The sequence below is a fragment of the Flectobacillus major DSM 103 genome (assembly GCF_000427405.1).
In the GTDB taxonomy this organism is placed as follows: domain Bacteria; phylum Bacteroidota; class Bacteroidia; order Cytophagales; family Spirosomataceae; genus Flectobacillus; species Flectobacillus major.
The window spans coordinates 989,387-1,104,729 of record NZ_KE386491.1; the positions used below are offsets into that span (position 1 = coordinate 989,387).

Here is a 115,343-nt window from a genome sequence, read left to right on the forward strand (position 1 = left end):
GAAATTCAAGTATGTGCCTCTTTCATCGAACATTTATTTGTAATTTTGCCGAATTAAATCTCAAAGCAATACACAAAGTTACTAGATAATGATTTTTCAATATACACAACTTCAAGCATTTATTAAGCAAGTATTTTTGTCAATCGGTTGTCCTGAAGACGATGCCGAGCTAGCTTCAAATGTATTAATTTCGGCCGATTTACGTGGGGTCGATTCTCATGGAATTGCCCGATTGAGCGGTTATGTACGATTATACGACAATGGACGCTTAAATCCAAACCCTGTTGTAAAAATTATTCACCAAACACCTTCTACGGCGGTTGTCGATGGTGACAAAGGTTTGGGATTGGTGGTAGCACCCAAAGCGATGAAGATAGCCATGGAGAAAGCCAATGCTGTAGGGTCGGGCTGGATTTCGGTACAAAACTCTAATCACTTTGGTATTGCAGGCTATCATGCCATGCTGGCTTTATCGAGCGATATGATTGGGTGGGCTATGACCAACGCCGCTCCATTGGTAACGCCTACTTTTTCAAAAGAAAAATTATTAGGCACCAACCCTATTGCTGTAGCTGTACCCGCTGCCGAAAACCCTGCATTTGTGGCCGATTTTGCTACAACAGCCGTAGCTTATGGCAAAATGGAAATTCTTCAGCGTAAAGGGGCTCCAGCTCCTATTGGTTGGGTACAAGACAAAGAAGGTGCACCTACCGACGATGCCAATGCCGTAAAAAATGGCGGAGCATTACTGCCCTTGGGTGGCGATCGTGAGCATGGCTCGCACAAAGGTTATGGCTTAGGGGCTATTGTAGATATTTTCTCGGGGGTACTTTCGGGAGCAAATTTTGGGCCTTGGGTGCCACCATTTGCAACGGCGGGCTTTATGGCCGCTGGCGAGCAAGTGGGTAAAGGTACTGGGCATTTCTTGGGTGCAATGCGTATCGACGGTTTCCGTCCAGCCGATGAATTTAAGGCCGACATGGACAAATGGATAAACCGTTTTCGTTCGGCTTCGGCTGTAGAAGGCAAAAGTGTGTTGATTCCGGGCGACCCTGAGCGAGCCTTGGAAGCAGAACGCAAAGCCAATGGTATTGAGTTACTTGAACCTGTTGTCAATGATTTAAAAGCTTTGGCTACTCGTTTCAATATCGATTTTGTATAAGATTTATAGCGTACAGCCTGTTGCCTAATTCCTGAAGACGATTATTCAAATTCAATCTAAAATGCAAAAAAATAATAAGTTAATTAGATACGTCATCCTTGCTTTTGCGTTATTTGCAACGATGTTTTCCTATTATGTTTGGCAAATTGCCAAAACGCCTAATTACCAAGTAGATGAGAAAAAAGGCTTTGCTTTGTTGATTCCTAAAGGGGCTACTTTCGATACTGTTTGGGATTCGTTAAGAGTACACAAAGTGGTAAAAGATGAGCTTTCTTTTAAATTTTTGGCCAAACTTTTGAAATACAAAGAAAATGTACGTGAAGGTCGTTATGTGATTACTGCTGAAATGGGTAATTATGAGTTGATTAAAAAATTAAGAAGTGGCCGTCAAGACCCTATTAGGTTGACTTTCAATAATATCCGTCTGAAAAAAGATTTGGTACACAAAATTGGAAATCGCTTTCAGTTTGATTCTACAACATTGGCTACGATGCTCAACGATTCGGCGGTAGCTCGTAAATACGGCTTTACCACCGAAACAATCATGTGTATGTTTTTGCCTAATACCTATGATGTATACTGGAATGTAACTCCCAACGAGTTTTTTGATATTATGCACGGTTGGTATAAAAAGTTTTGGACAGAAGACCGCAAACGAAAAGCCGCCGCTATTGGCCTAGACCCTATTAAGGCACAAATTATGGCTTCCATAGTAGAGGGTGAAACCAAAAAAGCAGACGAAAAACCAAGGGTTGCGGGCGTATATATGAACAGACTCAACGCCAGAATGCCTCTGCAAGCCGATCCAACGGTAGTATTTGCTCATCAAGATTTTACCATTAAACGGGTTAATAGTACTTTAACTAAAATCAATTCACCGTATAATACCTACAAAGTAATAGGGTTGCCTCCTGGGCCTATCAATTTGCCCGACCTCAATTCTATCGATGCTGTATTGAACTACGAACGCCATAAGTATATGTATTTTTGTGCAAAAGAAGATTTTTCAGGGTATCACAATTTTGCAGAAAACTTTACCGATCACCTCAACAACGCCCGTATTTATCAAGAAGCTTTGAATAAACTCAATATTCATAAATAAGCAACAATATCTGGGTTAGTGAAATAACCATAGTTCGCTAACCCATAACGTGCTGGTTTTCATCCTTTCAAATTTCCTAATAATTAATTATCTTCATGTATTATCACGAGTTTACTTATCGAGTTCGTTATGCCGATACCGACCAAATGGGCTACGTTTATTACGGCAATTATGCTCGGTTGTACGAAATAGGTAGGGTAGAAGCCCTCCGAAGCTTGGGTTTTAGCTATAAAGAAATGGAAGATTCGGGTGTAATGATGCCCGTATACGAAAACAAATCAAAATATATTGCCCCTGCTTTGTACGACGACTTACTAACCATAAAAACTATTTTACAGACCGTGCCATCTACACGAGCTATATTTTTGTATGAAATATATAATTCAAAAGGTGCACTGGTACATACTGGCGAAACTACCTTGGTTTTTGTCAATAAACAAACCAACCGCCTAACCAAAGCTCCTCTGGAACTATTAGATAAATTGGCCAAATATTTTCAATAATTAAGGCAAAACATCGAAAAGTATAAACAAATATTGAATGCTGAAGAAAGTTAAAACTACAAAACTTTATAAAATTATATTGTATTTCTTGCAAACTACACATTTGCAAAATACTACCGCCACGGTATATCATGTACTTAAAATTTTGATCCATAAAATTATTCAGTTTGATATAGATGTACGTGCGGCAGCGGTAGCCTATAATTTTACCTTGGCGGTATTTCCAACGCTTATCTTTTTGTTTTCATTAATTCCTTATATTCCTGTCGACAACCTCGACGAACGGATTATCAATTTATTATCTGAGGTAATGCCTGCAGGTATTTTTCATGAAGCCAAGGGTACTATTGTCGAAATTGTCAGTAAGCCTCGTGGTGGGGTACTTTCACTAGGTTTTTTGTTTGCCTTGTATGCCTCTACCAGTGGCACAATGGCTTTGATGAGGGCTTTTAACCTAACTTATACTGCACAGGAAAAAAGAGGGTTTATTCAAGCCCGCCTCATAGCCGTAATGATGAATTTTCTGCTAACCTTGGTACTTATCGTATCGATTGTGGTATTGATTGTAGGACGGCTGTTGGTAGATGCCCTGTTTGAGGGAGGAATCATTAATCCTGATTTTACTTTTTATATCTTGCAGGTACTTACCTACTTGGTTATATTCTCCTTGTTTTTTGTGGTAATTTCTATTGTATATTACTGGGGGCCAGCGATTCACAAAAAATGGAGGTTTGTCAATGTTGGGTCTATTACAGCGTCTATACTGACCATTGTAATTACCAATGGCTTTTCGTATTACCTATCTAATTTTGCTTCTTACAACCGTCTTTATGGTACAATTGGTACATTTATAGCCCTTATGGTATGGCTGTACCTGATTGCTTTAGTACTTATTTTGGGCTTTGAAATCAACGCTAGTATCGACCACGCTGCTAGTATTCCTGAAGGCTCGGACGATAAGTTTCTGGATACTTGAAAGAAAACCAACACAACTTTAAATAGCTTTATTAAAGTAGCAAACGTTAGCGAAAAATTAAGACATACAAGCGATCAACGATTGACCAAACCCTTGCCTAGTAGTGAAAAAGCCGCACTTAAATTAAGCACGGCTTTCTGTACCCTAACCCATAAAAATCAATGAAGTATTCCTACTTTTAAGCATTGATAATTAATTTTCCACTAACATCGTGCCAAAGTTCAAGAAATTGTTTTTTTTCTTCCTCTTTACCCAAACTTTTATAAGAGCCATTTACTATTCTTTATCAATAATGACTTTTCTCTTATCAAATGATATTTTAGGGCATGGCCTTGCACAAATATTTCACAAAGTTTTACCGAGTGTTTAATGATATTGCCTTATGAAAACCTGTATGAATTCTATCTCTTTTGGGAATTTGTCTAGCAATCAGGATATTTCTAATGCCTAAGATATTATATTTGATTTTAACTTAGTTGTTCTACCTCATAGATAACACATAAAATGGCAAACTTAACTATTGAATCGCTATGGCAGAGTACATAAAATTATATGAAAAGGGTACTGATATAAAACGAATCAACCAAATTGTATCGTGCCTCAAAGAAGGGGGAGTTATTATTTATCCTACCGACACCGTTTATGGGATGGGTTGCGATATTCATAATACACGGGCGGTCGAACGCATTTGTCAGATTAAAGGAATTAAACCTAATAAAAATAATTTCTCGTTTATATGTTATGATTTGAGTCATATTGCCGACTATGCAAGGGTTTCTAATGCGGCCTTTAAGCTCATGAAAAAAGCTTTGCCAGGCCCTTTTACATTTGTATTGGACGGAAACAATAAAGTGCCCAAAGTGTTGGCTCAAGGTAAAAAAACGGTAGGTGTGAGGATTCCCAACAATGAAATCCCTCGACTGATTGTAAAAGAACTAGGAAACCCTATTATAACAACGTCTATCCGTGACGAAGACGATATTATCGAGTACTCTACCGACCCCGAATTGATTTTCGATAAATTTCAACACCTTGTCGATATTGTGGTTGATGGTGGTTTTGGTAACAATGTGCCTTCTACCATTGTAGACGCTACTACCGATGACTTTGAGATTATCAGACAAGGATTAGGGGAGTTGGAACTGTATTTATAAAATCATAAACATACAAATAGGTCGCTTATTTTATCCTTTGAGGGTTCAATAAGCGACCTATTTATTGTTGTGTAATGGTATTATGCTCCAACCAATAATTGAGCTAACAAATAATCGGCTACCAAAACCGCAATACAGCTATTGGTTACAGCTTTGGTACTTGATTGACCAACCTCTAGTGCACCTCCTCTGGTATAATAACCCTGAAATGCCGAAATTGAAGCAATCAGAAAAGCAAATACTACCGATTTAATCATAGCAAAAGGAACGTAACTCGTATTGAAATCGAAACGTAAGCCTTGGATATACTCGGCTGGAGAAATAGCTCCAGAAAGCCAACCTGCCAAATAACCGCCATAAATAGACAAAAAACCAGCCAAGGCTACTAGCATTGGAAAGGTAATCATAGCCCCAAGAATTTTGGGTAATACCAAATAAGAAGTTGAATTAATACCCATTACCTCCAAAGCATCTATCTGTTCAGTGATTTGCATTGTACCCAGTTGAGAGGCAATATTAGAACCAACTTTTCCCGCCAATACAATCGACGTAATCGTAGGAGCAAGCTCCAAAATCGTAGAGTCACGTACAATCAAGCTGATAATATAACGTGGTACAAATGGGTTCGATAGGTTGGCCGCCGTTTGAACACAAGTAACAGCACCAATAAACGACGAAACAATTGAAACAATGAGCAGGGAATTAATACCAATTTCGTAGGCTTCCTCAAAAACCAATTCCACATAAACCCTGAATTTTTCAGGATTTTTAAATAAATTCCCCAAGAAAATGAAATATCTACCTATTCTTGTCACTTCGTTTTCAGTTAAGAGTTATAAGTTAGTAACTTCGTTGCCGATTTATCAAAGAGCCTAATAAGCCCTAAATTGATGATTCGAGTTCAAAGATAACAAACCAAACAAGAATAAACGTAACCGTTGATATAAACAAATGAAGAAAACCATTGTAGTTACAGGTGGAACCAAAGGAATTGGAAGGGCGATTGTAGAGAAATTTGCTCGTGAGCAATATCAAGTATTCACTTGTGCTCGTTCGGAAGACCCTACGCTTGCAGCATTAGAAAATGTTATTTTTTTTCGAGCTGATTTATCAAAAAAACAGGAAGTTTTGGCTTTTGCCGACTTGGTAAAACAGCAAGCTCCTCGGATAGATATATTAGTTAATAATACAGGTTTTTTTATTCCGGGGCAAATCCACAATGAAAATGATGGCACACTTGAAGCCATGATTGAAACCAATGTGTATAGTGCCTATTATTTAACAAGGGCTTTTGTGGGCGATATGATTACTGCCAAAGCAGGGCATATCTTTAATATTTGTTCGACCGCCAGTATTACGGCTTATACCAATGGGGGCTCGTACTGTATTTCTAAATTCGCGTTGTTAGGTATGAGCAAGGTACTCCGAGAAGAACTAAAACCGCATTTGGTACGTGTAACTAGTATTTTGCCTGGTGCTACCTATACCAATTCTTGGGCTGGTGTCGATTTGCCTATCGAGCGTTTTATGCGTTCTGAGGATGTAGCCGAGGTGATATGGACGGCTTACCAAATGCCTGCATCAACTGTTTTGGAAGAAATTTTGTTACGTCCACAGCTAGGTGATATTTAATAGATAGAAAAATATCCATTGTCAGCAGATATGTGTCAAAGGAATTATTGATAGAAGTACCCCAATACATATCTTTTTACTGTAGAAAATTATTAAATTACCAAAATGAATACACAACAAATAGCGTATTATTCGCTCGATGAACTACCTGTTGTAGCCAAACAAATCATTGAATTTGGAAAGGAATATCCTATTTGGCTTTTTGAGGGTTCGATGGGGGCAGGCAAAACTACTTTGATTAAGGCTTTGTGTCGACACTGGCAGGTAAGCAACCACGTTCAAAGCCCCACATTTTCGATTGTGAATGAATATATTACACAAGAAGACAAGACTATTTATCATTTTGATTTTTATAGAATCAAGCATGAAGTAGAGGCTATGGATATGGGTGTCGAAGAATATTTTGATTCGGGCAACTACTGCTTGGTAGAATGGCCTTCCAAGATTTCTAATTTATTGCCTCTCAGCTACCTCGAAGTCAATATTGTGGTAGAAGCAGACGGGAAAAGAGTAATAACATTGCAAAAAACTCAGGAATAATACAATCCAATAAATTGTTGTGACAAAGACCGAGGCGTTTTCGTATTAAAGTAAACCATTTATTGTATTGAATAAAAGAAATGGCAAAACAATCAGGATTTAAAGAAATACTAGCACAGTCGGGGCTAACGCAGTCGTCATTGATGCCTCAAGAAGCATTGGTATGGACCAAGCAAAATGCAAAAAGCTTGTATATTGGTTTACCCAAAGAAATAACAATGCAAGAAAAACGCATCTCTTTAACCCCCGATGCTGTGTCGCTATTGGTAAGAAATGGGCATCAAGTTTTGCTTGAAACAGGGGCAGGAGAAGGGGCAAAATTTACCGATGCCCAATACTCTGAAGCTGGGGCTCAGATTGCCTATTCAAAAGAGGAACTTTTCAAGGCCGCCGATTTGATTGTAAAAATACAACCTCTTACCGACGAAGAACTCGAATACCTAAAACATGGTTCTACTTTGGTATCGGCTCTGAATATGCAAAAAGCTACCAAAGAGTATTTTGAAAAACTGAATCGTAAAAAAATTACGGGCTTAGGTTACGAATATATCGAAGACAATGTGGGTGGTTTGCCATTAATCAGGGCGATGTCCGAAATTGCAGGTAGTACCGTCATGCTGATTGCTGCCGAATGCCTGAGTAGTGCCAACAACGGTATGGGGGTAATATTGGGAGGTGTAACGGGTGTACCACCTACCAAAGTCGTGATTTTGGGAGCAGGTACGGTGTCTGAATATGCCGCACGTACAGCTATAGGCTTAGGGGCTGATGTAAAAGTATTTGATAAGGATATTTATAAGCTTCAACGCCTCAAATACCTCATTGGTCAAAATTTATATACCTGTATTATCGACTCTCATGTATTGCCCGAGGCTATTGCCCAAGCCGATGTTGTGATTGGGGCTTTGCGTGCTGCCGATGGCTTTACGCCTTGTATTGTTACTGAAGAAATGGTTTCGAGAATGAAAGCCGACTCGGTGCTAATAGATGTGTGTATTGACCAAGGGGGGTGTTTTGAAACTTCCGAAATGACCACTTTGGCACAGCCTATTTATCGCAAATACGATGTTATTCATTATTGTGTACCCAATATCCCGTCGAGGGTAGCTCATACGGCCACTCAGGCACTGAGCAATATTTTTACTTCATTTTTGTTGAAAACAGGCAAAACAGGAGGAATCGAAGAAGCTATTTTTGCGAACAAAGCTTTTATGAAAGGTGTTTATTGTTATAAAGGTAGCTTGACCAATGCCCAAATCGCTAAAAAGCTAGGTTTAGCCTATAAAGATTTAAGCTTATTGGCCGCAGCCAGAATGTAAAAAAGGTACATTTTGTTTCAAGCAAGTTATTTATTAATATTAAAATTATCATGATTGAAGACTATCAAGCCATATCCAATGCTCCTAATTCTCCTGAATTGAATGGAAAATACTTGGGCATTATTTCTTCCGACTTTGCGTTGGTAGCTGAGTTTATCAAAGAGGCATCGTATCAAATCAGAACGAGAGGTTTTTCTAAATATCCTATTTTTGCGGTATCCCAAAATCCTGTACCAGTAGGGCAAAAGCTTATTGGTATTCAAGAACTCAATGCCAATACATGGAATTACCACGCTACCGTTATGGAAGAGTTTGTACAAAGAGGTATTATTGCCGAAGAGAATGTTGAGGTTTTTAAAACAAGTTATAAAGACCCCGACGAGTTTTGTTGCTTATTTGTGTTTGACAACGACTTTGCTAGTTTTATTTATATTCCTTATCCAGAAGACTAGAAGATGACAAGTATTTGAAAATCAATGATTTGGTATTTAATTGATTTTCAACTTTGGGTCATTTGCTTGCAGGTTTGCTCAGCTCTTTTAGGTTGATAAATACTGTAGGGCTTATTATCAGATATTTAATAAAGTGACTCGCTAACTTAACCACTAATTTAATGTGAGCAATGGTCGTAAATTCCCAAAAAATAGAAACAGTGAAGGAGGCAATCTTCAAGCTAGCCAATTTTTCGTCAGAAGAATGGGAGTTTTATCGTGGCCATATCCAAGAAGTACATTTTAAGAAAAAAGAGTTTTTGACCGAAATTGGGCAGGTAGAAACCAGTACGTATTTTATTATTGAAGGTGCTGTAAAGTATATTTCATTCAAAGAAGATAAAGAAATTTGTGTCGATTTGGGTTTTAGAGGCAATTTTGTAAGCTCCTTTTCATCGTGTTTGTCACAAACTCCTTCTAGTATAGGTATTCAGGCTGTTACAAAGGTTACAGCAATGCGTTTGCATTATCAACCTGTTTTGGAGTTGCTGGAGCGTTCTAAAAATGCCGAGCGGTTTCATCGACGTATTGCTGAAGGATTGTATATCCGAGAAACCAAACGCACTTATAGCTTGATTTCGCAAAGTGCCGAAGAGCGTTATCTTAATTTGATAACCTACCAACCCGATGCCCTCAGGCTGATTCCTGTCAAAGATTTGGCTTCTTTTCTGGGGATTCACCCCGATAGCCTTAGCCGTATTCGGAATAATATTAAAGCTTAAAAAAAGCCTTGAGATAAAATATTTTGTGTCAAGGCTTTTTCCGAATGTTATTAAATGAAAATATGTTCATATATTTGTTGATATAAAAAATCAACTTAATCGTTATAACAAAATGGATTTACAAAACTGGACTATTATGCGTTTTATTCGTTTGGCAGTAGGCGTATGGGCTTTGGCAAATGGGGTAATACAAAAAGATTTTTTGTTATTAGGACTAAGTGCCGTAGTGTTGTTTCAGGCTATTACCAATACAGGTTGTGGGGGAGCTTGTGCTGTTCCGATAAAAAAAAAGCAGGAAAATAAACCGCAAGATACCGTAGCGTTTGAAGAAGTAAAGTAATGAAATATCTAGAAACCTTTTTGAATGGTTTTGTGGGCTACTTTTATTATTTGCTCGATGAAATCACGCATCCCTCATGGCATAATTATTTTTATGGCTTGTTGTCTATATCGCTATTCTTTTTTGGACTGGAAGTGCTTATTCCTTGGCGAAAAAAACAGGCTATTATTAGGAAAGGCTTTTGGCAAGATGCTTTTTATATGTTCTTTAATTTCTTCCTCTTTTCATTGATTGGTTACAATGCTATTGCTAATGTATTGGTAGAAGCTTTTAAGGATTTATTAGGTGCATGGGGTGTCAGCAACTTGGTAGCTATCCAAATAGCCTCGTGGTCGATTATGGCTCAGTTGCTAACGCTGTTTGTTGTGCGTGATTTTGTTCAGTGGAATGTACATCGGCTTTTGCATCGTGTGCCGTGGTTGTGGGAGGTTCATAAACTACATCATTCGGTTACTCAGATGGGTTTTGCAGCTCATTTACGGTATCATTTTATGGAAACAATCGTGTATCGTTTTTTTGAATATTTGCCTTTAGCTATGATAGGTTTTGGGATTCAAGATTTTTATATGGTACATATTTTTACATTGGCTATTGGACATTTTAATCATTCCAATATTCGGATACCTTTGGGGCCGTTAAAATACATTTTCAATAATCCTCAAATGCACCTCTGGCATCATGCCAAATATATTCCTAATCAAATGGGTATCAACTTTGGGATAACCTTGAGTATCTGGGATTATCTTTTCGGAACGGCCTATACTCCCAACGAGGAGGCTAATATTCCGCTTGGTTTTGAGCAGGTAGAAATGTTTCCAGAAGGCTTTGTTGACCAACAGTTATTTCCATTTAAAACAGCACAAAAAACAAATGAATAGCATCTTGTCTGTCCGAATGGCTCTAATCGTGAGCCTTACTTTGGGGTTAGCTCCTTTTCGTCCAGAGCCACATATTTGGGGAAAATTGCGTTGGATTGCAGGGGGGGCTGTTGGTATGCAAGCCGTAGATTGGTGTGATTTTGTACTGCACGGAACACCTTGGGCGGTATTGGTATTTTTGTTGTTGAAACAATGGCGTTTAAAAAGTAAAAAACCCAGTTTGTAGAACACATTTTTCTACAAACTGGGTTTTGGGGCAAATCAATTTACAGCGTTTTGCTGACAATTCCTCCTTTTTGGCTATCTACTTCTACCAATAATTTGTCGGCTTTTCCTTTAATAATCCAGCGAACTTTTACCGCTCCCATTCCCGAAATATTAGGTACTTCTATGGTTTGAGGGGTAAATTTTTGTTCTTTGGTTTGATTGCTATCTTCATTTTCAACAACCATTCCAGCTACAACAGTTGCATTTTTTAGGGTAATATAGTCTGGACGCTCGATTTTGTACTTGAGGTCATGAGCCGAATGCGTTGGGATTACCTTGGTATTAATAACAGTTGCCGTTATTTCGGTAAATCCACCTGCCAAAGCTTTTTGTTTGATTTCAGAAACCTCTAATTTCGGCATTTGTGAAGCGTGCAAAATCGTAAATGCCATATTGCGGTGGGCATCTTCTTCTAGCATAAATCCAGGGTGATTGCGGAGGTAGTTTTTCTTAGGGCCACCAATTTCAATATCGCCATACTGAGGGTGTTTGAATGGTTTCCAAGCTACATAACCATCATTGAATAGCAATTGGCGGCTAAATTCGTCGAAGTCGTTATTTTGAAAACGCCCTTCATCCGAAGTCTTATTGAATAATTTATAAGACGTAAAAAGTTCTGTCGAAAATGTAAAAACCCCTCTACCTAAAGCCAGCCAGTCGATTTCGCCTCCATAAACAGTATATAAGTCTTTGTAAATCACAAAGTATTTATAACCAGGGTTGATTTTTTCACCGATTTTTCCAAAATAATCATAAACAGCACCATCTTGAGCGGTATAAAACCCAGCATCTTCTTCTGCACCAGGCCCACGCAAAAACATACCACCGTTGTTGTGGTAGCTCTGAGCTCCAGCAATATTGGGGTGAGCCATCACAAAGTTTTTGATGTTGCGGGTTTCGGCCAAAGTACCGGGGTGGTACAATGCCCCACGCTGAATATAGTCGGGTTGCCAATTCCAACCCCAGTCGCGGTTGGGGTCATAATAGCCAATCAAATCTTCGTTTACTGCCCCATCGCCATCGTTGTCTATCCCTTCGTAGCCCAGCATTTCGTATTCGCCACGTTCGTCGGGTTTGGCAGGAATCATGCGTTGTGGGTTATCACAATCTACTTTCCAGCGGCCATTGGGCGACTTGCGACGCATCATTACAATATTACCGTCGCCATCGAGGTCATCAAATTTGTCTTCGTCGGCTAGCCCATCACCATCATCGTCAAAGGCGAGCATCCCCGAGCGTGGCGAGTTGGCAGTATTAGGATTTTTCAAGAAATCCTCACGGGCATCGGGGTTGATAGTAGGCGTAATATAAAACACTTTGTCTTGAAGAAGCTGCTTGATAAACGGCAAGCTATTATAGCTTTCGGCCAAATACCAAGCTGTATACAAGGCTACTTCAGTACCCTGAATTTCGTTGGAATGTATATTGCCATCAATATAAAAACCAGGTTTGCGGTTTACATTGCCTGTTTTGGTATCCGAAATAGTGAGTACCCACATATCACGCCCTTGGGTAGATTTGCCCATCGATTCCAATTTTACGAGGTCGGGATAAGCCTTGGCAAGGTCTTGACAAAATTTAGTAATCATGGCATAATCGTTGTAGTGATTCCAGCTAATTTTAACTTTTGGGTTGGCTGGTGTACCAATAGCACGTAGGCCTGTCAAATCGTCGTTGGGGGTTTTGTCTTGTCCAAAACTGCTTAACGAACAAGATAAAAGAAATAGGGATATATATTTTTTCATTTTCGTAAATACAAATAAAGTTGTTGAAGAAGTATTATTTCAAAGTAACTGTAACCGATTTTGAGCCTGCCGTAGGAGCACCCGCTTCGATACCCACCGTACCACTTCCACTAATAAGCCAGCTATATTCTTGTACTTCGCCAGCAGCTAGCGAGCCACGGAGATTAATTTTTTTGCCAGAAATAATGGTTTGATTACCCGAAAGTTTTAATTCTGTTTTTACTTTTTGTACCCATCTTACTCGGTCGCCAATTTCGGCATTGGTTGGTAGTAATCCTTTATTAACTACCTGAACACTTACACGGGTTAAGCCTGCCGAAACGACCTCGCTCTGTACATTAACCACCTGAATGTCGGGCATTTGCTTGACAAAAGCACTTAGGAATTTAAGATGTTTGTCGGTGATTTCGTTGAGATACGCAACAGGAGGGTTGAGTTTGGCATAAGGAGCAATTCCTCCAACTTCTACATTTTTATCAGGGAAGTCGGGGTGTTTTATACTTTGCCAGTTGACAAACGCATTGGTTATTTTCTGAGTATCTGCCCATTTTAGGTATTTAATATCATCGTTATCGCCACTTTTGTCGGGTACTTTGCTGGCTTCTTTTTTGCTAGAATCTTTGGCGGCAGTTACTTTGGGAGCCCACCAAGTAGGCGTACTGAAACTATAGCGACCATAGTGGAAATAGGCTGTTTGGGCAATATTTCCTTTGGTTTGTGGCATTGCTGGAGCATCTTTCAAGCCAGTTTGCGTATTATAGAGTTTTGAGATTTGTTCACCAACGGTGGCATCTTTTTCTAAAATACCTGTGATAATACGTTTGGCGGTTTTGCTTTTATCAAATTTTGGAGCTTCCGAAAGGTTATTGGCAGGGCCAAAAGTTAATACTGCAAAAATATTTTTAGATTGATAAAGGTAATCGAGAAGGGCTTTTGTCTCAGACTCAGAGGCAGCGTACTCGCCCGAGCCCTGTGTAAAAATAGGATAATCGTAAGTACCATTTTTATCGATATTGACACCACCAATACCATCTTCATTGAATAGGCCATCTTTATCGTTGTCGATGCCTTCTGTTAGTACAATATATTTACCGATTTCGCCTTTGGCGGGGTCAGCTTTTACCATTACCCGAGGGTCGTCTTTACTAATAATATAAGTACCAGTAGGGTCCTCGATACGCATGAAAGTGATTTGCCCGTCGTTGTTCAAGTCCTCGAAAGGGTCTTCGTTGAGGCGGCCGTCTCGGTCGTCGTCGGTATCTACATCGTTACCACTTCGTTCAAACTTGAGTTTTGCCGAAAACTGTTCTTGAGCATCGGGGTTTATGCTTGGGATAATATAAAAGGTTTTGGTATCGAGAAGTTGGCTTAGCGAATCGTTGGCCACTAATTTTTCGGCCAACTGAATAGCCACTTCTGTACCTGCCAAATGCTGCCCGTCGATACCTGCCAAAATAGCGATAGCAGGCTTGTTGGTGGTGTTTCCTTTGCCTAGTGTAAGTACAAAAATATCGTGTCCGCCTTTACTTTTACCAATAGATTGCACAGTGGCTTTTGTGCCAAACTTACTATTGATGGCTTTGAGGCGGGAAGCTATTTGGGAATGGTTTTGATAAGTGTTTTGGGCAAAAGAGTAGGTTGAAAAGGCCAACATACCAGCCAAAATGAAGAGTTTTTTCATCTGTTATTTAACACGTTAATTTTATCGAAAACAGATGAATCGCACAGGCAATTTGGTACAAATGAGCATTATCTCAAATTGCCCGAGCGGTTCATATAGTTGCGATGAAGGTTTTAGTAAATGATTTCATTGCAAAATACTTTTTTCACAAGACATTTACTAATCGCAACTATACGATTAGATATACAGCTTCAGCAGAGGTATAAGCCGAAACGAAAAGCAGATGAAAGGAGGCTTATTGTCCTGCTCGTTTTTTGAGTTCATCTCTTTTTAGGGTAATTAATCTACCAATAGGCTGTCCCTTGCGATATGTTATGACACGCAGCGTAATAGGGCCTTCGGGTATTTCGATAGTTTGGCTGTATTTGTTGCCATACTTGCTCGGAACGGTGTCGTCGATAGAATAGAAAATATCTAATTGTGGAATTTCGGCTTCTAGGTTTACCAACAATTTGCCATCCTTTATGCTTGGTGTAATAATGGCATCGTAAGCTCCACGAGCATAATTGATGCCAGCCAAATCGGCTCGTTGAAATTGGGTTTCCAGCCGAGGAATAAAGTTGTCCCAATTGCGTTTGTTTTTGGGCGACCAATATACATCTGCCAAAGCCCAACAACGCGGATAGGTCATATATTCGGCATAGCTTAACGTCGGGATAGCCTCTGTCCAGAGGTTGGCCTGACCACCCAAGATATATTTGCCATCTACTCCGTCGGGAATAGGCTCAAAATTGTAGCAAGTTTTGAGGCGTAAAGTAGCATAAATAGGTGGTTCGAGGGTACGGTCGCTTTGCATATAGTCGATATAAACAAAAGGTGCGGGAGTCATTACTACATCATGGCCAAGTTTGGCAGCTTCAATGCCACCATTCAAGCCTCTCCAGCTCATTACGGTAGCTTCAGGAGCAATACCACCTTCTAAGATTTCATCCCAACCTAAGAGTTTTTTGCCTTTTTTCTTCAAAATTTGTTCTACTCTTTTCATAAAATACCCTTGGAGTTCTTCGACATGAGTCATTTTTTCTTGTTGCATAAGGGCTTTGCAATTAGGGTCGTTTTCCCAAAAACCTTTGTAACATTCGTCGCCACCAACATGGATATAAGGGTTTGGAAATAGTGCTGCCACTTCGGTAAATACTTTATCTAAGAATACATAAACGTTTTCGTCGGATGGATTTAGGGTATTATCAATAAACATTTTAAACTTGCCATTGCCATACCATTCCGAAAAGTTGCTGCCTGGGTTTACTTTGGTGGTGGGGTCTTTGGTACAAGAAAGCTCTGGATATGCCGCAATAGCCGCCATACTATGACCAGGTACGTCGATTTCGGGAACAATAGTTACATTTCTTTCCTGAGCATATTGAATAACCTCTTTAATATCTTCTTGAGTATAGAACCCACCATCGGTAGCTGCTTCACCTTCTTTGGGAGCATCCAACGAGCCAAATTTTCCGATACGAGGTACACGCCAAGCACCCACTTGGGTAAGTTTAGGCAATGATTTTATCTCGATTCGCCAGCCGTTGTCATCGGTCAAATGCCAGTGAAAAGTGTTATATTTCATTCGAGACATAACATCGATATAACGCTTTACTTCGTCTTTTTGGAAGAAATGGCGGCTTACGTCTAACATAACACCACGCCATGCAAAACGAGGAAAATCGGTGATTTTGACAAAAGGAATAGGCCATGTACGTTGTACAGCCTTGGTACTTTCAATGTCGGTAGGTAATAATTGTAACACAGTTTGTACGCCATAATATAGGCCTCCTACATAATTGGCTGTGATTTTTACTCCTTGAGCCGTTACCTCTAGGGTATAACCTTCTTTGCCCAATACTGGATTTGGTGTTGAATTCAACAAAAGATGAATACTATTGGCTTTTGCTAAGCCTTTTTGTGGGGTAAATTTCCAGCCAGTAGCTTGGCTAAGTTGCCGACACAGAATTACTGCGGTAGGGCGTATTTCTTCTTGATTAATTGAAACACTGGTGGTATTTCGCAAGAAAAAATCACCTTTTTGTGTACTAATTTGCACAGGCTCAGGAATTAAATGAATGGGCTTTTGCTGTGCTTCGGCAGTACAAAAAACCAACGATAACAGGGCTAATAACAGTTTTTTCATAGAATATTGGGGGTTTTTAAGAGAAAATGACATAAATGTACATAAAAAAGCAAGATGTTATATACTGAGGTATTTAGCAGGATTTTAATAATACAAAGACCAATTCTTGGGTATTCCAGTCGCTAACTTGGTAGAATCGTTTGAGAAGACTAATCGTTTCTTCCAAGCCCAGCCCTGCGTCTAACAAACATGTCCATTCGTCGAGGGTATCAAGGGTCAAGATTCTGATGTCTAAAACCTCGGCTTTTTTGATGATGGTATCTTGAAGTTCAATATCAAAGACTACACCTATTTTGTATTTGGGCGTATTGAGCCTAATCGTAGTGAAATACGGGCAGTCAAGTTTGTTGTTGAAATTTTGGGCAAAGTTGAGAATAGGCATTGGGAAAAAGGGTTATATAATTGTTGTTAGAAGCGTGGTAAGTCCATGTATCTTGTACCAAAGAAAGAATTAAATTGTGACCGAAACAGTAAATTTAGTGAATAGACTGTTTTTAAGCTATAGTCTGCATTTTGCCATGGCTATTAGTAAAGTGTATAAAAATAACTAATTCATTATGAAAAAAATAACCTATTTTATGATTGCATTGTCGTTGGTGTGGGGAAGTGCTATGCTTCCAAGCTGGGGACAAGCCAAAACAGTACATCCTTCTCGTGAGGTTTTACTAAAGTTATTCAAGCAAAATTTTAAAGATGCCGAAAAACAATACCAGTTTTTAGCCAAGCATTTGCCCGCTACCAAATTTCCCAAAACGTATTTTCCCAATACCGATAAATATGAGTTTAGCAACTCTGATTGGTGGTGTAGTGGGTTTTATCCTGGTTCTTTGCTGTATATTTATGAGCAAACCAAAGACCCACAAACCTACACTGAAGCTTTACGAATATTGAAAGATTTGGAAAAAGAAAAATATAATACCACCACTCACGATTTGGGCTTTATGATGTTTTGTAGCTTTGGTAATGCCAATTTTATTGACCCCAAGCCCGAATACAAAGAAATTCTGTTGACCAGTGCCAAATCGTTAATCACCAGATTTAACCCCACTGTTGGCTGTATTAAATCGTGGGACTCAAAACCTTCTGATTTTTTGGTGATTATCGACAACATGATGAATTTAGAATTGTTGTTTTGGGCAACCCGTCAAACAGGCGATTCTACGTATGCCAAAGTGGCTATAACACATGCCAATACTACTCTCAAAAATCATTTTCGACCAGACTTTAGCTCATATCATGTTATCAATTATAATACCAGCACGGGCTTGGCACAGCAAAAAAGAACAGCACAAGGCTTTGCCAATGAATCGGCTTGGGCTAGGGGGCAGGCTTGGGGTTTGTATGGCTATACGCTGATGTATCGTGAAACAAAAAAACCTATTTACTTAGAGCAAGCCAAGCATATTGCTAGTTTTATCTTGAATCATCCCAATTTACCTGCCGACAAAATCCCTTTCTGGGATTTTAATGCTCCCAATATTCCCGAAGCTTTGCGCGACGCTTCGGCTGCTTCAGTAACCGCCTCTGCTTTGCTCGAACTGAGTACTTATGTTAAAGGAAATCAATCAAAAGGTTATATTTCGGCTGCCGAAACCATGTTATATGCTCTGTCAAAACCTCCTTATAAGGCAGCTTATGGCAAAAATGGTGGATTTTTAATCAAGCATTGTGTAGGGCATATTCCTCAAAATACCGAGGTCGATGTACCTCTTACCTATGCCGATTACTATTTCTTAGAGGCCATGAAAAGGTATCAGGCATTGAAGTAAGTTTGCTTAAAAGGTTAATAGATAGCTGTATAGGCTTTTCTAGCAGGTTGTTTTAGCTATTATCGGGTGTATATATTCATCAGATAATAGCTGAAATATATATTTTACGCAGATTGTTTTTAGATATAATACAATGAAATATAAAAAGCTAATTTTAGTTTTGTGCTTGTTTGCTCAATCGAGCATGGCACAATCTGGTACAAAAAACAATGATAGAGCATTTTGGCTAAGCCATTTAGATGCTCTGGCAAAACCTATTCTACAAAGCTTGGCCAACGACAGCCTCAAAATTGTGATGCCCAAAACCATGTCAAAACACATAGATAACCCTACTCAACGTCAGGAAGTAGCTTATTTAGAGGCATTTGGCCGTATAATGACGGGTATTGCTCCTTGGCTAAACCTAGAAGGTGGCTCGGCTAAAGAAATAGCCTTACGCAATGGTTATAGGGCTTGGGCTATCAAGGCGGTAGCCAATGCCGTCAATCCACAAGCCAAAGACTACATGGTTTTTGACAAAGGAGGCCAGCCTTTGGTAGATGCTTCTTTTTTGGCAGCCGCATTTATACGTTGTCCTTGGTTATGGAATCATCTGGACGCACAAGTGCAGGCCAATGTAGTAAATGCCTTTTTGAAAACTCGCCAGATAAAACCAGGTTTTAGTAACTGGATATTGTTTTCGGGAATGATAGAAGCTTTTTTCTGTGAATTTGGTTTAGAATGGGATATTGTACGGGTAGAATATTGCTTCAGACAGCTAGAGCAGTGGTATCTGGGCGATAGTATCTATTCGGACGGAGAAAAGTTTCACTTCGATTATTATAATAGTTATGTAATTCACCCTTATTTGGCTACGATGATAGAGGTTTTTAACAAAAAAACAACTACGTTTAATTGGCAAACAGCTAAATTAAAATCTCGTAATCAACGATATGCGGTTATTTTGGAGCGATTAATCAATCCAGATGGTTCTTTTCCTGCTACAGGACGCTCATTGGTATATCGTGGAGGAGCGTTTCATCATTTAGCCGAAATGGCTTTTCGTAAAAAACTCGCAGCCGAACTGAGCCCTGCACAAGTAAGAGGAGCATTGACTGCTGTTATCAGAAAAACCACTGAAAGTAAAGCTACTTTTACCAAAGATGGTTGGCTAGAAATAGGTTTATATGGCAATCAACCCGAAATAGCCGATGTATATATTACAACGGGAAGTTTATATTTGTGCTCAACTATTCTACTGCCTTTGGGTTTGCCAGAAACCGATGAGTTTTGGGCTGCACCTACCCAAGAGTGGACTTCACAAAAGGTATGGTCGGGCAAAGATATACCCGCCGACCATGCAGTAGATTAAAATAATGATATGTCACAATCAACCAATTTATTAGTCAGACGCATTGTCGCCCAGTTAATCGACTGTATCGTTCTTTATATAGGCTTTCAGGCTTATGTAATGTTATTTTTTGCCAATCGTGCAAGTGCCATGTTTGAAGGAGTGGTCGAACTAATGACCTATATACCCTTTGCATTGCTATTTGGAGCATTCTCAGAATGGTTTACCGAGGGGTATACTTTCGGAAAAACTCTTCTGCAAATACGAATAGTAAAAGAAGACGGAAGCTTGATTGGGCTAAAAGAAGTACTGTTAAGATGGCTTGCAAATTGGTTGGAAATTTATTTTACGGCAGGAATTTTGGCTACTTTGTTTGTTGTTTTTTCCAAAAAAGGGCAAAGATTGGGAGACAAGCTAGCCAAGACACATCTTATCAAAACATAAATGCTAATGGTATTTATAGCGATATTTAATTAATAAAAAGAAGAAAAGACCTATAGAATGGCCTAAAAACAAAAAAAGCAGACTCATTAAGACTGCTTTTTTGAATTACACTTCATCAACAAACTAAAAACCAAATAAAACTACTTTATACTTATCGTAGTCAATCTGATAATCTGAGAATAAAGGTAATCAGGAAATTTTATTTTGCCAAATCGTATATTCCCAAAATTTCAGATAATTTGCTGTAGGAGAAGGACTCGAACCTCCACGATGTAGTTAGGTATAGTACAAAATCTGGTGGTCAACCCCAGTCTATCTTGCGATAGGCATTATACTAACTTTATCCATTTATCATCACCCCCGAGACAGGAGGGCACGTCTGCCAAATTTCATCACCCTACATTGTTGTGTCATTGTTTCGTTTAACTTGACAATACAAAATTAATAGACTGTTCATTATTTTGCAAATATTTTATAAAAAAATATTAAAATTTACATTGTGTTCAAAAAAATAGTATTTTTGTTAACAAAATCGCAAAAATGACATTTCTAAAACAGGGTATTTTTGCAAATTTTTCAAAAAAATAATGTATAATACAAATAAAAGGATGGAAAAGAACCCTGAAATCGATGATATAGACCTAAAAATACTAGGTTTGTTGATGAGCGATGCCAATATGCCCTATACCGAAATCGGGAAAAAAATCAACGTTTCGGGCGGAACAGTGCATGTTCGCATGAAAAAAATGGAACAAATGGGTATTGTTAAAGGCTCGCAACTGATTGTTGACCATACCAAACTTGGATGGGACATTTCAGCGTTTTTAGGTATTTATCTCGATAAAAGCTCACTATACGCCGAGGTAGCCGAGCACCTTATGAATATTCCTGAGGTGGTTAGTATTAATTACACAACGGGTATTTATTCAATTTTTGCCAAAATTGTATGTCGTGATACGGTTCATCTAAGAGAAGTATTGCACGACAAAATACAGAAAGTAGCAGGAATCCAAAGAACCGAAACGTTTATTTCACTAGAAGAATCTGTGAATAGGGCTGTTCCATTTGCTAGTATATAACGTCATTTGTTATAAATTCAGTATCAAAATCAGTAGAATTACTGTGTCTTCTTAGAAAAATTCTAAACAACCGAACTTTTCTTCCGCTTTTTGGTTTAATTTTGTAGGGAAATACATTATTTTTTCCTTATTACATCGGAGAAATTACTATTAACAGTTTAATACTGTAACGTACAAATAAAATGGCAAAAGAAGAGATTGATATTTTAGAAGAAATCACCTCCTCGGAGTATAAATATGGTTTTGAAAGTCATTTCGAAACAGATGAAGTACCAGCAGGCTTGAGTGAAGATGTTGTTCGACAAATTTCGGCAAAGAAAAATGAGCCAGAATGGATGTTGGAATGGCGTCTAAGTGCTTATCGTACTTGGTTGGGAATGTCTGAACCTAAATGGGCAAATGTCCATTATAAGCCAGTAGACTACCAATCAATCAAATATTATTCTGCTCCAAAGCAAACAAAAGTATTGAACTCGCTGGATGAAATAGACCCTGAGTTACGCCGTACTTTTGAGAAATTAGGCATTTCTTTAGACGAACAAAAACGCCTTTCGGGGGTAGCTGTAGATGCCGTAATCGACTCGGTGTCGGTAGCCACTACTTTTAAATCAACATTGGCCGAAAAAGGAATTATTTTCTGCTCAATGTCTGAAGCTGTACAAGAGCATCCTGAATTGATTAAGAAATACTTGGGCTCGGTAGTGCCTGTAAAAGACAACTTCTTTTCTGCCTTGAATGCAGCGGTGTTTTCGGATGGTTCGTTTTGTTATATTCCTAAAGGCGTTCGTTGCCCTATGGAATTATCAACGTATTTCCGTATCAATGCAGCAGGAACAGGACAATTTGAGCGTACTTTGATTGTTGCCGATGCAGGTTCGTATGTAAGTTATTTGGAAGGCTGTACTGCTCCAATGCGCGACGAAAACCAATTGCACGCTGCAGTAGTAGAAATCGTGGCACATGAAGATGCTGAAGTGAAGTACTCAACTGTACAAAACTGGTATCCTGGTGATAAAGATGGTAAAGGTGGTATCTATAACTTCGTTACTAAACGTGGTATTTGTGAAGGGGCCAACTCAAAAATTTCGTGGACACAGGTAGAAACTGGCTCGGCTATTACTTGGAAGTACCCTTCTGTAATACTCAAAGGTGACAACTCTATTGGTGAGTTTTATTCGGTAGCCGTAACCAACAATATGCAACAGGCCGATACTGGTACTAAAATGGTGCATATTGGTAAAAATACCAAGTCTCGGATTGTATCGAAAGGTATTTCGGCAGGTAAATCACAAAACTCGTACAGGGGTTTGGTAGAAGTAATGAAACGTGCCGAAAATGCTCGCAACTTCTCGCAATGTGATTCTTTGTTGATGGGCGATCGTTGTGGAGCTCATACATTCCCATATATCGAGGTTAATAACAAAACTGCTACCGTTGAGCACGAGGCTACAACATCGAAAATTGGTGAAGACCAAATTTTCTACTGTAACCAACGGGGTATCTCAACAGAAGCCGCTATTGCCTTGATTGTCAATGGCTATGCTAAAGAAGTATTGAATCAACTTCCAATGGAATTTGCGGTTGAAGCTCAAAAACTGTTAGCTGTATCGCTAGAGGGTTCGGTAGGTTAAGATTCCTTTTTTCAATAAGTATAAAAAGAGCCTCTATTTAGCTAAATAGAGGCTCTTTTTTTGTGATGAGCTCAATTCTTGCTTAAATTTGCTTACTTAAACAACATACAACAAACCTATCAAATGATTAACTACAACCCTAAAGAGTGGTTTACCTTTATTTTTCACTTTCATAAAGCTGATACTTTTCGCAAGCTTTTTCCTATGCTTATTGCTATAGGGGCTTATTCGGGCTTGATAGCCTATTTAGAAATGGAGATTTTTAAGCTCAACGAAAGTAGCCATTTCAAAAATATTCCTGTGATGCACGGAATGTTAGGTTTTGTAATTTCGATGTTGCTGGTATTCAGAACTAACACCGCTTACGACCGCTGGTGGGAGGGACGACGCAACTGGGGAAGCCTGACTAATGCTTCGAGAAACTTTGCCTTAAAATTAAATGCTATTTTGCCTCAAGAAAATAGCCATCAAAGGGTGATTTTTGAAAAGTTGATTGTGGAATATGCTTTTGCTCTAAAACGTCATTTGCGAGGGCATCAAAACGACAGCGAATTATTTATTTCTGAACACAAAATTGGGGCAGAGTATCATAAGCCCAATTATATAGCTAAGCTTATTTACCAAGAAATACAAAAACTGTATCGAGATAATATTATTTCGGGCGAACAGCTGCTGTATATCAACGAAGAGGCTCGTACTTTTACCGATGTCTGTGGGGCTTGCGAGCGAATCAAAAACACACCTATTCCGTTTTCGTACACGGTATTTCTCAAAAAATTCATTTTCTTTTATGTAATGACTTTGCCTTTTGGCTATGTGTTTAGTTTGGGGTATATCGTTATTCCTGTGGTTGTATTTATATTTTATGTATTGGCTAGTTTGGAGCTAATCGCCGAAGAAATCGAAAATCCTTTTGGTACAGATGCCAACGATTTGCCTTTGTCGATGCTCTGCAAAAATATTCATAAGCATGTGGGTGAAATATTGGCTGTACATTAAAAGAAGTCGACAAATATAATAATTTACTATAAGGGCTTGGTCAAACTATATATTGACTAAGCCTTTATGTCTTTGGTACACTACTAGGGTATTGGTATGTTCAGATAGTCTATACCGTTATAGGATATAGAAAGTTTCTGATTAATTTTTTCTATTTTTCTAGGGAATCTGCTAATTTGCTTATTCTCTTGAGCAGTAAAGGTAGCTTATGCTAAATACCCAAACCTTGCTGGAAACAAATGCGAGATGATAAATTCGTTACAAACCTCAACTAAATTATATATTTTAGTATTTATTCTGTCCATTTTCAATATTGGGATAGGTACGTATGGTATTCTTGAAATGAAAACCATGAATAAAAATACGCAAACCCTATATGCCGATAGAATGCTGGCACTTCAGCAACTCACCCAAATTCGATATTCGTATATAACAGGTTTGCTCAATACTGTTGAAGCCTTAAAAAACCACAGAATTAGCCCTCTTACAGCAATAAATCAAATTATAGCAGCCGAAAAACAAATTAATGCTTATTGGAAAGCATACCTAAAAACTGCTCTCTCTCCCAAAGAATATCAACTTGTTCAACAAACCATATTCTTGAAACAACAAGCCGATAAGGCTATTGCCAGCCTAAAGAAAAAAATACAAAGCTCAAAGCTTACAGATACTACCATCGATAACGAAATGCTATTAGTGGTAAACCCTGTAATGGTGAAAGTAAATGAATTGACTCAGTTACAAATCAATATAAGCAACAAGCTTTACAAAAGTAATGAGTATTTGTATAATACTACCGAGCAAAAAATCTTAATGCTCATGATGCTATCGTTGTTGTTTTCGGCAGTGTTAATATTTTTTATTATTGCCAATACTCAGCAGTACGTCAAAAAATTACAGTTGGGTAGTCGTAAAATAAAAGAGGCAGAAGAAAAATATCGCACATTTATCAAATATGCAGGCGATTCTATTTTGATTATGAATCAGAATCGCCAAATCATAGATGCTAACGACAGTGCTAGTAACCTTTTGGGGTATCGATACGAAGAATTGCTGAATATGAATATTTCGGCGGTAATAGATGTCGAAAATTGTGGTGACGATACAAGTATATTGCACGAGAAAAAAGTTATCAGAAAAGATGGTAGTGTAATTGATACCGAAATGAACGTAAGAGTGCTGGAGGGAGCTGGCTATATTTCGATTATTCGGGATATTACCGAACGAAAAAAAGCTCAAGTATCAATTGAGGAATCAGAAGCAAAATATCGTTATCTTTTTCAAAATAACCCAGCTTATATAATGGTATGGGATTTAGAAACCCTGCAGATTTTGGAGGTAAACGATATGGTGATAAACAGATACGGATATGATGCAACCGAATGGAATAATATGTCGGTGCTTATGTACCGTCCAGAGGAAGACCATGACAAGATAAAAGATTTTGCTCAAAAAATGCTTAATAGTAATCAACCCGTAGTAAAAAAAACATGGAGGCATTTGAGGAAAAACGGGGAAGAAATCTTGATGGAAATCTATTCGCATAAAATTACTTATCGTGGCCGTAAAGCTATACTGTCGCTCGCCAACGACGTTACCGAACAGGTGCGTGTAGCCACAGCACTAAGAAAAAGTGAAGAAAAATTCTATGCTCTTATTGATTATGCTGCCGATGCTATTTTTTGGGTTGATGATAATGGTATCATTTTCGACGTAAACCAAAGTGCTACTAAGTTACTTTATTATACCAAAGAGGAATTGATAGGCAAAACCGTTATCGACCTTCATCCTCCCGATAGTAGGCATACTGTACCATTTATTTGGGATACCCTAAGGAAAGAAAAATCCTTGATTGATGAACGACTCCTCCAAAGAAAAGATGGTACATCTGTAGAAGTTGAAATCAGTAGAAATATATTGCCCGATGGCTCAGGGGCAATTGCCATTGTACGAGATATAACCGAACGTAATATTGTTATTAGACAATTGAAAGCCAGCGAAGAGCGAATTATGCGAATTATGCAACATTCGCCAATACCGCTTACCATAACGCTAGCTAACCGCACAATATCTTTTACCAATAATCAGTTTATTAAGGTTTTTGGATATACCCTCGACGATATACCTAATGCCGATATATGGTGGCAGTTGGCTTATCCTAACGAGGCATATCGAAACTATGTACACCAAGAATGGAAGGATAGAATAGAACGTCATATTGCTACTGGAATGCCTTTTGAACCGCTTGAGGCTATTATTAGGTGCAAAGATGGAACAAATCGATATATCGAGTTTCATTTTGTGGACATGGGAAATGAATTTTTGGTGAATTTTTATGATATAACCGAACGAAAACTGGCTGAAGAAAAATTAAAACAAAGCGAAGAACGACACAGGGTATTAGTCGAAAATATAAGTGATGGTATCCTGCTGGTCAACGAACATTGGAATGTGGTGTATCAAAGTCCTTCGGTAGAACGTATTGTTGGTTTTACCCTAGAAGATAGAAAAGGACAAACCGTGACAAGTTATATCCATCCCGACGATATACAATATTTCAGAAATCAATATGAAAAGGCCTATAAGTTGCCTAATATGCCTATTCAAGGAAAGTTCCGAGCTAGGCACAAAGATGGATTTTATATCTGGCTAGAGGTATTTATGATGAATCTTTTGCATAATGAAAATGTAAAAGGGTATGTTATTACTTATAGAGATATTACCGAACAGAAAAAGTTTGAAGAGCAACAGCTATTGATGAGCTTGATCGTCAACTCGTCCAACGACGCTATTATTAGTAAAACCCTCGATGGTATTATAACTTCATGGAATCATGGTGCTGAAAGAATATTGGGCTATTCGGCTCAGGAAAGTATTGGACAACATATCTTGATGATTGTACCAGCCGAACTAGAATATGAAGAAGACGAATTGCTTAATAAGATTCAGAGAGGGCAGTCGGTAGATTATTTTATTACAAAACGTGTCAGAAAAGACGGTACTGTCATTGATGTATCTACTACGGTTTCGCCTATAAAGGATTCGCTCGGAAACGTAATAGGCTGTTCTAAGATTTTGCGAGATATTTCCGAACAAAAACGAACTCAAGATTTGCTGAAAACTCAAAACGAAAAACTTCTCGAAATAGCCAAGTTTCAATCTCACATGGTACGTCGCCCTGTAGCCAATGTAATAGGATTAATAAGTTTACTCAATCTGGACGACCCAGCCGCTCCTACAAACCTAAAGATTATTCCAAAGCTAGAGGTAGCCGCCAAAGAACTCGACGATATTATCCATCAGATTGTCCAAAAAACCAGTGAAATAAAAACATTTAAGTCATGATACTAACGGTAATTGCCTTTGCCGATTAGTCTTAAAGCCCGAAATACTGTTTTTGTCAAAAATAAAAATACCATGAAAATAAGAGAGGAGATTATTCAAGGCTATATTGATGGCTACAATAGTTTTGATATTGATAAAATGGTCGAAAACTTCGATAGGCAGATTACCTTTGAAAATAGCTCTGATGGCAATATTAATGTATCCTTGTCGGGTATAGATGAATTTATAACCCAAGCCAAACAAGCTGTTAGTTATTTTACAGAACGAACACAAACTGTCGTTGCTATTAACCATTATCATAACGATACCGAGATAACCATTGATTATCGTGCAACTTTGGCCATAGATCTACCCAATGGAATGGCAAAAGGAGATACCCTAAAGCTACAAGGTAAATCTATTTTTACTTTTTCTGAAAATAAAATCATAAAGCTTGTCGATATAAGTTAGCGGTGGTATATTGGTAAGTGTATGATTGCTAGTTGTTTACAGGTAGGGTGTTTCACGATTCTATACCTTGTAATTCGTTTCTAAACGCATCACTTGCCCAATATTCGGCCTTGTAAGCCTCCAGTGTGAATAGCAACAATATGACTATTGGGCAAAAAATAACCTTTTTGGATGAGGTCAAAAATACCAAAAAGCATTTTGCCTGTGTATACCTGTTCAAGCCTTACACTGGGATTATATTTTTCAAAATCATGAATAAAATCCCATAGTTGAGCATTATGTTTGGCATAGCCACCAAAGTGATAGGTGGACATAAGCCCAAAGCTAGGAGGCATGATATAACCATTTTGTGTTAGTAAATCATGAATATCTTGCTGAATACCACCAGCCCCTTTAAGAGCCAGAAAACCTATTACTTGTGTATTGGTACGGCTTGCGGCGGCAATTCCTGCAATAGTACCACCTGTTCCCACTGCTGAAGTAATATAGTCGGGTTGAGTTTCTAAATAAATTTCTTCGACCATCTCGGCAACTCCCTTTATGGCCAAATGGTTGCTACCACCTTCGGGCAAATAATAACTGTTGGCCAAGAAAGGGTACTCCTCAACAAGACTGTTTAGCGTAGCCGCTTTATCTCGGTAGGCTGTTCTACTCACAAAAAACATCTTCATACCACAACTTGCGGCAAAAGATAAGGTTGTACTTGACTGCTCGTTTAGCTCGTCGCCTCGAACAATACCGTAGGTTTCAAATCCAAATACTTTTCCAGCCGCCGCCGTAGCATAAATATGGTTAGAAAAAGCACCACCAAAAGTAACCAAACTCGTAAAGTTCTGCTGTTGGGCTTCAATCAGGTTATACTTCATTTTTCGCCATTTATTACCCGAAATATCAGGGTGTAGCAAATCATCCCGTTTTAAACTTAGTCGGATATTATTTTCTGCTAAAATTGGGTGGCAAATCGTTTGTAAAGGCGAAGGAGCTAAATAAAACATCGCAAATATATTAGGGTGAAAGGCTATAACCAGCTTAAAGCACAAAGCCTCTTGTATGAAATATAGCTATAGTTACGGAAAAGTAATAATTTTGTAAATGTAAACACGAAATTATGCAAGAACAGGAAGAAGACGAAGAAGAATTATACGAGCATCACCGAATTGTGGTAGAAAAAGGACAAGATTTCCTTAGGCTCGACAAGTATTTGATGATGAGAATGCAAAATGCAACTCGTAATAAAATCCAAAATGGGATAGATTTAGGCGTTGTAAAAGTAAATGACAACCCCGTAAAGGCTAGTTACAAAGTAAAACCTTTCGATGTTATTACGGTTTCGTTGCCGCATCCGCCTAGAGAAAATGGTATTTTACCCGAAAATATCCCTTTAGATATTATTTATGAGGACGAAGATTTGCTGATTGTCAATAAACCAGCGGGTATGGTTGTACACCCAGCTTTTGGGCATTGGGAAGGTACTTTGGTTAATGCTTTGGTATATCATTTCCAAAATTTGCCAACACATCGCAATGGCGAAATAAGGCCAGGATTGGTACACCGAATAGACAAAGATACCTCGGGGTTGTTGGTAATTGCCAAAAATGACTACGCTATGGCTCATTTGGCCAAACAGTTTTTTGACCACTCTATTGAACGTACCTATTATGCGGTGGTTTGGGGCGAGCTAAAAAACGAGGCAGGAACAATAGAAGGACATATTGGGCGAAGTTTGAAAGACCGTAAAATCAGAGCAGTATTTCCCGACGGTACTATGGGCAAAGAGGCCGTTACCCATTATAAAGTACTGAAAAATATGCGATATGTTTCTTTGGTAAAATGTAACCTAGAAACAGGAAGAACACACCAAATTAGGGTACACTTCAAGCATATAGGCCATTCGTTGTTCAATGACAATACCTATGGTGGCGATAGAATTTTGCGAGGAACGTTGTTTTCTAAATACGAACAATTTGTAGAAAATTGCTTCAAAATTTGTCCAAGACAAGCCCTTCATGCCAAATCTTTAGGGATTATTCACCCTCGCACAGGCGAGTTTATGCAGTTTGAATGCGACCTACCGCAAGATATGCAAGATTTGATTCAAAAATGGGACAAGTATGTGAACAACGAATAAAATATTTTTTTTAATTTGTACTACAGAAAGTAAGTGAAGTATACAAACTGAAAATTTGAGGATTTTGTCCAGTTGACTTTATTTTGTACACTCACATAGCTAATTTTTATTATTTATATCATCAATAAGCAATTAAGTAGTCTTTCAGCATTGTCAGGCGAAAAATAGGTGATTGTCAAATAACTATTAAAACCACATAGCTGTAAAGAAAGCTACTTGATTCACTAACAATTTGTTCTTGTAAAGCCATGAATACGTTTGTTAATGAACTCGAAGATTTAGTAGATTATTTAGCTAGTATAGAAAGAGCTAAAAGACCCAAAAAGGCCAAGTCCTTAAAAAATTATATCGCTACATTTTATGGTGGTGATATAAGCAACCTTCATCATGTCATCAAAGAAATGGAGCAACAAGGCTGGATTTTTGTAGGCATGAACGGTGAAATTATTTATAACTTTTAAGGTTAGTCTATTCATAGTCAGTTATGTGAAAAGCGGTTTGCTTACTCCGTTCTGGCTTAGAATGACTGGCTATGAACTTAAAGAAATGTCTATTGTAATCAGAAAAGGTATTCGTGAAGACGTACCTACGATGTTTGAACTTGTTACTGAGTTGGCTATTTATGAAAAAGCTCCAGAGCAGGTAACCAATACTGTCGAGCAGATGTATATTGACGGGTTTGGCGAAAATCCTATTTTTGGTTCTATCGTTGCCGAAGTCGATGGCGTAGTGGTTGGAATGTCGCTGTACTATTATCGCTATTCTACTTGGAAAGGTAAACGTTTGTATCTGGAAGATTTAATTGTGAGCGAGAAAAAACGTGGGTTAGGACTAGGTGAAATGTTACTGAATGCTACCATTCAGCAAGCTCGCGATACTTCTTGTACAGGTTTGATGTGGCAAGTATTAGATTGGAACGAACCCGCCATTAATTTCTATAAAAAATTTGGAGCAAGGTTCGACGAAGGTTGGATAAATGTTCATATAGATTTTTAAATTTGGAAAAACAACAAGCCAAAAGTCGTATTGCGGGCATTATCGCAGTACGACTTTTGTATTAAATAACGCCTATAAAAGCATACGCTACATATTCCTAACATTTACCTCATGACATTTAGAAATAGGTTACAGTATTTACTGGTTAAAAAACTCCAAATTGCTAATAAAGAAGCTATTCGGTTGATTCTTTCGGGACAAATCTTGGTCAATGGCATTGTGGTTGATGAAAATGTAGTAGTGAGTATTACCGATGAAGTGGTGTATCAAAACCAAATCATAAAAGCTGGAAAAAAACTTCTCTATATTGCGTTTTACAAACCCAGAGGAATTGAAACTACCCTAAATACCAGTATTCCTGATAACCTAAAAAGTATTTTACCTTTTGAAGAAAAACTATTTCCTGTAGGTCGCCTCGACAAAGAATCGGAAGGACTACTTTTGTTGACCAACGATGGTACTCTTTTCGACAAAACCCTTAGGAAAGAATATCAAACCGAAAAAGAGTATATTGTGGAGGTAAACAAGCCTCTTACTGAAGCTTTTTTAGCGACTATGTCGTCGGGGGTATTTATTATGGGACAAACTACCCTTCCTTGTAAAATTACGCCTTTGGATGCGTACACTTTTCAGATTGTTTTGGTACAGGGGCTCAACCGCCAAATTCGTCGGATGTGTTATAAATTGGGTTATGAGGTAGTTTTATTAAAAAGAACAAGAATCAATACCGTTTTATTGGGCAATTTGCAACCCAATGAATTTGAGATATTGACAAAAACATAATGTACATCACAACTATGAATCAGTTTAAAATTGCGATTGACACTGGCGGTACATTCACCGATTGTATAGCTACCGACGGCCAAGGTAATATTTATCGAAAAAAAATCCTTTCTAACAGTACCTTACGAGGAAATATTAAAGCGATTGTTGCTCCTAACAAAATTCAGGTTAGTCAATCTTGGTATTTGTCCAGAGATATTCTTCAAGGATATACCTTCAGGTTGTTAGATGGGACATTCGAGGCTGAGGTAGTATTTTTCGATACAGAAAAATCTGTTTTCCAGTTGAATAAGTCTATAGACTTATCAAGTGTTAATGCCAATTTTGAAATCACAGCTTACGAAGAAGCTCCAGTACTGGGAGCAAGGCTTATTACCGAAACAGCCTTGACCGAAGCTTTTCCTCCAATTGAGCTAAGGGTGGGGTCTACTAAAGGTACAAATGCTTTATTGGAGCTAAAGGGGGCAAAAACGGCTTTTTTAGTAACCAAAGGGTTCAAGGATTTATTGGTAATCGGTAATCAGGCACGTCCAGATATTTTTGCCCTGCATATCGAGCGTCCAGAGCCTTTGTATGAGTATGTAGAAGAAATACAAGAGTATATCGATGCTGAAGGGCAAATCATAGAACCCTTGTTGCTCGAAAAACTTGAAGGATTGGCTAGTCGTTTACAAGAAAAAGGAATAGAAGCCATTGCGATTTGTCTGAAAAATGCCTATCAAAATAACCTTCATGAAAAAAAACTAAAAGCTTATCTCGACCAGTATTTCCCTTTTGTAAACATCTCTACCGACCTCAGTTCACAAATCAAATTTCAGAATCGAGCCGAAACCACTGTTGTTAATGCGTATTTGGCACCAGTTATTCACCAGTATTTACAAAAAATTGCCTCCAAAGTAGGAGAGAGCAATATGAAGGTAATGACCAGTGCTGGGAGTTTGGTGAGGTACAATGCTTTTCATCCTAAAGATAGCCTATTTTCGGGGCCAGCGGGCGGTGTTGTTGGGGCATCGGTCATAGCTCAAGGTGCTGGTATTCAAAAGTTTATTGCTTTTGATATGGGCGGTACAAGCACCGATGTTGCACGGTATGATCAAGCTTTAGAGTATCAATTTACCCAAAAAATAGGCAATGCTCAAATTTTCAGCCCATCGTTGGCTATCGAAACGGTAGCAGCAGGAGGTGGCTCGATTTGTGCCTTTGATGGCTTCAAACTTACTGTAGGCCCCGAAAGTGCAGGATCTTGGCCTGGGCCAGCGTGTTATGGTGTTGGTGGCCCATTGGCAATAACCGATGTCAATTTGCTATTAGGAAGGCTAGATAGCCGTCAGTTTGGAATTCCTGTTTTTGTGGAAGGAGCTCAAAATAGATTGACCGAAATACTCGACCAAATTGAAAACTGTACAGGTAAGCGGCCACTTGCCGAAGAAATACTAGAAGGCTTCAGAACTATTGCCAATGAGAAAATGGCTGAAACGGTTCGGAAAATTTCTATTGCCAAAGGCTATGCTACCGAAGATTACGCCTTAGTGGCTTTTGGTGGTGCAGGAGGCTTACACGTTTGTGGTATTGCCGATTTGTTGAATATCAAAACGGTTTTATTGCCACAAGATGCAGGTTTATTATCGGCTTATGGGATTTCTCAGGCACGTGTAGAGCGTTTTGCAGAAGCCTCTATTCTAACAATTTATACCAAGCAATTAGATGAAAATCTAGCCAGCACTTTTGACGAACTAACCCAAAATACTTTTGGTCAATTAGAACAAGATGGCATTGCTCCCGAAAATACTACCATAAAAAATCGATTCATTTATTTACGATTAAAAGGGCAAGATAGTAGCCTCGAAATACATTGGACTCATTATGAGGATGTTATTGCTAATTTTCAGCAAAAATACACACAAATTTATGGGCATTGGACCAGCGATAGAGCCATCGAAGTAGAAAACATTAGGGTAATAGCTACTGAAAAAATAACAGAATCAAGCACAAAAAATACTACGTCGGCGAGGCAATACGTGGCTCAATCACCACATCAAATCAAGGCTTGGGTTGAGAATCAATGGCGAGATATTCCTGTATTTACCCGAGAACAGCTTGTGGCAGGTGCTGTTATTGAAGGTTTTGCTTTGTTTTTAGACCGTTTTAGTACAACCGTCGTTGAACAGGGCTGGCAGTTGTATTTAGATGCCTCAGGTTTGGCTATTATCAAAAAACAATCTATTGACAATCAGGTGTCTATTCAAGGGGGAGCTACCGAAGAAGTAACACAACTAGAGCTATTTACCAATCGCTTTATGTCAATTGCCGATAATATGGGCGTACTCTTACAACGTACATCGTTATCGGTCAATGTCAAAGAAAGGCTTGATTTTTCATGTGCTTTATTAGATGCCAAAGCCGAATTAATCGCCAATGCACCACATATACCTGTGCATTTGGGGAGCTTGGGGGTATGTGTCCGCAAACTTTTGCAGCATGTTACCTTACAACAGGGCGATGTCGTGATTACCAATCATCCAAAATTTGGAGGCTCACATTTGCCCGATGTTACATTGATATCGCCAGTTTATACCCAAAATGGACAAGATTTAATTGGCTACGTGGTTAATCGCTGTCATCATTCCGAAATAGGAGGAATTCGCCCTGCTTCTATGCCTCCTAATGCCCAAAATTTAGCCGAAGAAGGCGTTGTGATTCCTCATGTGTTTTTGGCTAAAAAAGGTGAAATTAATTGGGAAGAAATCAAAAATGTACTAAGCTCGTCGGTATACCCTACAAGAGCATTGGACGAAAACCTAGCCGACTTAAATGCAGCTTTGGCCTCCAATAAAAATGGCGAAATAGCCCTACAAACACTTGTACAAGAACATGGCCTTGCCAAAGTGCATTATTATATGGATTTATTGAAGGAATATTCTGCCCTGAAAATGCAAGCACGCCTCGCCCAGTTTGAAGAGGGTATTTATCAGGCAACAGAATACCTTGATGACGACACAATACTAAAAGTACAGGTACTTATTAATGAAGGCAAGTGTACCATAGATTTTACGGGTACAAGTGGTGTGCATACGGGCAACCTAAATGCCAATGAGGCTATTGTCAATTCGGTAGTAATTTATGTGTTGAGACTATTACTAAAAACCAATATTCCTCTCAACGATGGTATCTTGCGAGTTGCCCAATTGATTATTCCCGAAAATACGTTACTCAATCCGTATTTTCCCGACAACCCCGCCAACTGCCCTGCTGTAGTAGGAGGCAATGTAGAACTAAGCCAACGCCTTACCGACACGCTGTTAAAAGCATTCGGAATTGTGGCTTGTTCGCAAGGTACTATGAACAATACGCTATTTGGTAATGATAAATTTGGCTATTATGAAACCATTTGCGGAGGTAGTGGTGCTGGCAATGGCTTTGATGGTATTTCGGGTGTACATACCCACATGACCAATACCCGCATTACCGACCCCGAAGTTTTGGAAAAACGCTATCCTGTAATTCTGAATCGTTTTGAAATCCGAGAAAATTCGGGAGGAAATGGGCAATATCGTGGTGGAAATGGCATTGTTCGGGAATATACATTTCTTGCTCCTGTCCAATTATCTATTCTGACACAACACCGAAAATACGCCCCTTATGGCATAGCTGGCGGTGAAAATGCTACTTGTGGCGAACAATATATTATCAGAAACGATGGCACTGTCGAAACCCTAAATGGAATAGATGGTGCCGACCTCAACATTGGTGATAAACTAATTATGAAAACTCCTGGTGGTGGAGGTTATGGAATAGCCGTATAAGTTTGTAAATTAGTACCTTCAAAATACAGGAAGCTATACAACTTCCTGTATTTTGATATTATCACAACCCACATACATAATTAAATGCTCTATAAATTAACCTTAATTACCCTTGCTTTTTGGTGGGGGGCTTTTACTTTTTTGGCTGCTGTAGTCATTCCAATTGGAGCTAATATTCTTGGTTCGCAGCTCGAAATGGGCTTTATTACACAACAAGTTACCAACGAATTAAACTTCTTGGGGATGCTTGTTTTTATGATTTATGCCTATTATACCAAGCACATAACCGACTCTAGCCAATATCTTTTTTATAACTTTACCGCTGCGTTATTGATAGGAGGGCAGTTGTTCCTTTTTTTAATGCACTATCACTTAACCGACTTGATGGATTTTGTTCATAGAAAAATACCTCATCCGCTTACTTTTCATTCTTTACACCGAGCCTATATGATCACCAATGTGATTATTTGGGCAGTAGTAAGTGTTTTACTGTTTAAATTGCTACAACGAGAAAGATAGATTATTAACGTTTTTTAGCTGATTTGCCTAGCCATAATAGTGTATCTATAATGAGGCGGTTTTGGGTGACATTGGCAAATTGAAAAGACAATTCTTGGTTATTCCCATGTTCGTAGTCAATATCGTTATGCCCCATATTGATATACAGCATTCTATACTTTTTGTTACTCCAAACTACAGGATAGTCGCCACTATGCCATATTTCGTGTTGTTTTGGGCCAGTACCCAGTGGAAAACTCGTAGTATCTATTGATAGTAGTACTTCTATATCAGGATTATTCCTCAAATTATTGCTCCAGCTATACCACTCATTAGGAGACGATGCAAAGGTTTTGGGTAAATGTTTGGTAGCAGGGTGTTGGGGTTTTTCATTTTTCAAAATAGCCGAAGTAGGTCGCCAAGTATTACCTTTGTATTGTCCCGAACCCAGAAAAGTGTTGTGATACCAATCCCAATTCTGAGGATATTGCGAAGGCGTTAGGGCAAAACCTGCAAAATGAAATCCTATCCAAGCCCCACCATTTTCCATATAAGCCTGAAAGGCGGCTCTTTGGGTATCGCTTTCGGGGCGTGTATCTAAAAACAATACGATTTGATATTGTGCCAAAAACTTGGTGTTTAGGTTATCCCAGTTGTTGGTAGAGTCGTACGAGAAATGATATTGCTGTGCCATTTCACCAAACCACTTGTTAGCTTCATGTACAAAGCTAATATGAGCAGGGTCGTGTTGAGCGGTATAAAAAGCAATAACCCGAAATGACTTTTTGTGTTGTTGTGCAAATTGACAGAACGAAATACATAAGAATAACAACAAGAGGATTTTTTTCATAGTAGTTTTCAAAAGGTAAAAAAGAGGGATTTCGGCTTTGACATAAGTAGTTGCTAATTTTCAATACAATATTTGCGAAAAAACTGGAGGCTACTATCTCGTTTTGTCGTATCAGATGTAAAAACATAAGTCATCCCGAATTTAGCGAATCATTATTTACTAAAGTCGGGATGACTTATGTTTAGGGGAAAGATTACTATTGGTTGCTTACAAAATAATCTGAGCAAGGCAGAGTTCATTCCTCTTAATTGCTAAATAAAGATATTCTTACAACGAATTTCTTTTGATAAAACTACAATAATTGATAAAACGACCTTTTTGCCTTTCGGTTATCATTTCGGCAGCACGTAGGCCCATTTGGTGAAAGTCGTTAGAAATAACTGAAATACCTTCTGCCAAAATTTCCTTGATAGGCGTATCGTCATAAGAAATTAAGCCAATGTCTCTACCGAGTTTCCAACTTTTCTTGTTCGACCAATTGATAAATCTAACAAGGTCATTTTCTCGAAAAACTAAATAAGCGTGGTCTTTTTGTAGATGTTCCTCTTCTTCCAAATCAGGAATAATTTCAAAGGCAATGCCATATTCAGTACAAAACTTTTTGAAACCATTGATAATACCTACAGGAGTGTACTGAAAGCTTTTGCTACTAAGTACCAGCGATAGTGTTTGGTATTTCATAATCAAATCTTTGGCCTCCGATAGCCCTTGATAAATATTCTGTTCAAAGTCTTGGTACAAAATGGCATATTCATCGCCAAAAGAAGGTACATCAATATCAAGAATAAGTAGTTTTTCTTTCGGGATTTGGCTGAGGATTTCAGAAACGTCTTGATTAAAATGAGGCATAATAACATAGAAATTGTAATGCCCTAAATTATTCAAAATCAGGTTGTCGAATACCTTAATATTATGGTGGTGAAAAAAAATATTCACCGTCACCGATTCGCCCAAAGCCGCTACAAGAGCATCATAAAGGATTTCTTTATAAGGCGTTAGCGAGTCGAAAAGCACAAATACATTGAGCTGACTTCGTGTGTCGGTGCTATTAACATAAAATCCTTTGCCATGATGCGAAGTTACCAAACCTCTTTCACGAAGTTCGTCGTAAGCCTTCGTAACAGTCATACGAGCCATCCCAAAGGTTTGAGCTACCTCGTTGATAGAAGGCAACTGCTGCCCTCGGGCTAGGTTGCCGTTTTCAATGGAATCTATAATAAACTCAATTAACTGCTGATATTTGGGTTTACTAGATTGGGAATCTATAAGTATAAAATCTTTCATTCAGTTCTACTATAAGTATTCGAGGTATTGTTGTTGATAATGGGTAATGTCCTGAAAAAGAAGCATATCGGCAATATAGTGCCATAAAATAAGTAAAAATTATAGCTATCATCAACAATTACCTACAAATCTACCAAATATGTGCAAATTATTATTGAAATTGTTTTGAATAGCAAAAAATGTATTTATATTTGCCAAGTAAATTTGGAATAGCACAGCATAGCATTGTTTAGTAAACGAAAGTAAGAAATTATCTAAGTGATACAAATTACTTTCTTCAAAATATATCATTTACATATCGGGCTGCTTAGGCACTCGGTATTTGGTTAGTTTTTGTTTATAAAAATGGTTAATGGTGTACAATGTCTGACGGAGTCACCTCGAAGTGTCTCCGCAGGCAATTGTCTTAATAACCCCACACGATTTTAGATGAGGCTCCTACTTCTGAATATTTAACTAGTAAGACTGTTTGTATAGCAAGCAGTCTTTTTTTTTCTACGGCTACAAGCTATTTTGAGGTTACAGCGTTATACTGCAAGTTCCATACCTAATAATGGCATTCAATTGGCCTATCAAAAGTACAAGAGAACGGTTTATTTACCCGATTTTAGATAAAAGCACTGATGAAAATTGTTTGTTTTTAATATTAAATTGAATTTTGCACGGAATAATGCAAATAGCGTAAAAAAATTATAACTATTTTAATTGAATGTTTAAACCAAATTACTAATTTGGTATCAAAGACTCCAAAATCCAAAAGTCTTCTTATTGTTGGGCAGTATGAAATACTATTTCAAGATACTTTTACTTTTCATGTTTGCTAGCTTCAAAGTGGCAGCCTCAATGGCATGGTACTCAGAAGCAAAAGTAAGCTTGGTAAAGGTATATACATTGTCTGCCACCAACGACGCTCATGAAATTCACTATGGCGATGAGAAGCTCAATGAAACCGAGGAAACCGAAGAAGATGCTAACGATACTTTTTACGGTCTTTTACCAATCAATACCTTACAAGAACTCTTTACACTTCCATATCTATTAAAACAAAATAGTGAGTTTAATAGACAAGCTTCATTATATTTCCAATCTGGTAAACAGCTTTTTATGCTGTATCAAAATTTTAGGATTTGATATTTCTTGCTGAAATGTAGTCATACATTTTGAGACACCCCATAGCCAAACGTATGATGTTAGGGTTATGATTTTGTATGTGATTAATTTTAATCGCTTTAATAATCAATGGATTACGCTTTTTACTCTCGCTGGTAGAAAGTTACAAAAACAGTCTCAGATTTAATTTATGAAAAAGGGCAATAGTAAATTATTACTAAACCTTTGTGCTACCACACTCGAATACGCTAGTACTATTATATTTTGAACACACTAAATTAGAAGAAGCTAGATGAATACTATTAATAAAAATTTTATTCCCCAAGATGGATTGGCAGGCTTGAAAGAAAATTTTGGAAAAGATTTACTTTCTGGATTCATGGTATCATTATTGGCCTTGCCTCTGAGCTTGGGTATTGCCAAGGCCAGCGATTTTCCTAACCCTATGTACGGTGTGCTAACCGCTATTATTGGAGGTGTTGTAGTTAGTTTTTTAGCGGGTTCACAACTTACAATTAAAGGCCCTGCGGCAGGCTTGATTGTAATAGTGTCGGGCTCTATTGCCGAGTTTGGAGGAGGAGAACACGGTTGGCAATTAACATTAGGTGTAATTGTTGTGGCGGCAGTAGTTCAGTTTTTATTTGGGTTATTTAAGTTAGGCAAATTATCAGACTTTTTTCCATTGTCGGCAGTACATGGCATGTTGGCAGCTATTGGTTTGATTATTATTGCCAAACAATTATATGTTTTGTTGGGCTTAAGTACTAGCGGACCCGATGGTCATCCTATTACATCGCCGTTCGGTTTGCTTGGTAATCTTCCTTTTGCTATATCGCATGCCAGTAACAATATGCCTATTGTTATTGTAGGAGCTACCGCTTTAGCTATTGTTTTGTTATTGCCAATGGTAAAGAATCCTATTATCAAGAAAATTCCTGCACCCATGGTGGTTTTGTTGGTGGTAATTCCATTGGGTGTTTATCTAAATTTGAAAGATATAAAAGGTGGAGTATTGAAATTCGATAAATCGTTTGTTGAGATTGTTGGTTTTAATGCAAGTTTTGAAGGAGTAAAAAATATTGGTGTATTTGTAAAATACGTTATCCTGTTTGCTATCATTGGTAGCCTAGAGTCATTATTGACCGTAAAAGCTATTGATATGCTTGACCCATTCCGTCGTAAGTCTGACTATAATAAAGACATTATTGCAGTAGGTCTGGGCAATGGAATAGCCGCTCTTTTGGGAGGTATTCCAATGATTTCGGAGGTTGCTCGTTCTTCTGCCAATGTCAATAATGGTGCTCGTACTCGTTGGGCCAATTTCTTTCATGGAGCATGCTTATTAATGTTTATGTTATTTTTGATGCCAGTAATCCAAATGATTCCTAATGCAGCTTTGGCCGCATTGCTAATAGGGGTAGGTATCAAATTAGCTCATCCAAAAGAGTTTATACATGCTTTGCATATTGGTAAAGAACAGTTTTTGATTTTTGTAGTTACCATATTTTTTACATTATTTGAAGATTTATTGGTAGGTATTGCAGCGGGTATTGTAACCGAATTGATTGTAAATATCATTAATGGTCGTACATTCGCAGCAATGTTCAAAGCTCCGACTACGGTTGAAGAAAGCGAGTTCAATGAATATTACGTGAATATCAACGATGCGGCAGTATTCTCGAATTTTCTAGGGATTAAAAATAAGTTGTACAACCTTCCTAAAGAAAAAAATGTAACTATCAATTTGTCAAATACAAAATTGATTGACCATTCAGCTATGGAGGGCTTACATTTATTTAAGCATGATTATGAAGAATCAGGTGGAAAAGTAGTAGTAGTGGGTTTAGATAACCATACACCATTTTCAAATCATGAATTTGCGGCTCGTAAACAATCTTAATTAATCGTTATTCGAGCTTAATCTATTTTCAGGATACGCGTTTTGCGGGTATTTCTGAATGATTTAACAACCTAGAAAATACACATGAAAAAAGTACTTTTTCTCATGGTAGCTCTTGCTATGTCTGTAGCGGGCTATTCCCAAGTGTTGAAAGACGGAAAGTTTTATATTAATGAGGATGGTTCTCGTTATTTAAAGTTTACATTGAATACGCAAGTGTGGTTGCGATACAACGAAAGTAACCCTGGCACTACCGTAAATGGATTTAGTAAATCGTCGACTACCGATATTGGTATCAGAAGATTTAGAATACAGATGTTTGGACAATTGACCGATAGGGTTTTTGTTTATACACAGTTTGGACAGAATAATTTCAATTATTTGTCAGATAGAAAGACCGGTTTTTTTATACATGATGCTTTGGGTGAATATGCTGTAGTAAAGAATAAGCTTTCGCTTGGTACAGGTTTAACAGCATGGAGTGGTTTGGCACGCTTTTCGTCGCCTGCAGTAGGTGGAATTATGGGTATAGATGCCCCTTTGTACCAACAAGCTACCAACGATGTAACCGACCAATTTTTGCGTAAGCTGAGTGTATATGCCAAGGGTAAATTAGGAAAAGTAGATTATCGATTTGCCTTAACCGACCCTATGTCGTTTCAGAAATCGACAGCTTATAACGCAAGCAATACAATCTCCAAAACAAATGCTAATTTTGCCTTGTCGCCAGCAAAATTTCAAACGCAAGGATATGTGCAGTATCAGTTTTTGGATCAAGAATCTAACTTATTGCCTTATAATGTAGGAACCTATTTGGGCAAAAAGAAGGTTTTTAATATAGGAGCAGGCTTTATTTATCAGCCAGATGCCATGTGGCGATTGGGCGATAATGGCAAAGACACAATCAAAACCGCCATGCGATTAATGTCTGTTGATGCCTTTTATGATGCACCTATCGATCGAGAAAAAGGTACAGCAATTAGTGCTTATTTAGCATATTCGGATTATGATTTTGGTAAAAATTATATTCGAGAAAGTGGTCCAATGAACCCTGCCAACGGTAACAATATGCCAAGTGTAGTAAATGGGGCAGGAAACAATTTTCCAATGTACGGTACAGGACAAATTGTTTATGGACAAATAGGGTACAAAATGGCGGATAATTTATTAGGTAAATCGGGGGGCACTTTTATGCCTTATGTGAGCATGCAATATGCTAACTACGAACGCCTAGCCGATCCAATGGCTTATTATGACATTGGTGTCAACTGGTTGTTGGCAGGGCATACGTCAAAGCTGACGCTTGCTTACCAAAATCGACCGATTTATACGGCTGATGCCAATAGCGAATGGCACAGCACCGCCCGCAAAGCTGGTATTTTAGTGCAATACCAAGTGTACTTTAATTAATGTAGAAAACTGATTATAGCAATAATTTAGTTTGTATGTGGTTTATTATATCTATTGGGTTGGCGATATTCGTCAACCCAATTTTGTTTTGTTACCTTATTCTTAGTCGGTATTTGGATACAATGTCTCGTTTTTTTTGTTTAGTTTTGAAGTAACATAATCCCAATTTTTGAAATATGAAGTTATTACTCATCGAAGACGAAGCAAAAACAGTACAATCTCTTAGCAAAGGCCTAGGCGAATCGGGCTTTGAAGTAGATTTTTGCTACGATGGCCTAATAGGAAAACACTTGGCCAAAAAAAACACCTATGATGTGATTGTGTCTGATATTATTATGCCAGGTATAAACGGAATTGAACTATGCAAAGAGCTGAGAAAAGAAGGTATTTCAACTCCAATTTTGATGCTTACGGCTTTGGGTGATTTGCAGGATAAAGTAATTGGCTTTGATGCTGGTGCCGACGATTATCTAGTAAAACCTTTTGAGTTTGTCGAATTAGTAGCACGTATTAGGGCTTTGTCTCGGAGAAGTACGGGAGTGAATTTGCACAAAAATACCTTAAATTTTGCCGATTTAGAAATGAACCTCGATGCCAAAACGGTAACTCGCTCGGGTACAAAAATCCCGTTGACGGCCAAAGAATTTGAATTGTTAGAAATGCTGCTTCGTAATCAGGGAAAGGTACTTTCTAAAGTAGAAATTGCCGAAAAGGTATGGGACGTAAGTTTTGACACAGGTACTAATGTAATAGAAGTATATATCAATTTGTTAAGAAAAAAAGTCGATAAAGATTTTACCCAAAAACTCATTCATAATGTATATGGCATGGGATATGTATTGAAATCTGAATAAATCTAATAGAAGAACCCTATGCGGATTCGCTTAAAACTAACCTTACAATTCACATTGCTTGTTTCCCTAATAGTGCTATTGTCATTTTTAGGGATTTATTATTTTACCCATTCTTATATCGAAACTCGGTTTTATTCTCGGCTCAAATCCAAGGCCATTACTACAGCCGAATTGCTGGTGAAAGTAGACCAAATCGACTCGAAGTTGTTGAAGGTTATCGAGAAAACCAATAAAGATGTATTGTACAAAGAGAAAATTTCTATTTATAATTACAAAAACGAAGAAATTTATACCAATAACGACACCGTGAAGTTTGTCATCAGTAGACGATTTCTTAATGATGTTCGGCTTGAAGGAACAGCAACTACTACCTACAAAGAGATTCAAATTCTGGGGATTCCGTACTATGACAAATATAATCGGTTGTTGGTATTGGCGGGCGGGGTAGATTTGCATGGCCTGGATACCCTCCGAGATTTACAACGAATTTTGATTTCGCTTTATATGCTTATTGTCTTGGCTTCGGCTGTATTTGGTTGGATTTTTGCCCGAAGGGCTTTGTTACCAATTGCCGAGGTTATCAACGAAATGAATGATATTTACCCTAATAATCTTAATAAGCGACTGAAAATCAGGAATGTGAAAGATGAAATAGGACAGCTAACTTTTACCTTCAATAACCTACTTACACGGGTAGAGGAGGCCTTTCAGCACCAACAGGTATTTATTTCTAATGTAAGCCATGAGTTGAAAAACCCACTCACCAAAATTATATCCCAACTGAGTGTATCGTTGCTCAATCGGCGGTCTGAAGAAGAATATCAAGAAACGATGGTTTCGGTATTGCAAGATGTCAAAGATTTGAACTTGTTGACCAATACCTTATTGGAATTGACTAAACTAAGCGACGACAGCCTACCTAACCGTTTTACTAGCTTACGGATTGATGATATTATTTGGGAAGCCCGAACCTTTTTATTGAAGGTGCATAAAAGCTATAATATTTCAATTGAATTTTCAGAGAATATCGACTCCGATGAGCAATTGAGTATTTTGGGCAATTCGCAACTGCTAAAGGTTGCCTTCACCAATTTGATGGAAAATGGTTGTAAGTTTTCTGAAACCCATACCGTAAATATCAATATCGGTTATGACAAGGGCTTATTCTTGCAGTTTATCAATAAAGGGGCTGTTATTGATGCAAAAGACCAAAAGTTGATTTTTTTGCCATTTTTTCGCTCTAAAAAAACAGCAGACACACGAGGCTATGGGATTGGCTTGCCGCTTGCCGAACGCATTATCAAAATTCACAAAGGCGATTTGTTTATAGAAGAGTCTAATTTAGAAAGGACTGTATTTAAAGTACAATTTTTTGAAGAAAAAATTATAGAAGTTAACTAGATTTTAATTTTTTCTTCATTCAATCTTAACCATTTCTTTGTTACTTTAAGCATTGAATTTGACTGACATACAAAATATTGATATAGGTGTTTAAGGTGTTTGGTTTCTGTGGTTATTATTTAGCCACAGAAACTTTTTTTTGAATGCTCTGCTAGTTTTGTAGTATATCATAGGGCTGTTCATTAGCACAAAAAGAACAAAGTTCAGTGCAGACTTTTGCAATTATTTACAGAAAAAGCTATTTTTAACCATAATTGTACCGAATTTTTGCCTAACAAATAATAGCAGTAGCCTTATTGATATATTATTTGAGGTAATGGTCTGATTAAAAGGCTTATAGCAAAATAGGACGAAGTTGGACTAGCTTATCAAGGAAATGAATTATTGACATTGTTTTGGCAAGCAATGTATGTTTTCAACTGCTCTTGAGCACATCAAAAACGAGTAATATGATTATAATAGAACATAAGGATACCAAAGTAAAAGATAATAAAACAAATGTATCTAAACTATATTGGTTTGTTGGCATAATAAGTTTGTGTTGTGTAGGTTCTTTGATTACCAATTGGTATCAATGGAAAGAACGAAATATCGTTATCGAAAATCTTCGAGAAGCACTGATAAAACAGGATTCGACCCTCGCCAGCAAACTAGAATCAGATAAAGAAATTGCCCGATTGAAAAGAAAGCTTATCCGCAGAAGCAAACAACTCCCCAAATCTACCAGTACGACTCAGCTTACGCCCACCATTTCAGAACCCTTAAAAAAATAATACTTTAATAAAAAAATATTAATAAAGTACAAATATTCCTTTGTTAATAAATATCGTATATATTTTTTTATCAAAAAAACTGTTAAAATTTTCTTTACAAAAATAAAAATGATATATGTTTGATGATTGTTTGTTTTGAGTCTAAATATAGGCTCAGAGAAAATACATAATAAACCAACATCAAACTATGTCAAATACGTTACGTTATTACAAAACCGCTTTGCTTCAAAGCGACTGGAAGTCTGGTCTTTCTGTTTTTTTAGTTGCCCTTCCCTTATGCTTGGGTATTGCTTTAGCCTCGGGTGCTCCTTTATTTTCTGGAATTTTGGCAGGTATTGTTGCTGGCATACTCGTTTCGATACTTTCGGGTTCTGAAATATCGGTGAGTGGCCCTGCTGCTGGCTTAACTGTTATTGTGGCTACGGCTATTCATGAATTAGGCTCGTTTCAAGGCTTTTTGGTAGCAGTGGTATTGGCAGGTATTATCCAGATTGTACTGGGTGTTGTCAAGGCTGGGAAGTTTAGTTCCTACTTTCCCGAAAGTGTAATCCGAGGTATGCTTGTGGCTATTGGCCTTGTGATTATTCTGAAACAAATTCCTCACGCTTTGGGCGATGACCAAGACTACGAAGGCGAATTTGAATTTGAGCAAGTGGCCGACCACCAAAATACCATTACCGAATTGATTCGCTCGGTGATTGATTTTAATTATGGAGCAGTGGTGATTTCGGTAAGCTGTTTGTTATTACTTATTTTTTGGGAAAAAGCTGCCAAAAGGAAAGGAGGCATTTTTGCGATGATCCCAGCGTCGTTGGTAGCGGTTATTTTGGGAGTCGTCATCAACGAAATCTATGGCGTATATTTCCCTACTCATTATCTAGGCAACTCGCCTGTTCACATGGTGAGTATGCCCAAAATGAAAGGTACTGCCGATCTTCTAGCAGCACTATCTTTTCCAGATTTCTCGTTTCTGACCAACCCCAAAATATATACCGTAGCTTTTACATTAGCTATTGTAGCAAGCTTAGAAACCCTTCTCAACCTTGAAGCTGCCGATTCTATTGACCCTTATAAACGTCAGTCATCTTCTGACAAAGAGCTTGTTGCTCAGGGGGTTGGTAATATTGTGTCGGGGCTGATTGGTGGTTTGCCTGTTACATCTGTGGTTGTCCGAACTTCTGCCAACGTATATGCAGGCGGTAAAACCAGAATGTCGTCGTTGGTGCATGGGTTATTGTTGTTGGGGTCGGTATTATTGATTCCGACATTACTCAATAAAATCCCTTTGTCGGCTTTATCTGCTATTTTATTGATGGTTGGTTACAAACTGGCTCATCCTTTGGTATTTAAAAAAGTATACAAAGAGGGTTTTGATCAATACATACCTTTTGCTATTACAATTTTGGTAATTGTCTTCAAAGATTTACTTTTTGGCATTTTTGTAGGTACTTTTGTAGGACTATTATTTGTGGTATTCACCAACTTTAGGTCGGTTATTTCTGTTGTTCGCGAAGGAAACCACGTGTTGGTGAAGTTCAATAAAGATGTTTCGTTTTTGAACAAACCAAGAATAAAACAAATTTTGATGGATTTGAAAGAAGGCGATGAGGTGTTTATTGATGGAACAAGAGCCCATTTTATTGACCACGATATTTATAATTTATTATTCGATTTTAAAAATTCGGCTCATCGACGCAACATAGAAGTAGAGTTTAAAAAAGTAAAACGAAGAATCCAGGGTGATATAAACGAATATTACCCTCAGTCAGAGTCATTGAGTCATTAAATAAATCACTTGAAATTAATATGAAAGATTACAGAAAATTGTTGTTGGCCAATAAGGCTTGGGCGGCTGAACGTCTATCTCAAGATGAAACCTATTTTGATAGATTATCAAAAGACCAAAAGCCTGAGTTTTTATGGATTGGTTGTGCCGATAGTAGAGTGCCAGCAGAAGAAATTACTAATACACAGCCTGGCGATGTGTTTGTGCATAGAAATGTAGCCAATATGGTGGTTCATACCGACATGAACTTACTTTCGGTTTTGCAATATGCTGTTGAGGTATTGAAGGTAAAACACGTTATTGTGTGTGGACACTATAATTGTGGAGGGGTAAAGGCCGCTATGGGTAATCAAGACTTTGGCTTGATTAATAAATGGTTGCGAAATATTAAAGAAGTTTATGATAAGCATAATTATGAAATCAAGAATATTTCGGACGAAAAGTTGCGTTTTAACCGATTGGTTGAGCTAAATGTAGAAGAACAAGTAAAAAACTTGGCTAAAACAACCATTGTACAACGTGCTTGGAAAAACTTCCAGATGCCACATTTACACGGTTGGGTATTTGATTTGCATACTGGACTTATCAAAGAAATCTTGAATATTGAAGCTTGCTCAGAAGTAGACCCTATATTCAGATACGATTTTCATACTGATGAGTTATTTACCAATAGCTCGAAAGACTAACAAACATGAGTCATCCCTAATTTTGGGGTAATTTACAATAGAGACCTCTTGTTAGTATTTATTGGGAGTAAGAAGGTAGGCCATCGTGCTTTTTTATCTAATAGGGTGCGGTGCAACGATAAGGTATTTATTAACTATTAATCAAACAAGGCGGTCGAAATTCGTTTTTCGACCGCCTTGTTTGTTCTAAAAATTCGGAATGACTTCTGTTTTCATGTTAAATTTCAGAATCATTCATGTTTGTTATACCACTTTGATATTTTCAATTTCTTCGGTCATATCTAACAGTACCAGATGGTTGTCATAGTTGGCATTGAAGGCAAAAGGCTTTTTATCTAAAATATATTGATAAATAAAGAAATCAGTTTTGGGTGTTGGAAAGCTATTGATATTTTGAAAATTATGCCATTCCAAAATTCCTTCGTTACAATCGGGAGGCGGAATGATGTCGATAGATGCCTCATAAATAAAGCTCATCCAGTTGTATTTTACAGGCGATGTCTCTACCAATGTCCCACAGAATCGCATACTATCTAGTTGAATACCAGCCTCTTCTCGTACTTCTCGAATAGCTGCTTGATAGGGGTTTTCAAAAGGGTCAACTTTTCCCCCAACAGGTACGTAGGTATCTTTGTTAGGTTCATTAAATCGCTTTAATAACAAAAAATTTGAGCCGTTTCTCAATACACAAATTACAGCAACTCGTTTTAGTCCCTCCATTTTATTTGATTTTTGTACTTAACAATGCCCCTAATCCTCCCAATGCCACAAGGGTTGCAAGGGCTATTTTGAGCGATGTAAATTCTGCAATATAACCAATCATAACTGGGCCAATCATGAAGCCCAAAATCCCTACCGTAGAAATGGCTGCCAAGGCAACGCCTGCCGACATGGTTTTGGAATGTCCCGCTTCGCTATAAATTAAAGGTACAATAGTCGAGAGTCCTAAACCCGTAATGCCAAATCCTACGATAATTAGCCAAGGTAAAGGTAATACCAACGCTAGGCTCATACCAATGACTACCAAAATACAATTGAAAAGTAAGGTTTTGCGTAAACCCCAGAAAGCAACCGTTTTGTCGCCAATAATTCTGCCTATCACCATGGTAATAGAAAAGGCCGTAAAACCTGCTGTAGCATATCCTTTTGGATTATTGAGTACTTGTTTATAATACAATACACTCCAGTCGGCCATAGCTCCTTCGCAAAGCATACCACAAAAGCAGATAATACCAAGCAACATTAGCGATTTGTCGGGCATAGCAAAAAGTGGTTGTGCTTCGTCAGATTTGTGGTCTTGTACTATTAAAAACTGATATACCAATAAGGCTACGACAATATCTAAGATTCCAACAGTGGTAAGATGTGCAAAAGTACTAATTTGTTGTGAAGCAATAACACCTCCAAGTGCCGCCCCAATCATAAAACCAACACTAAAAACAGCATGAAAAGACGACATGATGGTTTTCTTGATGATTTTTTCGACATTAACTGCCTGTACATTCATCGAAATATTGAGCAAGTCGCCACCAAAACCAAAAGCAAAAAGAGCAATTGCCAATTGCCAAGGTGAATTGGCTAGTCCCAAAAATGGCATGGAAAACAAATAAATAATAGCCGCTAATACTGTAATACGGCGACTTCCATAGTAGTTGATTACAATACCTGCTACTGGCAAAGCCGACAAGCTACCAATGGGCATGGCAAAAAGAACACTCCCTAAGGCGGCATCGCCCAAGGCTAGTTTTTCTTTGACATCGGGAATGCGTGACGCCCAACTAGAAAAACTAACCCCCGAAAGAAAAAATAGTGCATTGGTAGCCAAACGTGCCAGACGAGCATAATTGGATTGTATTGATAATTCCATAAATTTTAGATGACATCAAGTAATAAATATCTATAAAAGTGGTTGTTGAAAAGAGATAACCGCCCTTTAATGAATAGGGGGCTATACATTTGTACCTTCGGGCAGTAGCAAACCTTCTACTTCTTTCCACGAATACACGCGGGTATATTCTTGAAGATGGCCATTGTGCGGTGCATCGAATAATAATCCTTTCCCTTCAAATTTTACTAAGTTTTTTTCATGGTCATCAATCAAATAATCGGCTTTAATCATGTATTTATGACCGCAAAATACCGTATGTGTCCAACCAATAAAAGGGAAATGTTCTTCTAACCATTCTAATTTTTCGGCAAGTGAGTTAGGAAACTCTGTTGCTGCCGACACAATAAAGATTTCGTATTGCTCTTGTAGCTTTTTGACAACATCAATAGCATCATCAAATACAGGAAGGTCACGGAAAAAGCCTTTTTCCCACAAAAAATTTCTTAGTGGGTAATACTGCTGATAAAATTCTTTTGCGATTTCGGGGTTTGAGATAGCTTCTTTGGTATAAGCCGTACCTAATCTTTTGTTTGTTTCGGCTATTATTTTGAGGGTAGTATCGGCCAGTACATCGTCCATGTCAATTGCAATGCGTTTCATCATCGAAGGGGTTAATTAGGTTGTTACGCTGTTTCTACAAAAATAAAATTCTAGTGTGAAAAGGATATTATCCTTTGATTAAGCTTCTACCGAAAAACCCACAATGACTTTCGGTTTATTATAAAAGCTTTTATGCTGTGATTTCTATTCGGTTTTTTTCATTATCCAAAACTACACTTTCATAATACCCATCGCCTGTAGTACGAGGCTCGCCAATAATATCAAAGCCATCGGCTCGAAGTTGCTCGGTTAGGGTATCTACGGCTTCTGGGCTACCTACCGAAAATGCCAAGTGATTAAGGCCAATATGTTGGGTATATACATCGTTCTGATTGGCCGGAATATGCGGTTTTTGCATGATTTCTAGTCTTGCTCCAGTATCGAAGCTCAGGAAATATGATTCAAATAAGGTAGTAGGATTACGATATTTCTCATTAGATTTTGCTCCAAAATATTGGATATAAAAGGCTTTTGTTGCCTCCAGATCGGTAGTCCATAGGGCTAAATGTTCTATTTTCATAAACCTATATTGCTAAATGTTTCATGCAATTTTCCGAATAAAAAAGCATAAATCAAAATAAAATACATAAATTTGTTGCATAAAACCGTAATAAACCGAAAGAATGTTAAGGGAAGAACGACTTCAGATTATTTTGAAAATGTTAGAAACCAATCAGCGGGTATCGTCGGTGGAGTTGTCTGAAATACTCAATGTTTCGGACGATACCATCAGACGAGACTTGAACGAATTGGCTGAAAATGGTTTGCTAAGAAAGGTACATGGCGGGGCTGTACCCAAAGCTCCACATTCGTACAAACTCAAGGAACGGATTCATATTGCACACGAAGAAAAACTGGTTTTGGCACAAAAGGCACAGGTTTTTTTTGAAGATAATCAGGTGATATTGTTAGACAACGGCTCGACCAATATGGAAGTGGCCAAACTGATGTCGCCCGATTTGAAGGCTACAGTGTTTACTAATAGCTTGTCGATAGCCCAAATTTTGTGCGAGCATCAGCATATTCAGCTTTTCTTTTTGGGTGGGCGTGTATTCAAAGATGCCCAAAATACTTATGGGGTAGAAGTGGTAGAAATGCTACAAAAAATTAGGGCTGATATTTGTATGATAGGAGTATGTGCGATTCATCATCAAATAGGCGTAACTATTCAGGATTGGGACGAAAACCAAGTGAAAAGGAAAATGGTTGAGATTTCTCAGAAAGTTGTGGCTCTGGTAACAGCCGACAAAGTGAATACTGCTGAGAATTATGTGGTTTGTCCTTTCAAAGAATTGGACGTAATGCTAACCGATAATAAAATCCCAGAAAATCAATTGCTCGATTATCAAAAACAAGGTGTTTTGATTCAATAATACCCAATAATGGGTATAGAACTGTAGAAGTATTTCTACATAGATTGTGGATTTTTGTCTACTTTTTATAGCCAGACACTAGGATTAAGGACTTGGCACGAAAATTTAACACTATTTATCAAATATAATAGTGGTTAGGTATAGTTCAGAAAGGTGAGGATAATCATTCTCACCTTTTTCTATTTTATTTAATACTAGTGCAATATCTTCTTGCTGTATTGACATCAACAAGCTGACTCCAAATGGAAGCTAAACCAACAGTATTACAGAAGTGGTAGGGTATTTAGGAATATAAAAGATAAGGTAAGTTCTAGAAAGGCTTGTTAGATACCTTTATTATCAATAACAAAAAAACTATGCCAGCTTAGAAAAGTTAAAATCAACTAGATAAGTGTTTAGTAATCAATGAAATAAATATAACAGAATTGTATGCGAAACTTGATGGGTGATGTTTACACTGCTGATATAAAATTTCAGTAAGTTGGTTATCGCAATATTGTTCTGCCAAATCTACTTTAACCCAATATCTCTCAACTACTTATCGGTAAAAAAATAGTAAATTTACTGCCTATTCCATCTTCTGATTCTACATCGATAGAACCTTTGTGCGACTGAATAATGGTATGTGTAAACGAAAGCCCAAGACCAATTCCATTGTTTTTTGAAGTAAAATAAGGCTCAAATAAACGCCCTAAGTATTCGGGACTAATTCCTGAGCCGTTGTCTTCAATACTAAGCATAAGGTTTCCTTCCTTTTCAGAGGTTTCTATGATCAAAATACCCTTGTAGGCTTCCATGGCTTCGATAGCATTGATGATGATATTAAGAATAGCAATTTTGATTTTTTCTATGTCTAGCTCCAATACAGGATTGGCATGAAAACGCCTGATAAGTAGAATATTTTTAAGGTTGATTCTGTCTAATGCCTGAGCCAGGCATTCTTCTAACATTGGTATTGCTGCTATTTTCGACAACGTTACGTCCGACTGGCGATAGGAGTTGAGCAATTCCGAAATCAAATCGTTGATACGGTTGCTATTTCGGCGAATAATATCTAAAAAAATACTCAGCTCGCTGTCGTCTATGACCGACTGCATTTGTTCGATAGATAGATTGATATTGGTTAGTGGATTTCTGACCTCGTGGGCAAGGGTACGAACCAATCTACCTGCCGTTGCCATTTTTTCGGCCGTCAAAGCTTCTTTTTCTGCTTTTCTGATAGCGGTAATATCGTGGATAATTCCTACAAAATATTCTTCTCCTTTGCTATCTATGCGTTTATGAGCATCTATCTGACACAGTTTTTTTTCTCCATTTTTGGTAAAAATATCCGTTTCATATTTATCTAAAAAACCTTGTTCATTAAGTTTTCGGGCAAATTCTTGGCGTTTTTCTGCATTTTCAAATATGGCGGGTGTTTTCATTTGTCGGAGTTCATCGCCTGAATAGCCTAACAGTTCAGATACCGCTGCATTAAAATAAATGATACGACCGTCGATGGGGCGAGTCAGTAAAATAGCTTGTCTGATTTGGGTAAAGATACTCTTGTAGTGTTCTTCACTTTCCCGAAGTTTTTTGATAGTAGAGGCTCTTTCTAAAGAATAACGAATACAACGCTCCAGTTTTTCGGCATCAAGTTCGCTTTTTATCAAATAATCTACTGCTCCTAATCGCATGGCTTCTTCGTCTACTTTTTTGTAGCCGTTGCCTGTAAGCATTACCATAGGTATCTGAATACCTTGTTGGTTAGCTACCTTCAGCAAATCTATGCCTGTTTTGGCACCTAGTCGGAAATCAAAGAAGCAAATATCAAAAGTTTCCGATAACAAGCATTCTACGGCTCTTTGAAAAGACTCTGCCCAAGAAATACGGAAATCAACTCCTTGAATTTGTTTCAGATAATCACTTGTTAAGAAGTAGTCATCTTCGTCGTCATCGACCAATAATATTTTGATAGGCGAAATTTGAATCATTAGAAAAATAAGATTTAGCAATATTATGTTGTAAACATCGCAAGCAAAATTCTTAAAAGCTATATTTTTGAAAAGGTGTTTGGCGGTTATTGGATTTAATATTTAGTTTTCAGGCAAGTAAATACTAAATATAGCTCCTTGATTGACTTTCCCTTGGGCCTGGATAATACCTTGATGATTTTCGACAATTCGTTTACAAATAGATAAGCCCAATCCTGTACCTTCAAATGCGGTATTGCCATGAATACGTTGGAATAAACCAAAAATTTGTTCTTCAAATTCTTCTTCAAACCCAATACCATTGTCTTGTAATGTGATTTTCCAGTATACTTTTTGCGAATGAAGGTTGAGTGTAACGGCTTCTTCGAGTGGTACTTTTTGGGCTTTAATTTCAATTACAGGAATTATTGATTCTTGGGTGAATTTTAAAGAGTTGGCAATGAGATTTTGAAAAAGCTGGTGTACCGACATCACAATACCCTGAATAGTAGGCAATGCCTCAACCCGAATCATAGCCTGCTTTTGGGCAATAACAATTTCTAAGTCGCTTAGTACATGGTTGATAACTTGATTGAGATTGACATGAGAAAAAGCCTCAATGGGTTGCCTTGAAACACGAGAATACGACAATAGGTTGTCGATCAATAGTTTCATACGGTTGGTAGCTTCTACAATACGGTTGATATAAAATTTCCCATCGTCGTTCAGGTCGTTGGCACATCTTGCTAGTAGGCGTTCGCCAAAAGCCGTAATTTTCCGCAAAGGTTCTTGCAAATCGTGCGAAGCCGTATAAGCAAATATTTCAAGGTCTTGATTTGATTGAAAAAGGGCTTCGACCTTTTGTTGTAGCTCATTTTCGTATTTTTTTAGTTGCGTAATGTCGGCCGATGTACCTAGTACTTTCAACAAATTACCTTCACTATCGACATAGCATTTGCCTTTAACGGCAATATGCTTGAGTACCCCCTTGCCATCAATAATAGAATGCTCAAATTCGTAAAAGCTCTTTTTTTTGGCAACAGCCTCAAGCGATAACTCAATAACTTGAGGCCGCTCGTGAAGAGGAATATGTTTTTGGTAAAACCCATATTCCATATTGTTGTTTTCAAAATCATTTTTGTCATAGCCAAAAACCTCAAAAAGCCCATCGGACCATGTAACGAACTGAGCGTCTTTTAGTAATTCCCAACTACCATATTTAAAGATTTTTTCGGCTTCAATAAGTTGATTTTTTTGCTGAATAGCCAAGTCGTTGGTTTTTTGAAGTAAGGTAATATCTTCGGCAATATTGAGTATTTCGCAAACAGTATCGGGTTTTTCGCTTTTTAGTATCATACTTCTGTGTCTGAGCAAAACACACGTTCCATTTTTGTGCTTGAGCGACACATTAAACTCTAGCATTTGTGTCATTTCAGGAAAATGGAGAAGTTCCTCTATCTTTTCTAGCGAAAAAGACATGTCTGCCCTTTCGATAGCGAAGTCTAATGAAAAATCATTTTGAATCAAATCGTCTTTGTCGTATCCGAGAATATCGGTAAAACGACGATTGATGAAAATGATTTTTTTAGAAGGAAATTCTTGGATATATACAAGGTCGGGGATAAGTTGTATAAATCGCTCTAGCGGAATATGATTGCGTTGATACAAAGGCATTGTCCAATTGATTACATATTATAATTACTCATTTTATTATAAAGTGTTTTTCGGTCTATTCCTAATAAACGGGCAGCCTTACTTTTGTTGTAATTCACTTGCTTGAGTACCTGAACAATCGTTTCGTATTCGGCATCTGAGGCTACCGACTTTAGGCTGAGCGAATGCTCGGAAAGGGGAGTATTTCGGAGTATTTGTTCTGGTGGTGCTGTGTCTACAACGGACGTATTGTCAAAAATCAATAGTTTGCGATGATTCATTATTTCAAAAGGCAACGAATGGGCTTCTATGGTATCTTTTTCAGAAAGTAGGGTAGCTCGTTTTATTACATTTCTCATTTCACGAAGATTGCCCGGCCACGAATAAGAATTAAAAACTTCTTCTACTTCTGGTGCAAATCCTTTTACCTGTTTGTCTAGTTCTTCGTTGGTTTTGGCCAAAAAGAAAAAGGCATATTCCATAATATCGGCTTTGCGGTTGCGTAAGGGAGGTACATCTATACTAAATTCGTTGAATCGGTGATATAGGTCTTCTCTAAATTTTCCTTTTTTGCAAGAATCCAAAAGCCTTTCGTTCGATGCCACAATAATTCTTACATCGACAAGGATTTCTTTTGTTCCGCCAATTCTACGAAGTTTTCGCTCTTGAACAACCCTCAACAATGCCACCTGAACATCGTAGGGCAAGTTGGCCACTTCGTCCAAAAAAAGTGTACCACCGTTTGCCATTTCAAAATGCCCAATTTTTTGATTGATAGCTCCTGTAAAAGCCCCTTTTTCGTGGCCAAACATTTCGCTTCCTGCCAATTCCTTCGAAATAGCACCGCAGTCCATAGCGATAAAAGGCCCTTTGGCTCGTTTGCTACGCAAATGAATTTCTTGGGCAATAGATTCTTTCCCCGAGCCGCTCTCTCCATAAATAATAACACTGTAGTTGGTAGGAGCAACGAGGTCGAGCTGACGAAAAAGCGTAGCCGATTCTATCCCATTGCCAAAGATATGCTCTTCTTTGCCAAGAGTTTTTAGGAAGGTATTTTGTTTTACCGAAACGTTATTGGGTATTTGGTTGGTAGCTAGAGGTATTTCTTTTTTAAGAGCATTTTGAATAGTTATTAAAATTTCATCAGGAAAAAGCGGTTTAGTAATATAATCAATAGCCCCCAGTTTCATTACATTAACGGCTGTTCGGATATCTGAGTACCCCGTAATAATAATCACTGGTAAATAAGGGTATTTTTCCTTGATGCTATGCAAAATAGACTCGCCTGTCATGTCTCCCAAACGGAAGTCGGTCATAACCAAGTCAGGATTAAATTCTTCTAAAAGTGCAAGCCCTCCGTTTCCATTTTTAGCAATTGCTACTTCGTATCCATTTTTTGAGAGAAAACGCCTCAATAATAGACAAATATCTGTATCATCATCTATGACAAGAATTTTCTGCATTATACCTTAATTTTGATAGTGATTGATGGTTGGTCATTGGATATTTCTTTTATAGTGATTATATATGTTGAAAAATCAAACAAGCCACAAGTTTTGGAAAGAGGCAGCTTTGTTTATCGAAAATTAATACTAATAATGTTTTAGAACTCTATGTTATAGAATTTATAGTGAAGTTATGCAGAGAAAATGATATAAGATATACTTTGTGGCTATAAATTCATGGAATAAATAAGTGTATTTTGGGTATATTATTATTGGAAAGCTATTTGAGATACATAAAAAGAGCTGTCTTGTTTGACAAACCAAATGCCTTGATGCAAAATCAATATATACAAATTATAGTTTTCTACGTAGCGGTGCAGCCTGAATGGCAAGGTGGTCTCGGTATTTTGCTACGGTACGGCGTGCTATAAAAAAGCCTTTTTCAGTAAGTTTTGCTACCAATTGTGAGTCGCTCAAAGGATAGTTTTTATCTTCTTTGTCGATAAGGTGAGCGATAAATTCTTGGATTTGCTTGTTGGATACTTCATGCCCGCCATTGGTTTTGATTCCTTCAGAAAAGAGGCTTTTGAGGTGAATAATACCAAAAGGCGTTTGGATATACTTGCCACTGGTAACCCTCGATACCGTCGAAATATCCATATTGATACACTGGGCAATATCTTTCAATATCATCGGTTTTAACTGAGCAATATCGCCAGACATAAAATAATCCTTCTGAAATTCTACCAGAGCTTGAATCATTTTGAGCATGGTACTTTCGCGCTGTTGGATAGCCTCAATCAGCCAATTGGCCGAGGCTACTTTAGCTTGAATAAATTGCTGAGTAGATTTGTCGGTTTGTCGGGCAAAACTATCCAAATAGCTCTTATTGATTTTGAGCGGAGGTATTTTGGTGGTGTTAAGGTGGATTTCGATAGCTTCGTTTTCATAACTTAATATATAATCAGGAATAATAGTGGCTTTGGTGTCCCATATATTGGTGTCTTGGCAATGAAGCGGTTGGGTTTTTAGTGACAAAATTTGAGGAATAATATATTTGAGTTGCGACTCGCCAATATGGCAATATTTCATAATACGTTCGTAATTATGATTGGCGAGGTCGTCTAAATGCTGGCTTACAATTTTGATTGCTAGCCGCAAGGAGTCGTCGATAAGTACTTTTTGCTGTAATTGAAAAAGTAGATAAGCTTGTAAGTTATAGCAAGCCAGTCCTTTGGGCTCTAATTGCTGCACAATAGCGAGGCATTCTTCTACCTCTTGGGTTGTAACAAATAAGTTGTTGGCAAATGAAATATCGTCGGTGAGCTCTTCAATATTGTAAGCACAAAACCCATTGGTATCGAGCGAGCCAATAATATATTCACTAATTACAACTTGGCGTTTACTAATACTAAGGTGCGATAACTGTTCAATAAGCCCATCGTACCAGCTAGACTCTTGCCTAACGGGTAGGTTTGAGACAGCACAATGAGTAGGAAGATGGTCTATTTCGGTTTTATAATCAGTAATATCGTCATGCCTAAACTCATCCCAATCCATATATTCTTTGATTGGTTCAGAGGTATTGGGGAGCGTGTCTGTAGAGGTTTCGGTAAAAGAGTCGGCAATATCGAGCAAAGGATTCTCTTCAAGCTCTTGCTGAACTTTGGCTTCGAGTTCGATAGTTGATAATTGTAAAAAATTAAGCCACTGGATTTGACTTGGCAAAATCCTGAGCGTTTGTTTAGATTGTAGTGTTAGGTTTATCATAGATTTAGGTAGTGTTGTGTATAGCCAAAATAGTATTATCAAATAAAGCACCGTTTCTTCTTTTAGAAGAAAAAAAGTAGTATTTACACCTTGTGGTTTGTATAACTAATTGAAAATTAATGAATTCGCTAATAAGGAATAAAGCTATTACTTTTGTGTAGCCAATGGGTTTTAATAATGTATTTATCGGAGCATAGAAAAAAATCTACAAAGTGTAGAGAATATGCTACAATTGTTCGAGATTCATGTATAAGTCACTTCGTAGTGTTGTCATATCATTTACTGTAAGTATTCTTTTATTAGGGTTACTTTCATTTTCGGCCTATCAAGAAGTAAAAGCTTCTTTAGAATATGCACAGTCTGTCGAGCAGATTCATGAGGTATTACATACTAGTGATCGCCTGTGGGCTACCGTCAAAGATTTGGAAGCTAGCCAGCGAGGCTATTTACTAACGAAGAGTAAAACCTATTTAGCTCATTTTTTATCGGGAAAAGAGCAACTCAACAGAAGCTTTGCGTCGCTTCCCAACATGGTTATAGATAACCCAATTCAGTTTAAACGATTGGATACACTAAAAAGGAGTATTCGCCGCAAAATGAATTTGATGTATATTAATATTCATAAAATAGAAAAAGGAGAGGTCGTTGATTCTCTGATATTTGAGAAAGGCTATCAGCAATCTAACTATATTTATTCGGTATTGGGGCGTTTTCAGGCTTATCAGCGGCAAGTTTTGTCGGTAAAGGCTATTAAAAAAAGCCAAACAGATAGCCAAATGAGTAATAAAATGACGATGTTGGCTTCTTTTTCAGCAATTTTATTGATACTAAGCTTTGGTTTGGTTTTTACAGAACTCAAAAAAAGAATTTCTTTTCAAACCGAACTAGAAAATACGATTGAAGAATTAAAGCGTTCTAACTCGGAACTAGAGCAGTTTGCCTATGTGGCCTCGCATGATATGCAAGAGCCTTTACGCAAGATAAGGGCATTTAGCGATATGCTATTGTTGCGTCAAAGAGACACATTGAACGAAGATGGAAAACAGACTTTACAAAAAATAGCTAAATCGTCGGAAAGGTTACAAAATTTAATCAACGATTTATTGGCGTTTTCTCGGCTTGTCAATACCAATACCCAACAGCAAGAACAAGTGTCATTAAACGATGTTTTGGCCGATGTATTAAAGGATTTATCGATTGTTACCTTAGAAAAAAGTGCTATTATAGAATTTGATAGATTACCTACGATAACAGGCGTGAAATTTCAATTACATCAGTTATTTTTGAACTTAATTGCTAATGCCCTAAAATTTAATAAATCTGGTATGCCCCCAAGTATATCGATTCGGTACAATATACTTTTGGGAAGTCAAATTCGTAATATTCCAAATATAAAGTCCTTTGCACAATATCACGAAATCGCTATAGCCGATAATGGAATAGGTTTTGAACAGGAATATGCCGATAAAATATTTATGATTTTTCAAAGATTGCACACACGTACACAATTTGATGGTACAGGGATTGGCTTGGCCGTTTGTAAACGGGTAATAACCAATCATCATGGTTATATCAAAGCCGAAGGTGTACCTAATCACGGAGCAACATTTACGATATATTTGCCAACTAACCGCAACGAAGAATGAAAAAAATACCCATCCTGATTGCCGATGACGATGAAGATGACAGATTTTTAATTAAAGCTGCTTTTGAGGAGTGTGGAATAGAAATGCCCTTGGTATTTGTGCAAGACGGACTCGAATTGATGCAATATCTCAAAAATCAAGGTGAATATGCCAATACAATAATGTATCCATTACCATCTCTTATTTTGATGGATTTGAATATGCCCAAAAAAGACGGTCGTGAAAGTATTCATGAAATAAGAAGTACAGCTTTTTTACGAAAAATACCCATTATTGTACTGAGTACCTCTAATGCCCCAAATGATATTAAAATTTGCTACGAATTAGGGGCTAATAGTTTTATTACAAAACCGTCGTCATTTGAGGGGCTTGTAGATACGATTAAAGGCTTGAAAAAATTCTGGTTTGAAATTGCTATTTTACCTTGACAAAGGAATAGTATTTTTTTACTTTCATACCAAACAAACAAAGCCCCGATATACTTGTATATTGAGGCTTTGTGGTTATAAAAAGATAATTATGCTTTTCTTAGTAAATCTTCTTTTACGTCTTGGTATTTATCTTTTCCAGATTTAATAGCCGATAGTAGGTCGTCGGTAAGGCTACCTGTTCCGTCTTTAATTTTCTTTCTTAAATCTTTTCCTTTTTCTGGGGCTAATAAAAGGCCAATTACAGCACCTGCGGTAGCGGCAGCCAATAGGCTTATTGCTATTTTTGTGTTTTTAGTCATAACAATTAATAATTATAGATTTGAACAAATAATTTATACCTTAAAAACGATGTAAACAATCTTTTGTTACGTATAAATGACATAAATCACTCTAAATTGAGTATTCGGTAATTCTGAGTAGCTTTGGCGGTGCTGGCATGATTTTTTATTTCTTTAAATCAGCCAAACAATTAGTAACAAAACAAACTAAGTGTAGCACATAAAAGCCAGAATTTCTTAATCCAAATCCAATGAATACGACTTGTTTAAATAAACCCTTTGCCTTAATCATAGATGATGAGCTAGACACATGCCTATTGATTAAGTTATACCTCAATAAAAAGGGAATAGAAACCTATCAGGCTCATTCATTACGAGATGGCTTAGCACAGGCAGCATTGCTGTCGCCTCGGTGGGTTTTTTTAGACAATAATTTGCCTGATGGGCTTGGCTTAGACAATATTTCGGCTTTTCGGGCTCTTTTACCCGAAACTCAAATTGTTATGATAACAGCTTTAGGAAAAACAAGAGACATCGCATTGGAGCTAGGAGCAAACAAGTTTATCGAAAAACCGCTTTCGTATGCCGCTATAGATGTTGTTATCAATTAGGAGTATTACGCATTCAGAATTTTGAAATGATTAGCATAGAAAGCCTAAACAAAATTGATATTAATTCCTTTAATAAGGAATTGATATGCAAAGCAATAGTAACTAATAGTTGTTTTTAGCAAAATTAACCGCTTTACCTATGAAACTAAAAGATAAGCGTTCTACAAAAAGAAAATAGTGTGTTGTTTTTTCTACAAATTATGGAATTTGCTCTACAGAAATTAATATTTGACCGATAAATAACCTTTTTTTATTTGATAGGCCAAAGATATTCCCTTACCCACTAAATTTTGTTGTTCATCTAAAATAAGTACTAGTTTATCTTAGAATTAAAGATAAATATTTAACTTTGTTAAGTTAGTTAGTATTTTAGTCATAAAACGAATCTTTCAAACCGCCTCCGAATGATTCGTTGAAGTACTTCTTCTGATTTAGTTCTAAAGCTCATGAAGTAACAGTGTGCCACCCAAGAGCATAGGGTGAATCACTATCTTATTAATCAATCATATTGCGTTTGTCACAACAAAATTCATTAACCTATTAGTACGCATCTCGTTTTCTTCCCGTGCGTATATAGATACAATCTAGGGATGACAGTAGGGGAGTCTATGAAATTTTTATAGAAATTCACTATTGCTTTGAACTAGGTTGATACAGCCTCAGTAATAGATGCTACTAATAGTATTGATGGATAACGGCTTCATTCTATATGGAGCCGTTTTTTATAGAAAAAGCCCAAAATCTAGGATTTTAGGCTTTTTCTATGCTTTTATTCTTTGGTATGAGGAGGTTCTTTTCTTTCACCTCTTAGTCTGTTGACCAACATTTGATTGAAAAGCTGTTCGGTTTTATAAAGTTCAGAAACCTGACGAACATTGAGTACTTTCAAAAATTTGGCTTGATATTCTTTTTCTAAATCTACTTCTTTTTGTTTAAGATTCAGTATCTCTTTCAAATTGGTTGCAATTCTATCGTCGCTGGTAGTTAAGTTACGGCTTTCGGCAGTTATTTGTCTTACACTTTTACGAAGTTCGCTTCTTTTGGCATCGTAGTCGTTAAATACTGGCCAGAAACCTTTGGCTTGTTCTTCGGTAAGATTCAGGCGGTTGGTGATTAAGCCTAGCCTAGCAGCTTTTAGTTTTTCTCGGCCTTTGTGCTGAGGCTCTTCCTGAGCCATCGTAGTAAAATGGGCTACAAAAGCCAAACAGGTAAATAAAACGATGAGTCTTTTCATGATACTTTTCGATAAGTTTTTAAATAATCTATTTGCTGTTTAAATATCGTCTTTGAGGTATTCTATATCTACACTTTGAAGAATGTCCTGATTAGATATTTTGAGGTTTTCAATCATTTCTAATTCACCAGTATCGTTCAACACCGTACTAACCTCGTCGTTGTCAACTACGTCGGTTTGGTGGATATTTTGATGAAGCAGATAAAGCTCAATTTCCTCATTTTTCACACCAGCTAAAGACTCTTCGCCCAAGGAATCTTGTCGAGGCATCAGGGTAAAATAGGCTAAAATTACAATAGCCGAACAGGCTGCTGCAAAAGCCCAAGTACGCTGAACCGACCACGTTACCAAAGGTGTATGAACAGCCCTGGCAGAAGTTTTTGCCTGAATACGCATCGGCAACTCTTCAAAATATCCATCGGGTACTTGAAAAATGTGCTCTTTGGGGAGCTTATTTATGTCAAATTTATTCGAGTCCATAACGGTAGTAAATAATACAGTAATAAATATAATATCGAGGCCTCAATATCGTTTTTTACTTTTATTTGTCACTTTGACAGGCCAGCAAGTAGATGGTTTAATGAGTGTAAGAAAATGTTTTAAAATTGGATGATTTCGTTGTCGTGAAAATATTGTTCAATTTTTTTGACAGCCAAATGGTAAGATGCTTTTAGTGCACCCACAGAAGTGCCCGTAATATCGGCAATTTCTTCATACTTCATTTCATCAAAGTATTTCATATTAAAAACCAAACGCTGTTTGTCGGGAAGGGTTAATAAAGCTTTTTGGAGTTTGAGCTGGATATCGTCGCCCGACACTAAATTAGAATCCTCAATTTTATTGGAAAGCTCTTCGGTAATATCGTTGATGGGCAAAAAGAATCGTCTTTTTTTCTTGGCCAGAAAATTCAAGCATTCGTTGGTAGCAATGCGATAGAGCCAAGTATAAAGCTGGGAGTCACCCTTGAAGTTTTCGAGGCCTCGCCATACTTTGATAAAGGTTTCTTGAGTGAGGTCGTTGGCATCGTCGTGGTCGATAACCATTTTTCGGATATGCCAATATACTTTTTGCTGGTATTGACGTACTAGCAAATTGAATGCATAATTTCGAGAGTCGGGATTATTAAATTTTTCTATTAACTCTTTATCATTCATAGTCTCCTCTTTAATTTCATTCTGAAAGAATCTACTTGGTTTGTATATCGGCACTGGTGCTAATTACTAAGATAGTTTCTTTCAGAATGATAAAAAAGAGAAATATCTTAATTAAGCATTTTTACGTTCAATAGCTTTTAGGGCTTTTTCAACGATATTAGCTGCATTTAAGCCGTATTTTTCCATTAATTGAGCTGGTGTTCCTGATTCACCGAATGAATCCTGTACGCCTACGTATTCTAATGGAACATAGTGGTGTTGTACCAACACCTGAGCAATAGAGTCGCCCAAGCCGCCATTTACTTGGTGTTCTTCAGCCGAAACCGCACAACCAGTTTTTTTCACAGACGTTAAGACAGCCTCAATATCCAAAGGTTTAATGGTGTGGATATTGATAATTTCAGCATTTACACCTTTTTCGGCAAGGATTTCGCCAGCCAAGATTGCTTCCCAAACCAAGTGGCCTGTAGCAAAGATACTTACATCTGTACCTTCGTTTACCATCCAAGCTTTACCGATTTCAAATTTTTGATCGGCTGGCGTAAATACTGGTACAACTGGACGACCAAAACGAAGATAAACTGGCCCCTCGTAGTCGGCAACGGCAATAGTAGCTGCTTTAGTTTGATTGTAGTCGCAAGGGTTGATGACAGTCATACCCGGAAGCATTTTCATCAGGCCAATATCTTCCAAAATTTGGTGAGTAGCACCATCTTCGCCCAATGTTAAACCAGCATGTGAACAAGCAATTTTAACATTTTTGTTGGAATATGCTACCGATTGACGAATTTGGTCATATACACGACCAGTACCAAAGTTAGCAAAGGTAGTAGCAAAAGGGATTTTTCCACCAATAGTAAGCCCTGCTGCAATACCAATCATGTTGGCTTCGGCAATACCTGTTTGGAAGAAACGTTCAGGATTTTCTTTAATAAAGGCATCTAATTTTAGAGAGCCAATCAAGTCAGCACAAAGAGCCACCACATTTGGGTGAGTCTGGCCTAAAGCCTGCATACCTGCTCCGAATCCAGAGCGAGTATCTTTTTTTTCTGTGAATGTATATTTTTTCATTTGCTTATTTTTACTCGATTGCTTTTATCGAGGCACATTGCTTTAATTTTGTTAAAAAATAATTTGCACTAGGGCAATTGGTATGATTAGCTGCATTTTGAATGGAAAAACCTGCGTTTAGCATTTTTTGAGCGAGCTTTTTCTTTTCATTCCTGCCTACAAGTCCTCTATTAAACTTCTCCAAATATTTACTTCGGATGGTTTCAAATGGAACATCTTCATTTTCAGGGTATTCAAATGAGAAATCTCCTTGAAAAATCATATTCATTGTAGCACAATCTGATAAAAACCAAGACTCAATCTGCTTAACAGCAACGATAATAATTTGATTTTCAGATTCAGTAATCCTCAATCGAGTTTTTGTAATACATTGGTCTTGGTCAAGGTCTGTTAAAATAAAAATAACTGAGGCACTTTTTTGAAAAGATTCTCCCTATGACTTTTAATATTGTGGGGTAATAAGTTTCCATTTCCTTGGACATTGATTACGCCAACAGAATGAAGTCCGAGTTGATTTAGAAGAGCCTTAAAAATACTGGATTCTAAAATAAAAACTCAGTATAACCTTCACAAATAAAACCAATATTTACCATGGTAGCCCACCCCCTAAGGTATTAGTCAGCCATGCTTCATCCATACTTAAACCATTAAAATCTTCTCCTTTGAACTGCTTTATTTTTGTTTCACCCTTGATTTTATTTACCGTAATTATTTCATCAGGACTAAGTTGAGACACCAATGATTGCGAATGAGTGTTGAGCCATATATAATGACCTTTTTCTTCACAAGCATTTCTGAAAAAATTAACCATCTCTTTGATCACATCAGGAGTAAGTCCATTTTCAGGTTCTTCGATGCACAAAAACTGAGGTTCATCAGATTGAAAAACGGCTGTAAGAAGAGCGAGAATATTATATGTGCCATCAGAGATTAAATTTTTAGGAAATGGCTTTTTGATACCTTTTTCATAAATCAATAAAGTATCGGTATTACTTAAATAACTTGAGAAAACTTCAACTCTTTCAAAACCAGGTACAAATAAATCAAGCCATTCAGATATTTCTTCCTTTTTAGATTCATCAAGTAAAATTCTTTTTAAAACTTTTTCGAGATTGTTTCCAGAAAATGAAAGTTTGTAACTATCTGAAAAATTAATTTTTTGTTTCTCTAAGTTCTTTAAAAACAGGCGACGAAATGAGTAACGAAAGTTTCCTTCTGTTATTCCTTCTTCTTCACTTGAGTCTCTAATTAGGTCATTCAGTTTTTCCGAAGGAATTATTTCGGTATTTGGATAGAATGATGTTGATTTGCTAAAATCAAAAAACTCATGAATAATTTCAATCTGACATTCTTTATCGGATATGTCTCTTTTATTGATTTCCTCTTTTCCCCCAAACAAATGAACCTTATCCTCTATTGGTAAAGGGATAATAAAAAACTCCAACGCTTCAAAAATATTACTTTTCCCTGAACCATTTGGGCCAACAAATACCGTAAAAGGATTAGGTTCAATGATTTCTAAATCTGCAATAGATTTAAAATTTTTGATATGTAATTTTTTGATTTTCAAAGTGATAAAAGTTTAATATTCACTCATTGAGTAAATCACCCATTCACTCAATGATTAATAATCACCTAATGTTTCTGGAAGTTGAGCCAAAGCAGCTTCTAATTGTTCGTTGTTTGGAGCAACCCCGTGCCATTTGTGCGAACCCATCATGAAGTCGACACCAGCCCCCATTTCGGTAGTCATCAAAATCATAATTGGTTGTCCGTTTCCAGAAAGTTCACGAGCTTCTGTTAATACTTTTACAACATCGGCCATATCGTTACCTTGCATTTTGATAACTTTCCAACCGAAAGCTTCGTATTTGGCACCCAAATCACGGTTGTTCATTACCTTGTCTGTAGGGCCGTCGATTTGCTGACCATTGTAGTCGATAACAGCTACTAAGTTGTCAACTTTGTGGTGAGGAGCATACATAGCTGCTTCCCAAACTTGCCCTTCGTTTTGTTCGCCATCGCCCATCAAAACAAATACCAAGCTATTGTCACCATTCAATTTTTTGGCTTGAGCAGCACCAATCGCTACCGACATTCCTTGGCCCAATGAACCCGAAGCAATACGAATACCTTCTAGGTGTTCGTGTGTAGTTGGGTGTCCTTGCAAGCGTGAGTTTAATTTACGGAATGTTGCTAGTTCAGCCACAGGGAAATATCCTGAGCGAGCAAGTACTGAATAAAATACAGGTGAAATATGACCATTCGATAAGAAGAATAGGTCTTCACCGATACCATTCATATCAAAGATTTTTTTACCTGATTCGTCAGATTTAAGTGTCATTTGGTCAAAATAAAGACCTACTAATAAGTCTGTACAACCCAATGAACCACCTGGGTGACCAGACTGGCACGCGTGAACTTGTCTCACAATGTCGCGTCTTACTTGTGAAGCAACTTTCTGTAATTCTGAAATTTCCATTATTGATTAGTTAATTAGTTATAATGCGTATAAAAATTAGGATTTATAACACACAAATTTATGCAGTTATTATCTGTTGTGTATGGTTTTTGGTATCTACTTTTGCAATAATATCCTGAATAATACCATGCTCATCTATAATAAAGGTGGTACGGGCAACACCCATATAAGTACGGCCATACATCGACTTTTCTACCCAAACACCATAGGCTTCTACCACTTGGTGGTCTTCGTCAGAAATAAGCGTGAAGTTTAAACCATATTTATCAATAAACTTTTTGTGTGACTTTTCGCTATCGACACTTACCCCGATAACTTCATAGCCTTTGGCCTGAAGGGCTGGTAAGTTATCGTTCAGGTTACAGGCTTGAGCTGTACAGCCAGGGGTACTATCTTTTGGATAGAAATATAGTACTACTTTTTTTCCTCTATAGCTCGAAAGCTTTATATATTGACCATTTTGGTCTTTTTGTTCAAAATCGGGTGCTAGGTTTCCTATTGCTAATGTCATGACCTGAGGAGTTTTTCTGTTATTGATAATACCACGGAACTTTTTATTAGAATTAATTTTATTCAAAACTATTCTGTAATGAGTGTCCCTGTTATTTGTATTAGTTTATCATATTGCTCCAATGATTATTGTTGTAATAAGCAGTAACATAATACAAATTTATAAAACAATTTTTATATAGAACAGTATAGCACAGTTATTTATTTTTAATGTTTTTTCTTCTTAGTTTTTAAGGGGCTTTTTGGTACTGGCAAAGCTTTTTTTATCACCTTGTGCTGTACTGGTGCAATATGCGATGTACTGTCTATTTGAGTAGAATAAATCTGGGTATTTCCTTGATTATCGGTTAGTTCTAATACCATTTTGCCGATAAAACTTTGGGTAGAGTCGCTTTTTACCGACCATACCAATGCTTTTTTATAGTCATAGTCGCATAGAATATAATTGCCGTCGATAGTTGTTCTGAAGCTTCGTATTCCTGAAAGGTTATCGGATACCTTAAAGGCGAAATAATCTTTATTTTTAGTTACCAAAGCTGCTTTTGGCGGAATACTATCGGTTAGTAATTGATAATGCCCTAAGTTGTCGGTTTTGAAACTGATTCTGTTTCCACTCCATTTTCCTCCTAAAAATCTGCGGTCTTTATTGTTGGTATATACCGATGTTTTGTCAGGAAAAGCAACACTGGTATCAGGTTTAAAGGTAATCTGAATCGGTTTTTTTAAGGGAATACTATTTTGACCTAGTTGAAAGGTAGTGGCTTTTACATTGGTTTCCAAATAAAGCGTATCGTACAAAGCCTCGCTATTGAAATGAGCGGTAATTTGCTTATCGCTAAATTGTATTTCTTTTTTGGGAAAAATCGCCTGCTTAATCGCCAAAGGGTAGTTCGTTGAGTCGATACTCAGCACTTGAGGAATCCCTTTGCGTAAATCCCAAAGATAGATAGCTTGGTTATTTTTGGTATAAGCAATCGGTAACGAAACCGTATTTTGGGGTAGTTGTACCTCACAAATAGAATTAATAGTTTTGAGGTTTTTGGCTGTAATCACCAACGTATTTTCGTCGATAGCAGTACCGATTTGTACAGGTAGTTTATTGGGTGTAACCACCACCGAACTTTCAAAGGGTTGTCCTTTAATCGTAAAATGTAAGGTGCTAAGATTTTCGTTGGTGTCCCAAATTTTGATGGTTATTACATGGCTTTTGCCATCGTTGATATGGATTTTACCTTTAGATGGACTAGGTTTATACACAGGCAAAAGGGTATTACCATCGTCTTGAAAAAGCTTTTGAATTCGTTGTCCTTCTTTTTTCTGAAGTGGATAGTCAATATGAATATTAATATCGTTGGAATGTTCGTCTGGAAATTGCTCTAGGTGATAATAATACAGTTCGTTGTTATCAACCAACAACTCTACACAACTCAGGCCATTAGAATTATGGGTATCATTCATTTTATCGACAGCCAACAGTTCAATACCAATTATACCATTGGCCAAGACCTCGCCATTGGCTATAGTAAAGCTTCCATCGGCACGTTTGGTAGGGCTGTACTTTCTTGTTCCAAATTCACCCATCACGCGTGAATCGATAGATAGGCTTTTGATGATGATTTCTTGAAAAACAGGAGGTACATTATCGATGATTTCTTTAAAGCCAAAATTGAGGGGATTCAGAATATTATTTTTCAAATCTCTGATTTCGAAGTGCAAGTGTGGACCCGCCGAGCCACCAGTGTTGCCAGAAAGACCAATGATTTGTCCACGAGTAACTTTAAATTCGTTGGGAGCGGGTTTGAGGGCTATTTCAAAAGTTTGTTTTTTGAGCCGTTCTTGTCGAACATACTGAGCCAGAGGCTCGGCAAAAGATTTGAGGTGTCCATACACCGTAACATAGCCATTGGGATGTGTAATAAAAACCACATTGCCATAGCCTCCAGCTTGTACACGTACATCCGAGATATACCCATCGGCGGCGGCGTACACAGGTAAGCCTTCACGGCCTTGCGTTTTGATATCAATACCAGCATGGAAATGGTTGCTACGCAAATCGCCCATTCCACCAGCTAAGTAATTTCTTTGATTAGGGTTTATCGGAAATAGAAAATAGCCTTTGGGATAAGGTAGTACGGTTTTTTGAGCGAAACTAGCGTTCAAAATTCCAATCAAAAAGAGTATAAGTTGTAATCTTTTCAAGGTATTGTTTACTTAATCGTCTGGCCAAGAGCAAACAGGCCATAGGTTTGAAAAATAGATTGCTGACTAAAGAGGCTCAAATTTTTAGGTAATTGCTTCAAATCAAGGTATTTTGTGCCAAGTGTAAGAAAATAAGAAATATATTCCTTGCCCAACAGCTTAATCGTGCAGCAACACGAATCATAGAAGCAAAGGCACCAATACGAGATTTGTACCTTTGCTATGTGATGATTTACTTAATCTCAAATTCGAGTAACTTTTCATCTTCCAAATAAGCCGAAAGCGTATCTCCAATTTTGACAGACCCCACACCCGCAGGAGTTCCTGTAAAAATAAGGTCGCCTGTTTTGAGGGTAAAATATTTTGATATTTCGGCAATGATTTCGTCAAAGTTCCATAGCATCATCGACGTATTTCCTTTTTGACGAAGCTCACCATTGATTTCAAGGTGAAAGTTTAAGTTATTCAAATCATTGAATTCGCCTTTAGGAATAAAGCCCGAAATAGGGGCAGAGCCGTTAAAAGCCTTTGCTTTTTCCCAAGGTAAACCTTTTTCTTTTAGCTTACTTTGTAAATCACGTGCTGTAAAGTCGATACCGATACCTATTTCTTCATAATATTTATGAGCAAATTTAGGCTCGATATTCTTCCCCATCTTATTGATTTTCAAAACGATTTCTACCTCATGATGAATATCTTGCGAAAATTCGGGGTAATAAAAAGGCTCATTGTCACGAAGAATAGCAGTATCAGGTTTGATAAAAAGTACGGGCTCTGAAGGACGCTCGTTGTTCAATTCGGCAATATGTTCAGCGTAATTGCGACCAATACACAAGATTTTCATAATAATTCGTTAATGTTTTAAATCAATAGAGGATTGTTTTAGCGAGAATTTTGATAAAATCAACCTTCAGATTAAATTCGCTAGTGAATTTTACTACAAAACTACGGCTTATTCATAGAAATGTAGAACCTTTTTGCAACTTTTGCGTCTTAATGGTTAATTATCCTTAAATTTTATCATAAAAACATGAAGAGAGTTCTTTTATATGGCCCCTTACTAATTGCTATTTTGTGGGCTTGTGCTAGTGTACCCATTACTGGTAGAAAACAGTTTTTGCTTGTTTCTGATTCAGAGATGAATTCGATGGCTTTGACTAGCTACAAACAATTTTTGGATACTAATAAGGTAATACCAGCGTCTTCTCAGCAATCGGCGATGGTAAAGCGTGTCGGTGACAAAATTGCTCGTGCTGCCCAGCAATACTTCGAGAAAACGGGTAATCCTAATTATCTGAATGGTTATCAGTGGCAAACAGAGTTGGTACAAAGCAACGAAGTGAATGCTTGGTGTATGCCTGGAGGTAAAATGGTAGTATATACAGGGATTTTGCCAGTTACTCAAACCGAAGCAGGGCTAGCCGTAGTAATGGGGCACGAGGTGTCGCATGCTATTGCCAAGCATGGTGCCGAAAGAATGAGCCAAGGAATGATTGCTCAGGGCTTGTTGGCTGCTGGGCAGGTAGGTCTTCAGGTTGCTATGAAAGATAAACCACAGGCTACACAAGGGCTTTGGAATACAGTATTTGGTGTGGCAGCTCCTGCGGGGGCTCAGTTGACTATCTTGGCCAATGGACGTGGACAGGAGTCGGAGGCTGACCATTTGGGGTTAATTTTTATGGCTATGGCTGGGTATAATCCTGAAGAGGCAGTGGCGTTTTGGGGAAGAATGGCTGCTTTGAACAAGGGTACAAAACCTCCGTTATTTTTATCGACTCACCCTTCCGACGAACAACGTATTGCTAACATCAAAAAAATATTGCCTGAAGCTAACCAATATTATACGGCAGGAGGGAGCGGTACAAAATCGACCAAATACTAATATGAATTGTAAATGAAGAGTGATGCGGTTTTTTAGAGCAAGGGGTTGGCCTAAATGAAAGCTTTAGTCTGGATGAATTGATAATTAATAGGTTATTCTCAAAACGTAATTGCTCCCTAATTTACCATTTGTATCATCATAAAAAAAGCCAAGTTATCGTTTCGACAACTTGGCTTTTTTATATACTTATTAGCTGTAATTAGATAGTTCCAGCCAATACTTGTTCTACTTTTTCAGCAGCTTCTTTCAATAAAACGGCAGAGAATACTTTCAAGCCAGATTCATCGATGATTTTAGCACCTTCAGCAGCGTTTGTACCTTGCAAACGCACGATGATTGGTACAGGAATGTTTCCGATAGCTTTGTAAGCTTCAACAACCCCCGTAGCGACACGGTCGCAACGAACAATACCACCAAAGATATTAATCAAGATAGCCTTAACGTTAGGGTCTTTCAAGATAATACGGAAGCCAGCTTCTACCGTTTTAGCGTTAGCTCCTCCCCCAACATCTAGGAAGTTGGCAGGCTCGCCACCCGAAAGCTTGATAATGTCCATAGTAGCCATTGCCAAACCAGCACCATTTACCATACAACCCACGTTACCGTCAAGTTTTACATAGTTAAGGTCATTGGCCGAAGCTTCAACTTCTAAGGGGTCTTCTTCGGTAGTATCACGCAAAGCAATAAAATCTGGATGACGGAACAAAGCGTTGTCATCAAGGTTTACTTTTGCATCAACTGCCAATATTTTATTATCTGAAGTTTTCAACACAGGGTTGATTTCAAACATCGAAGAGTCAGAAGTAACATAAGCTTTGTAAAGAGCATTGATGAATTTCACCATTTCTTTGAAAGCTTCGCCCGATAAACCTAACGCAAAAGCTACTTTACGAGCTTGGAATTGCTGAAGGCCAACACGAGGGTCAATCCATTCTTTGATGATTTTTTCAGGAGAGTGTTCAGCTACTTCTTCAATATCCATACCACCTTCAGTAGATGCCATGATTACATTGCTACCAGTAGCACGGTCTAATAAAATCGAAATGTAGTATTCTTTAATTTCAGAAGGGCCTGGGTAATAGACATCCTCAGCAATTAAAACTTTATTTACTTTTTTTCCTTCTGGGCCAGTTTGGTGTGTAATCAACTGCATACCCAAAATTTGTTCCGATTTTTCACGAACTTCTTCTAAATTTTTGGCAAGTTTAACACCGCCTCCTTTACCGCGTCCACCAGCATGGATTTGAGCTTTGATAACATGCCATTGAGAGCCTGTTTTAGCTGTTAGCTCACGGGCAGCTTCAACTGCCAGTGCGGGTGTATCCACAACGATGCCTTCCTGAATACGGACACCGTAGCTTTTGAGAATGTCTTTAGCTTGATACTCGTGAATGTTCATTTGATATACAATTATTTATGAAACTATAATGTACAAAACGGAAAATAGATTCCTCCTTAAAATTAGCTCTTCAATTACACTTTTATTATTGCAATAATAAATGCTTTGGAAAAGAGTATTGAAGAAATCGCTCGCTAAATTACTGACAAACTTCTAAAGTAGGCGTTTTTCTTTGCTAAATATTTATAGCCTGCTTATTATTTTTTGAATTTTATTGATGCTAACCAGTTCATCTACATTAGATATGGTAAAAAATAAAATCTTTTTTGTAGGCTGAAATGTTATATAATTATTAGCAAAATATAAAGCAAAATAGAGATAACTACTTAATTTTAGCGACTTTTTCGTACTAAAATGTTTATTTTTACTCGTGTAGGGCTTATACTTGTACACTGAACTCTACTAATTCTATTAAATTTTCATTTTTTTCATTTTTCACTAAACACATACACTTCATGAAGAAGCATTTATTATTAAGCTTCCTGCTAGTGATTGGGGTACTGTTTAATTTAACAGCCCAAGATCGCAAAGTGACAGGAAAGGTAACATCGTCAGAAGATGGTTCGGGTCTTCCTAGTGTAACAGTCCAGCTAAAAGGTACTGGCAGAGGAACTCAAACTGATGCAAATGGTAACTATTCTATTAGTGTACCAAGTGGCAAATCGGTATTAGTATTTAGATTTGTGGGTTTTATTAGCCAAGAGGTAGCTGTTGGTAGCCAAACTACCGTTAATGTGGCTTTGAAAGAAGATACTAAGGCATTGGAAGAAGTACTTGTAGTAGGTTTTGGTACTCAGATTAAACGTGATGTAACTGGAAATGTGGCCAAAATTAAATCGTCAGATATTTCGGATATGCCTGTTACTACTTTCGACCAAGCTATTCAAGGTAAAGCAGCAGGGGTTGTTGTAAACTCGGGTAGTGGCAAGTTGGGGCAAGGTATCCGTATCAATGTGCGTGGACAGTCTTCTATTTCGGCCAATACTCAGCCTTTGTATGTAATAGATGGTATTCCATTGACTACTAATAACCTTTCTTTTCAGTTTGGAGCAACCAACCCTTTGGCCGATATCAACCCTCAAGATATTGAATCAATGGAGGTATTGAAAGATGCCGCTGCCGCTGCTATCTATGGAGCTCGTGGTGCCAATGGTGTTGTGATTATTACTACTAAAAAAGGTAAAAATGGTCAAACTCGTGTAAACTTTGGCTATCAGGTAGGGTCGAGCAAGCCTACTCGTAAGTTACAGTTTTTGAATACAGAACAATATGTAAACTTTTATCGTCAGGCAGCAGGTAATGCCGACCGCTTAGATGAAATAGACCCATCTGACCCAAGTTCATCAACGTCATATATGAATGACTTTTTTGTAACACAAGGTTTGGGTACTTTTGGTACAGCCAATCAAGCTTCAACCAATTGGGGCGATTTGGCTTATCAAGATGCTCCAATGAGCCAATATGATATGAATATTACGAGTGGTTCTGAAAAAACATCTATTTTTGTTTCAGGACAATACCTAGACCAAAAGGGTATTCTTGTAGGAAATGCTTTGACAAGAGCTACTGGACGTATGAACTTAGACCATTCTCTTACTGATAAATTCAAAATCGGGGTGAATATGTCTTTGTCAAGAACCTTGAATAAGCGTATCTCGGGCGACCGCCAGTTTGATAACCCTATGCAAATGGTAGCTTTGCCTCCAATGACTCCTTCTATCGACCCAGCTACAGGCTTACCAGCGGGTTCATTGCCAGGCGACCCAAGTATTCCATATTACTATAACCCACTTGTTAATATTGGTAACGCATTTTATAATACTACTGTAAATCGTACAATTGGGAGTGTTTATGGCCAACTAAAAATCACTAAAGATTTATCTTTCCGTTCTGAATATGGTGTAGATGTACTTAATCAGTTAGAAGAGCAATTCTATAACTCACTTACTGCTCGTAATACAGGTGTACCGGGTGGTTTGGGTGTGTCAAGAACTGTACGTGTAGAAAACTACAATACCAACAATTTCTTTGCTTATAGCAAAGCCTTTGGGGTACATTCATTAGATGCTACATTGGGTATGTCGTTTCAACGCTCTGAAACAAAACGTCATTATATCGAAGGTCAGGACTTCCCTTCAGACTCATACCAAACAATTTTTGCGGCGGCTCGTAAAACAGCTGGTAACTCATCTGAAACAGCTTTTAGTTTCTTGTCATATTTTGCAAGAGCCAACTATAAGTTCAACGACCGTTACTTGTTGGGGGTAAGTGCTCGTGTTGATGGTTCTTCTCGCTTTGGTACAAACCAAAGATATGGTTTCTTCCCTGCGGCTTCGTTGGGTTGGGTAGTCTCGGAAGAGGAGTTCTTGAAAAACAACAAAAGTATTAGTTTCTTGAAAGTACGTACAAGTTATGGCCGTACAGGTAATGCTGAAATTGGTGCTGATGGTAGCGGTGCTTCTACCAATACAATTAACTTCCCTCAAAGAGGTTTGTATGCTGGTGATGCTGGTTATGGTACTATTCCAGGACAAAGACCAATCCAGTTGGCAAACCCAGACTTGAGCTGGGAAACTACCGACCAATTTGATTTTGGCGTTGACTTTGGTTTCTTAAATAACCGTTTGACAGGGGAAATTGATGTTTACCAAAAAAATACATCTAATTTGTTGTTGAATGTAAACGTACCAGGCTCGACAGGCTTTGCTACACAAACTCGTAATATTGGTAAATTGCAAAACAAGGGTATTGAATTTGTCTTAAATTCAGATAACCTTGTTGGGGCTTTCAAATGGAGAACAAGCTTTAATGCAGCTTTCAATGCCAACAAAGTTACCGACTTGCAAGGACAAATTATTGAGGGTGGTTTGAACAACATGAGCCGTGCCGTAGAAGGCCAGCCAATTGGTACATTCTTTACAGCCGAATATGCTGGTGTTGACCCTGCCAATGGTAATGCTTTGTGGTACAAAAATACAAAAAATGCTGATGGTTCTATTGACCGCTCAACAACCAGTGTATACGGACAAGCTCAACGTGTGGTGGTAGGTAAAGCTTTGCCAGATTGGACAGGCGGTATTACCAATACATTTAGTTACAAGGGTTTTGAATTAAGCGTATTTATTAACGGTCAATTTGGTAATGATATTAACTTCTATGGCGTTGGCCGTTTCTCTTCTGCTAACGGTCGTTTTGAAGATAACCAAACTGTAGACCAGCTAAATGCTTGGACTCCAACCAACACCAATACCAATATTCCTGAAGCTCGTTTGTTCTATAACAATGGGGCTCAGGCATCAAGTCGTTTTATTCAAAATGGTTCTTTTGTTCGTTTAAGAAACGTTACATTAGGATATAATATTCCTAAAAATATCTTGAACAAAGCAAAAATCAATAACATGCGTGTATATGTTACGGCTCAAAACTTGGCAACTTTCACCAAATACACAGGCTGGGACCCAGAAGTAAATGCTGATGATATTGTTTCTAATATTGCTCAGGGTTATGACTTCTACACAGCTCCACAAGCTCGTACCATTACATTTGGTGTAAATCTTGGTTTTTAATCTAAATTGAATAAAGAAGATGAATAAGATATTTAAAAATATATTAATGGTAAGCTTTGCGTTGAGTACGCTGACAGCTTGCGATAAACAACTCGATATTGAACCTAAGGTAAGTATCGACGAATTAGCAGCATTGAATACTTCAAAAGACGTTCAGGTTACACTGGTGGGTGCTTACGATGGTATTAGTGATGTAAATGTGTTGGGGGGAGGTAGCCAGTATATCAAAGAGTTGATTGTGGATGACCGTGACGTAGTTTTTGGTGGTACGTTTACTACTTTGGACGAAATCTGGAGAAAAACGATTGCTCCAACCAATGGCGATATTACCAACCTGTGGATGGATAGCTATAATGCTATTAACCGTGTCAACAACGTGCTTTCGGCACTTGAAAAAGTTGACCAAGCTGAACGTGCTTCAGTTGAAGGACAAGCTCGTTTTATCAGAGGTATTTTGTACTTTGACTTGGTGAACTTATATGGGAAGTTTTGGGGTGATGGTAACAATGCTACCAACTTGGCTGTACCATTGGTTTTGACACCAACTCGGGGTATTACTTCTGTCGATAGCAAAGAACGTGCTTCTGTGGCTCAGATTTATGCACAAGTATTAGATGATTTAACAAAAGCAGAACAATTGTTGCCCGAATCGCTTACCAATACTGGGTTTGCTACCAAAAATGCGGCATCTGCTATTTTATCTCGTGTCTATTTGGCACAAGGTAATTATGCTTTGGCTCGTGACGCTGCCAACCGTGTTATTGCTTCGGGTGTACAGCAGTTAGCGCCTTCGTTTTCTGAAGCATTCAACGATGCAACTAATGGTTCTGAGTTGATTTTTAGAATTATTGTTACTGACCAAGACGGTACTAATGATTTGAATACGTTTTATGCTTCGACAAGAAACCAAGGTCGTGGCGATATTCGTGTTCAAGCAAAACACTTGGCTCTTTATTCTGCAGAGGATACTCGTGGCCAGTTTTTTGAAGAGTTGAATAGAAATATGTACACACTCAAGTTTGCCGACCGATACGGCGATTTACCTATTGTACGTATTGCCGAAATGTATTTGACTCGTGCCGAATGTAACCTTCGCTTGGGAACTACTGTTGGTGCTGCTCCATTAACTGACGTTAACCTTATCAGGGCTCGTGCTGGAGCTAATATTTTGTCGTCGGTAGCATTGGCTGATATTTTGAAAGAAAGAAGATTAGAGTTTGCTTTTGAGGGCATCAACTACTTGGACGTTAAGCGTAACAAACAAGCTGTTGGGTCTTTGGTGTACAATAGCAACGCATTGGTATTGCCAGTTCCACAAAGAGAAATTGATACCAATAAGTCGTTAAAACAAAATGATGGATATTAATTCTTGAAGAAGTTGATAATTGAAATTTGAAAATCAGTTGAATAAACAACGTATTTAGCGTTTATTAAATTGGTATTATTACTTTGACAAGTATATCCTGTATCAATAAAAAAAGAGGTAGCTGTAGGGGCTATCTCTTTTTTTATGTCTACGAGTTATTTTCTTTTTCAAGAATAATGTTGTTTTTTTGCTTCTTGTCGTGAATTTTGAGGAAAAAGAAAACAGCGAATTATGCTTATAGCCAAAAATATTATCAAAAATTATGCCTCTCTACAAGTATTAAAAGGCATAGATTTGCACATTGCCAAAGGTGAGGTAGTTTCGATTGTTGGAGCTTCGGGGGCAGGGAAGAGTACTTTGTTGCAGATTTTGGGTACTTTAGATAAACCCGACCAAGGGAAAGTTATTATTGCCGACCAAGATGTTACCTTATTGGGCGAAAAGGCTTTGGCAGCTTTTAGAAACGAGAAAATTGGCTTTATTTTTCAATTCCATAATTTGTTAGGTGAATTTTCGGCTTTGGAGAATGTGGCAATGCCTGCCTTTATTCAAGGAAAAGCAGAAAAAGAAATAAAACAACGTGCCGAAGAATTGTTGGTATTGTTGGGCTTGAAGGACAGAATCAATAACCTGCCTTCGCAGATGTCGGGTGGCGAGCAGCAGCGTACCGCTGTGGCTCGGGCTTTGATGAATGCTCCTGCCATTATTTTTGCCGATGAGCCTTCTGGTAATTTGGACTCTAAAAATGCTCATGAGTTGCACGAGCTTTTCTTTACACTACGCGATACATTCCAACAAACCTTTGTAATTGTAACTCATAACGAAGATTTGGCCAATATGGCCGACCGCAAATTGATAATGCAAGATGGTATGATTTTATAAGCATGAGCCATCCTAAATTTTAGGTAATATTAAAAAACGCTATTAGTGTTTGTCAAGATTCACAAGGTCGTCAAGTGAACATTGAAGAGGCTTATCTATTGCTCAAATAATAGAAAATTAGGGACTATTCATGCAAAAGGCCTTCGAAATTAGTTTTTCAAACGCCTTTTGTATGTTAAATATCAGTATGACACATCTTTAGCCGCAAAGCATCTTCAAAAATAATCACCATTCACTAAATTCGGGATGACTTATACTTATGAGGTACGACCAGCTATGATTTTGTCGTATTCTATATCATTAGCTTCCCAAAGCTCTATCTTGTTCCCTTCAAGGTCGAGGATATGTACAAACTTTCCAAACTCTAAGACTTCTATGTCGTCGATAATTGTAACACCTTCAAGACGTAATATTTCTACTAATTCGCTAAGATTTTCGACCCGATAATTAATCATGAAATCTTTGGAGGAAGGAGCAAAATACTGACTGCTTTCAGGAAATGGACTCCATTGTGTAAATCCTTTTTGGCTTTCATCTTGGGCTTGTCGCCACTCAAAATTAGTACCATATTCATCAGTTTGGAGACCTAAATGCCTTTCATACCAGTCTTTCATTTGCTGTGGGTCTTTGCATTTAAAAAAAACACCACCAATTCCTGTCACTCTTTTCATGGATTATAAAGTTGTTAAAAATATAGTGTCACAAAGTATTGTAAGGGAAGGAGGGTTGCTATTTTGGGTCAAAAATAGCTTATATTCAAAAATTTGAGATAAATATAAAGTTTTTACCTGATTTTTATAAGCAAATAAACGATTTAGTATGTTGTTGATGAGCTAATTAGTAATTTGTTCCGTTTTAAAATTATGTATCCTGAAGGGTATTCTTTTTAATAGCAGTACCACATGAAGCACAATAGAGGAGGTGTGCAAAATTTTCATGACCACATTGTCCGCAAGGTTTGAACAATTCGAGGCCACAGTGTCGACAAAAATTAGTCACCAATTTAAAAGTATCGGTATCTTTGATAGTACCTGTAGGAAACTCCCATTTTTTCAAAATAAAATCTTTTCCACACGAAGGGCAAATATGATTGTCGAGAGCTTTTTCGGCAATGTCGCTATGTACCCTTTGGGCACGGGTTTCGGTAGAGGTTTTTAACTCAGCTCGTTTGCTTTCGAGGTATTCTTGTAGCTTTTTGATAGCATAATACCCTAAGCCAATCGACAAAAGAATCCCGACAATTGAACGTACATACCCTCCATAACTTGGCAAATAAGGTACAAGCCCAATAAAAAAAGCGTACAGCGAAAAGAAACTAAAGCCCATAAATAGCGGCCAAAATTTATGTTTTCGGTACTTGATAAAAAAGAAAATACCAAGAAGCAAAACAGGGCTTACAAATAATAACCGAATTAAGAATACCTTGAGTTCGTAGTGCTTGAGTGCTTCCTGATAATGCTTTTCTGAAAGCTCGGTAGCTTTGTTTATTTGAGTGTCGAGATTGACTATTTGGCGGTTTAGTTGTTCATTGCGTCCTGTCAAAATACTAATTTGTTCTCGCCAAGCTTGTTCTACCGCATAAAACTCATCAAGGCGTTTGGCTCGCTGAATTACCTCTTGGTCTTTTGAAGGCGAACCTAGCGTTTTGCGAGTGGCTAGCCAATTTTCAAATGATTGCTTTTCGTGGGTATAATTTTGTGTCGCCAACTCAATTGTTTTTTGAAACATATTAATCTGGTTCTGAAAATTGGCTTGTTGTTGTAGCAAAAGTGTCTTACTTTTTCTGAGTTTCTGAAGTTCGAGGGTATGCTCAAACTGTTCAAAAGCAGGAGCATTGACAGTACTGTCGAGGTCGTCAATAATTTTACTCGAAAGTAGGATAAGAAAAGAACATAATACTAGCGAGATGGTATAATAAATAACCTTCGAGGTTTTTTCTAGCTTTTTACTGTTTAGCTCCATGGTCTTGTAGATTGAATGACAAATCAAACCAGCGTTTTATTCGTAATTGGATGAGTCTTTTTAAATGAACTTCATTCAAAAAGACATTCGACCAGTTTTCGTAACGTTGGCATTGAACACCAAGATAGAAAAAGTATATGCTTGTTGCAAATGCTTGGAGTACAGCCTTTTCTTCGGCCGAAATCTTTTGAACAGATTCATAACCTGCCAAAAAGTGCTGACATTTGCTTCTAAAAGTCTGTTCGTCGGTTTCGGTACTATAAATTTGTAAGATATAATAGCCAATATCCATACATAAATAGCCATTTCCACAGAAGTCAAAATCAAAAATAGTGATTTGGTCTTGGGCTATATTGAGGTTATCAAACCAAATATCGAGGTGAACAATACCTCTGCGTAGTCCATGGGTAGGTAGATTGTCAAAAGTATGGAGGAGTATTTGTTGGGTAGTTCTTAAAAACTGCATTTCGTCGGTATCTTCCGACAAAAAACGTTCCGTTTGCTGGATAGAATTAACCAATAATACTTCGCTAGAATAAGTAACACGTTCAAGCTCTAGCGATTCGGTTACCTGATGTATTTGAGCCATCGTTTCTCCGATTTTGTAATGGATTTCTTCTGAAAATGACAAGATTTTTTCACCCTCAGCAAACGAAAACAATACCCCAAACCTGGGTCCTTCGGGGGCATTGAAGGTTTGAATATACAGCCCCTGCAAATCGGGAATAGCAAACGAAATGGGTATTTGTTTGGCATGAAGTAAGTTTAGGAGGTTTACCTCCTCATTGATTTCGGTAATGCTTCGCCAGTTATAACTATAAATTCTGAAAATGTATTTATGCGTGCCAGTATCTACCAAATAGGTATGATTGATGCCCGCCTTGATAAGCTGACAAACGGTATTGTTATCAAGAGAATATGGTATTGGTAAAAATGTGCTTAAATAGGCTGCATCAATAATAGAGCTGCTAACAGGTACAACGTTCATGGAGGATAGTTGGTTGACAAAAGATTAGAGTAAAAAAAGCTTGCAAAGGTAAGGAATATCAAGTAAAAAAGGCTTTTCTAGTATTGTAATTTTTCTAGGTATTATGAGCTTATCAACAAAGTATTACGCCTGCTTTTAGTCTGTTTCAAATGAAAAATTGAATTTTTATCAGGAAAATCCTATAGAAGATTAAAATTTATGATTTTTTTTAGGAATATATTAAACTAAACGCTTACATTGTGTTCCAAGATGTCATTATTAAGCGTAATAGCCGGTATTCGGATATGTTGAAATTCCTGAAAATTTCATTTATTCTTCTTTTTGCTAGTTTGAAAGTGGCGGCTATTACGGCCGTTTCTGTAGAACACAAGCAGGGGAATCTTGTGAAGAAATTTTGGGTAAGTGCAGCAACCCACGCCCACAAAGGCTATTATGGCGAAGAATCCCTCAAAGAATCGGAGGAAACCGAAGAGGATAGCCAAGACGATGTAAAGCCTTTTTGGGGATTTACGTCTTACCCTTCGTTATTTACAATCTCTACATTAGTAGTACCTCATAACTTTGTACATCCTTGTACAAGCTCTTTATTCCTTTCTTGCAAGCAGCTTTGTGTGCTTTATCGAAATTTCAGACTATGACCTGGTGTGTCCTAATAAGCGTATATAGACTTTGTCGTATACAGTAATATGGATACCTTTTTCTTGCTCAAGTATTTTCTAATAAATACGTATTTTTTGATGAATTAGCTAGGTTATTTATAGCCTATATTGTATTGTTATATGCTTGATTATCAGTATTTTCAACTGAAAAGCCCTATTGTATTAGACCCACATCACTATTATCATTTGTAAAGCATTAGTAAACATATATTTGAGATGAAAAAACAATTAGTTGTATTCGATGAACATCATGTGTTACACGATATCAAACATTTTTTGCCAGCACAAGCCCCTCTAAAGGATTTTGTACACCATAATACACTTCATGCTTTTCAACATTTGAAGTTTTATCAGGCCATCAGAAATGCTTCCGAAATATTTGGTTATAAAGTATCTCTTTCTCTTGGCGAGTTCCGTACATTGTTTGAAGAAAATAGAATCAGAGAAGATATATTGGAAAATGTGCTGATAGAAAATAAAGGTATATCGCAATTAGCAAAGTGGAAAGAAAGACTACTATCAAAGACGTATAATGACCACCATTTGCCAAGAATTGGTTATGTAAGGTCGTACTGGAAAAAATCGTACCACCTTGATTTAGATTCTGTAGTTCATCCAAAATTATTTAGAATATTATGTAGTTACCTTGATCAAGGAATTGCTATCTGGAGCTTCCCTGTTCGTAATCAAGGTTTTTTGAATGCCATTATTGAAATGGAGCGAAATAGCTTTACCAGCTTTTTCAAAACCCCCAGAGCTAAAAAATTACTCCTAAATACCCAACCACAGATTACCGACTTGCTCAAGATTTTGATTGGCGACGAGGCTTTATTTGAACATTATTTGTACGACCAGCAGTTTGCTCATCCAGGTTGGTCGGGTATGATTTCGGCTGTAGAAACTCAGCCCGAAACCTTATTAGATACCAAACAGGTTTCGTTGCATGACCTGATTATTTTGGAGCTATTGCTTGAAATCGATGCTATAGATGCTCAGTTTGGTACAGACTGGACTCCACTTGGTAACAAAATCGGGCATAAACCCACGGCTTTGTTTGCCGAGGTAGAAGAAACCGAACTCAGCGAAGTATTAAGGCTTTGGCAAACTGCTTTTGAATGGACCTATTACGATCAAGTATTGGCGGGGCTTCAAATGGAAAAAGTAGGAGCGAAGAAGGCAGGCCCCAAAACCTTTCAGGCTATGTTTTGTATCGACGACCGTGAGTGCTCTATTCGTCGTCATTTTGAAACACAAGACCCTCATTGTGAAACTTTCGGAACGCCAGGGTTTTTTGGGGTAGAGTTTTACTATCAGCCCGAAGACGGTAAGTTCTATACAAAAGTGTGTCCTGTACCAGTAAAACCTAAGTTTTTGGTAAAAGAAATCGGCTCGACTAACAAACGCCCTAAAGATGTTCATTTTACCAAACACTCTCATTCGTTTTATGGCGGTTGGTTGATTTCACAAACTTTGGGTTTTTGGTCGGCCATGAAGTTATTTATCAATATTTTCCGACCGTCGATGAGTCCTGCTACGGCATCGTCGTTGAAGCACATGGATAGGTTCTCAAAACTTACGATTGATTACGAACGGCTCAAAGAACAGGAAAATGGCTTGCAAGTTGGCTTTATGCTAGACGAAATGGTACAACGTGTAGAGGGTTTACTAAAAAGTATTGGCTTGGTAAAAGACTTTGCTCCGATTGTATATGCTATTGGGCATGGCTCTAGTAGTGTCAATAATCCTCATTATGCCGCCTACGATTGTGGTGCATGTAGTGGACGAGCGGGTTCGGTAAACGCCCGTGTGATTTCGTCGATGGCCAATAATCCTCAAGTACGAGAAGAGTTACGCAAAAGAGGAATTGATATTCCTGATACAACACAGTTTTTGGGGGGCTTGCACGATACCACCCGCGATGATATTATTTTCTTTGACGAGGAATCGCTGTCGCCAGCCAATTTAGCTCAGCACAAAAAGAATCTTATTGCGATTGATAAGGCAACAGATTTTAATGCCAAAGAACGTTCACGACGTTTTGAGTCGATAGATACCACACAAAATGAAGTTAAAATTCATGAGTTGATCAGACAACGTTCGGTGTCGTTATTTGAGCCACGTCCTGAACTTAATCATGCTACCAATGCTTTGTGTATTATTGGTAAAAGGGAGCTATCGAAGGGCTTATTTTTAGACAGAAGGTCGTTTTTGAACTCTTACGACTATACTATCGACCCCGACGGCAACGCTTTATTCAGTATTCTGAAAGCCGCTGCTCCTGTTTGTGGAGGTATTAATTTGGAGTATTATTTTTCAAGAGTAGATAATCAAAAATTAGGTGCAGGTACAAAACTGCCTCATAACGTAATGGGCTTGTTTGGGGTAGCCAATGGTATTGATGGTGATTTACGCCCTGGCTTGCCAAGCCAGATGATAGAAGTACACGACCCCGTTCGGATGTTGATTATTGTAGAACATTATAATGAAGTGGTGCTAAAAACCATTCAGAAAGCCCAAGAAACATACGAATGGTTTGAGAATGATTGGCTGAATTTGGTAACGGTACATCCTACTACCAAAGCACTATCGGTATTCAAGAATGGTACATTTGAGCCATATACTCCTATTACCAAATCTTTAGAAACCGTCAATGATATTATGCCATTGATAGAATCGCATCAAACTAATTTTCCTGTTTATTTAATCAACTCGTAATAACATAGGTTGGTATATACCAGAGCCACTAATTTGGTATAATTGTTTTTGACAACTATTTTGTAATTACTGTAAGCTACCTGAATATGAATTCGTTACTTCATTTTTTTATACTATTTCCGATTTTGGGCTTTGTTGTGAGCCTATTTATTCCAGATAAAAAGGAAACCATCATCTCTGGAGCTACTTTTGGGTTTGTGGGAGCCCACTTGTTGATTTCAATAGGTTTTTTGGGCTATTGGGTATTCAACGGAGCCCCAACACTCAACCAAAAAGACATAGTTCTTTTCAAAACCGAAGGCTATGAGTTTTTTGTGGATTTTCTTTTTGATAGAATTACAGCCGTGTATCTTTTTGTAGGGGCATTGCTTACGTTTTTGGTAACACTTTACAGCCGCTATTACCTTCACCGCGAGGCAGGATACAAGCGTTTTTTCAATACTATCTTGTTTTTTTATATAGGTTATAACATCGCTATTTTTTCGGGTAATTTAGAAACGCTCTTTATTGGGTGGGAAATTTTAGGAATCTCGTCTTTTCTATTAATTGCCTTTTACCGTGAGCGTTATTTGCCTGTCAAAAATGCGGTAAAAGTATTTTCAATTTATAGAATTGGCGACGTTGGGTTGATTTTGGCCATGTGGGCTAGTCATCATCTTTGGCATGAAAATATTACTTTTTTAAAACTAAGCAATTATGAGTTAGTCCACGAACACTTGCAGTCGCATAGTGTAATGGGGGTATTTATATCGTTGATGATTTTGGTTTCGGCCGCTGCCAAATCGGCTCAGTTGCCATTTTCTTCATGGTTACCACGTGCTATGGAAGGCCCAACACCATCGTCTGCTATTTTTTATGGGTCGCTGTCGGTACATTTGGGCGTATTTATTTTGTTAAGAACTTTTCCTTTTTGGGAACATCAGCTTTCGGTAAGAATTATTATTGGACTGTTAGGATTGGTAACGAGTGTGATTACAACTGGGATAGCAAGAGTACAGTCGTCGGTAAAAAGCCAGATTGCGTATTCGTCTATTTCGCAGATTGGATTGATTTTTATAGAAATTGCTCTTGGTTTTGAAAACTTAGCGTTGTTCCATTTTGCAGGAAATGCTTTTTTAAGAACCTATCAATTGTTGGTGTCGCCGTCGGTGGTAAGTTATTTGATCAGAGAACAATTTTATAATTTCTCGCCACGCAAACGCTCTATCGAAGACTCTTTTCCAAGAAGGTTGGCTAATACTTTTTATATATTGTGTTTGAACGAGTGGAATTTAGATTCGTTGATGTACAAAGTATTGTGGAACCCATTGAAACAAATAGGAGCAAAATTAAATTTCTTGAATCTCAATCGTGTGGTATTGTTTTTTATACCTGCGTACTTGATAGGTTTGTTGAGTTTATTGAACAAAAGCCTTATTCCTGTCAATATACAGCCCTATTTACCAATATTATTTGCTTTATTGGGTTTAATCATGGTGCTAAAATCATTTACAGAGCGAAGAAAAACACAGATGAGCTGGGTAATGGTAGCGATGAACCACTTTTGGGTGGCTTTGTCGGTATCGTTCAACGAGCAGTACAAATTTGATGAGGTTGTATGGTATCTGAGTGGTGTTGTTATAGCCAGTGCTATTGGGTATTGGTGTTTGAGCCGTTTGAAAGGATTCGAGCAAAATATCGACCTGAATCGTTTTCATGGGCATTCGTACAAACATCCCAAAATTGCTTTTGTCTTTTTATTAGCTTGTTTGGGTGTCTCTGGATTTCCGATTTCGCCAACATTTATTGGTGAAGACCTAATATTTAGCCATATTCACGAAGACCAGATCGTGTTGGCATCATTTACAGCCCTGAGTTTGATTGTAGATGGTTTGGCTATTATTAGGATTTATGCAAGGGTATTTTTGGGCCCACACGCCAAGTCGCCGTACGAAATGGCTTACAGGTCGTCGTAGGATAAAAATAGTAAAAATATACAGTTGGAAATGTATGATGGAATTGCTAAAGCTACCAAGATTTACTTGGTAGCTTTTTGATTTTTGGATGTCCAGATACTAACTTAATAAGGCCAGAATACTAATATTGAGGCTACTTTCAGTTAAATTGCACATTCTATTGTGCGATAGTGTAGTTGATTTGTTATTTTTGTAGAGATGAAGCTATTTGATTTTAAATATAGTCGCCAATTTATAGGCATTTTTTTGGTATTTATGGGCACACCTTTATTGTATTTCTTTAAGGAAGTACTAGGGTTTGGGGGCTCTTCTACATTTACGGTATTAGGTTTTTTTGCGGGTTTTGCCTTGATGCTTTCCAAAGACGTCTTTAGCAAATTTTACCGGCCTAACGTTCCATTATTTAGGCTAGCCGCTATTTTTACGGGTATATCGCTTATTTATTTCTTCGCTTACAACGATGTGTATAGCGATAGCTACTTAGTAATGCGAGATTCGGGAAATTATTTGTTTATATTCATTTTCTTTTATTTGCTCTTGACCGTTCCCAACGAGGTAAAAGACTATTTTTTGCCTATCGTAGTGGTGCTTACTTTTATAGGTAGTGTTTGTTTGATTTATTCGATTGCTACTAATCCCTATTTTATTTTAGGACAGCGTGCCACGGTGGTATTTGGCGATGGTACTACCACTACAAGCGGCAACCCACACGTATATGCCCGAAACGCCTTTGCTGGAATATTTGCCTCTTACTTTATGTTCCAGTCGAAAAATCTCTTGTGGAAACTCTTCTGTGCGGTCAATATACTTTTATCGGCGGTGGTTTTGATTTTGGCACAAGCTCGTTCTATTTTGTTGTCATTTATGATAGCAGTGGCTCTTTTCTGCTACTATAATATATCGGGCAAAGCCCTCAAATCGGCAATTTCGGGTTTGTTTAAGCCCAAAAACTTTTTGATTTTCATGGCTATAATTGGAGCTGTTATGTACTTCCTAAGTACACAATATAACCTTTATATGATTGTCGAAAGTTATTTTAATGCTTTTAGCGAAACCTTCGTAAAAGCATTGTTGACGGCATTTGGCTTGGCCGATGAAAAACAAATTGACCACTCGGCATTAGGGCGTGTTGGTAATTTGGAGTATTTTAAAGAACTGATGTATTCAGAACCCTATTCGCTTATATTGGGCAAAGGGTATCGTTTTTGGTACATGGATATGCCTATAATCGAGGCTTTGCTCGATTATGGTATTATTGGCTTTTGGAGTTTCGGTATGATGAATTTACTTATTTTTAGAGAGTGCCTCCGAGCTATGAAGGCCAAAGACAATGTTTTTACGATGTTTTTAGCCTATTTCTATATTACCTATTTTGTAGGGCTTTTTACAGGAGGACGACCCAACGATACACCTTATTGGTTTGTTTTTGCCGTAATGATTCGTTTTATGGGCATCAAATATCTTGATTTATTACCTAAATCTATTTCAACCAAACCCGAATCTTCTAGCCCTGTAGCCGAGTCTTAGTATGAAAGTATTAATTATTCATAATCAGCTATGGGCTCATTATAAGTCGATTATATTCGATGAATTGCAGGCGATAGCTCATCAAGATAGCAACTTTGAACTACTGGTAGTTCAGATTGCCATTATTGAAAAAAGCAGAACTGCTTTAGGCAAATTTAACACTTCGAAGATTGGATACCCCTATCTGTTAATCCATGATGGTGTTTTGGAAGAAGTATCTCTACAAAAAAAGGTTATAGGTATCCTAAAAGCGATTGCGTCATTTAAGCCCGATGTAGTGAACCTGACAGGATATTATGATATTGCTTCTTGGATTGTTTTGTTGTATTGCAAAATAAAGGGTATCAAAACGATTCTTTCCAACGAGTCGACGGCTTCTGACCATCGCCGAAAAGGAATCAAAGAGTGGATAAAGTCGGTAATAGTAAGGCAATTTGATGGCTTTTTCAATTTTGGAACACAATCGGCTCAATATATGCTACAATTGGGGGCAACTCCTGAACAGCTATTGGTTAGCAAAAATTGTGTAGATAATACAACGCTCAAAGACGCTTATCAGTCGTCGTTGCCACTTCGTGAGGTGATTCAAAAGCAATTAGGTTTGGCCGAACACAATTTTATTTTTGTAGGTCGCCTTATTGCCTTCAAAAATTTAAACCGATTTATTCAGGCATTTCAAATAGCCCAACAGCAAGTTGTCAATAGCAACCAGTGGGGCATTATTATCTTGGGCGATGGTGAAGAGAAAGAGGGGCTTTTACAATATACTCAAGAGGTATCTTGTCGGAATGTTAATTTTTTGCCAGGGGTAGTTTGGAACAGAGTTCCCGAATATTTGGCCTTGTCGGATGTGCTGGTATTGCCGAGCTATTCCGAGCCTTGGGGCTTGGTTGTCAACGAGGCTATGGCTTGTGGCTTGCCTGTATTAGTATCTAATCAGTGTGGTTGTGCTATCGACTTGGTGCAGGATGGCAAAAATGGCTTTACATTCGACCCTTATGATTTAACAGCCTTGAGTAATCTATTAGTTAAGTTTATGACTGGTACTATCGATAATAAGGCGATGGGAAAGGTTTCTGAAGAAATTATTCAGGAATATGCCCCTTCGCAAGTGGCAATTGACATGTATAGAGGATTTAAGAAAGTAAGTAAGAAGTCAAAATAAAAAATCGGATTACTGGATGTTTTTACGGTACAGAGTTCTATCAAGTATTTTCTCTGTGAAAAGCCCTATGTATAATATCACTAGAAATTGTCCAGCAATAAGAATGTACATTAGTAGGTGGTTGTATTTGATTGATAATGATGCTTTTAACTACCCAATCACTAATTTACGCAATAGGTTATGTCTCAAAAGAAAATAATAAACTCCATTCAGCTTTTAAGAGGTTTTGCAGCGTTGGTCGTGGTGATTCATCATGTAGGAGGATATGTACGTGTCAATATAGCCGAAACACTTTTTGGCGATAAGTTTAGGATTGGTTTTGCGGGAGTCGATTTGTTTTTTGTGATAAGTGGCTTTATTATTTATTTCACAGCACAGCAATATCTTGGCCAAGCTTCGCAGTTTGGAGTATATTGGTCTAAAAGGCTTATTCGGGTATTTCCTATTTACTGGTTGGTAGCAACAGCGTTATTTTTATTACAATGGTTTTTGTCAACGTACTTGAAAGTAACCTCTTTTTCAACAGAATATGGGAGTGGTTTTTGGATCTATCTACAAACCTATTTGCTATTTCCATTGCATTTTGCCATTAATCCAGTTACATGGACACTTAGCTACGAACTGTTTTTTTACCTTTTGTTTTCTTTGTTAATTCTATCCAAAAGATATTGGATTATTCCTGCTATTATTCTGCTGGTTTCGTTTCATAATTTAATTTATCATCCTATTTTAGAAACCAACAAAGGGCTTTCTTATTATAATTTTGTCTTTTCTGGCTATAATTTTGAATTCTTGATGGGTTTTTTGATTTGTTATTATTTCAAGAAAATAACAATTTCATTACCTTTTTCATTTTTATTGTTGGGGGTATCCATAACTACGATATTATATTGGGGGTATGGCGTAGGCGACTACGATTATTATAAACGAGTACTTGTGTTTGGTGTGCCATCGGCGGGTATTTTGTGGAGTTTGCTGAATATTGAAGAAAAGTTATCTTTTCGAGTGCCAAGTCCATTACTTTTATTGGGCGATGCGTCTTATGTATTGTATTTAATTCATTTTCCGATGTTGTTATTGCTCAATAAGCTACCCAAAATGCTAGGTATTGTATTGAACAAACCTCAGATAGTAGCCTATAATTATGGCGTAATTGTGGTAATAATAGCCAGTGCTATTGTGATTCATAAATGGGTAGAAAAACCCGTTACATCTTTGTTAACCAAAAGAATAAGGTGAGTAAAACGATTAAAATTCTTAATATTTGTGGGTATTCGTGGGATATTGGTGGCCCGCCCAAAATTATTTATGACCATGCTGTAGTGCAGATGAGCCTAGGTGCTGAAGTAACTATTCTTACGCCTATCTCGGATGGACAAAAGCTGTATGCCATACCCGAAGGAGCAAAGGTAGTAACCTGTAAGCGTCATTGGGGGGCTAAGTTTTGGGCAGAGTTTTCGCCAGAGCTATACTTTTGGTTGAAAGAAAATGGTAATCAGTACGATATTATTCATATTCATGGAGTATGGCATTTTGCAGGTGTTGCTCCATTTTTGTTGCCTCTCAAAGCAGCCAAATGTATTACCATTCATGGGCTTTTAGATAAATGGACGATTAGTAAAGGTTATTGGAAAAAATGGCTTTTTGGGGTTTTGTTCCAAAAGCGTATTTTGAAAAATACCCAAATTATCCAAATCAATAACCTCGACGAGCAAGCCGACGTAAAACGCTTCCTAGGTTTTGAGCATCCCAATGTCGTGATTATTCCGAATGGGATGAACCTTGCTAATTTTTCGAAAATGCCCGAAAAAGGACTTTTCCGTAAGCAGTGTGCTATACCAAAGAATAAAAAAATGGTGCTTTTTTTGAGTAGAATTAATCTCAAAAAAGGATTGGATTTACTTTTGCCTGCTGTTCGTGAGGTATTGCGTCATAGAAAAGATTTTGTCTTGGTATTGGCTGGCCCCGACGATGGCTATCTCGAAACCACTCAGGCATTTATTGCACAGCACGAATTAGCCGAGCATATCAAGCTGGTAGGAATGCTGACAGGGAATAGCAAATTGGAAGCTTTTTCGGATGCCGATATTTTTGTGTTGCCATCGCACTCAGAGGGTTTTTCAATTGCTACGCTAGAGGCATTGATTTCGGGAGCACCTTCGTTGTTGTCGGATAGAGTGGGTTTTGGCGAGGCTATCCGTGAGGCAAAAGCCGCTCATTTGGTTGAGCTAAATGTAGATAGTATTGCGAATGGTTTGACTAAAATGCTTGATGATAAAGCATATTGTGCCATGTTGGCTCAAAATGGGCAAGCTTTGGTACGGGCCAAATATGATATAGAAATAGTGGGCAGGCAGTTGCTCGATGAATTTAAAAAAGTATTGATTTGATTAACCAAGCAAGCAAATGCAACAAGATATTTCAGTTATCATATTGACATTCAATGAAGAAAAGCACATTGCTAGGTGCATCAAGTCGCTGTTAGCTTTTACCGATAAAATATTTATTGTAGATTCGGGCTCTACCGACAAAACCGTCGAAATAGCCACTGGCTTGGGAGCTGTAGTACAATATAACCCTTGGGTGAATTATGCTCAGCAGTTTAATTTTGGCATAGAAAATAATCCTTTCAAAACCAAATGGCTGATGCGTATGGATTCGGACGAATATGTTTTGCCTGAGTTAGCCAACGAAATTAATACAAAGTTGTTTGTATTGGCTACCGAAATTACGGGAGTTTATGTAAAACGAAGGGTAATGTTTTTTGATAAATGGATAAAAAGAGGAGCTTATTATCCGATTTGGCTGTTGCGTTTGTGGCAAAATGGAAAAGGGATTTGTGAAGAAACATGGATGGACGAACACATCAAACTTACCGAAGGTAAGCACCATAATTTTGACCATGATATTGTAGACCACAATTTGAACAACCTTACATGGTGGACACAAAAACACAACTTGTATGCGATTCGTGAGGTGATAGATTTATTGAATATGAAATACGATTTTCGTGAATTTGAATCAGTTGAGCCAAATTTGTTTGGTTCGCAAGAGCAAAGAACACGTTATCTGAAAATGAAGTATGCGTCATTGCCGTTGTTTACTCGTCCGATTCTCTATTTTATTTATCGATATTTTGTTAGATTAGGCTTTCTCGATGGTGTACAAGGGCTGATGTGGCATTTTTTACAAGGATTTTGGTACAGGTTTTTGGTAGATGCCAAAATTTATGAAGTGTATCATCGTGTTGGGAAAGATAAAAAAGCCATTATCGACTTTTTTAGAACAGAATATGGTAAAGAATTAAACAATCTCAGAAAATAAAGCAATCATGACACTGAAAACCGACTTATCGAAATTTAATAATTCTTGGTATTATGCAGGTAACAAAATCAAGGTAATTGGCTGGTTTTTGGTGAGTTCTGTTACCATTAATTCGTACTTCCCGATTCCGATGTTTATCAAAAAACGAATCTTAACTTTGTTTGGGGCAAGAATTGGACAGAATTTTGTGATAAAACCAAAAGTAAATATCAAATACCCTTGGTTTTTGGAAATAGGCAATAACGTTTGGGTTGGCGAAGATGTATGGATTGATAATTTTACAACAGTTAAGCTGTATGACAATACTTGTGTGTCGCAAGGAGCGTTATTGCTGACAGGAAATCATAATTATAAAAAGACGACTTTCGATCAAATCATAGGCGAGATTCATATAGAAGAAGGGGCTTGGGTTGGTGCTAAATCTATTGTGTGTCCGGGTGTTAGGCTACACTCACATGCTGTTTTGGCAGTAGGCTCGGTGGCTACCAAAAATTTAACCGCTTACTCAATTTATCAAGGTAATCCAGCCGTGAAAGTACGTGAAAGGTCTATTTTAATCTAGTTAAATATTGTAGTTTTGTAGAATAGTTGTAACTTGTCTGAGGTAATTTCTCTTGATAATGGCTATTTAACAAAAATAAATCTCTTATGTTTTGGCGAGATTCGCTAGTTAAATATGAATAATTTTTTATCAAATATATATAATGACAGATTGTTTCAGATAATAGTTTCGGGCATTGTGGCAACAATTGTGTCTGTAGCGGCTATTCCTGTTATTATCAAAATTTCGAGGTTGAAGAACTTAATGGCCGACCCTGGCGAGCGAAGCTCTCACATAAAAAAAACACCTACACTTGGAGGGGTAGCTATTTTTGCTTCTACGCTGATTAGCTATTTCTTGTGGAGTAATCCCGACGAAGAGGAGTTTGTCCATTTATCTATTTCTGCTATTGTAATTCTATTTTTCTTAGGGGTCAAAGACGATATTTTGGTTTTGTCGCCTAAGAAAAAAATGATTGTACAAATAGGTGCTTCGGCCTTGGTGGTGGTTTTTGGTAATGTTCGGCTAGAAAATCTTTTTGGTATTTTTGGGGTCGAAGAAATTCCCTATTTACTGAGCTTACCGCTTACTGTTTTTGTTTTTCTGGCTCTAATCAATGCTATCAACTTGATTGATGGGATTGATGGGTTAGCTGGTGGTATCGGAATGATTTGCGGTGGTATATTTGGACTCTGGTTTTACCTCAATGGTTATTATGCTTTGGCTTGTTTGGCGGCATCTATGGCGGGTTCATTATTAGGTTTTTTGAGGTTTAATTATTCCATTACTTCCAAAATCTTCATGGGCGATACGGGTTCTTTGATTGTAGGCTTTTTGTTGACAATGTTTGCTATTAAATTTGTTCAATTGAATATAGCTTATCGTTTTGACCCGAATGCCTCTTTTAGTGCTCCTATATTAGCTATTGTAGTATTGATTGTTCCTATTTTTGATACTTTGCGGGTATTTATTGTTCGTTTAAAAGATAAAAAATCACCTTTCGTGGGAGACCGAAACCACTTGCATCATATTTTGATAGATAGTGGCTTGTCACATTTTCAGGCTAGTTCGATACTGTGGGTATTTACGTTGGTATCAACTATTGCTTTTTTGGCTATTACCAAAAACACCGAAAATACTATTTCGCTTTATATTTTAATTGGTTTATTTGGTATTTATATGTGGTGTTCACATTTGCTAAAACGCAGAAACCAATTACGACAAGAGCAGGCCGATTTGGCAAAAGCCAAGGCTGAGGAAGAAGAAGAACGACAGGCACTTGTAAAAGAGAAGCCTATGATGACGATAAAATAGAAAAAGCTCCGAAAGGAGCTTTTTCTATTTAGGAGGGTTATTCCATAATATTGGCATTGATTTTCATTTTTTGTTCAATTCTTTTCAGAACTCTTTCGCTATTTTTTAGTTTCTCAATAGCTTCTTTTGAGCCATTATTTACTTCTTCTTTCAGGCTATCTCTAATGGCAGTCCACTTGTCTTTTTGTTGCTCTAATAGCTGATATTGTAGTTGAGCTTGTTCTGGTGTAAGCTTTTTATGGCTAGAACCACCGCTTGTCGATGAATGGGTAGTTGCATTACTACTGGTATTTTCATCGGTTTTGGTTGGGCTAGTAAACGCATTGGTTGCGGGTGCGGGCGTTTCGGTAGCTCCATTGTTGAGCGGAAGAGTATCTGTGGTTAGTTCTTTGGCAAGCTGTTCATTGGCCTTCGCTATTTCAGCAGAATCACTCTGAATATAATTAGGGATAGTGTTGGTATCTATCGAGTTTGGTTTCTGAGTTAGGCGATAGTTGGGATTAGTAAGCCAGTAAATTAATCCAGCAAGAGCCAAAGCTAAAAGCAGTACCGTCAAGATTAACTTGGTAGGTGATTCCTTTTTTGCTTGTGGTTTTTCAGGAGTTGTTATAACAACTGGCGTTTCGAGCTTCTTGCTATCAATAACCTCCATTACCACAATATTGTATCTGAGCTGACTATTGGTGGCGTTTACAATACTAAGCAAATTTTGAATAGCATTTTCTGGAGAACTACTTTTTTGGAGTACATCATCTATTTCACCATCAGAGAGCTGTTGACGCAGGGTATCGCTACAAATCAATAGTTTGTCATCTTCTTGGAGTGTAAAACTAATGATTTCGAGTTTGGATGGTCTTGCTAAAAACTGTAATTTTTGAGCTTTTCTACTTAGGTAACAGTGTGTGTCGCTTATCCAATTCATTAGCGAAGTATCGCCCAAATCCCACGAAACTTGCAATTCATTATCAGGGTTTGACTCTTTGGCAATTTTAGTTCCCAAATGAAAAACCTGTAAGATAGAATCTCGCAAAGCTCGGTAGGTGGCTTCTTTATCGTCTGGCTCTTGGATATTTTCCAGCGTATTTGTATCCATTGTAAGGAAAACGGTTTATTTCCTCGTTGCGGGCAATCAAGGAATGAATGACTTGTTTCTACTTAGCCTTAACAAAAAACATGCCGAAAGCAGAGAATCATTTGCCTTTGGCAGCTTTAGACATAATTAGGATAATTTCTGGTAAACTTCAAGGGTTTGTTGTCCCATTTTTTCCCATGTAAACATGGTACTTCTTGCTAGCGAAGCAGCAATAAGCTGATTTCTTTGGGTATGGTTGTTGAGTAAATTCAACATAGCTCCCGAAATACCATTAATATCGGTTGGATTTACGGTAATACCTGCATCGCCTACAACTTCGGGTAACGATGTAGTATTAGATACAATAACGGGCGTACCACATTGCATGGCTTCTAAAGGAGGCAAACCAAAGCCTTCACAAAACGAGACAAATACAAAGGCAGTTGCTCCACTATAAATACTAGCCAAATGGTGATCGGGCATATATCCTGTTACCATAATGCGCTTGCGTAAAGGTGCTGCAATATTGAGATTTTCGAAAATACCTTCAAAATCCCAGCCTTTTGTACCTACCAAAACCAAGTTGGCTTGAGTATCTTTTTGTTCCTGAATAAGTTGTACAAATGCCTTGATAGTCGACTCGATATTCTTGCGGGGTTCAAACGTAGCGAGGCTCAGAAAATAAGGTACGTCGGTGGGGATTTGGTAAGTTTGGAGTACCGACTTGATAGTTTCAGGGTTATATTCTGGATAAAAAATATCTTTTGAGGCTGCCAAATGCGTTACAAAAACTTGCTCAGGCTTAATATTACTAAGTTCTAGTAAGTCGGCCTTGGTTGATTCTGAAATACAAATAACGTGTGTGTCAGGATATTTTTGTAGGTCTTTGAGTACCGTGGCTACAACTTGGTCGTTGTGTGACTGAAAAAACTGAGGGTATTTTATCGGAATTAAATCGTGAATCGTAATAACTTTCTTGATATGACCCCTCTGTTGAATAAGCTTTGGAATCGGGAAGTAGGGGCTGTGATAAATATCAAAAGTACTTAGCTGCTGAGTATCGATGGGATGATAAAAGCCCGATAGTTTATTGAAAAAATGACGCACAGCTTTTTGAAAAATAGAATTATGCTCGAACAACTGGATAATACTATTTTGGAATTGAGCAATACGAATTGCCTTTGGCTCATGTACAAACGCAATGTCGGGTTGTAACATTTGGTCTTTTACAAAAGCCATAGCATCCCGAAGGCTTTGTTCGGCCACATAGTTTAGTGTAATATTCTCCTTTTTATTGAGGGCATAAGCCAAATGCTCGGCCACACGAAAAATACCTGTTCGGGCCTTGGCATTATAATAGCCCATCCCTAACAGCGATGTATCAAAGATTACCTTCATATTTCAAAATTTTCAATCCATTGAATCATGTTCTTACTCGATTTTTCGAGGGTTCTGACAAGCACGTTTTTCTTTTTGTAAGGTTTGTATTTACCCAAGGTTGGTACATAGTGGCTAAACCTGTCTAGTGGTTTTATCAACGAAAGATATTCTTTAAGCATTGTTTTGAGTATTCCTAGTGTAGTAGGTGCTACACCCGAAAGGTTTCGTAGAAAAGCCTGAGGGTCGTTGCTCTGAAGGTCTGTCCATTGAATAAATACCAAAGGTGTGTGGGTATTGACCACAATACCCGCCGAGGTATTACTAAGCGAGCGTTCGGCCAAATTGAAGGCATTGACATGGAAGCCTTCGTGAAAAGTAATATGGACTGAATCTTGAAAAATCGGGATAAAGTTGAGCCAAAGCTGTTCTGCTCCAAAGCCATGACAAAAATCGAAATAACCTTTATCCTTGACACGTGTTTGCCAATAACTTAGAAACTGTGCCGCTTGTTTGGAAGGGCGATAAGCCCAAAAACCTGCATTATACAAGCCTACATTTAGAAAAGATGCCTCGTTGATGCTGAAGCTAGGGTTGCGAGGCTTTGTAATATTGGGACTAAGAATAATAGAGTGCTGATCGAGTAGTTCAAAAATAGATTGAATAGAGCCTAATACCCATGTTTTGCTATCCAGAAAAACCAATTTGTTAGCCAGAAAAGTTTTTTCAAAATAACTGGCAAAATAAGGTTTCAACGAGCGGTTTAGCTCGTCGACAGTATATTTTTTCGACATTTCGCCCAAAAAAGGAAGCTGTAATTGCTCAACACTTACCAATTCGTACTCGATAGCAGGTATATTGCTAGGAATCGAGTCGGAAATACCAATAACAAATTTGAGATTGGGATGATGTTTTCGTAATGAATCACCTAGCGTAATAGCATAAGGTAATTGATTAAGAGAGCAAACTGTGAAGACTAACTGCATAATTATAATAAAAGTTTCTTTCACCAAGCCCGTTGCTGGTATATTGATGAAAGTGTTAGAGCCGAGCTAAAAGTGGCTAATCCACTAGATTTTTTGTTGTACTATTGTCCAAACATCGTCGAAAGATAAGCCCGAACACGGACTATCTTTTTTGGAAATAATAGTAGCATTATCTGTTTTGTACCCGCCCGAATAAGGAAGATAATTTTCAAAGTTAACAAATTTTCCAAACAGTAATAGGCCATAAGTACCTACTGCATTGGCCAAATGAGCTGGGCCACTATCGACACCGATAAAAAATTGGGCTCGACGAATAATCTCGGCTGTTTCTAATAATGAAAATTTTCCACAGCAATTGGTGTATCCTACAAGGTTTTGGTTGATTGAACTTTTCAAGCCTACTTCTACTACTTGATACCCTGCTTCGTTGAGTTTGCCAATGAGGTTTTCCCAATGGTATACTTGCCAGTCTTTAGGCGAATAGTTGGAATGGCAGTGAATAGCAATAAATTTTTCGGGCAAACGAATAGTATCTACACGAGCTTTGTTGGCCGAACTGATATATACTTTGGGTGTTTCGTTGAGCAGTGGTAATTGGGCAATCTGGGCAAATACTTCTATTAAATTACCAAATTGAAAATAATTTTGTACAGTAATTCCCAAAGTTTCGGCATAAGGATTTTTTAAAAAAGTTTGGGTATATGGATAAATCCGTAGCTTGGGCATGTGAAGGTTGTACAGGTGCGAAAAGCCATTGTACCGAGCCAATAACATACTATGAAAAACGCTATATTCTACAATTGTAACATCGATATTAGGATTGCTATCGATGAGTTCTCTAAAAGGTTTTCTGACCACCCAAAATACAATACTATTAGGATGAATCTTTTTAATTTCTCGTGAAAGCGGCTCGCAGGCTACAATATCGCCAAAGTGTTCGGCCAAAATAACACCAATGAGCTTTTTTTGAGGATTAGTAATTTTGTAAAATAAGATAAGAAAACTGGTTTTTAGAAAGTACCAAAAAGATGTAGCCATATCCACGATTTTGTGAAATCGATGAATCCAAATTTCTATGAAACGGTTTATAGTCATTGTAATTATTCTTATATCAATATTCTTGATAAGATAAAAAGAGCACCTCATCATTGGTAGTGAGTTTCCTGATGATGAACCTCTTCTGGGTTGAAAACTATTATTTAGGTTTTTATGAACTACGATTGATTATTGGTTCAGCCATTCGATGGTTTTTCGGAAAGGCAATTGCAATGCTTTTCTTACACGTTTATAGCGTTTGATTTTAATAGGTTTGATATAAAAGCAAGGGATTTGGATATAGTATTCGTTGAAATTATCTTTTAATTGTTGGGCATAGTATTGGAAAAGAGCAACAATATCGGGCCTATTGTCAAAACTTGAACGGTTTTGATATTTAGATACCTCGTTAGGTTTTTTTAGCTCATAACCACTATAATGAAAGAAAATTAGAGGTTCGCCATTGATAAAATATTTATTATTTTGTTGGCTAACTGTTCTTTCATGCAGATTCCAATAGGCCACATTATAGCCAGGGTATTTGTCTACCAATACATCATTGGGAAAGAATAATGGCACAAAGTTTATCCAATGTTGGTCTACAAAAAGGCCATTGCACAAATCTATTCTACAGTCTTTGGCTAGTCGGTCTTTCCACCAATCTACCATTTTGTAAGTAGCCTCACTTCTTGAAGTTGCAATGAATCCCAGATTATACAATCCTGTACTGAGGTGGTCGGTTTCTTTGGTATTGAGGTCGTCGTTGATAGGCGAGCAAATATGCGGTGTTACTACCATCGAATATTGTTCAAGCGAATGTTCTAATTTAGCCAAGCTATCAAATACAATGATGTCGGGGTCAAAATAAATAACATTTTTAATATCGGGTCTATTTTTATAGAAATAGTCGATAAAATAGGGCTTTACAGCTGTGTTTAACTCGGTAATATTATAATTTTCGCACATTTCTTCAAAAAACTCAATATTGATTTTATCAATTTCGAGCAATTGAAATGGCGGTACTTTATCTGCTTCTAGTGTTACTTGGTCGAGTCTGTCAACTAATCCGATTACAAATTCTACAGATGGATTCTGTACTCGCAACGACTGCCCCAAGGTTTGGGCTTGGGCTAAATAATTGATAGAACAGATGGTAAAAGCTAATGTCATAGTGATGATTGATATATTTAGGCAGAAGTTTTTTCCGCTAATTATTGTGTTAGAATAGCCAAAAAGGTATCAAACGCATATTGTGTTTGGTGTCGTTCTAAGACTTTTTTATGGGCATTTGTGCCTTTTTCGGTACGCTCGGGAGTATTTTGTATAAGCTGCTCAATCTGTTTGGCAAACGCTTGTACGTCCAGATAATCTATCAAAAATCCTGCGTTGGTTTCTACAAAATCTTTTGCTCCGCCTGCTTGGTCAAAGCAAATAATAGGTTTGCTCAACAGTGCTGCTTCTAATACTACCAACGGATAGGGGTCTTCACGAGAAGTCAGGGCAAAAATATCGAACAAGGCCATGTAATCTAAAGGATTGGCAACAGCTTCTACAAATTTGAGATTATCCAATTTGAGCCGCTTTTTGTCGATATTAAATAACTGAAAATCGGCTTGCTGATGCGAGCCACCAACCCAAACCAAATAGACTCCGTGTGCTTGAAGAAGGTGGCCTATTTGTAAAAATAAATCAACTCCTTTTCTTAAATCTATCGTACCCATTCCACCTACCACAAAAGCCTGTTCTGGAATACCTAGTTGCTTCTTGATACTAGCGATTTGCGACACATCGGGCTTGTAATTCATGGCCGCTTCGGGTAGTAAAGAAGGAAGTACGTCTATCTTGTTGGGCTGAATCCCAAACTGATTGATTAAGTTTCCTTTTACAGAATCGGCACAGGCAATATACCTATGAGTACCATTAAGAGTATTTTGAATATTTTTGGCCGAGCTGTACATATTAATACCCATTTCTAGCTCGTGGATATACGAGTAAATAGGACAACCTAGCTGGGTTAGCTCAGGGAAAATATCGCCATTTGTAAAAGTATTGGAAACAATTAAATCAAATTGTTTGGCTTTGAGGGTATTCCAAAGTGGGCCAGTGTTGTTAGCCTTTCCCAGAATCTTCTGCTTTACTTTTTCCAGAAGGATTCGTTTAAGGCTTGTCGATGGAGCTTGGTATAATACAAACGTTTCGGCAATAGCCCGATAGTCGTCAACAAGTGGGCCGCCGTATTTGAGTAGTACCGAAAATTCTATTTGTGTTTTTTCTTTTAGTAGTTTAAGAAACCTCAATAGTAGAATCTGAGCACCCGCCCGATTAGCATCATGCCCGACAAAGAGAATTTTTTGTTTCATAGAAAATTAAGCCACTACTAAATTGTAGATTACAAAAATACGAAAATATTTGTTAGGAATTGGTTAGATTCTTGATGATAGTATTGTAATGCTGTACTGTTTTGCTCAAAATATCGGTATATTCTTGCTGATAGGCAAGGTCTATAGCCTTAAACATTTCCATGCGATTTTGAAGGAAAAACAGATTCTTAGGGGTATGAATAGTGGTCATACCACCACTATGCTTACGATAACAGCCCATCGTTTCGGGCAAATACTTGATTTTCCCGTGTCGAGCCGCTTGTATAAATATACCTAAATCGCCACTAGCCGATTTCCACCACCAATCTGCCAGCCCGCTCTGAAATACATTTCTAAAAACAGTACTGGCTGTACCCAAAATCCATTTGTTATCTCTCAACAAATCGCTAATGTCGGAGGTGTCGGCTTGGTCGGGGTCGTTGAAAGGATGAGCAGGCGAGTTGTCTTCATAAATCACCTCAAGCTGATGATGACAAATACTATATTCAGGGTGATTATCAAGAAAATCAACTTGTTTTTGAAGCTTCAGTGCATCTGTCCAGTAGTCATCACCTTCGCACAAAGCGATATACTGGCCACTGCATTGTTCAAATAAGAATGCTACGTTATTTTTTCCACCTAATTCTCTGGGCGTTGTGGGGCCAAGGTTTTGGGGGTGTAAAAAAGCTTTTATCTGAGGAAATTGTGAAGCATATTGCTGAATAATAGCTTGTGTGCCATCGGTAGAGGCATCGTCGCCAATTATTATTTCAAATGCAAAATCAGTTTGTTGCATCAAAGCTCCTTGTATCATTTGCCCAATAAATTTGGCATGGTTAAATACAGGTACTAAAATGCTTACTTTGGGTTGTTTTTTCATGTAATTTTCAACAAGAATACTAGTAAAAAGCATTGTTAGGGCTTTTTGTTAGTATCATTAAAATTTAGAACTATAAAGTTGGGGCTAAATTTTTAGGTCACCAAGCAAATAGGGGCATATTCATCTACAGATTGTATGAAAGGTAGGTTTTGATAAATAAACCTAACCAAAGCCCTGCAAGATCAAGTTGTATTGCAGGGCTTTGGTTAGGCTTGGCCAGCTTCAGAAATAAGTTCATCCGATAACTCTTTTCCTAAATAGCCATCAATCAAATTATGGGCTAAATAGATAAGCGGTGTCATGAGAATTGCCGAGAAAAATTTGTACAAATAGTTGTTCAACGAAGTAGAAATCCATTGGTCGATAGTCCAGTTGCCAAAAACAACAAAGGCAATACCTATTACCACAAAGCTGTCGATAAGCTGTGATACCAAGGTCGAGCCAGTGGCTCGTAACCATATCTTTTTATGCCCAGTAACTTTTCTGATAGAATGAAATACATAGGCATCCAAGATTTGGCTGATAAGAAAAGCACTCAACGAACCCGTAATAATTCCCAAGCCTTGACGAAAGATTTTGGCAAAGGCGTAGTTAATGTCAAAGTTATTATCGCCTTTGTTAACATCAATCCAAAACTGAGCAGGCGTAAGCAAGGTAGCTCCATAAATAATAACAAAGCTGTAGGCAATGAACCCTGCTGTGAGGAAAGAGATTTTTTTTACGCCTTTTGTACCAAAATATTCATTAATAATATCGGATGTAATAAATACAAAAGGCCAGTTTAATGCTCCTGCGGTTTGGTTGATGTCCCATGTACCAAAGAAAGTTTGGAGATGCAAAGGGCTAAAACCGAGGGTTTGCTCGACCGAGAAAATTTTAGCTCCAACAATTTCGGCTACAATGGCGTTGGTGAGGAAAATACCAAATAGGAAAACATATAGTTTGGAACGCTTAGAATTTAGTATGGAAGTATCAATACTCATTTTTAAGGGATTTAGACAATGTTGGGTATAAAAAAGAGTCAGATTAGTGATAATCTGACTCTGTATAAAATTAACTAAAAATCTGAAAAAAAGTTATGGAATAACACGCTTTCCTCTAAAAAGACCTAATTATCCCGAAATTTTGGATTTCCCCTTTCTGTGATTTTCAAAATGAAGAGCAATTTTACCCAAAGCTAATTCAAGTTGTTCTAGGTGAGGAAGGAATACAATTCGGAAGTGGTCAGGTTCTTTGAAATTGAACCCTGTGCCTGCTACTACCAAAATACGTTGTTCTTCTAAAAGACTTAACACAAAGTCGCCATCGTTTTTGAAGTCGAATTGTTTTAAATCAAATTTGGGGAACAAATACATTGCACCTTTGGGCTTTACACAGGTAACACCCGGAATAGCGATCAGTTTTTGGTGAGTTAACTCCATTTGCTTGTACAAACGCCCCGTAGGAATTACCAAATCGTTGATAGATTGATACCCACCCAAGGCTGTTTGAATACCATATTGGGTAATAACATTGGCACACAAACGCATACTTGCCAAAAAGCTAAGCCCTTCTATATAAGATTTGGCCTTGTGTTTAGCTCCTGTAAGTACCATCCATCCGCCTCTAAAGCCTGCTGCACGGTAATTTTTGGACATACCACCCATTGTCACTACAAGGGTTTCTTCCGACATCCCTGCGGTGGTATGGTGTACCGCTCCATCATAAAGGATTTTGTCATAAATCTCATCGGCAAAAACAATCAGCTTATGTTTTTCGGCCAAACGAACAATACCTTCTACTATACTTTTTTCATATACAGCACCTGTAGGGTTGTTGGGGTTAATCAATACAATACCACGTGTTTTCTTTGTGATTTTGGCCTCAATATCTTTTAAATCAGGATTCCAGTCGGCGGCTTCATCACATACATAATGTACAGGTGTACCACCAGCTAGGCCAACCGAGGTAGTCCAAAGGGGATAGTCGGGTGAAGGAATCAAAATTTCATCACCAGTATTCAATAAGGCAGTCATTACCAAAGATATAAGCTCACTTACGCCATTGCCGATGAATACATCTTCAATTTCGATATTTCTTACGCCACGACTTTGATAATACTGCATTACGGCCTTGCGGGCGGCAAACAACCCACGAGAATCGGCATAACCTTGAGCGTTGCGAATATTCATGATGATGTCATGAATAATTTCGTCAGGAGTCTCAAAGCCAAATGCCGCTGGGTTGCCGATATTCAAAGAGGTGATTTTATAGCCCTCACGTTGTAATTGGAGAGCCTTATCATAAACTGGACCACGAATATCGTAGCGGAGCGAATCAAGGCGACTACTTTTTAAGATTTCCATGCAATTGTTGTTTGTAATGCTTATTCAAGCAATAAGCACGAGCAGTGGCTGTCAGAAGGGTGTTGTCAAGGAATTGTTGGTTTTATTGATTGTTGTTGGTATGAGCAAAACAATGAAAAGAACATCATAATATGGTGGTTTTCAAATCAAAAATATCAAACAATGCTTTTAAACATCTTTTTAAGAATTTTTCTGATGGCTAATGGCTACGAGTTATTGGTTAAATAGTTTTGTTTCAAATAAATAATGGCGGCAAAGTTCAGAAAAAAAAGTGAATCCTAGTATTTTACTAGAGATAATTTTCAAGATAACATGAGTATTTATGGCTATTGGGCATTTTTGTGGAAGAAGAGGGATAAAAAAATATCTCCACGAGCCTATAAAAGGCCCGAGGAGACTGCTTTCATCCATATTTTACGTATTACCAATACTTATGCTAAACTTCCAATCCAAAGATTGGTTTTCGGGTTTTCCACTTACCACGTGTAAAATCGGGGATTGCTACTGGGGCCGATCCCTTGGCAATCGACATTTCAGAAAGTGGACTGATGGCCGACCACGCTGCTGCATCGTAGACATCGATAGGAGGGGTGGTTTTGTTTTTGACAGCATTAATAAAATCACGGATAACAAAATAATCCATACCTCCATGACCTGCCCCAACGGCCTCTTGTTCTAATTTTTTCCAAACGGCATGGTCATATTTTTTCATATAGGCTTCATCCGATTCCCAAACATCGTTTTTTGCCGATACTTTTTCTACATAAATCTGGTTGCCTTCGTCCATCCACAAGCCACTTGCACCTTGTACCCTAAAGCCCAACGAATAAGGACGAGGCGAATTGGTGTCGTGTGTAATTAAAATAGTTTCGCCATTGGCACACTTAATCATGGTTTGTACAACGTCTCCCAATTTGAATTTTACCTTTGCATTTGGGTGATTTTCGCCCCCATTGTCTACGATATATTTGTGTAAAGCAACGCCTTTTGATGCCATCGACGTTAGGTACAAAAACTGATTACCACGGTTGATATTAATCATTTCGGCTACAGGCCCCAAGCCGTGTGTTGGATAAAGGTCGCCGTTTCTATCAACCGAATGCTGGGTTCTCCATTTGGCTTCACTGAAGGCATTTGCCCCAAATTCGACACCACCACCGTAGGCTTGTTTGCCATTGTTGAATTTTACATGCCGCAAATCGTGTTCGTAACCACATTCTAAATGAGTGATTTCACCAAAAAGATTGTCACGAACCATATTCAATACAGCCATAACATCGCGACGGTAGCATACATTCTCGAGCAGCATGCAGTGCGAGCCTGTTTTTTCGAAGGTATTCACCAAATCCCATGATTCTTGCAATTTTACGGTAGCCGAAACCTCCAATCCTGCATATTTTCCTGCTTTCATGGCGGCTAGTGCCATCGGTACGTGCCATTCCCATGGTGTGGCTATAATGATACCGTCGATATCGTCGCGCTTTACCATGTTTTCAAAATCTAGGTCGTTTTTACCATAAACAGCAGCCTCTTTTCTCCCTGACTCTTTCAAAATCTTCTGAGCGGCTGCAATAGCCTGTGGGTCAATATCACAAATACAAGTAATCTCTACCTCTGGAAAAGCCGTAGCATTTTTTACGTGGTTTCGACCTCGTAAACCTACACCAATAAAGCCTAGACGTACTTTTCGGTCATCTTTCTTGGCTAAAACACTATTGGGCAGTACCAACCCTGCTGCAAGGGCGATACCTCCTTTTTGTATAAAATCGCGTCGTTGTAATGTCTTTTTCATACTCAAAATATTAGATAAGTTATGCGTTAGAAAGTGCTGTTTAATTTGTCAATGAGTAAATATCTGATTGTACCACAGAAAAGTTTTTATGGATATAAAACCAATATTCTTCTTGTAAAATAATCGGAGGAATCTTTTTAAAATACTAACAGCCATTTGACAATACAAAATGAGTGAAGCGTTCATTTATTATCAGAGCTTTAATGGATTTGAATATCATTAAAAAGAGTATGTTTCCTCCAAATATGCTTTCACTGTTTCTATATCATGTTTACTGGTAAGGTCGGGTACATTTTCGGCCAAAGGGATACAGTATATTTTTTTATGAAATACCTCGTTCATCATCGAAAGACTAGTGGGTAATTCTTTTTCGTTACGCTCGGGATGAAAAGGTGTTTGTACCAAAGCTGGTAGTATATCTTCGGCTTCCAATACAAAGGCATTCATACTTACGCCAATTCGTCCATATTTTTGTAGTACTTCTTCAGCTTGCTGTTCGCTAGGTTTTTCTATGATTTTATGAAGAAAACCTTGTTCGTCTGGCTCTATAATGGCAAATGCTTTGATTCTTTCAAGAGGAAAATCTAGGCTATCTCTATCATAACTAACCAGTGCGTTGGTATGCGGGCAGTTCCAGAGTACCTCCAAAGCCTTTACAGAGTACAGGTTGTCGCTATTACAAACAATGGTACGTCCTTTTTGCCATTGAGGATGTTGTTGTAAAGCTTGCCAAACGGCATCGGCTGTACCCGCAGGCTTGATTCGGTCTTGACTAATTGTTTGTCGTGCAAAAAAGAAAGTAAGTCCCCAATGCTTGCCTGTTTGCACTAAGTTTTCATAATAAGGTTGAGTAAAGCTGTCGTTTGGATGTAATAATAATAAAACTTCTTCAACGCCAGCCACACTTGCATTGTACAATTGATAGTCAATCAGCGATTTACCTTCTTTTCCTAGTCCAATCATGCCTTTGGTAAGAGTATTAGCTTGGTCGATAAGTTCTTTTTCGATGTGTTGAATATCTTGTGCGTCTTTTTTCATTCTGGAAGCTACACCGCCTGCCAAAATAAGGATTCTTTTTTTCATAGAAAATTGAGTGTATTACTCAATAGCTCGCCGATTGAGGGGGGCTACTGTGTTATAGTTAATTGAGGGTAAAGTCTGTGCTGCCTTCGGCAATATCAATAATATAAGCCTTTCCGCCTACTTTCTCGATAGCTTCTACTACTGCTTCGGGGTTGTTGGGGGTATAGGCAAACATACAGCCACCACCTCCCGAGCCATTGATTTTGCCACCTAATGCTCCTGCATTATTGGCTACATGAATCATGCGGTTGATTTTGTCGGTCGACACCCGCTTGGCATCTCTGAGGTTGTCTTGATGTTGGTTGAGCAATGTTCCAAAATACACATTGTCAAGTTCTTGGTTTTCAAACATATTTTGGGCTTTTCTCAAAATATCTCTGTCTGAAAGATTGCTATGAAACAGAATAAACTCATCTGTATTCAGAATAGAGCGGTAATCATGAGCAGACTCAATAGGAGCAGTGCTTAAATCAAAGTTTGGATTATAATTTTTGATTTTTTGGAGTGCTTCTAGCATCCCAAACTTTACATGTTTGAGTACCTTGAGGGTATCTTTTGGTTCGAGCGAATCGCCCAAAACAAATGAGCCAAATGCTGGATTATAGGCTTTTACCTGAATTTTGGGGCTCGACTCCAAATACATGATATGCCCAATTGCCGTAGCGTATTGGTCCATGCGTCCTCCTGGTTCTCCAAACTCTTCTACTTCTGCCAAATAGGCCAGTTCGCCTACCTCGATAGGGTCGATGGGCTGTCCGGCCATTTTGAGTAAAAAATGTGTCCATGCTACCACTAATGCCGACGAACTCGACGTTCCCGAATTAATTGGAATATTGCCCTGTACTGTTATGTCGAAGCCTTCGGGAAAAGTAATTCCTTTTTTTCGTTCTAAGATATTGAATACACTTCTGAAATAATCTCGGTCTTTTTGGTAAGACCGAATGCTTTGAAGCTCAAAGGATTCTTCAGTATTAATATCGGGCAAATGGATTTGAACATTACTCGAATGTTGTGTGCTTCCAGCAATCTCTATCCTTTTTGAAATAGCTGCCGCAATAACAGGCAAGCCTAAATAATCTTGATGCTCGCCAAATAAACAAATACGCCCTGGCGTGGATACTTTTATGCTTTTATAATTCATAGTTTATAGTTACAAAGCGATAAGTTGATAAACAAAAATAGGCATTTGTTGGCTAGTTGGGTAGCTTAATTGGTGCGGTTTGTAAGAAGAATATCTGTACAACCGATTGTGCAACATTGTGCAACCGATTGTGCAAATTTTGGTGAATATAGTATTAGCTTTGTAACAGAATAGCGATGTGGTTTTGGAGAGAAACAAGAAGGGCTATTTCCTGAAAAATGACACTTTATTATTGACCCAATGGCACAGAATCAAACTACCATGAAAGAATTAGCCAAACGCCTAGGAACGTCTGTTTCTACGGTTTCGAGGGCTTTGCAGAATCACCCGCGTATTGGTATTAGGATGAAAGAACAGGTACTAAAACTGGCTCAGGAGTTGAATTATGTGCCCAATTCAACGGCTATTAACCTGAAAAAACAACAGACGTTTCATGTTGGGGTAGTTTTACCATTTTTGACAGAACAGTTTTTTTCACTGGCAATTACAGGAATAGAAGACATCCTCTTTGAAAAAGGCTTTAGAGTAATACTTCAGCAGTCAAGAAATAGTTTTGAAAGGGAAAATTTGGCGATTAAATCGTTGGTCAAGCATGGGGTTGATGGTATCATTGTATCGGTTACGTCTGAAACGTATCGTACCGAACATTTCTTGGATGTCAACAAACACGGTATACCTATTGTTTTTTTTGATAGGGTTATTCGTAATTTGCCCAATAGTTGTGTGTATTCCGATATTATGGTTGGAGCTTTTGAAGCGGTAGAGTTTTTGTTATCAAAGGGGCTTAGTAAAATAGCGTTGCTCAATGGCCCCAATACTTTATATGCTACCGACGAGCGTTTTCAGGGATATGTGGAGGCTTTGAGGAAGCACCAAATTCCTATTTTGCCACAGTATATCAAAGGGGGCGACCTAACCAAGGAAGATACTGTCTTGAAAATGCAAGAATTGTTGAATCTGCCCGAGCCTCCGCAGGCGGTATTGGCCTTTCACGATTATGTTGCTATGGATGCTATGCAGGTATGCCGACAAAATGGCCTGACGATTAACCAAGATATTTATTTTGTGAGTTTTTCTAATCTTACTTTTTGTAATTATTTAGAGCAACCTCCTATTGCTAGTATTGAACAGTTTCCGTATGAAATGGGAGCAAAGGCTGCCCAATTATTGATGGCGGCTATGAAAGCTCCCCAAACTTATATCCGTGAGGAGGTAATTATCAAATCAAAGCTTATTGTGAGAGGGGGAGGTTAGCTGTATTTGAAAGGATTAATTATTTGATAGTGAGTTGTTTGTGTGTGTTTTTGGGTTGTAATAAGTTATGAGTTTAATGATTGGGTTATTTTCCTATTAGCGGGCTAATTTATTCTTCAACTAATAGGAAAATGTATATCTCAAACGACAAGCCCGAAGAGCTTACCACCCTAAAATCAGTCGCACCAGTTTCAAAAAAGGAAAGGTAATTATTAGGTGTAACATCTTAATCAGTTCTCAATGAATGAAATCACTAAATATTACTCGCCATGTTGTTCAAACAAAAACGTAATCTCATTATTAGGGAGTTTGTAGACCAACTGCACATATTTAGCATTTTTGAATATTGGCACAAACACATCGCCACGCAAAGAAGTATGTGCTGATAAGGTATTGCTATTAAAGCCTTGTTCCGACCACGTTCGGCGTTCATTGTGAAGCCTATCCATATTGCTGTAATAGTTTTCGTGGTCGATAATTCTTTTTACGCTAGCAAATTGCACCATAGCATTGCCCAGTTCCATACCTGTTGAATATCGATCATGACGAGACGACCTGCCACTCGACGAGGCCATAGCTACAATACCCCCAATAAATAACACAGTATTCAGTACTTTGGCTTGTTTGAGTTTTTTGTCTTGTAGTGCCATCTGATAATTGGTATCATTCATTTTTTCTCGTGGTTCTACTCCCTCCAGCACAATAGGACTAATGCTATCGGCCATAATAGGACTCATATTTTCGTTGAGTGGGATAAGTTGAAAATGAGTGGGAGATGTAAACATATCTTTGCTCGAAAGATTAAAGATTTCAGTATCGAAGGCCATATATTCGTTGAATTTGCCATTGAACGATACCACAAGTTTTACGCTATCTTTCTCGTCTTTTACTACAGTTTTACCATCTATTACAACACTATGGTCGGCAATGGGCATTAGTTGTAATGGCCTTTGGGTGCTTGTACAGGCACTCATCAACCCTACTAGCAAGGCCATTATACAAAATATGTTATCTTTTTTCATGAGTTATCAAATTTGTTTTGTTCACAATAAAACAGTAACTACAACCTAGTGAATAACAAAACAGAAAAGCCATATCTATTAAATCTATCATACCGATATGTCTCTGGGCTATTGCTATTTATGGCCATTATTGCTTCGTTAATGTCAAATAATGACAGGCAATAGGGAAGAATCCCCCATTGATAAAGCACAAAAATTTGCATTTATTGTAAGTTCTGTTCAATTTTATCGTATGAATTGGAATGCGGATTTAGGGCAAACAGAAAAACTATTCATTGCTCTTTTTATTATTATATACATTTTTTATTTGATTAGAGTTTTTTGGATAGCCAAAAAACTCAAAACAATTGCACGTTCAAGTGTTTTGAAGTTTATTTTAAGAAGTGTTTATTTTTCTTTGTTGATAATGGCACTGATGGACCCTTATTTTGGCGATATCAATGGTACTATCAAAGCCGAAGGACGTGATATATTTCTGCTTGTTGATATATCAAAGTCGATGGATGCCACCGATGTACAACCTAGCCGAATAGAAAAAGCTAAGTTTGAGATGAACCGCCTAGTCAATCATTTTACTAGCGACAGGGTAGGAGTAATTGTATTTTCGGAAGATGCCTTCTTGTTGTCGCCCTTAACCTTCGATCGAAACGCCATTAATCTTTTTATACCTCGTATCAACACCGACCTACTGCCACAAGGAGGTACAAATTATAACCCTGCTTTGGAATTAGCCCTCGAAAAACTCTTGAAAGCCAAAACCAATAACAAGTCGAAGGTAATTGTATTAATCAGTGATGGCGAAAATTTTGGTAACTTTGATAATACCCTCCTTACCCGAATCAGAAGGAATGGAATCAATCTATTTACGGTGGGGCTTGGTACAGCCGACGGCACAACCCTAAAAGAAGGAAAGTTTTTCAAAAAAGATGAGGATGGAAATGTAGTTATAACAAGATTAGATAGTGATTTTTTGAAAAAAATGGCAGCCGAAACAAGAGGTAACTATTTAGAAATCAACAGTGTTTCGGATAGTTTTGTGGAGTTGATAACGGAGGTCGAGAAAATATCTGCTAATTTGATAGACCAACGTGTTGTAACAGTAACTGCAAATAAATATTTTTATTTCTTAATAGTTGCGTTATTTTTGCTAGGAATAGACGTATTCTTTACTGTCAGAACGTTTCAGCTTTAATATTTATAGTAGGACAAAATCTATTTGGCCGTTGTGAAACGTAAATATATCGAGAGGAAAAAAATTGAATTACTTTATATTTTACATATTTCTTTGGATTTTGGAAAATGGCTCATTTGCAAAAGTGAGTGCAAGAAATCAAGCAAAACTTGAAGCTGAAAAGGCTTTTAGGAGTGGCAATTTCCAAGATGCGGTTAAGTATTACCAAGCAATCTCACAAAACTCATATTTTACCCCTCCCGAGGTGGTATTGAATCAAGCCCACGTGTTATTGCTTTCAAAAGATACCCTACAGGCTCAAAAGATGTATGCAAAATTGATAGATTTAGAAGAGCCAACAATGGCATCTACTACCTATTGTCAATTGGGTTTATTGGCGTGTACATCGCACGATACCAGTAAAGCCTTGAGATTGCTAAAAAAATCATTAAAACTAAATCCTGAAAATAAAATTGCTCGTTATAATTTTGAATTACTCAAGCAAAAATACAAACCAAGGATTGACCCTCCCAAACCACAAAACAACAACAATGCTGTGCCTCCTCCACCGCCAACGATGGACAATCGGGAGGTTGCCAAAGATGACGCTCAGAACGAAATGCTCAAAACACTCAAAAATTATGGTTTGACTCCTGAAAAAGCAAAAATGATTTTGGATGCAATGAAAAATAATGAAGTACAGTATATCCAACAACGAAACGGACTCCTGAAAAAGAATACTGCTACTATGAAACAAAACTGGTAACTATTTTATTTTACATTACATAACCACCATTAAATAATAAATTAACTTCAATATTATCATGCAAGAAGTATATATTGTATCGGCCGTAAGAACGCCAATTGGGAGTTTTGGAGGGGCCTTGTCAAGCTTGTCTGCTACCGATTTAGGAAGTATTGCTATCAAGGGGGCTGTCGCAAAGGCTGGAATTAAGCCAGAGTTGGTAGAGGAAGTACTCATGGGAAATGTTATTTCTGCCAATTTGGGGCAAGCACCTGCCAGAATTGCGACTCTAAAAGCCGGTTTACCCAACGAAGTCCGTTGTACAACCATCAATAAAGTATGTGCTTCGGGGGCAAAAGCTATTATCTTTGCAGCACAAAGTATCATGCTCGGCATGGCCGATGTAATAGTGGCAGGTGGTATGGAAAGTATGTCGAATGCTCCCTATTATGTGCCAAAAGCAAGATTTGGCTATAAATATGGCTCAGAAACATTGGTGGATGGCCTAGAAAAAGATGGCCTTACCGATGCCTACGACGAATGTGCAATGGGGATTTTTGCCGATAGAACGGCTCGTAAATATGGTATCACTCGTGAAGACCAAGATGACTTTGCCATTGAGTCGTACAAGCGTAGTGCTCATGCCGCATCGTCGGGTTATTTCAACGACGAAATAGTGCCTGTAGAGGTACAAACTCGTAAGGGAATTATTACAATAACTGAGGATGAAGAATTTAAAAATGTTAATTTTGAAAAAATTCCTAACCTCAAGCCTGCTTTTGAAAAGAAAGGAACGGTAACAGCCGCCAATTCGTCAACCCTCAACGACGGGGCTGCTGCATTGGTGTTGATGTCAAAACGCAAAGCCGAAAAGTTGAAGTTAAAGCCTTTGGCTAAAATTATAGGATTTGCCGATGCCGAACAAGAACCCGCTTGGTTTACAACAACTCCAACTGTAGCTGTACCAAAAGCAATTCGGATGGCAGGCTTAATTAAAGAAGAAGTAGACTTCTTTGAAATCAACGAAGCTTTTGCTGTTGTACCGCTGGCTTTTGAAAAAATGTTGGATATTCCGCACCACAAAATCAATGTACATGGTGGTGCTGTATCGTTAGGTCATCCACTTGGGGCATCGGGAGCACGTATTGTCACAACCTTGATTGGTGTCTTGAACCAAAATGGGGGACGTATCGGGGCTGCTGGAATTTGTAATGGCGGAGGCGGTGCTTCTGCAATTGTGATTGAAAAAATGTAACATCAATAGGCGGTTGCGTAAATTACTACGGTAGTTTAAGTTTCTGTCAAGCTAACAATGAACGTAATAAAAAGTACCAATTTTAATTTTCCCCATCAAACGGGTTTCTATAAGGGTAAAGTACGTGATGTGTATTCTTTCGAGGATATACTGGTAATGGTTGCTTCCGACCGTATCTCGGCTTTCGACGTAGTATTGCCCGAGGCTATTCCTTATAAAGGACAAGTACTTAATCAAATTGCAGCACATTTCTTGGGTGCTACCAAAGATATTGTACCCAACTGGTTGGTGGCCGTACCCGACCCCAATGTAAGTGCTGGCTTGAAATGCGAGG

At 37.9% G+C, this 115,343-nt stretch carries 102 protein-coding genes (1 of these 102 cut by a window edge); 58 read left to right on the plus strand and 44 right to left on the minus strand.

Going from position 1 to position 115,343, the window contains the following annotated elements; genetic code table 11:
- Positions 1–88: 88 nt before the first annotated feature.
- From FLEMA_RS0105900 to FLEMA_RS0105920, 5 genes are all read left to right on the plus strand, one after another.
- Positions 89–1,162, plus strand: a complete 1,074-nt coding sequence (locus FLEMA_RS0105900; protein ID WP_044170919.1) for an Ldh family oxidoreductase — start codon at positions 89–91, stop codon at positions 1,160–1,162.
- A gap of 61 nt (positions 1,163–1,223) precedes the next feature.
- A complete protein-coding gene (gene mltG, locus FLEMA_RS0105905) occupies positions 1,224–2,264 on the plus strand; it encodes an endolytic transglycosylase MltG (RefSeq protein WP_026994665.1) in 1,041 nt (346 codons plus the stop codon).
- A gap of 95 nt (positions 2,265–2,359) precedes the next feature.
- Complete coding sequence (locus FLEMA_RS0105910) at positions 2,360–2,767, plus strand: acyl-CoA thioesterase (RefSeq protein ID WP_026994666.1); 408 nt, start codon at positions 2,360–2,362, stop codon at positions 2,765–2,767.
- 37 nt (positions 2,768–2,804) lie between these two features.
- Complete coding sequence (locus tag FLEMA_RS67670) at positions 2,805–3,743, plus strand: YihY/virulence factor BrkB family protein (RefSeq protein WP_044170922.1); 939 nt, start codon at positions 2,805–2,807, stop codon at positions 3,741–3,743.
- Between the two features lie 530 nt (positions 3,744–4,273).
- Positions 4,274–4,897, plus strand: a complete 624-nt coding sequence (locus FLEMA_RS0105920; RefSeq protein ID WP_044170925.1) for an L-threonylcarbamoyladenylate synthase — start codon at positions 4,274–4,276, stop codon at positions 4,895–4,897.
- Positions 4,898–4,977: 80 nt separating this feature from the next.
- Here the strand turns inward: FLEMA_RS0105920 and FLEMA_RS0105925 are convergent, their stop codons facing one another.
- Positions 4,978–5,712, minus strand: coding sequence for an MlaE family ABC transporter permease (locus FLEMA_RS0105925; protein WP_026994668.1), 735 nt, complete (start codon positions 5,710–5,712; stop codon positions 4,978–4,980).
- 136 nt (positions 5,713–5,848) lie between these two features.
- On the opposite strand from FLEMA_RS0105925, the gene FLEMA_RS0105930 reads away from it, so the two are divergent.
- From FLEMA_RS0105930 to FLEMA_RS0105965, 8 genes are all read left to right on the plus strand, one after another.
- Entirely contained in the window at positions 5,849–6,529 is a 681-nt protein-coding gene (locus FLEMA_RS0105930; protein WP_026994669.1) for an SDR family oxidoreductase, read from the plus strand.
- Between the two features lie 105 nt (positions 6,530–6,634).
- Positions 6,635–7,069, plus strand: a complete 435-nt coding sequence (gene tsaE / locus FLEMA_RS0105935) for a tRNA (adenosine(37)-N6)-threonylcarbamoyltransferase complex ATPase subunit type 1 TsaE (protein WP_026994670.1) — start codon at positions 6,635–6,637, stop codon at positions 7,067–7,069.
- An 80-nt stretch (positions 7,070–7,149) separates the two neighbouring features.
- Complete coding sequence (locus FLEMA_RS0105940) at positions 7,150–8,388, plus strand: alanine dehydrogenase (protein ID WP_026994671.1); 1,239 nt, start codon at positions 7,150–7,152, stop codon at positions 8,386–8,388.
- Between the two features lie 50 nt (positions 8,389–8,438).
- Positions 8,439–8,840 (plus strand): hypothetical protein, encoded by a 402-nt coding sequence (locus FLEMA_RS0105945; RefSeq protein WP_044170930.1) that lies wholly within the window; start codon positions 8,439–8,441, stop codon positions 8,838–8,840.
- A gap of 170 nt (positions 8,841–9,010) precedes the next feature.
- Entirely contained in the window at positions 9,011–9,601 is a 591-nt protein-coding gene (locus FLEMA_RS0105950) for a Crp/Fnr family transcriptional regulator (RefSeq protein WP_044170935.1), read from the plus strand.
- 112 nt (positions 9,602–9,713) lie between these two features.
- Positions 9,714–9,941 (plus strand): hypothetical protein, encoded by a 228-nt coding sequence (locus FLEMA_RS0105955; protein ID WP_044170937.1) that lies wholly within the window; start codon positions 9,714–9,716, stop codon positions 9,939–9,941.
- The gene (locus FLEMA_RS0105960) at positions 9,941–10,819 is read left to right on the plus strand and encodes a sterol desaturase family protein (RefSeq protein ID WP_026994675.1); all 879 of its coding nucleotides are present in this window, start codon (positions 9,941–9,943) and stop codon (positions 10,817–10,819) included. Before FLEMA_RS0105955 ends, FLEMA_RS0105960 begins: the two co-directional genes overlap by 1 nt.
- The gene (locus tag FLEMA_RS0105965) at positions 10,812–11,045 is read left to right on the plus strand and encodes a hypothetical protein (RefSeq protein WP_026994676.1); all 234 of its coding nucleotides are present in this window, start codon (positions 10,812–10,814) and stop codon (positions 11,043–11,045) included. The genes FLEMA_RS0105960 and FLEMA_RS0105965 overlap by 8 nt, the downstream gene beginning before the upstream one ends.
- 40 nt (positions 11,046–11,085) lie before the next feature.
- Here the strand turns inward: FLEMA_RS0105965 and FLEMA_RS0105970 are convergent, their stop codons facing one another.
- The 4 genes from FLEMA_RS0105970 to FLEMA_RS0105985 form a co-directional block, all read right to left on the minus strand.
- Positions 11,086–12,831, minus strand: a complete 1,746-nt coding sequence (locus FLEMA_RS0105970) for a M14 family metallopeptidase (protein ID WP_026994677.1) — start codon at positions 12,829–12,831, stop codon at positions 11,086–11,088.
- 34 nt (positions 12,832–12,865) lie between these two features.
- Positions 12,866–14,512: a M14 family metallopeptidase gene (locus FLEMA_RS0105975; RefSeq protein WP_026994678.1), complete on the minus strand. Its 1,647-nt coding sequence runs from the start codon at positions 14,510–14,512 to the stop codon at positions 12,866–12,868.
- A 235-nt stretch (positions 14,513–14,747) separates the two neighbouring features.
- Entirely contained in the window at positions 14,748–16,640 is a 1,893-nt protein-coding gene (locus FLEMA_RS0105980) for a beta-N-acetylhexosaminidase (protein WP_026994679.1), read from the minus strand.
- Between the two features lie 73 nt (positions 16,641–16,713).
- Positions 16,714–17,022: a hypothetical protein gene (locus FLEMA_RS0105985; RefSeq protein WP_026994680.1), complete on the minus strand. Its 309-nt coding sequence runs from the start codon at positions 17,020–17,022 to the stop codon at positions 16,714–16,716.
- A 175-nt stretch (positions 17,023–17,197) separates the two neighbouring features.
- Between FLEMA_RS0105985 and FLEMA_RS0105990 the strand changes: the two genes are divergently transcribed.
- The 8 genes from FLEMA_RS0105990 (at position 17,198) to FLEMA_RS0106025 (ending at position 27,687) form a co-directional block, all read left to right on the plus strand.
- On the plus strand, positions 17,198–18,409 hold the full coding sequence (locus tag FLEMA_RS0105990) for a glycoside hydrolase family 88 protein (RefSeq protein WP_044170941.1): 1,212 nt from the start codon (positions 17,198–17,200) through the stop codon (positions 18,407–18,409).
- A 133-nt stretch (positions 18,410–18,542) separates the two neighbouring features.
- Positions 18,543–19,760 (plus strand): DUF2264 domain-containing protein, encoded by a 1,218-nt coding sequence (locus FLEMA_RS0105995; RefSeq protein WP_026994682.1) that lies wholly within the window; start codon positions 18,543–18,545, stop codon positions 19,758–19,760.
- Between the two features lie 9 nt (positions 19,761–19,769).
- Positions 19,770–20,183, plus strand: a complete 414-nt coding sequence (locus tag FLEMA_RS67675; RefSeq protein WP_026994683.1) for an RDD family protein — start codon at positions 19,770–19,772, stop codon at positions 20,181–20,183.
- 608 nt (positions 20,184–20,791) lie between these two features.
- Positions 20,792–21,262 carry an Lrp/AsnC ligand binding domain-containing protein gene (locus tag FLEMA_RS0106005; RefSeq protein ID WP_026994684.1) on the plus strand — a complete coding sequence of 157 codons (471 nt, stop codon included), beginning with the start codon at positions 20,792–20,794 and terminating at the stop codon, positions 21,260–21,262.
- A 182-nt stretch (positions 21,263–21,444) separates the two neighbouring features.
- Entirely contained in the window at positions 21,445–22,893 is a 1,449-nt protein-coding gene (gene sufB, locus FLEMA_RS0106010; protein ID WP_026994685.1) for a Fe-S cluster assembly protein SufB, read from the plus strand.
- Between the two features lie 123 nt (positions 22,894–23,016).
- Positions 23,017–23,892 (plus strand): bestrophin family protein, encoded by an 876-nt coding sequence (locus FLEMA_RS0106015; protein WP_026994686.1) that lies wholly within the window; start codon positions 23,017–23,019, stop codon positions 23,890–23,892.
- 246 nt (positions 23,893–24,138) lie between these two features.
- Positions 24,139–27,237 (plus strand): PAS domain S-box protein, encoded by a 3,099-nt coding sequence (locus FLEMA_RS0106020; protein ID WP_026994687.1) that lies wholly within the window; start codon positions 24,139–24,141, stop codon positions 27,235–27,237.
- 72 nt (positions 27,238–27,309) lie between these two features.
- The gene (locus FLEMA_RS0106025) at positions 27,310–27,687 is read left to right on the plus strand and encodes a nuclear transport factor 2 family protein (protein WP_026994688.1); all 378 of its coding nucleotides are present in this window, start codon (positions 27,310–27,312) and stop codon (positions 27,685–27,687) included.
- Positions 27,688–27,776: 89 nt separating this feature from the next.
- On the opposite strand, the gene FLEMA_RS0106030 is transcribed toward FLEMA_RS0106025, so the two are convergent.
- The gene (locus FLEMA_RS0106030) at positions 27,777–28,682 is read right to left on the minus strand and encodes a 1-aminocyclopropane-1-carboxylate deaminase/D-cysteine desulfhydrase (protein WP_026994689.1); all 906 of its coding nucleotides are present in this window, start codon (positions 28,680–28,682) and stop codon (positions 27,777–27,779) included.
- A 113-nt stretch (positions 28,683–28,795) separates the two neighbouring features.
- Here FLEMA_RS0106030 and FLEMA_RS0106035 point away from each other — a divergent pair, with 113 nt between their 5' ends.
- The 6 genes from FLEMA_RS0106035 (at position 28,796) to FLEMA_RS0106060 (ending at position 35,916) form a co-directional block, all read left to right on the plus strand.
- Positions 28,796–29,815, plus strand: a complete 1,020-nt coding sequence (locus tag FLEMA_RS0106035) for an RluA family pseudouridine synthase (RefSeq protein ID WP_026994690.1) — start codon at positions 28,796–28,798, stop codon at positions 29,813–29,815.
- A gap of 248 nt (positions 29,816–30,063) precedes the next feature.
- Positions 30,064–30,276 carry a hypothetical protein gene (locus tag FLEMA_RS0106040; RefSeq protein ID WP_026994691.1) on the plus strand — a complete coding sequence of 71 codons (213 nt, stop codon included), beginning with the start codon at positions 30,064–30,066 and terminating at the stop codon, positions 30,274–30,276.
- Between the two features lie 85 nt (positions 30,277–30,361).
- Positions 30,362–30,811: a GNAT family N-acetyltransferase gene (locus FLEMA_RS0106045; protein WP_026994692.1), complete on the plus strand. Its 450-nt coding sequence runs from the start codon at positions 30,362–30,364 to the stop codon at positions 30,809–30,811.
- A gap of 111 nt (positions 30,812–30,922) precedes the next feature.
- Positions 30,923–31,594, plus strand: coding sequence for a pseudouridine synthase (locus tag FLEMA_RS0106050; RefSeq protein ID WP_044170945.1), 672 nt, complete (start codon positions 30,923–30,925; stop codon positions 31,592–31,594).
- A gap of 14 nt (positions 31,595–31,608) precedes the next feature.
- Complete coding sequence (locus FLEMA_RS0106055; RefSeq protein WP_044174399.1) at positions 31,609–35,397, plus strand: hydantoinase B/oxoprolinase family protein; 3,789 nt, start codon at positions 31,609–31,611, stop codon at positions 35,395–35,397.
- Between the two features lie 84 nt (positions 35,398–35,481).
- The gene (locus FLEMA_RS0106060; protein WP_026994695.1) at positions 35,482–35,916 is read left to right on the plus strand and encodes a hypothetical protein; all 435 of its coding nucleotides are present in this window, start codon (positions 35,482–35,484) and stop codon (positions 35,914–35,916) included.
- Between the two features lie 4 nt (positions 35,917–35,920).
- Here the strand turns inward: FLEMA_RS0106060 and FLEMA_RS0106065 are convergent, their stop codons facing one another.
- Both FLEMA_RS0106065 and FLEMA_RS0106070 read right to left on the minus strand, forming a co-directional pair.
- Positions 35,921–36,745, minus strand: a complete 825-nt coding sequence (locus tag FLEMA_RS0106065) for a ThuA domain-containing protein (RefSeq protein WP_044170948.1) — start codon at positions 36,743–36,745, stop codon at positions 35,921–35,923.
- Between the two features lie 267 nt (positions 36,746–37,012).
- Complete coding sequence (locus FLEMA_RS0106070; protein WP_026994697.1) at positions 37,013–38,029, minus strand: GntR family transcriptional regulator; 1,017 nt, start codon at positions 38,027–38,029, stop codon at positions 37,013–37,015.
- Positions 38,030–38,842: 813 nt separating this feature from the next.
- Between FLEMA_RS0106070 and FLEMA_RS0106080 the strand changes: the two genes are divergently transcribed.
- The 8 genes from FLEMA_RS0106080 (at position 38,843) to FLEMA_RS67685 (ending at position 47,949) form a co-directional block, all read left to right on the plus strand.
- The gene (locus FLEMA_RS0106080) at positions 38,843–39,160 is read left to right on the plus strand and encodes a hypothetical protein (RefSeq protein ID WP_044170951.1); all 318 of its coding nucleotides are present in this window, start codon (positions 38,843–38,845) and stop codon (positions 39,158–39,160) included.
- A 271-nt stretch (positions 39,161–39,431) separates the two neighbouring features.
- Positions 39,432–41,039, plus strand: a complete 1,608-nt coding sequence (locus FLEMA_RS0106085; RefSeq protein WP_026994700.1) for a SulP family inorganic anion transporter — start codon at positions 39,432–39,434, stop codon at positions 41,037–41,039.
- A gap of 84 nt (positions 41,040–41,123) precedes the next feature.
- On the plus strand, positions 41,124–42,449 hold the full coding sequence (locus FLEMA_RS0106090; RefSeq protein ID WP_026994701.1) for a hypothetical protein: 1,326 nt from the start codon (positions 41,124–41,126) through the stop codon (positions 42,447–42,449).
- Between the two features lie 176 nt (positions 42,450–42,625).
- Positions 42,626–43,303, plus strand: coding sequence for a response regulator (locus FLEMA_RS0106095; RefSeq protein WP_026994702.1), 678 nt, complete (start codon positions 42,626–42,628; stop codon positions 43,301–43,303).
- A gap of 18 nt (positions 43,304–43,321) precedes the next feature.
- The gene (locus FLEMA_RS0106100; RefSeq protein WP_026994703.1) at positions 43,322–44,704 is read left to right on the plus strand and encodes a sensor histidine kinase; all 1,383 of its coding nucleotides are present in this window, start codon (positions 43,322–43,324) and stop codon (positions 44,702–44,704) included.
- Between the two features lie 449 nt (positions 44,705–45,153).
- The gene (locus FLEMA_RS0106105; RefSeq protein ID WP_026994704.1) at positions 45,154–45,477 is read left to right on the plus strand and encodes a hypothetical protein; all 324 of its coding nucleotides are present in this window, start codon (positions 45,154–45,156) and stop codon (positions 45,475–45,477) included.
- A gap of 187 nt (positions 45,478–45,664) precedes the next feature.
- On the plus strand, positions 45,665–47,263 hold the full coding sequence (locus tag FLEMA_RS67680; RefSeq protein ID WP_044170954.1) for a SulP family inorganic anion transporter: 1,599 nt from the start codon (positions 45,665–45,667) through the stop codon (positions 47,261–47,263).
- 20 nt (positions 47,264–47,283) lie between these two features.
- A complete protein-coding gene (locus FLEMA_RS67685; RefSeq protein WP_044170957.1) occupies positions 47,284–47,949 on the plus strand; it encodes a carbonic anhydrase in 666 nt (221 codons plus the stop codon).
- Between the two features lie 243 nt (positions 47,950–48,192).
- On the opposite strand, the gene FLEMA_RS0106120 is transcribed toward FLEMA_RS67685, so the two are convergent.
- The 4 genes from FLEMA_RS0106120 to FLEMA_RS0106135 form a co-directional block, all read right to left on the minus strand.
- Entirely contained in the window at positions 48,193–48,669 is a 477-nt protein-coding gene (locus FLEMA_RS0106120) for an NUDIX hydrolase (protein ID WP_026994705.1), read from the minus strand.
- 1 nt (position 48,670) lies between these two features.
- On the minus strand, positions 48,671–49,816 hold the full coding sequence (locus FLEMA_RS0106125; RefSeq protein ID WP_026994706.1) for an MFS transporter: 1,146 nt from the start codon (positions 49,814–49,816) through the stop codon (positions 48,671–48,673).
- Positions 49,817–49,897: 81 nt separating this feature from the next.
- Positions 49,898–50,440, minus strand: a complete 543-nt coding sequence (locus FLEMA_RS0106130) for a 5' nucleotidase, NT5C type (RefSeq protein ID WP_229359358.1) — start codon at positions 50,438–50,440, stop codon at positions 49,898–49,900.
- Positions 50,441–50,567: 127 nt separating this feature from the next.
- Positions 50,568–50,957 carry a VOC family protein gene (locus FLEMA_RS0106135; protein ID WP_026994708.1) on the minus strand — a complete coding sequence of 130 codons (390 nt, stop codon included), beginning with the start codon at positions 50,955–50,957 and terminating at the stop codon, positions 50,568–50,570.
- A 103-nt stretch (positions 50,958–51,060) separates the two neighbouring features.
- Here FLEMA_RS0106135 and FLEMA_RS0106140 point away from each other — a divergent pair, with 103 nt between their 5' ends.
- Complete coding sequence (locus FLEMA_RS0106140) at positions 51,061–51,810, plus strand: DeoR/GlpR family DNA-binding transcription regulator (protein ID WP_026994709.1); 750 nt, start codon at positions 51,061–51,063, stop codon at positions 51,808–51,810.
- Between the two features lie 530 nt (positions 51,811–52,340).
- Here FLEMA_RS0106140 and FLEMA_RS0106145 read toward each other — a convergent pair.
- From FLEMA_RS0106145 to rpoN, 4 genes are all read right to left on the minus strand, one after another.
- On the minus strand, positions 52,341–53,783 hold the full coding sequence (locus tag FLEMA_RS0106145; RefSeq protein ID WP_044170960.1) for a hybrid sensor histidine kinase/response regulator: 1,443 nt from the start codon (positions 53,781–53,783) through the stop codon (positions 52,341–52,343).
- A gap of 102 nt (positions 53,784–53,885) precedes the next feature.
- The gene (locus FLEMA_RS0106150; RefSeq protein WP_026994711.1) at positions 53,886–55,436 is read right to left on the minus strand and encodes an ATP-binding protein; all 1,551 of its coding nucleotides are present in this window, start codon (positions 55,434–55,436) and stop codon (positions 53,886–53,888) included.
- Positions 55,437–55,447: 11 nt separating this feature from the next.
- Positions 55,448–56,878 (minus strand): sigma-54-dependent transcriptional regulator, encoded by a 1,431-nt coding sequence (locus tag FLEMA_RS0106155; RefSeq protein WP_026994712.1) that lies wholly within the window; start codon positions 56,876–56,878, stop codon positions 55,448–55,450.
- A 336-nt stretch (positions 56,879–57,214) separates the two neighbouring features.
- Positions 57,215–58,630 (minus strand): RNA polymerase factor sigma-54, encoded by a 1,416-nt coding sequence (gene rpoN / locus FLEMA_RS0106160; RefSeq protein ID WP_026994713.1) that lies wholly within the window; start codon positions 58,628–58,630, stop codon positions 57,215–57,217.
- Between the two features lie 245 nt (positions 58,631–58,875).
- Between rpoN and FLEMA_RS67690 the strand changes: the two genes are divergently transcribed.
- Positions 58,876–60,276, plus strand: a complete 1,401-nt coding sequence (locus FLEMA_RS67690; RefSeq protein WP_044170963.1) for a sensor histidine kinase — start codon at positions 58,876–58,878, stop codon at positions 60,274–60,276.
- Positions 60,273–60,704 carry a response regulator gene (locus tag FLEMA_RS0106170; protein ID WP_026994714.1) on the plus strand — a complete coding sequence of 144 codons (432 nt, stop codon included), beginning with the start codon at positions 60,273–60,275 and terminating at the stop codon, positions 60,702–60,704. Before FLEMA_RS67690 ends, FLEMA_RS0106170 begins: the two co-directional genes overlap by 4 nt.
- 89 nt (positions 60,705–60,793) lie before the next feature.
- Here the strand turns inward: FLEMA_RS0106170 and FLEMA_RS67695 are convergent, their stop codons facing one another.
- Entirely contained in the window at positions 60,794–61,006 is a 213-nt protein-coding gene (locus tag FLEMA_RS67695) for a YtxH domain-containing protein (protein WP_044170966.1), read from the minus strand.
- Between the two features lie 230 nt (positions 61,007–61,236).
- Here FLEMA_RS67695 and FLEMA_RS0106180 point away from each other — a divergent pair, with 230 nt between their 5' ends.
- Entirely contained in the window at positions 61,237–61,596 is a 360-nt protein-coding gene (locus FLEMA_RS0106180; RefSeq protein WP_026994715.1) for a response regulator, read from the plus strand.
- Between the two features lie 769 nt (positions 61,597–62,365).
- Here the strand turns inward: FLEMA_RS0106180 and FLEMA_RS67700 are convergent.
- The 10 genes from FLEMA_RS67700 to FLEMA_RS0106230 form a co-directional block, all read right to left on the minus strand.
- Complete coding sequence (locus FLEMA_RS67700) at positions 62,366–62,830, minus strand: Spy/CpxP family protein refolding chaperone (protein ID WP_044170969.1); 465 nt, start codon at positions 62,828–62,830, stop codon at positions 62,366–62,368.
- Positions 62,831–62,869: 39 nt separating this feature from the next.
- Positions 62,870–63,310, minus strand: coding sequence for a hypothetical protein (locus FLEMA_RS75940; protein WP_052353986.1), 441 nt, complete (start codon positions 63,308–63,310; stop codon positions 62,870–62,872).
- A gap of 119 nt (positions 63,311–63,429) precedes the next feature.
- On the minus strand, positions 63,430–63,984 hold the full coding sequence (locus tag FLEMA_RS0106195; RefSeq protein ID WP_026994716.1) for an RNA polymerase sigma factor: 555 nt from the start codon (positions 63,982–63,984) through the stop codon (positions 63,430–63,432).
- A 111-nt stretch (positions 63,985–64,095) separates the two neighbouring features.
- The gene (locus FLEMA_RS0106200; protein ID WP_026994717.1) at positions 64,096–65,055 is read right to left on the minus strand and encodes a transketolase family protein; all 960 of its coding nucleotides are present in this window, start codon (positions 65,053–65,055) and stop codon (positions 64,096–64,098) included.
- A 10-nt stretch (positions 65,056–65,065) separates the two neighbouring features.
- The gene (locus tag FLEMA_RS0106205; RefSeq protein WP_026994718.1) at positions 65,066–65,407 is read right to left on the minus strand and encodes a hypothetical protein; all 342 of its coding nucleotides are present in this window, start codon (positions 65,405–65,407) and stop codon (positions 65,066–65,068) included.
- 234 nt (positions 65,408–65,641) lie between these two features.
- Positions 65,642–66,625 carry an AAA family ATPase gene (locus tag FLEMA_RS0106210; protein ID WP_026994719.1) on the minus strand — a complete coding sequence of 328 codons (984 nt, stop codon included), beginning with the start codon at positions 66,623–66,625 and terminating at the stop codon, positions 65,642–65,644.
- 54 nt (positions 66,626–66,679) lie between these two features.
- Complete coding sequence (locus FLEMA_RS0106215) at positions 66,680–67,537, minus strand: transketolase (protein WP_026994720.1); 858 nt, start codon at positions 67,535–67,537, stop codon at positions 66,680–66,682.
- A 58-nt stretch (positions 67,538–67,595) separates the two neighbouring features.
- Positions 67,596–68,048, minus strand: coding sequence for a thioredoxin-dependent thiol peroxidase (bcp, locus tag FLEMA_RS0106220; RefSeq protein ID WP_026994721.1), 453 nt, complete (start codon positions 68,046–68,048; stop codon positions 67,596–67,598).
- 206 nt (positions 68,049–68,254) lie between these two features.
- Entirely contained in the window at positions 68,255–70,246 is a 1,992-nt protein-coding gene (locus FLEMA_RS67710) for a M23 family metallopeptidase (RefSeq protein WP_052353987.1), read from the minus strand.
- A gap of 232 nt (positions 70,247–70,478) precedes the next feature.
- The gene (locus FLEMA_RS0106230; RefSeq protein ID WP_026994722.1) at positions 70,479–71,090 is read right to left on the minus strand and encodes a fumarylacetoacetate hydrolase family protein; all 612 of its coding nucleotides are present in this window, start codon (positions 71,088–71,090) and stop codon (positions 70,479–70,481) included.
- Positions 71,091–71,276: 186 nt separating this feature from the next.
- On the opposite strand from FLEMA_RS0106230, the gene FLEMA_RS0106235 reads away from it, so the two are divergent.
- Positions 71,277–72,128 carry a M48 family metallopeptidase gene (locus FLEMA_RS0106235; RefSeq protein WP_026994723.1) on the plus strand — a complete coding sequence of 284 codons (852 nt, stop codon included), beginning with the start codon at positions 71,277–71,279 and terminating at the stop codon, positions 72,126–72,128.
- Positions 72,129–72,327: 199 nt separating this feature from the next.
- On the opposite strand, the gene sucC is transcribed toward FLEMA_RS0106235, so the two are convergent.
- Positions 72,328–73,527, minus strand: coding sequence for an ADP-forming succinate--CoA ligase subunit beta (gene sucC, locus FLEMA_RS0106240; RefSeq protein WP_026994724.1), 1,200 nt, complete (start codon positions 73,525–73,527; stop codon positions 72,328–72,330).
- Between the two features lie 455 nt (positions 73,528–73,982).
- On the opposite strand from sucC, the gene FLEMA_RS0106245 reads away from it, so the two are divergent.
- The 3 genes from FLEMA_RS0106245 (at position 73,983) to FLEMA_RS0106255 (ending at position 79,341) form a co-directional block, all read left to right on the plus strand.
- The gene (locus FLEMA_RS0106245) at positions 73,983–77,093 is read left to right on the plus strand and encodes a SusC/RagA family TonB-linked outer membrane protein (protein ID WP_026994725.1); all 3,111 of its coding nucleotides are present in this window, start codon (positions 73,983–73,985) and stop codon (positions 77,091–77,093) included.
- 19 nt (positions 77,094–77,112) lie between these two features.
- Positions 77,113–78,459, plus strand: coding sequence for a RagB/SusD family nutrient uptake outer membrane protein (locus tag FLEMA_RS0106250; RefSeq protein ID WP_026994726.1), 1,347 nt, complete (start codon positions 77,113–77,115; stop codon positions 78,457–78,459).
- 231 nt (positions 78,460–78,690) lie between these two features.
- Positions 78,691–79,341 carry an ABC transporter ATP-binding protein gene (locus tag FLEMA_RS0106255; protein ID WP_026994727.1) on the plus strand — a complete coding sequence of 217 codons (651 nt, stop codon included), beginning with the start codon at positions 78,691–78,693 and terminating at the stop codon, positions 79,339–79,341.
- Between the two features lie 257 nt (positions 79,342–79,598).
- Here the strand turns inward: FLEMA_RS0106255 and FLEMA_RS0106260 are convergent, their stop codons facing one another.
- From FLEMA_RS0106260 to FLEMA_RS0106275, 3 genes are all read right to left on the minus strand, one after another.
- The gene (locus FLEMA_RS0106260) at positions 79,599–80,012 is read right to left on the minus strand and encodes a VOC family protein (RefSeq protein WP_026994728.1); all 414 of its coding nucleotides are present in this window, start codon (positions 80,010–80,012) and stop codon (positions 79,599–79,601) included.
- Positions 80,013–80,202: 190 nt separating this feature from the next.
- Complete coding sequence (locus FLEMA_RS67715; RefSeq protein WP_052353988.1) at positions 80,203–81,303, minus strand: hypothetical protein; 1,101 nt, start codon at positions 81,301–81,303, stop codon at positions 80,203–80,205.
- Complete coding sequence (locus FLEMA_RS0106275) at positions 81,287–82,291, minus strand: phosphotransferase (RefSeq protein ID WP_026994729.1); 1,005 nt, start codon at positions 82,289–82,291, stop codon at positions 81,287–81,289. Before FLEMA_RS0106275 ends, FLEMA_RS67715 begins: the two co-directional genes overlap by 17 nt.
- A 284-nt stretch (positions 82,292–82,575) precedes the next feature.
- Here FLEMA_RS0106275 and FLEMA_RS0106280 point away from each other — a divergent pair, with 284 nt between their 5' ends.
- From FLEMA_RS0106280 to FLEMA_RS67720, 10 genes are all read left to right on the plus strand, one after another.
- Entirely contained in the window at positions 82,576–82,929 is a 354-nt protein-coding gene (locus tag FLEMA_RS0106280; RefSeq protein WP_026994730.1) for a hypothetical protein, read from the plus strand.
- A gap of 237 nt (positions 82,930–83,166) precedes the next feature.
- Entirely contained in the window at positions 83,167–85,665 is a 2,499-nt protein-coding gene (locus FLEMA_RS0106285; RefSeq protein ID WP_026994731.1) for a YbcC family protein, read from the plus strand.
- Between the two features lie 86 nt (positions 85,666–85,751).
- Positions 85,752–87,620 carry a proton-conducting transporter transmembrane domain-containing protein gene (locus tag FLEMA_RS0106290; RefSeq protein ID WP_026994732.1) on the plus strand — a complete coding sequence of 623 codons (1,869 nt, stop codon included), beginning with the start codon at positions 85,752–85,754 and terminating at the stop codon, positions 87,618–87,620.
- Positions 87,621–87,875: 255 nt separating this feature from the next.
- Positions 87,876–89,147, plus strand: a complete 1,272-nt coding sequence (locus tag FLEMA_RS0106295; protein WP_026994733.1) for an O-antigen ligase family protein — start codon at positions 87,876–87,878, stop codon at positions 89,145–89,147.
- Between the two features lies 1 nt (position 89,148).
- Positions 89,149–90,312 carry a glycosyltransferase family 4 protein gene (locus FLEMA_RS0106300; protein WP_026994734.1) on the plus strand — a complete coding sequence of 388 codons (1,164 nt, stop codon included), beginning with the start codon at positions 89,149–89,151 and terminating at the stop codon, positions 90,310–90,312.
- 180 nt (positions 90,313–90,492) lie between these two features.
- Positions 90,493–91,551 (plus strand): acyltransferase family protein, encoded by a 1,059-nt coding sequence (locus FLEMA_RS0106305; RefSeq protein ID WP_026994735.1) that lies wholly within the window; start codon positions 90,493–90,495, stop codon positions 91,549–91,551.
- Positions 91,548–92,702 carry a glycosyltransferase gene (locus tag FLEMA_RS0106310; protein WP_229359360.1) on the plus strand — a complete coding sequence of 385 codons (1,155 nt, stop codon included), beginning with the start codon at positions 91,548–91,550 and terminating at the stop codon, positions 92,700–92,702. The genes FLEMA_RS0106305 and FLEMA_RS0106310 overlap by 4 nt, the downstream gene beginning before the upstream one ends.
- Before the next feature lie 16 nt (positions 92,703–92,718).
- A complete protein-coding gene (locus FLEMA_RS0106315) occupies positions 92,719–93,636 on the plus strand; it encodes a glycosyltransferase family 2 protein (protein WP_026994737.1) in 918 nt (305 codons plus the stop codon).
- 7 nt (positions 93,637–93,643) lie between these two features.
- Positions 93,644–94,198, plus strand: coding sequence for a WcaF family extracellular polysaccharide biosynthesis acetyltransferase (locus FLEMA_RS0106320; RefSeq protein WP_026994738.1), 555 nt, complete (start codon positions 93,644–93,646; stop codon positions 94,196–94,198).
- A 150-nt stretch (positions 94,199–94,348) separates the two neighbouring features.
- Complete coding sequence (locus FLEMA_RS67720) at positions 94,349–95,491, plus strand: glycosyltransferase family 4 protein (protein ID WP_229359362.1); 1,143 nt, start codon at positions 94,349–94,351, stop codon at positions 95,489–95,491.
- A gap of 37 nt (positions 95,492–95,528) precedes the next feature.
- On the opposite strand, the gene FLEMA_RS0106330 is transcribed toward FLEMA_RS67720, so the two are convergent.
- The 12 genes from FLEMA_RS0106330 to FLEMA_RS0106385 form a co-directional block, all read right to left on the minus strand.
- Positions 95,529–96,584: a hypothetical protein gene (locus FLEMA_RS0106330; protein ID WP_026994739.1), complete on the minus strand. Its 1,056-nt coding sequence runs from the start codon at positions 96,582–96,584 to the stop codon at positions 95,529–95,531.
- Between the two features lie 126 nt (positions 96,585–96,710).
- Positions 96,711–97,961 (minus strand): glycosyltransferase family 4 protein, encoded by a 1,251-nt coding sequence (locus FLEMA_RS0106335; RefSeq protein ID WP_026994740.1) that lies wholly within the window; start codon positions 97,959–97,961, stop codon positions 96,711–96,713.
- Complete coding sequence (locus FLEMA_RS0106340) at positions 97,958–98,926, minus strand: hypothetical protein (protein ID WP_026994741.1); 969 nt, start codon at positions 98,924–98,926, stop codon at positions 97,958–97,960. The genes FLEMA_RS0106335 and FLEMA_RS0106340 overlap by 4 nt, the downstream gene beginning before the upstream one ends.
- An 84-nt stretch (positions 98,927–99,010) precedes the next feature.
- A complete protein-coding gene (locus tag FLEMA_RS0106345; RefSeq protein ID WP_159102656.1) occupies positions 99,011–99,964 on the minus strand; it encodes a glycosyltransferase family 9 protein in 954 nt (317 codons plus the stop codon).
- 186 nt (positions 99,965–100,150) lie between these two features.
- Positions 100,151–101,131, minus strand: a complete 981-nt coding sequence (locus FLEMA_RS0106350) for a glycosyl transferase (RefSeq protein ID WP_026994743.1) — start codon at positions 101,129–101,131, stop codon at positions 100,151–100,153.
- A gap of 41 nt (positions 101,132–101,172) precedes the next feature.
- Entirely contained in the window at positions 101,173–102,321 is a 1,149-nt protein-coding gene (locus FLEMA_RS0106355; RefSeq protein WP_026994744.1) for a glycosyltransferase family 4 protein, read from the minus strand.
- A gap of 52 nt (positions 102,322–102,373) precedes the next feature.
- The gene (locus tag FLEMA_RS0106360; RefSeq protein WP_044170979.1) at positions 102,374–103,201 is read right to left on the minus strand and encodes a glycosyltransferase family 2 protein; all 828 of its coding nucleotides are present in this window, start codon (positions 103,199–103,201) and stop codon (positions 102,374–102,376) included.
- 206 nt (positions 103,202–103,407) lie between these two features.
- On the minus strand, positions 103,408–104,184 hold the full coding sequence (locus tag FLEMA_RS0106365; RefSeq protein ID WP_174395947.1) for a queuosine precursor transporter: 777 nt from the start codon (positions 104,182–104,184) through the stop codon (positions 103,408–103,410).
- Between the two features lie 129 nt (positions 104,185–104,313).
- Entirely contained in the window at positions 104,314–105,546 is a 1,233-nt protein-coding gene (locus tag FLEMA_RS0106370) for a pyridoxal phosphate-dependent aminotransferase (protein ID WP_026994747.1), read from the minus strand.
- 436 nt (positions 105,547–105,982) lie between these two features.
- Complete coding sequence (locus FLEMA_RS0106375; protein WP_026994748.1) at positions 105,983–107,338, minus strand: Gfo/Idh/MocA family protein; 1,356 nt, start codon at positions 107,336–107,338, stop codon at positions 105,983–105,985.
- Between the two features lie 219 nt (positions 107,339–107,557).
- A complete protein-coding gene (locus tag FLEMA_RS0106380) occupies positions 107,558–108,421 on the minus strand; it encodes a sugar phosphate nucleotidyltransferase (protein ID WP_026994749.1) in 864 nt (287 codons plus the stop codon).
- Between the two features lie 58 nt (positions 108,422–108,479).
- The gene (locus FLEMA_RS0106385; RefSeq protein WP_044170983.1) at positions 108,480–109,562 is read right to left on the minus strand and encodes a mevalonate kinase family protein; all 1,083 of its coding nucleotides are present in this window, start codon (positions 109,560–109,562) and stop codon (positions 108,480–108,482) included.
- Positions 109,563–109,802: 240 nt separating this feature from the next.
- Here FLEMA_RS0106385 and FLEMA_RS0106390 point away from each other — a divergent pair, with 240 nt between their 5' ends.
- Complete coding sequence (locus FLEMA_RS0106390) at positions 109,803–110,816, plus strand: LacI family DNA-binding transcriptional regulator (protein WP_026994751.1); 1,014 nt, start codon at positions 109,803–109,805, stop codon at positions 110,814–110,816.
- A gap of 260 nt (positions 110,817–111,076) precedes the next feature.
- On the opposite strand, the gene FLEMA_RS0106395 is transcribed toward FLEMA_RS0106390, so the two are convergent.
- Entirely contained in the window at positions 111,077–111,838 is a 762-nt protein-coding gene (locus tag FLEMA_RS0106395; RefSeq protein ID WP_026994752.1) for a hypothetical protein, read from the minus strand.
- 232 nt (positions 111,839–112,070) lie between these two features.
- Here FLEMA_RS0106395 and FLEMA_RS0106400 point away from each other — a divergent pair, with 232 nt between their 5' ends.
- The 4 genes from FLEMA_RS0106400 to FLEMA_RS0106415 all read left to right on the plus strand — a co-directional run.
- Positions 112,071–113,030: a vWA domain-containing protein gene (locus tag FLEMA_RS0106400; RefSeq protein WP_026994753.1), complete on the plus strand. Its 960-nt coding sequence runs from the start codon at positions 112,071–112,073 to the stop codon at positions 113,028–113,030.
- 124 nt (positions 113,031–113,154) lie between these two features.
- Positions 113,155–113,775 carry a hypothetical protein gene (locus FLEMA_RS0106405; RefSeq protein ID WP_144080047.1) on the plus strand — a complete coding sequence of 207 codons (621 nt, stop codon included), beginning with the start codon at positions 113,155–113,157 and terminating at the stop codon, positions 113,773–113,775.
- A 58-nt stretch (positions 113,776–113,833) separates the two neighbouring features.
- Positions 113,834–115,009 carry an acetyl-CoA C-acyltransferase gene (locus tag FLEMA_RS0106410; RefSeq protein ID WP_026994755.1) on the plus strand — a complete coding sequence of 392 codons (1,176 nt, stop codon included), beginning with the start codon at positions 113,834–113,836 and terminating at the stop codon, positions 115,007–115,009.
- 57 nt (positions 115,010–115,066) lie between these two features.
- Positions 115,067–115,343 carry the 5' portion of a phosphoribosylaminoimidazolesuccinocarboxamide synthase gene (locus FLEMA_RS0106415; protein ID WP_026994756.1) on the plus strand. It continues 668 nt past the right edge of the window, so only the first 277 of its 945 coding nucleotides appear in the window; the start codon lies at positions 115,067–115,069; the stop codon falls past the right edge of the window.

Coding starts and splice junctions, on each gene's coding strand:
- sucC (WP_026994724.1), bottom strand. CDS start 73,527: ATGAACATTCACGAGTATCAAGCTAAAGACATTCTCAAAAGCTACGGT.
- FLEMA_RS0106320 (WP_026994738.1), top strand. CDS start 93,644: ATGACACTGAAAACCGACTTATCGAAATTTAATAATTCTTGGTATTAT.
- FLEMA_RS67670 (WP_044170922.1), top strand. CDS start 2,805: ATGCTGAAGAAAGTTAAAACTACAAAACTTTATAAAATTATATTGTAT.
- FLEMA_RS0106060 (WP_026994695.1), top strand. CDS start 35,482: ATGCTCTATAAATTAACCTTAATTACCCTTGCTTTTTGGTGGGGGGCT.
- FLEMA_RS0106230 (WP_026994722.1), bottom strand. CDS start 71,090: ATGAAAATCTTGTGTATTGGTCGCAATTACGCTGAACATATTGCCGAA.
- FLEMA_RS0105965 (WP_026994676.1), top strand. CDS start 10,812: ATGAATAGCATCTTGTCTGTCCGAATGGCTCTAATCGTGAGCCTTACT.
- FLEMA_RS0106295 (WP_026994733.1), top strand. CDS start 87,876: ATGGGCACACCTTTATTGTATTTCTTTAAGGAAGTACTAGGGTTTGGG.
- FLEMA_RS0105910 (WP_026994666.1), top strand. CDS start 2,360: ATGTATTATCACGAGTTTACTTATCGAGTTCGTTATGCCGATACCGAC.
- FLEMA_RS75940 (WP_052353986.1), bottom strand. CDS start 63,310: ATGGACTCGAATAAATTTGACATAAATAAGCTCCCCAAAGAGCACATT.
- FLEMA_RS0106340 (WP_026994741.1), bottom strand. CDS start 98,926: ATGCAGTTAGTCTTCACAGTTTGCTCTCTTAATCAATTACCTTATGCT.
- FLEMA_RS0106180 (WP_026994715.1), top strand. CDS start 61,237: ATGAATACGACTTGTTTAAATAAACCCTTTGCCTTAATCATAGATGAT.
- FLEMA_RS0106345 (WP_159102656.1), bottom strand. CDS start 99,964: ATGGCTACATCTTTTTGGTACTTTCTAAAAACCAGTTTTCTTATCTTA.
- FLEMA_RS0105985 (WP_026994680.1), bottom strand. CDS start 17,022: ATGCCTATTCTCAACTTTGCCCAAAATTTCAACAACAAACTTGACTGC.
- FLEMA_RS0106290 (WP_026994732.1), top strand. CDS start 85,752: ATGAATTCGTTACTTCATTTTTTTATACTATTTCCGATTTTGGGCTTT.
- FLEMA_RS0106090 (WP_026994701.1), top strand. CDS start 41,124: ATGAAAAAAGTACTTTTTCTCATGGTAGCTCTTGCTATGTCTGTAGCG.
- FLEMA_RS0106235 (WP_026994723.1), top strand. CDS start 71,277: ATGAAGAGAGTTCTTTTATATGGCCCCTTACTAATTGCTATTTTGTGG.
- FLEMA_RS0106255 (WP_026994727.1), top strand. CDS start 78,691: ATGCTTATAGCCAAAAATATTATCAAAAATTATGCCTCTCTACAAGTA.
- FLEMA_RS0106365 (WP_174395947.1), bottom strand. CDS start 104,184: ATGAGTATTGATACTTCCATACTAAATTCTAAGCGTTCCAAACTATAT.
- FLEMA_RS0105955 (WP_044170937.1), top strand. CDS start 9,714: ATGGATTTACAAAACTGGACTATTATGCGTTTTATTCGTTTGGCAGTA.
- FLEMA_RS0106055 (WP_044174399.1), top strand. CDS start 31,609: ATGAATCAGTTTAAAATTGCGATTGACACTGGCGGTACATTCACCGAT.
- bcp (WP_026994721.1), bottom strand. CDS start 68,048: ATGACATTAGCAATAGGAAACCTAGCACCCGATTTTGAACAAAAAGAC.
- FLEMA_RS0105950 (WP_044170935.1), top strand. CDS start 9,011: ATGGTCGTAAATTCCCAAAAAATAGAAACAGTGAAGGAGGCAATCTTC.
- FLEMA_RS0106390 (WP_026994751.1), top strand. CDS start 109,803: ATGGCACAGAATCAAACTACCATGAAAGAATTAGCCAAACGCCTAGGA.
- FLEMA_RS0106315 (WP_026994737.1), top strand. CDS start 92,719: ATGCAACAAGATATTTCAGTTATCATATTGACATTCAATGAAGAAAAG.
- FLEMA_RS0106380 (WP_026994749.1), bottom strand. CDS start 108,421: ATGAAAAAAAGAATCCTTATTTTGGCAGGCGGTGTAGCTTCCAGAATG.
- FLEMA_RS0106335 (WP_026994740.1), bottom strand. CDS start 97,961: ATGAAGGTAATCTTTGATACATCGCTGTTAGGGATGGGCTATTATAAT.
- FLEMA_RS0106300 (WP_026994734.1), top strand. CDS start 89,149: ATGAAAGTATTAATTATTCATAATCAGCTATGGGCTCATTATAAGTCG.
- FLEMA_RS0105930 (WP_026994669.1), top strand. CDS start 5,849: ATGAAGAAAACCATTGTAGTTACAGGTGGAACCAAAGGAATTGGAAGG.
- FLEMA_RS0106150 (WP_026994711.1), bottom strand. CDS start 55,436: ATGCCTTTGTATCAACGCAATCATATTCCGCTAGAGCGATTTATACAA.
- FLEMA_RS0106035 (WP_026994690.1), top strand. CDS start 28,796: ATGCAAGAACAGGAAGAAGACGAAGAAGAATTATACGAGCATCACCGA.
- FLEMA_RS0106395 (WP_026994752.1), bottom strand. CDS start 111,838: ATGAAAAAAGATAACATATTTTGTATAATGGCCTTGCTAGTAGGGTTG.
- FLEMA_RS0105920 (WP_044170925.1), top strand. CDS start 4,274: ATGGCAGAGTACATAAAATTATATGAAAAGGGTACTGATATAAAACGA.
- FLEMA_RS67680 (WP_044170954.1), top strand. CDS start 45,665: ATGTCAAATACGTTACGTTATTACAAAACCGCTTTGCTTCAAAGCGAC.
- FLEMA_RS0106145 (WP_044170960.1), bottom strand. CDS start 53,783: ATGATTCAAATTTCGCCTATCAAAATATTATTGGTCGATGACGACGAA.
- sufB (WP_026994685.1), top strand. CDS start 21,445: ATGGCAAAAGAAGAGATTGATATTTTAGAAGAAATCACCTCCTCGGAG.
- FLEMA_RS0105970 (WP_026994677.1), bottom strand. CDS start 12,831: ATGAAAAAATATATATCCCTATTTCTTTTATCTTGTTCGTTAAGCAGT.
- FLEMA_RS0106125 (WP_026994706.1), bottom strand. CDS start 49,816: ATGGAATTATCAATACAATCCAATTATGCTCGTCTGGCACGTTTGGCT.
- FLEMA_RS0105995 (WP_026994682.1), top strand. CDS start 18,543: ATGAAATATAAAAAGCTAATTTTAGTTTTGTGCTTGTTTGCTCAATCG.
- FLEMA_RS0106070 (WP_026994697.1), bottom strand. CDS start 38,029: ATGAAAGATTTTATACTTATAGATTCCCAATCTAGTAAACCCAAATAT.
- FLEMA_RS0106020 (WP_026994687.1), top strand. CDS start 24,139: ATGATAAATTCGTTACAAACCTCAACTAAATTATATATTTTAGTATTT.
- FLEMA_RS0106100 (WP_026994703.1), top strand. CDS start 43,322: ATGCGGATTCGCTTAAAACTAACCTTACAATTCACATTGCTTGTTTCC.
- FLEMA_RS0105990 (WP_044170941.1), top strand. CDS start 17,198: ATGAAAAAAATAACCTATTTTATGATTGCATTGTCGTTGGTGTGGGGA.
- FLEMA_RS0106280 (WP_026994730.1), top strand. CDS start 82,576: ATGTTGAAATTCCTGAAAATTTCATTTATTCTTCTTTTTGCTAGTTTG.
- FLEMA_RS0106085 (WP_026994700.1), top strand. CDS start 39,432: ATGAATACTATTAATAAAAATTTTATTCCCCAAGATGGATTGGCAGGC.
- FLEMA_RS0106045 (WP_026994692.1), top strand. CDS start 30,362: ATGTCTATTGTAATCAGAAAAGGTATTCGTGAAGACGTACCTACGATG.
- FLEMA_RS0106355 (WP_026994744.1), bottom strand. CDS start 102,321: ATGAAACAAAAAATTCTCTTTGTCGGGCATGATGCTAATCGGGCGGGT.
- FLEMA_RS0106050 (WP_044170945.1), top strand. CDS start 30,923: ATGACATTTAGAAATAGGTTACAGTATTTACTGGTTAAAAAACTCCAA.
- FLEMA_RS0106410 (WP_026994755.1), top strand. CDS start 113,834: ATGCAAGAAGTATATATTGTATCGGCCGTAAGAACGCCAATTGGGAGT.
- FLEMA_RS0105945 (WP_044170930.1), top strand. CDS start 8,439: ATGATTGAAGACTATCAAGCCATATCCAATGCTCCTAATTCTCCTGAA.
- FLEMA_RS0106155 (WP_026994712.1), bottom strand. CDS start 56,878: ATGCAGAAAATTCTTGTCATAGATGATGATACAGATATTTGTCTATTA.
- FLEMA_RS0106370 (WP_026994747.1), bottom strand. CDS start 105,546: ATGGAAATCTTAAAAAGTAGTCGCCTTGATTCGCTCCGCTACGATATT.
- FLEMA_RS0105975 (WP_026994678.1), bottom strand. CDS start 14,512: ATGAAAAAACTCTTCATTTTGGCTGGTATGTTGGCCTTTTCAACCTAC.
- FLEMA_RS0106135 (WP_026994708.1), bottom strand. CDS start 50,957: ATGAAAATAGAACATTTAGCCCTATGGACTACCGATCTGGAGGCAACA.
- FLEMA_RS0106170 (WP_026994714.1), top strand. CDS start 60,273: ATGAAAAAAATACCCATCCTGATTGCCGATGACGATGAAGATGACAGA.
- FLEMA_RS0106030 (WP_026994689.1), bottom strand. CDS start 28,682: ATGTTTTATTTAGCTCCTTCGCCTTTACAAACGATTTGCCACCCAATT.
- FLEMA_RS0106375 (WP_026994748.1), bottom strand. CDS start 107,338: ATGAAAAAGACATTACAACGACGCGATTTTATACAAAAAGGAGGTATC.
- FLEMA_RS0106350 (WP_026994743.1), bottom strand. CDS start 101,131: ATGACATTAGCTTTTACCATCTGTTCTATCAATTATTTAGCCCAAGCC.
- FLEMA_RS0106025 (WP_026994688.1), top strand. CDS start 27,310: ATGAAAATAAGAGAGGAGATTATTCAAGGCTATATTGATGGCTACAAT.
- FLEMA_RS0106275 (WP_026994729.1), bottom strand. CDS start 82,291: ATGAACGTTGTACCTGTTAGCAGCTCTATTATTGATGCAGCCTATTTA.
- rpoN (WP_026994713.1), bottom strand. CDS start 58,630: ATGATAAACCTAACACTACAATCTAAACAAACGCTCAGGATTTTGCCA.
- FLEMA_RS0106005 (WP_026994684.1), top strand. CDS start 20,792: ATGGAAAAGAACCCTGAAATCGATGATATAGACCTAAAAATACTAGGT.
- FLEMA_RS0106400 (WP_026994753.1), top strand. CDS start 112,071: ATGAATTGGAATGCGGATTTAGGGCAAACAGAAAAACTATTCATTGCT.
- FLEMA_RS0105960 (WP_026994675.1), top strand. CDS start 9,941: ATGAAATATCTAGAAACCTTTTTGAATGGTTTTGTGGGCTACTTTTAT.
- FLEMA_RS0106200 (WP_026994717.1), bottom strand. CDS start 65,055: ATGAAAAAATATACATTCACAGAAAAAAAAGATACTCGCTCTGGATTC.
- FLEMA_RS0105940 (WP_026994671.1), top strand. CDS start 7,150: ATGGCAAAACAATCAGGATTTAAAGAAATACTAGCACAGTCGGGGCTA.
- FLEMA_RS0106095 (WP_026994702.1), top strand. CDS start 42,626: ATGAAGTTATTACTCATCGAAGACGAAGCAAAAACAGTACAATCTCTT.
- tsaE (WP_026994670.1), top strand. CDS start 6,635: ATGAATACACAACAAATAGCGTATTATTCGCTCGATGAACTACCTGTT.
- FLEMA_RS0106080 (WP_044170951.1), top strand. CDS start 38,843: ATGTTTGCTAGCTTCAAAGTGGCAGCCTCAATGGCATGGTACTCAGAA.
- FLEMA_RS0105980 (WP_026994679.1), bottom strand. CDS start 16,640: ATGAAAAAACTGTTATTAGCCCTGTTATCGTTGGTTTTTTGTACTGCC.
- FLEMA_RS67715 (WP_052353988.1), bottom strand. CDS start 81,303: ATGGAGCTAAACAGTAAAAAGCTAGAAAAAACCTCGAAGGTTATTTAT.
- FLEMA_RS0106285 (WP_026994731.1), top strand. CDS start 83,167: ATGAAAAAACAATTAGTTGTATTCGATGAACATCATGTGTTACACGAT.
- FLEMA_RS0106305 (WP_026994735.1), top strand. CDS start 90,493: ATGTCTCAAAAGAAAATAATAAACTCCATTCAGCTTTTAAGAGGTTTT.
- FLEMA_RS67700 (WP_044170969.1), bottom strand. CDS start 62,830: ATGAAAAGACTCATCGTTTTATTTACCTGTTTGGCTTTTGTAGCCCAT.
- FLEMA_RS0106260 (WP_026994728.1), bottom strand. CDS start 80,012: ATGAAAAGAGTGACAGGAATTGGTGGTGTTTTTTTTAAATGCAAAGAC.
- FLEMA_RS0105900 (WP_044170919.1), top strand. CDS start 89: ATGATTTTTCAATATACACAACTTCAAGCATTTATTAAGCAAGTATTT.
- FLEMA_RS0106330 (WP_026994739.1), bottom strand. CDS start 96,584: ATGGATACAAATACGCTGGAAAATATCCAAGAGCCAGACGATAAAGAA.
- FLEMA_RS0106385 (WP_044170983.1), bottom strand. CDS start 109,562: ATGAATTATAAAAGCATAAAAGTATCCACGCCAGGGCGTATTTGTTTA.
- FLEMA_RS0106015 (WP_026994686.1), top strand. CDS start 23,017: ATGATTAACTACAACCCTAAAGAGTGGTTTACCTTTATTTTTCACTTT.
- FLEMA_RS0106140 (WP_026994709.1), top strand. CDS start 51,061: ATGTTAAGGGAAGAACGACTTCAGATTATTTTGAAAATGTTAGAAACC.
- FLEMA_RS67675 (WP_026994683.1), top strand. CDS start 19,770: ATGTCACAATCAACCAATTTATTAGTCAGACGCATTGTCGCCCAGTTA.
- FLEMA_RS67695 (WP_044170966.1), bottom strand. CDS start 61,006: ATGACTAAAAACACAAAAATAGCAATAAGCCTATTGGCTGCCGCTACC.
- FLEMA_RS0106040 (WP_026994691.1), top strand. CDS start 30,064: ATGAATACGTTTGTTAATGAACTCGAAGATTTAGTAGATTATTTAGCT.
- mltG (WP_026994665.1), top strand. CDS start 1,224: ATGCAAAAAAATAATAAGTTAATTAGATACGTCATCCTTGCTTTTGCG.
- FLEMA_RS0106195 (WP_026994716.1), bottom strand. CDS start 63,984: ATGAATGATAAAGAGTTAATAGAAAAATTTAATAATCCCGACTCTCGA.
- FLEMA_RS0106250 (WP_026994726.1), top strand. CDS start 77,113: ATGAATAAGATATTTAAAAATATATTAATGGTAAGCTTTGCGTTGAGT.
- FLEMA_RS0106245 (WP_026994725.1), top strand. CDS start 73,983: ATGAAGAAGCATTTATTATTAAGCTTCCTGCTAGTGATTGGGGTACTG.
- FLEMA_RS0106120 (WP_026994705.1), bottom strand. CDS start 48,669: ATGGAGGGACTAAAACGAGTTGCTGTAATTTGTGTATTGAGAAACGGC.
- FLEMA_RS0106105 (WP_026994704.1), top strand. CDS start 45,154: ATGATTATAATAGAACATAAGGATACCAAAGTAAAAGATAATAAAACA.
- FLEMA_RS67685 (WP_044170957.1), top strand. CDS start 47,284: ATGAAAGATTACAGAAAATTGTTGTTGGCCAATAAGGCTTGGGCGGCT.
- FLEMA_RS0106065 (WP_044170948.1), bottom strand. CDS start 36,745: ATGAAAAAAATCCTCTTGTTGTTATTCTTATGTATTTCGTTCTGTCAA.
- FLEMA_RS0106360 (WP_044170979.1), bottom strand. CDS start 103,201: ATGAAAAAACAACCCAAAGTAAGCATTTTAGTACCTGTATTTAACCAT.
- FLEMA_RS0106215 (WP_026994720.1), bottom strand. CDS start 67,537: ATGGAAATTTCAGAATTACAGAAAGTTGCTTCACAAGTAAGACGCGAC.
- FLEMA_RS67690 (WP_044170963.1), top strand. CDS start 58,876: ATGTATAAGTCACTTCGTAGTGTTGTCATATCATTTACTGTAAGTATT.
- FLEMA_RS0106130 (WP_229359358.1), bottom strand. CDS start 50,440: ATGATGAAACGCATTGCAATTGACATGGACGATGTACTGGCCGATACT.